The following is a 115,343-nucleotide window of genomic DNA, read 5'->3' on the forward strand; positions in this document are numbered from 1 at the left end:
CTTGATGCCCCAAGGTCCCGTTCCAAAAGATTTTACAGAGCGCACTGCCGACAAAGTGGCCACGGAGGTAACTACCGTGACCGGAAAGAACGCGCGTCAAAAAAAGATCAAGAAGAAGTTCGTGCTCGAGAGCACGTTCAGCATCGACGACTTCCTGGCCAGCGGCAGCGTGTTGTTCAACGACGAGGTGTCGCTCTACCTTGACCAGGTGTTGCAAGAGATCCTGAAGCCTTATCCTGATCTAAAAAAGAAGATCCGCGTGTACGCCGTCAAATCCACGTCGGTCAATGCGTTCACGACCAACAATGGGTTGATCTTTGTGAACCTCGGCTTGCTGGCGCGGCTGGAGAATGAGGCGCAATTGGCCTTTGTGTTGTCGCACGAAGTGGTGCACTATCAGAAGAAACACGTCATCAATGCATATGTGACCAAACTCGAGATCCAGCGGGGGCACGGCGACTATCGAAAGCTCTCGGTCAGTGAAAAAGGTTTCGCCAAAAGCACGTATTCAAAAGAGCTCGAGTCCGAAGCCGACCTCGACGGTGGCTCCATCTACCTGAAAAGCAACTATATCAAAGATTCCATCGACCGGGTTTTCGACGTGCTGAAACTGGCCGACTTCCCGTTGTTCTGGGGCAAGTTCCAGAAAGAACGCTTCGAATCGGGACGTTATGTCTTCCCCGATTCGGTCACGCTCGCCAACGTGAAAGCTATTGCCGTCGACGAGAACTATGACGATAGCGAGAGCAGTCACCCGAACATAAAAAAACGGCGCGAAGCTGTGCGCAAGAAATTTAAGAACAGCAGCGGCGGCGATGACTACCGTGTCTCGGAATCGAAATTTCAGCTGGCCCGCAAGATTGCCCGCTACGAACTGTGTCGTCAGTTTCTTTTGGAGCACCGCTATGCCGAGTCGCTGGCGCTTGCCATGAGCCTGCAAGATGAAAACGCCCGCTCTTCCTATCTGAGAGAAACGATAGCCAAAGCCTATTACGGCTTGGCCCTGAAACACCTTGACGACAAGTTAAAACTGGACACCACCGAGTGGGTAGGCGAAACCTCGCGCGTGGCAACCTTCCTGAAACAACAATCGCCTTACGAATTGAGTGTGCTGGCGCTGCGTCAACTCTACTTGTGCCAGGAAGCTGCTCCGGCCAACGTCGAGATATCGTTGATGCTGAAAGATCTGATGCGAACCTTTGGCAGGGAAAACGATGGACTCGCCAAAAATTTCCTGCGCACGGCTACGGCCGCATCCGCGGCGGATCTGAAATATCCTTACACGCAATACGCCTTTCTGGACTTCAAAGAGCCCACCAAATTCTTCGACCTGCTGGACAAGTACTCCGTGCCGGAAAAGGAACCTGTCATAAAAAAGAAGAGAAGGAAAAAGAGCGCCAGGGCAACGCCATTGAAAGTTCAGAAGATCGTGGTCGTGAACCCGATCTATAGAAAAGTGGACACCCGCAAGCGGCAAAAGGTGCGGCACGTGGAGTCGGAAGAGGTGCTGGTGAACATCAACGAAAAGATCAACGCAGCTGCCGGCAAGCTCGACCTGGCCACCGACATCATTAACCCGAACACCATGACCTCGGGGCAGGTAGCGCAAATGCAAAGCAACACCATTCTCAACGATTGGCTCGACGAACGCATGCGTTCGGATGGATCGGTCAGTCCGATCTACAACGAAATGTTGCAGCTCACGGAAAAGCACAAAACCGAACACTTTATGTGGATGGGGGGTCTCACCGTGCAGCGCACCCATCATATGAAAGCACTCTATGTGGCTGCCGGTGTTTTGGTGCCCTCGTTTGCTCCGTTTGCCGCCATCCACGTCTTTGTGCCAAAATCAGAGACCCTATACTTTGCGCTCGTATTCAACGTCCGCACACAAGAGATGGAATTGCTGGATATGCGACCGATGGCCCTTCGCGACAACAAGGCATTGCTGCAATCGAATATCTATTACACGTTATTGAAACTTAAGAAACAGAAATGAGAAATTGTTGTACGACAGCCTTGTTGCTGCTATTGTTTTTCGGCGTGGCGAAGGCCCAGGTGCCGGGGTATATGGGCCGGCGCTTCACCATTTTTTTAGAGGCTAATCCAACGCCTGCGTTTTTGGTGTCCAACGCGAACAACGCCGCCATCTGGGATATCGGCGCGAAAAAAGTGAGTCGCTTTGCTTTCAACTTCCGGCCACAAGTGAGTCTCGAGTATTTGCTCGGGCGCGACTTTAGCCTGGGCTTTTCGTACGGACGGATCCAGATCGGCACCGACCGGGAATATGAGAAGGTCGAGGATGGCCCCAGGTTCAAGGACTACGACGTGTTGAGGGGACAAACCGCGGGCATCCATTTTAAATTCTACGACTTCAAACGATCATCGTCCCTCGCGCCGATCGGGTATTATCGGACCATATCGCTTTACGTCACGCAAACCAATACCTACGACACCAAGAAGTCGACGGTGAAGCAATTTAAAAACGACTTTGTCTATCCCGTGATCAGCTTTTCCGGAGGGCGCCAGACCATGCTGGCCAAGGGCCTGATCCTGAAAACCGGTGTTGAACTTGGATACTGTGCTGTGCCGATGAACTGGTTTGTCGAGTCAGGCAACGAACAAACCGTGCAGGAATATGCCGGCTACCAGGTGCACGAAAATCTGTTCCTGCATTATCTCTTCAACATCAACGTAGCCCTGGGCTACACACCTTTTTAAAACGCCATGAAAAGATTTATACTTTATTTCTTTTGTGCAGCACAGCTTTTATGCTCCTGTTATGAAACGGACCAGAACAATCCCCTGGTGGTGGGCACGTGCATGGACAGGATCAAGAACCAAAATGAAGAGGGCGTCGACTGTGGCGGCGTTTGCGACAAATGCGAGGTCATTGCACCGCTTGTGGTGCCTTGTGAAGCCCAGTTGAAAGAAAACCATATCACGATCAATGGTGTCGATTATGCACTGACAAAGGCGAACTACATTACGGAACAGTCCGATTTCTTCGAGATCACCATTACTTTAGCGGAGAATAACCAGACCATCAACATACAGCTCTACGACAAACTCCCCAAAGTAAGCAAGGTCTACAGACTCAGAACTTGGCCGTATATAGCGGTTGGGGAAGCCTGCATCATCTACGAATCGTCCCTTGCCACAGGGGATAGCGTGCAAGGAGAATTATACCTGAACTATCTTGACGGCAAGCCTTACGTTGAGATTTGTGGGGTAACGCTCATGAACTTCTGGAGCGATGACACGGTGGTTTCCGCAAAGATCCGCTGTGTGAACTAAGCAGGGCCGGCGGCAGAAAAGCGCCTGGCAGCATCACCTTCCATTTTGTCTGTTTCTGATTATTCGCTCTTTAGTGATTTCGTAGGGTTTGCCAACGCTGCTTTCATGGCCTGCAGGCTCACCGTGATAAGGGCGATTCCTGTTACAAACAGTCCCGCGGAAAGAAAAGTCACCGGGGTTAGCTCTACCCGGTATGCAAAATTCCTGAGCCAGCTATCAACAGCGTACCAGACCAAGGGAGTGGCGATAACTAAGCCAATGAGCACTAGTTTGATGATGCCGCCGGAAATTGTGCCAATGATCTGCGTCACGGAAGCGCCCAACACTTTCCGGATGCCGATTTCTTTTGTTCGGCTTTCTGTGTTTAATGCTGTGAGTCCGAACAATCCGATACAGGAAATAAAAATGGCAAGGCAGGCGGCTATGGTGATGATCTGTTTCCACTTGTTTTCAGCCTGGTAGTAGTTCCGGTTCAAGTCATCTTTGAATGCGTATTGGAAGGCGTCGTGAGGAAACATTTTTAGGAACAGACCTTCCATCGCATGGAGGGTTTCGGGAACGTGATCCGGGGCTATACGGACGAGAAACTTTCCCAGCGGTAGTTTGGGTTCATAGGTGAGAATCTCCGGTTTGATCCTTTCTTTTAGCGATTCACTGTGAAAATCCTTTACCACACCGACAACAGTCATCTTCTTATCTCCCCAATCCGGAAGGCTCATGTAGTCGATAGTTTTGCCGATAGCATTGGTCCAGCCCGCTTCGTTTACAAAGGTCTGATTGACAAGTACAGAATAGATGGAGTCGCCCGGAAATGCTTTTGAGAAATTGCGTCCTTCTGCCAGCGCTACACGCAGTGTTGGAATAAAATCTTCATCCACGTGCGTATATGTGGCAGTGATTTCATTTTCATTCGCTTTTGTTAACCCTCCAAAGTGCCCGACATTCCGGGGGGCAATCAACTCCACGCCGGGCAAGCGTGAGAATTCATTCTTCAACGTGCGCGTCAGGGCTTTGTCCATGATGGCGCGGTTGATCGTTACTTCAACGAGATTCTTATCGTTGTAGCCCAGATCTTTCTGCGTCAGGAAATCGAATTGCGCGTACAGGAAAAAGGTGGCGATGATCAGAAAAGTTGCCAGCGCAAACTGGATCACCACCAGGCTCTTCGATAGGTAGTTTTTGCCGGAATACTGCACGCGGTTGTACAATGCTTTTGCTGGATTGAACCCGGATAAAACCAAAGCAGGATAGAACCCCGTAGCCAACCCGATAATAACATACAGCCCGATGCCGCCCGTCACAAGATTCAAATCCAAAAGATAGGTCAGGCTTAATTGTTTATTCGACAATTCATTAAAAACCGGCAACACCAGGAGCGCGATGGCGAGCGCAATAACGAAAGCAATAAAGCACAGCGCAAATGATTCGCTCAGAAATTGCCGGATCAACTGAACGCGAAGCCCACCGATGACTTTGCGTATCCCAATCTCACGACTGCGCCGCAGTGATTGGGCGATGGCCAGGTTGATGAAATTGATACAGGCGATCAGTAAAATAAATACGGCTATGCCCGACAAAATATAACTGTAGATCGGATCGCTGCTCTCCGGCGTTCCCTGGTATTCGGTGTTGAGGTGCATGTGTGCGAAAGGCTGAAGTCCCCAGAGCGTTTTGTTGTCATACCCCTGGCGTTTCATTTCATCGATCTCCATTTTTGCCTGGGTCTGATAAACAGCACGCATTTTTGCGATGACCGCAACCGGGTCAGCCTGCGGGCCGAGAACAAAGTAGGTGGGGAACGAAACCCAATGCCAGCCCTTGTCGGGATGGATCTCCGCGAGATAGTTGAAGGGCAGCAGCATGGTGAACTTGAGGGTGGAGTTCTGCGGTGGGTCTTTGGATATTCCCGAAACCTGGAAAGGCTCGAAACGACCATCGATTTGTATCGACAACCTTTGCCCGATGGCGTCGGTTGTTCCGAAATATTTTAATGCGGCGGTTTCGGTCAGCACCAGGGAATGAATATCGGAGAGGACTTTCTCCGGGTTACCCGATATAAGCCGGAAAGAAAAAATTGTAAAGAATTTCTCATCCACCCACTGAACGTTTTCAGTAAGAATTTCTGTGCCGTTCATGATGGTTACTTGTGCTGGCTTCACGCGGACAAAATCTTCGATCTCGGAGATCTCCTGTTTGAATGCAGGCCCCTGGACCATTGCGGCGCTCGCGAATTTTTCATCTTTTTTATTTTTCTCGATTCGCGTGCAGGTGAGTTGATAAATCTGGTCGATCCGCTGGTGGAACTTGTCATAGCTGGTCTCATCCTTTGTGTACAAAGCGATGAGCATGCAACACGCAAGACCCAGGCTGAGTCCGGCAATATTGATGATGGAAAATGTCTTCTGTCTGGACAGGTTGCGAAAGGCGACCGTGAAATAATGGCTTCGCATTTGACTTCCCCCGGTGGGCCATCCCTGTGTTTCCGTTTTGCGCTTGATGGCAAAGGGCTTAAAAAATCCAATGACATTCCGAACATATTCGCGACGTGCCCTTCGTTCTCCAAAAAACTTGACGTTGTGATCGAACTCCTCCTGCATGTCTCCCAGGATTTCGTCGGCTAAATGTGGGGCGCAGTACCATTTTACAAATTTTTCAGCCCAACGGGGTGGATGCGGTTTCGGGGAATTATTAGTATTCATGGATCAGGGTTGTTTTTAAATTTTGCCCGGGATGAGTTCCCACAACTGATTGCGGGTGGATTTGATCTCTCGCAGCGTTTGGCGACCATATGCGGTGATCGTGAAGATCCGTCGGCGACGGCCGCCGCGTTCCGGGGTGGGTTCGCTCATTTTTGAACGGACCATGCCTTTGTCTTCCAGGCGCTGCAGGGAGGCGTGGACCTGATTGAGGCGCACGGTTCGCTTTGTTTGGTGGGTGATTTCCTGGTTTACGGAGAAGCCATAGGCATCGCCGTCGATCATGGCGACCACTAATAAAACTAATTCTTCGAACTCTCCCAGGTAGTGTCGCTTCATTATGGAGGGTATTATTTCTATTTTTGCTGAACAAATACCCTGCCAAAGGCCCGGTCCATTTTTTAGGCAGGGGAGACCTGATGTTTGACAACTTAAGTTAGCGATCGTCCGGTATAGGACAAAGTTGTGCGGTTAGGGGATATGAGGCTTGGCCTTGAGTGACTTCGAAAAAGAAATGTTGAACCGCAAAGACGCTAAAGGCCCTCCTTCGCTAAAGCTACGACGGGCAAGTCGGCGGGCAAGCAGCAAAGTTAACACAAAGAGATGTCGGAAGTCGTAAACCGCCTGATGATTGACGCAGTCAGCCCCGGCGTTAGAATCTTTAAAGATGTAGGTTTGCGGTGCGTCGTGCTTGATTATAGAACGCGGCCCTTACATTTGACTCACAGACCAAACGAATGAAAAAATATATATTTTGCCTTATGTTATTATCGGCAATGGCGAATGCCCAGCAAAAGGAAATCCAGCTATACAAAGGGTCGGCACCGGGCTCTGAAAGTTGGACTTGGAAGGAAGGGATCAATGACAAGAATAGCCTGAAGGTGATGACCGTTTACAATGTAGTCCATCCCACGCTGACGGTTCTTTTGCCGGATCCGGCCGTTGCCAATGGGACGTCAATGATCGTTTGCCCCGGCGGGGGATTTCATTTTCTGGCCATCAACCATGAAGGCCATACCGTAGCGAAGGCGTTGACGAAAATGGGGATCACAGTTTTTATTTTGAAGTACAGAACCGTTCACATTTTTAGCGACAACCCCTTTGATGACATGCTCGCGGCCGAGGACCCCAAAGCGTGGGATGCTGAGGCGGAGCCGATCATCCCCTTGGCCATCGCCGATGGAAGAGAAGCGATCGCCTATGTGAGGAAACACGCCACAGAATACAAACTGGCCTCCGACCGCATCGGCATCATGGGATTTTCGGCAGGGGGGATGGTAGCCGCTTCAACGGCCTTTAAATACACTCCGGACAATCGCCCTGATTTTGTGGCTCCTGTCTATGCCGACATGGCCGAGTCACGACAGTCACCGCTACAGCCGGATGCGCCACCGTTATTCCTGGTATGTGCTACAGATGATGACTTTGGATTTGCCCCACATGCCGTAAGCCTTTACAATAAATGGTATGCCGCGAAGCGCCCGGTCGAGATACACCTCTTTGGCAAAGGTGGTCACGGGTTCGGGGTGGGCAATGCCGCCAACACGACCTATGGATGGATTGACCAGTTTGGGAGGTGGTTGACAACGGAAGGGCTGATGAAAGCCAAACCGTGACGGGTATTTATCTTAGAACTCTCCCGACCCCAAACTGATTGCCTGTCTCTACAGCTTTTTTGCCATCAAAGTGTATTTCCACCACCTTTTCACTCATCACGGGATTGCCTTTTTCATCTTTCAATGTTGTCAGCGTCTTTCGCGTCTTCACGTCGATGATCTCGCCGGTGGAAGGGTAGGCGTGTTTGCCGTCCAGGCTGAAGGTGATCCAGCCGGGCTGATCCCTCACTTCGAGACTGGCTACCTGTTTGGGCGGCATGACGGTATTATCGAAGATGTGCAGTCGCTGGTTGAAGGCGTCGCAGAGCCATACTTCTTTTTCATCGGGTGTCAGTCCGATACCATGGCTGGGGCAGCCGTGGCGTTTTACGGGACCTTTTTGAAAACCCTGTACCTCGACGTGATAAAGTTTACTTCCGGTGGTCATGTCACCGATCTCAAAGCCGAGCAATTCGTTGACGTTGACGTAGCAGCGGGTTTGTGAACCGTTGATGGTGAACGGGCGGACGCTATTGGCAAAGGGACCCACTTGCTTGATCATGGCGTGCGTGCGGGTATCGGCTACGCCGAGTGTCGGTGTGCGCAGACCTGCCAGATAGACCTTGGTACCGTCGGGGCCATACAGCGTGTTATGGGCGCCTGAGTTTGTTGTGATCTGCTTGATCACATCTCCCGTTTCTGCATCCACCACATTCCAATGCTCCTTTTCCAGGGTGGGGAGATAAATGATCTTTCCGTCGGGGGAGATGGCAAGGCGATCGCAGCCGCCTTCATATTTTTTCTCCCACACCACGTTCTCCGTGGCGAGGTCAATGCGTTGCAGGGCCTCGAGGGTAGTGATGTAAATGCTGTTGGTCGCAAGACTTACGGCAACACCTTTGACATTGGAGGGCGTTCCATCTGCTTTGAGCCCACCGGTGGGAATGCGTTTCACGAGCCGGTAGTTATCGCCTTTGTCATAGACCAGAATGCCATGTCCTCCATATTCGAGATAGTCCCGGATGCCGGGGACGGCGACGTACAAGTATTGACTTGCTTTGGCAGAAGCCTTGGACGGTAGCGTGGTCCTTTGAGTCACCGGTGACCACGATGCCGCCACCACGAAAATTATTCCGAGGAGGACCACGGAGAGGGAGGTTCTGTATTTCGAATTCATGATACTAAAGTTATGCACTAACCCCGCATGGCCTCCCGGTTTTTGATGAACGGGATTTTTCTAAACCGGCGATCGCAATCAACCCCTTTTATTGCCGCATTCGCACCCCTCGTATTCGAAGACGGTAAGGTAGGTTTGTATAAAGAAACCACGCCATGAAAAAAGTCATCTCAAAGGATGGTACCGCTATCGCCTATGATCAAACCGGATCGGGACCACCCGTCATCCTGGTGGATGGTGCCTTCTGCAGCCGGACCTTCGGCCCCATGCCCAAACTCGCCCCGCTGCTGGCACCCCATTTCACCGCGATCGCCTACGACCGAAGAGGCAGGGGTGATAGCGGTGACACGCCGCCCTATGCTGTGCAGCGAGAGATCGAAGACCTGGAAGCGCTGATCAACGCCGCAGGTGGATCGGCATTCGTGCTGGGCATATCGTCCGGGGCTGTGCTCGCGCTTCGTGCCGCTGCCGCCGGTCTCAACATAAAAAAGCTGGTGCTCTATGAGCCACCCTTTGTGGTGGATAGAACAACCGGGCATCAGCCACCGGCCGATCACACCGCGCGTCTCACAAAACTGATCGCGTCGGACCAAAGAGGCGAGGCCGTGAAATATTACCTGGTCAGTATCATCGGCATGCCCTCGATTTTTTTTTACGTGATGCGTTTGTTGCCCATGTGGTCAAAAATGAAAGCGATCGCGCCCTCGCTTCCTTACGACTCTGCCGTGATGGGAGACTTTGGTTTTCCTGCGGAGCTTCTATCGTCCATTCAAACGCCGACGCTGGTGAGTGGTGGGGAGAAAAGCCCGGAACTGCTTCGCGTCGCTGTGGAAGCTGTTTCCAAGGCTATGCCGAATGCCCAGCGGCGAATGCTGGCGGGGCAGACGCATAATGTGGCGGCGAAAGTTTTGGCTCCGGTGGTGGTGGAATTTTTAAAGGGTTGAGCTTTGATCGTGGGACTGCGAGGCTGGGAGTTGTGTGGCTTTGGGAAATTAGGAGCCAGGAGCCAGTAGTTAGGAATCGGTATTCAGTGGCCTGTAGTCATTTCTATTTTTTGCTTTCTTCGGTCTGTTGTTTGCGGGCTTGGGTGTTTGCTGTGTTAAATTAGTTATTTTGGGAGGGTTGAGGGTTGTGGTATCCTTGGCCAGGGTTTAACTAATTTATGAATGCGATGATCAGGAGAAATTTTTTGAGGCAGGTTTCATTTTTGACGGGTGCGGGATTTGCTGACTTGAAGGGGATCGCACCTGGTGAAAAAAATAAAAATGATCGGGAGCTTTGGTTGGAGACGTTGGTGCGGGTTGCTGCGCCGGTTCTTACTGCGGTTAGCGAGAATCAGTTGAAACTTCGTATGCCGGTGGAAGCTCAACCCAGTGCTGTGGCCGATCGAAAGAAAGTGACCTATCTTGAAGCTTTGGGGCGGACGATCGCGGGTATAGCGCCTTGGTTGGAGCTTTCGGAGGGGAGTGGTGCCGAGGTGGAATTGAGAAAGAAGTATGTTGCGCTTTCTATTGCTGCCATCAAAAATGCGGTAACGCCTACCGCTGCAGACTATATGAATTTTACGGAGGGCGCGCAGCCGCTTGTCGATGCGGCCTTCCTGGCGCATGGCTTGCTTCGTGCGCCGAAAGCACTTTGGGGTAACCTGGATGCGACAACACGAGATCATGTCTTCACCGCCCTTCGCTCTACCCGGGTGATCAAACCGTTCAATAGCAACTGGTTATTATTTGCCGCCATCGTGGAAGCTGCGTTGCTTAAATTTTCGGGCGAGTGTGAAATGAGTAAGATCGAGTACGGCGTCGAGCAACACCAACTGTGGTACAAAGGCGATGGTGTATATGGCGACGGCCCGGATTTGCATTTTGATTATTACAACAGCTACGTCATTCATCCGATGTTGCTGGACATTACCAAGACCGTGGTGGAAGCGACGGGGAAGATGACGGACCTGTCGGCGTTGTTTATAAAACGGTCCAAGCGTTATGCGGAGATCCAGGAGCGATTGATCTCGCCAGAAGGAACCTTTCCGCCGGTGGGAAGATCCATCGCTTATCGCTGCGGCGCCTTCCAACTGCTGGCCCAGATGGCCTTGCAAAAACAGCTTCCGGAAAGCTTGAAACCAGCACAAGTGCGGAGTGCTTTAACGGCGGTGATCAAACGAACCTTGCTGGCTCCCCAGACCTTTGATGACCAGGGATGGCTGACGATTGGTTTCGCAGGACATCAGCCCGGAGTGGGAGAGACTTATATTTCTACGGGAAGTCTTTACTTGTGCACTGTGGCGTTTCTGCCCTTGGGGCTTGGGCCGGACGACGAGTTTTGGAAAGGGGAGGCGATGGATTGGACAAGCCGGAAGGCTTTTGCGGGGAAGGAGTTTCGGATTGATAAAGCAATATGACGGCTTGCCTTGGCCGCTGCCGTGAAGGGAGACGCGTTCCGGGCGGGATATTACTTAGGGCTATCGTTGTTTAATTTCTCCAACCTATCGTTCATCCTGTCTATCAGATGGTTAAGACATTTTTACTGGGATAGTGTTTGAATATTCCGTAAAAAATCGAAACTACGCAAAAAGACTGCGCAGTTAATGCTCACTTTTGACGGACATGAAAAGAAACGGTGAAGGTTTTTGAGAACAACGTCAGGAGTAGAATAATTAAATCATGCTTTTAAAAATATCAACGACACACCATCCCGCTACGGACCTCAGCTACTTGCTCCACAAACATCCGGAAAAGCTGCAAGCCATAGAACTGTCGAATGGCAAAGCACATGTTTTTTATCCGGAAGCCAGCGAGGCAAAATGCTCGGTCGCCCTGTTGTTGGATATTGATCCCATCGGTCTGGTCAGAAATTCGGGCAGGAATGGAGACGACTCATTTTCGTTGGGACACTATGTGAATGACAGGCCCTACGTGGCATCATCCTTTATGAGCGTAGCATTATCGAAGGCATTTTCAACCGCCATGAATGGAACTTGCAACAAGCGCCCGGAACTGGTTGATCAGGTCATGCCTTTTGAAATAGAGATCTCTGTTTTGCCGGCCCCCAAAGGGGGCGAGGTTTTGATCAGAAGACTTTTTGAACCGCTGGGCTATCGCATAGATCTGGAAAGACATTTGTTGGATAACAAATTCACCACATGGGGAATGAGTAGATATTTTACGCTCAAACTCACAGGAACTTTCAAGTTGAAGGATTTGCTTTCGCATTTATATGTGCTGATCCCAGCACTCGACAATGAAAAGCACTATTGGGTGGGCCAGCATGAAGTAGAAAAACTCCTGGAAAAAGGTAAGGGCTGGCTGAAAGATCATCCTGAAAAAGAGCAAATCACAACGCGCTATTTAAAAGGTATCGGTGGATTAACGCGCAATGCCCTCAATAGGCTACTGGAAGGCGATGAACAGGGTGAGCATAGCGAATCCGGCGACGAACAAATTGATACAGTCAAAGAAACTCTGCATTATAAACGACTGAAGGTTGTTTTGGAAGAGCTTGTCCGTTCAGACGCCAAGACCGTTGTTGACCTGGGATGCGGCGAGGGGAAGCTCTTGAGAATGCTTTTGAAAGAAAAACAGTTTCAAAAGATCCTGGGTGTCGATGTTGCCTATCGGGAATTAGAAAAGGCCAATGACCGTCTCCGCATTCAGGAGATGGCCCCGAAGCAGAAGGAGAGAATTGAATTAAGACAAGGGGCATTGACCTATCGCGACAAAAGACTTCAGGGGGTTGATGCTGCCGCCATCGTGGAAGTCATCGAACACCTCGATCCTAATCGATTGACGGCCTTTGAACGGGTAGTCTTTGAATTTGCGCAACCCAAGATGGTCGTTCTCACCACACCAAACCGAGAGTACAACGCTCTTTTTGAGACCCTGGACGCAGGTCAAATGCGACACGCGGATCATCGTTTTGAATGGACGAGAAATGAGTTTGAATCGTGGGCTCATCGCGTGGCGGAAAGGAATGGGTACACGGTAGTGATCAAGCCAATCGGAGAAGAAGACGAAAAAGTTGGAGCCCCTTCTCAAATGGCAGTTTTTCAATTAATAGTTTAAAGAATACAATTTATGAGTTACGTAGTAGTAGATGTTGAATCAGACGGACCTATTCCGAATAAATATTCAATGGTTTGCTTTGGAGCGGTCATCCTGGATCCGTCATTGACCAATACATTTTATGGAAAAGTGAAGCCCATCTCCCAGGAGTGGGAAGCAGAGGCGTTGGCGATAAGCGGTTTTACAAGAGCAGAGCACGAAGCTTTTGATGATCCGAAAATAGTGATGGATCGTTTCGCAGAATGGCTGAAGACACATGTAAAGGGAAGACCCATTTTTATATCCGACAACCTGGCGTATGACTGGCAGTGGATAAACTATTATTTCCATTATTACGGAAATGGGAACCCCTTTGGCTTCAGTGGAAGGCGAATTGGGGATCTGTATTGCGGGATGAAAATGGACACCGGGCTAAATCAGGAGTGGAAGAAAAAATACAGAAAAACCAACCACGACCACAACCCGGTTAACGATGTCATCGGCAATGCAGAAGCATTATTAGAAATGAAAAAATTGGGATTGAAAATACCATCAAATGGTTAATACCGAACTGAAAATACCAGAACTCTCTCTCGTTGTACTGATTGGAATTTCCGGTTCAGGCAAATCTTCTTTTGCTAAAAAGCATTTCCGGGAAACGGAGATCCTTTCATCCGATAAATGCAGAGGCATCGTGTCGGACGATGAAAATAACCAAGAAGCCACCGATGACGCCTTCGAACTACTGCACTACATCGCTGCGAAACGACTCAAGAACGGTTTGCTCACCGTGGTGGATGCAACCAACGTTCAGGCCGAGGCAAGGAAGCCGTTGGTTCAATTGGCGAAGGACTATCACTGCCTCCCGGTGGCTATAGTCCTGGATGTTCCGGAGAAAGTATGCGATGAGCGAAATAAAAACAGGCCTGACAGAAACTTCGGGAGCCACGTCACGCGACAACAGCGCGTTCAACTCAGACGATCCATCAAAAAACTCAAGGGTGAGGGTTTTCGACACATCTTTGTGCTTGATTCTGTAGCAAAAATTGATGCGGTCGCTACCATAAACCGAGATAAGCTCTATAACGATAAGAAAGACATCAAAGGGCCCTTTGATATTATTGGTGACATTCATGGTTGCTTCACGGAATTGACAGAACTTCTGACCAACCTTGGATATGTGATAAACCCTGCCGATGAAAGCCAGGGAAATTTTGGCTTCAAAGTTGAGACACCAGAAGACAGGAAGGTCATTTTCCTGGGTGACCTGGTTGACAGGGGACCTGATTCTCCCTCCGTACTCAAGCTCGTGATGAGTATGGTAAACTCCGGCGCCGCTTATTGTGTTCCCGGGAACCACGACATGAAGTTGCAGAGGTACCTGAACGGGAACGATGTTCAGCTGAAACACGGTCTCGCTTTAACCGTTGAGCAATTGAAAGGCGAAAGCGATCACTTCTTGAATCAAGTGAAAGACTTTCTTTATGGACTGGTGAGCCACTACGTATTTGATGGCGGCCGACTGGTTGTTGCCCATGCGGGCTTGAAAGAAGAAATGCACGGCAGGGGAAGCGGAGCCGTGCGATCGTTTTGCATGTTTGGTGAAACGACTGGCGAAACCGATGAGTTCGGGTTGCCGGTCCGTTTCAATTGGGCATCAGAATACAGGGGAAAGGCAATGGTTGTCTATGGTCATACACCCGTGCCGGTAGCACAGTGGTTGAACCGAACGATCGATATCGACACGGGTTGCGTATTCGGTGGCAAGCTAACAGCCTTACGGTATCCTGAAGAAGAACTTGTTTCTGTTGATGCAAAACAAGTATACATGGAGCCGGCCCGACCGCTCAACTGGAAAGCGAATGAACCACTCAACCAGCAGCACGAACACGACGATGTATTGGATATCGACGATGTCACTGGCAAACGGATCATCAGTACACGGCTGAGAAACAATGTTACCGTGCGCGAGGAGAACTCCATTGCAGCATTGGAAGTGATGAGCCGCTTTGCGCTAAATCCAAAGTGGTTGATCTACCTGCCTCCAACCATGTCGCCTTCCGAGACAAGTGAATTGGACGGTTACCTCGAGCATCCGATGGAAGCCTTCAAGTATTTCAAAAGCCAGGGGGTAGAAAAGGTCGTGTGCGAAGAAAAGCACATGGGCTCACGGGCGATCCTGGTCATTTGTAAGGATGCGGAATCGGTTCGCAGCAGGTTTGGGATTGAGCATGAAGGTATCGGAGTCTGCTACACCCGAACGGGGAGAAATTTCTTTACCGACCCGGAACTGGAGATTCAATTTATGGATCGGATCAACAAAGCGTTGACAAAGGCAGACGTCTGGGAAAGATTCCAAACCGATTGGGTTTGTTTGGATGCAGAATTGATGCCCTGGTCTGCCAAAGCACAGGCCCTGTTGAAGGATCAATATGCTTCGGTGGGCGCGGCTGCTTCTGCTGCGTTATGTAACGTTGCTGATGTCTTAAACCAGACCGCGAATAGAAATGTTGAAGGTGTTACGGAACTGTTGCAAAAGTACTCGACTAAAAAAGAGATGATTGCCGACTACACGAACGCCTACAGAAACTATTGCTGGCCGGTAAATGGAGTGGATGATTACAAGCTGGCCCCATTTCACCTGCTGGCGACGGAGGGCGCCGTACATGTTGATAAAGACCATGCCTGGCACATGCGCGAAATCGGCTTGATTTGCGAACAGGATTCTCAACTACTTTTGGCGACACCGCATAAGATCATTGACGTTAACAATGAAGCTGACGTTCATGAAGTAGTGAACTGGTGGACTGACCTGACTGAAAAAGGAGGAGAGGGTATGGTGGTAAAACCCTATGACTTTATTGCGAGCGGCAAGAAAGGGCTTGTTCAACCGGCCATCAAGTGCAGGGGCAAAGAATACCTTCGCATCATCTATGGACCGGAGTATTCGGCTTCTGAAAATATGATCCGGTTCAAGAGCAGGGGACTCTCTGGTAAAAGGTCCCTTGCCTTAAGGGAATTTGCTTTAGGTGTAGAATCATTAGAAAGGTTTGTAAGAAGAGAACCATTACGAAAAGTACATGAATGTGTATTCGGCGTGCTGGCTTTGGAAAGTGAGGAAATTGACCCGAGATTATAGAATTTCTCTATATACTATTTCTTCTTCCTGGAAAGAGACAGATATCCCTCACTTGTCGTATCCTTTTCATCACTTATATTGAATTCACCCCTCAACGTGAGTTTCTTGTCCGTAAGTTCGTCGATGACATATTGATTGGACTCGACATCGGCCGTCAGCGTTAGCATCATAGCTCTCCGGCCTTCATCGACGACTTGCTCCAGCTTCCATTTGAAAGCCTGTTCCTCTTTATTTGTACAATTCTTTGCGGTTTGGCCGTACCACCAGGTACCTGTGCCATCGGCACGGAGTTCAATTTGCACATCCTTTCTGCACTTATCGTCGGTCCAAATGAGAAGATTGTAAGAGCCGCCAGAGCGTTTGTATTCTTCGGCGTTCACGCGTCGCATGAGATCATAGTCATAGTAGCCGACAATTCGGGTGCGTTCAGCCCCGATATCAATCGCTACATCACCCGGGAACAAGTAACCGATCGGGGTGATCGCGGTGAGGGGCACCATGACAATCCATCCGTTTCCCTGGATCCACGCAATTTGCCGCCGCTTTCCGAAATAGTCTTCCTGGGTTCTGCTAATGGCCACCGTTGCTTCCGCGCCATTTTCGTCGACCTTGAATTCTCTGGAGCTCTTGGTTTTCGTACTGATGTCCGTGACGCCTTTCACCTTGTAGCGAAGGACTTTACTGCCGAGGTGAACGATCAAACTATCTGCCGAAACAATGACTTCGGCTTGTTCGCGAATGGGGTTGGAATAAAAATTTGGATACTTTTTGTAGTCAAACCAGCGGTTGTCTTTAAAGGACGTGGTTTGGGCTAATAATTGAATGGAAACAAAAAGGAGAAGAAGGGAGGCGAAAATAGCGCGCATAGGTACATCGTTGAATTTTCGAAATATAATAAAAACGAGGAACTCGAAAAATATCAATCCTTGACTGGGCTTCAATAAATATTAATATCAGCTCAGCGTTTGATAAAGTCATATTAAAAGGGCGGGATTAGGCCTGTCATTTGATATAGGAATGGGGCTGAGTTTACCCTTCAACCGCTCAACCAGGATAAGCTTCCGGTGACCACGTAATGTCCTTGCGCAGGTTTGAAATTTCCCTATCTTACGCCTGAGACCTATTTTATAACCTATGAAAAGAATTCTTTACTGCTCGCTAGTAGCACTTACCATTGTCTCTTGCAAAGAGCAAGAGGCTCCCCAAAAAAAATATGTAGATGCCGCCGGAATAGACGCATCCACAAAACCCGGCAACAACTTCTTCCGCTACGTCAACGGAACGTGGTATGATACCGCGAAAATTGCCGCCGACCAGGTAGGCGTTGGCTCTTATAGCTTCTTAAACATCCCACAAAAACTTCTCCTCCAAAATATCTTAGAAGAGGCATCAAAAGCAACCGGTGCCGAGGGAAGCATTGAGCAGAAAGTTGGAGACTTCTATGCCTCCGGAATGGACACGGTAGGCATTAACCAGCGTGGATTTGAACCCATCAAACCTATGCTGACCCGAATAGACGCTATCAAAGATCGATCGACCCTGATGAACTTTGTAGCCGACGAGCTGAAAGTAGGCGACTACTCCATCATTAGCTTTGATATCTCACCGGACAACGAAAACAGCAGCATCAACATTGCCCATTTCAGCCAGGCTGGTATCGGCTTACCGGACCGGGACTATTATTTCAAAACCGACTCATCATCGCTTGCCATTCAAGATGCCTATAAAAAATATATCGCCACCTTGTTTCAATTGACCGGCGACAGCGAGGCATCCAAGAATGCGGACATCGTTTATGACATCGAAAAACAACTGGCCACGTCGCACAAAACAAGGATCGAACGCAGGGATGTAAAAGCCAATTATCATAACCTCCCCGTGACAGGGATCAATAAGAAGCAGCCCAATATCGGGTGGGTTGATTTGCTCAAGAACCTGGGTCTGGATACCGACACCGTTGATATCGCGCAACCCGCATATTTCGAAAAATTGAATGCCATGCTCACCTCGGTTCCGATCGACCATTGGAAGATCTATTTAAAGGCAAGTTCGATGACGTCGTATGATGACATATTGAGCAAACCTTTTGAAAAGGCGTCCTTTGAATATAACAAAGCGTTGTCCGGACAATCCACCGAAAAGCCACGCGCCCAAGTCATCGCCGACGCGGTCGACAGACAGTTGGGTTTCGCGCTGTCACAATTGTATGTGAAAAAATATTTCAACGAGGATGCGAAAAAGCGGGCACTGGAGCTGGTGAACAACCTGACAAAGGCATTCGAAAACAGGATCAATCAACTGGACTGGATGAGCGACAGCACCAAGCTAAAGGCGAAGGAAAAACTAAATGCCATTACCAAGAAGATCGGCTATCCCGATGTATGGCGGGAGTATAAAGTCAAGATCGACAGAAGCAAATATTTTGAAAATGTAGTGGCGCTGAGACAGGATGAGTATCAGTATCAAATTGGAAAATTAAATAAACCTCCTTACAAACAGGACTGGGAAACCACACCTCCCACGGTCACGGCCTATTACAATCCTTCCTTCAATGAGATTGTTTTCCCGGCGGGGATCTTACAATATCCTTATTTTGATTTGTATGCCGACGATGCCATCAACTACGGCGGCATCGGCATGGTGATCGGCCATGAACTGACGCACGCCTTTGACGACCAGGGCGCACAATTTGACAAGGATGGCAATGTGAAAAACTGGTGGACACCGGCGGACTACGAAAAGTTCAAGGCAAAGACGCAACAGGTGATCGACTTATACAGCACCTTTACCGTGCTGGACAGTGTCCATGTTAAAGGCGGACTAACGGTGGGAGAAAACACGGCCGACAACGGCGGCGTTGCCATCGCCTACGACGCCTTTAAGCTGACCAAGCAGGGACAGGACACTACTAAAATTGACGGGTTCACACCGGATCAACGTTTCTTTTTATCCGTTGCCCGCATCTGGCGTGTAAAAACCCGGGACGAATTTCTGCGCACGTATATCAATACGAACCCCCATTCACCGGCCATGTGGCGCGTCAATGGACCGCTGATGAATTTTGGTCCCTTTTATAAGGCCTTCAACGTGCAGCCTGGAGAAAAGAACTACAAGAGCGACAGCGAGCGGATAAAAATTTGGTAGGGACAAGCTCGTAATCACATGGAAGCCGGCTGGTGACCAAGGACTTTCGAAGTCTAGGTTGTCAGCCGGTAATGCAATTGAACGGTGTGATCGTTCAGTTTCTTCACATCCAGCAATGACATTTTGGTTTCGTGATCAACATCTTTCAGCAACGGCAGGCCTGCACCAAACAATACTGGCTCCACGACCAGGATCAGTTCATTCACCAATCGTGCGTTCATGAACCCGCTCACGGTGGCCGTGCCGCCGATAATAACAGCTTCTGAATAACCCTGGCCTTCGAGCTGGGCAACAATGGCCTGAGGTGTTTTGTCTGTGAAAACTACATTTGACTGTGCGGGCCGAGCCGAGGTATCGTGCGTAAGCACAACCAGGGCTCCCTCATTTTTGAGCGGAAGATAATCGGGCGCGAGGATGTTGTAGGTTGTCTTTCCCATGATCACCGCTTTCGTTTGCTGGCTGATGTTCATAAATCCCTGGCCGTATTCTTGTGACAACCAGTCGGGCACGTTTCTCTGATTCGAGATCTTTCCATTGGCAGAAGCTGCCAGGTAAACGGTTATCTTCATCGTTGTTTTTGTTTAGAAACTCTTTCACTCAAAAACGGCCTGGCCATCGTAAAAGTTGATGGTGTGATGCACTAACTAGGGGGCTGATCGCGGCAAAACAGAGGTGCGAATGCGGCGTGTAATGAAATCAAGCGTCTACAAACTTCTGAAGCGTTAGTTCACCTGGGTAGACGTTGGTGGTGGGGAGATAGAGAAGATAGAGAAGATAGAGAAGCGTGGACAGGAACCCTTGGATTGGGATGCTCTCTGTCCACGCCAGTTCAATGGGATTACTCGCTCCAAGGCGGCTTAATGCCATTCGTTCGGGCATAGGCAATCAATTGTCCCAGGTGTTCGTTCGAATGTCCCAGCATGATCAGGATGGCCGTCATGTTGGTGTACTCCCCGGGAAAAGGGAACACAACCTTGTTGCCAAGCGCTGCGTCCTGGGTATTCTTGATGGCCGCAGTAGCCACTTCATACGAGCGTTTCAGTTCGGCAGCAATCGCTTCCTTTGTTTTCAGATCTTTCTCCAGCGTTTCCATGTTAACGCCATCGGGGATCTTTGCGCCCAGCTTGGAAGCAAAGAAATAGTTTGCCGAGATGATGTGTGCAAGTACTTGAGATACGTTGCGCACGCCGGCACTCGGAGACCAGGCGTACTTGTCAGCCGGAATGGCCTGTGCCAGTTGCATGACATGTCCGGAAACAAACGCGATGGATCCTGCGGATTCCTTCTGGAATTGACCTTGACAAAAGGCTTGCATCGAAAAGAATAGGGCTGCAATGGTGGCTGCAGTGGTGGTTAGTTTTTTCATAATGCTTTTGGGTTTATGAATGGAAGTTAGGAAAGTTATTTTACTGACCCGATCAGATTGTATTAAAATGTATGGACTCGCCTTTCGCCGGATTAGGAACAAACTGACGGTCAGCCAACTTGCGCTCGCGCCTTGCCCAATCTTCATAGAAAGTTTTTTTAGTGAGGGTGTCGACTGATGTAACGAGCTGCCACTTGATCAACACAGTGTGAAGAAAACATGGAGTGACACCTCTTGGGGGGTAACTAAACAGGGGAAGGGTTGCAACCTACAGAACGCCTTTTTCGTATACTTTGGTATTCTATGTATATAAAAATCAGAGTATAATTAATATATTGAATATCAACATGATACCAAAGAACCTCACCGCGGCATCCACCAAACTCATTATTCTGGGCATTCTCCGGCAAGGCAACAGCTATGGCTACCTGATCATCAAGAAAATCAAGGAGCTGTCGGGTGGTAAAATGAAATATTCGGATGGGATGCTTTATCCCGTGTTGCATAACCTGGAAAAGGAGGGACTCATTCAATCCGAATGGGTGATGCAGGACGATGCGCGGCCGAGGAAGTACTATGCCATCACCGAGGATGGCAAAAAGGAACTCGTCGCAGAAAGAGAACATTGGGTGCATGTCAACTCGGTACTGGAAGCCATCTGGCAATTGAAACCAACCAAATGACCTCGCTATGTTTGACCTTGAGAAGGCGATAGAACAATGGCTCAAGTCCTTTCGAAAGCACCAGGCTTTTGATCATGGGGCTATGCGTGAAATGGAACTGCACCTGCGCGATCACATCGAGGATCTGATTGCCGGCGGCCACAGCGAACAGGAGGCCTTTAAACTTGCTGTAGCAGAATTTGGCGACATCAAGAGTGTGGCAGACGAGGACTTCCTGAATGTGAAACGAAAAACGACTTTGCGTTCCATCATCCATGCAGCGATGATAAAGAACTATTATTTCACAGCCATCCGGCATTTTTTCAAACATCGGAATTACTTTTTGATCAACATCTCCGGGCTGACGATGGGGATGGCCTGTTTTATCATGATCGCCTTGTATGTAGCCAATGAGTTGAGCTATGACAGGTTCCATTCAAAGGCGAACCATATCTACCGGGTCAACACAAAGTTCACCAATCCAAACGGTTCGGGCGACCGGGCCGTGTGCCACTCGCCGCTGGCCAGAACGATGCTGAACACTTATCCCGAGGTGGAAAGTGCCACCCGCGTTTTGCGTATCGGCACGTTGCGTATCGGGACGCCGGATTCGGGGCGGGAGCATTATAGCGAGGACGGAATTCTTTACACGGATTCGACCTTTTTTGATGTCTTCGATTTTAAGCTGCTGAAAGGAAACCCGAAGACGGCGCTGGTGAAGCCGGCTTCGTTAGTGCTGACAGAAACCTATGCCAGAAAATATTTTGGCGATGAAGATCCCCTGGGCAAACAGATCACCGTCGAAGACGATGACCGCTTTTTTTATGTGGTGACCGGCGTCGTGGCGGATGTTCCGGCCAATTCGCACATCCAATTCGACATGCTGATTTCTCTGAGCACCAGCGAGCTTTGGAATAACGACAGTTGGATAGCCAGTACGGCGATGCATACCTATGTGATGCTGCGACCCGATGCCGATGCAAAAGCGTTGGAGAAGAAAATGCAGGATATGGTGTACAAATATCTGGGGCCGGAAATAGCGCACTATTCAGGTCTCACGATGGCGCAATGGGAGAAGGCGGGAGGCTATACCGGCTATTACCTGATCCCTTTGAAGGATATTCATCTTCACTCCACCAGTACAGAGGAACTGGAGCCCGGCGGCAGAATTTCCTACCTCATCATTTATGCGTTGATTGCCCTCATCATCTTATTCATTGCCATCTTCAATTTTGTGAACATGGCAACGGCGCAGTCGGCCCTTCGAGCAAAAGAAGTCGGTGTAAGAAAGGTGGTAGGGTCTACGCGGGGTGGACTGATTTTTCAGTTCATCCTGGAGTCGGTCATTGTTTCGGCGTTCGCGGCGCTTGTGGCGGGTATTTTAGTGACGTGGCTCAGTCCCTTGTTCACCGGCTTGGTGGGCAAACAGCTTGCCTTCGGTATCGCTTCGCATTACGTGGGACTATTGTCACTGGTAGCGCTGGCCGTAATCGTCGGGCTTCTGGCGGGTTCCTATCCCGCGTTTGTACTTTCTTCCATTCTACCGATCGACGTGCTGAAGGGCACACTCCACAAAGGAACCAGAACGGGATGGGTGCGGAACTTTCTGATCGTGGTTCAGTTCACTGCATCGATGGTCATCATCATCGCTACGATGGTGGTGTATCAACAACTTGATTTCATGCTCACCCGGAACCTGGGGTTCAACAAGGACAACATTCTCGTGATCCAAAGACCCGATGTTTTGAAGGAAGGACAGGAGGCTTTCAAAAATGCCCTGCTGGCCAATCCTAACATCAGCGCGGTGGCGCATTCAAACACCCTTCCCGGAAAACTCTATCCCCAAAGGTCATATCGGCTAAAAGGCAATGCTGAAAGCTTTGTGTTCAAGTTCAATCACGTGAGCCATACGTTTCGGGAAGTGATGGGGTTGGAGATGGTGGCAGGCCGATTCTTTTCAAAAGAACACCGCATGGATTCCAGCGCAGTCGTCATCAACGAAGCAGCCGCGAAAGCCTTTGGGTTTGAGAACCCCATCGGCCAACAGTTGACCTCACCCTGGCACGGCGGTGACCTGGTGACTATCATTGGTGTGGTGAAGGATTTTAATTTTGAGTCCCTTCATAACAAAATAGAACCCATCGCATTCGAACTCATGCCCGAAAATTCAAATCAGGGTGGCTTCATCACCGTCAGCATGAGCCGTGATGAGAACGTCCGGGAGACCGTTCAGTTTATCGAAAGCACGTGGGCACAACACTCCAACGAAAAGCTTTTCGAGGCTTTCTTCTTTGACAACGACTACGAAAAACTTTATCGATCCGAAATTGCCACGGGGAAAGTATTGCTCGTGTTTGCTTCGCTCTCCATCTTCATCGCTTGCCTGGGCCTCGTGGCGCTTCTTGCCTATACGGTCGCTATTCGGAAAAAAGAAATTGGTGTGCGCAAAATTCTGGGCGCGGGAATGGGGAGCTTGGTCAATCTGCTCTCCGCTGAGGTGGTGAAATTGATTGTGATTGCTGCTTTTGTGGCGTGGCCGCTGGCCTATATGGGTGCCCGATACTGGCTTCAGAATTTTGTTGATCAAATCGAAATCAAACCTTGGTTGTATCTGTCGGCTACGGGTGTGGTGGTGCTGATTTGTGGGTTGGCGGTTAGCTTGCAAGTGATGAAGGCGGCAGGGGAGAATCCTGTGCATTCGCTTAGGCAGGAGTAATTGGCGGTTAGCTTTTCAAGGCAAGGGAGGAAGAGCGGCCCTGCGTGTGGCACCTGACATACTTGTGGAGAGTTTAAGCTCAACGTTCGTTTTTGAACGTCCACGACCGCTGATGAACCGTTCCTCGATTGTTGGATGGAGGAGCGCTCGAAAAACAACGTTTTGTTTGGCAAGTTTTATGCCTCAAGGTTTCACAAAACGAGACCCTGATGAAATCCATTGGAAAATTTATACTCCCGCTTGTCCTTGGGCTCTACACCATCTCCAGCCAAAGTCAAAGCCATCAAGACGCATTAAATAAAACCGGCACGTTACAACCCTTGCCTGCTTTGCAAGATTGGTTTCTTTCCACAGGAAATTGGCAAGATGACCCACAGTTGTATGTTCGTGAATTTGGTACGGGGAAAGATACGGTCATTATGTTGCATGGCGGATGGGGTGGAGAACATAGCGAACTTCTGGATGCTGTAAATGAACTGTCACATCAGTATCATTTCATTTTTTACGACCAGCGGGGTTCACTGAGATCTCCTTTCCCGGACAGCCTCATTACATTCAATCAACACATTGCAGACCTAGAACTCCTCAGAAAAGAATTGAAGATAAACAAACTTCATATCGTAGCGCATTCCATGGGTGCAGTTTTGGCGTGCGCCTATGCTTCGCAATATTCACAGCATATAAAAAAGCTGACGTTATTGGCGCCTGCACCACTTAAAAACCCTTTACCAGAAGCGGATAAAGAGCTGCAACGCAAAGAGAATTCAGCTCAGCAGGCGTTCATGGAACGACCGGAGGTTATGCAGGAGATGAACAAGTACAATCTAAATAGAACAACTCCTGAACTTAGCTCTCTGGAAGCGACCAGTAAGTTTCGTATTCAATTCGCAAAGAGAATGCTGTATGACGTCAGCAAGTGGCCGTTGTTAATGGGTGGTAGAGCTTTGTTCAAAGGTCAGGTGTTTGAACTGACGGCCCGAACCTATCCATCATCCGGGTGGGATTATTTTCAGCAGTTTAAACGTCAGGCGTATCCGGTCAGTATCATTATGGGCGATCATGATTTTTTAGATTTTGGTAATCACCTTACGAAGAAATGGGTCAGCGAAGTGCCCCGCATCAAACTGACGACCATTGAAAATGCCGGACATCTGATCTGGATCGATCAGCCGAAAGCATTTTCGAAAGAACTGCAGCAACATTTGCAGTTGTAGCTTGCCGGTTAGCCAAGAAGAGCAGTTGATCGTTTCGGTTAAGGCAGAATACACCGGGCCGGGTGATCCTTCGAGGACAAACTTATCATAACTTGGTGTTTTGCACTTCCCCATGAACATTTCCAAAATACAACCGGTCGGCCTGATCGTGGCTGTGATGCTTAGTGTCGGCTCATCGCCGACAACCGCTCAGCCGGTGACTTACCTTGTGGATAACACACACTCTTCGATCCAGTTTGCCGTGACGTTTATGAGCCTGACAGAAGTGTCGGGCCGGTTCGACCGGTTTTGCGGCAGCTTTGTGTTGAATGAGGCGGACATGCCAAAATCCAGGATCCTGCTTTTCATCGATGCTTCCAGCGTCAACACGGGCCTCGACATTCGCGATGGCGACTTGAGGAACGATTATTTCGAAGTAAAAAAATTCCCGATCATAGCCTTCAAGAGCAAATCGATCCTCAAGTCCGGGGCGAAGCGATTTGAGGTGAAGGGAGATCTGGCCCTGCATGGCGTTGTTAAGGAGATGACCCTTCTGTTGGACATTTTGGGATCCGTGAATGGTGTGGATGGGAAAGAAATGGGATTGAAGTCGAAACCTTTTTCGCTCGCGCGGAAGGATTTCAATATCAGCCTGGGCAATACCGTTGGAGACACGGTGACGGCAACGGCGCTGATCCGCGTGAGAACGTTTTACAAGGCGCGCGAAAATTTTCACAACCAGTTCCCCGCAGCGAGCGGCGCTTTGTCATTTCCATTCGATGGGATCTACGCCGACGATAAATCAAATGCGCAGATCACGTTGACAAGCTACGCGGAAAATTTCTTTATCGCATTTGCCGATAAAGATTGGCGCTGGTTCAACCGGGTTTACCAGATCGGCGACAACCGGTTTAAACTGGAAAGCTTCAGCCATACGTTCGAGTTGACCCAGACCGGCCTTCGTTACATGAATCTTGACGAGAAGGAGGCAAAAATCTTTACCCGGAAATAGAGCCGGAAATCTTTTGGCGATTATTTCAGATCACTTTATCAGGAAGAAGGTGCCGGCAAGGCTGCAAAAAAAATCATCCGTTCAAAAAAACAGAACGGATGATTTTTGTAACATGGGCTCCTATGCTGCAACGGCAATCAAAGTCTCTCTTACTTCAATACCAACGTTTGGCGGTGTACACGTCCGTCGGGGCCCGCTACGTTAATGAAGTACAGGCCCTTTGGCGCCTGCGACAAGTCGGGTTGAATGATGACGGGTGCCGTCACGTCTTTTTGATAGATGGTTTTGCCAAAAAAGTCCGTGATCGTAAGTCGTGTCGACAGCTTGGCGCCATTGGTGCCGACCTCGATGCTCGGATTGCCCGATGCGGGGTTGGGAAACACCGATAGGCTGGTTACCTGCGTCACGCTGCCGTCGAGCATGAAGCGGAGCGTTGTGCCACGCTGTGGAGCTGCAACCTCGACGACGGTGGCCAGGGGAGCGGTGAACTTCTGTTGCCATAGTGTCTTGCCGTCCGCGTCCTGGAGAGCGATAATAAAGGGCACCTTCACATCTTTCTCGGTGGCCACGTTGAGTTGAATCTTCTGGTCGCGCGACGTCATTTGCAATTTCACCTCTTCGATGCCTGCGGGAACGAGCTCCTTGTCGAATACGACAAAGTCCTGGAACACTTTCTGGGTTCCAATCGCTGTGGTGGCGATGAAGGACTGTTTGTCGTCTACCGGATAGGTGGCTTGGAAAGGTTTGTCGTACATCTGGCTCCACACTTCCTGACCGGGTTTGTCGAGCAGGGCGACACGGATCAGTGGATCGATACACGGGGGTGTGCACGGCGTGGGCAGGGTCCAGTCAACGTCTATGCCCGTCCAGCACCAATCGCGTTCGCGGGCGTAGGCATGAATGTCTATACGTTCGACTGCCGCCGGCAACACTGCACATTCGAGGGGATCGCCATAGGCATACAAGGCATAGACCGGTGCGATGACGGAGCCGGTAGACAAGACGATGTACAGTTGGCATCGATAGACGCGCTGATCGCCTCCGGGATATATCCGCGTTCCCGGCGGCAACGGAGTCGCCGTAAAGTTTGTGCCATCGTAGGCATACCACTGCGGAAAAAAGGAGCCGTCGTTCATGACGCCCCTCAATTTGCCGGCGTAGGGTTCGAGCGTCGTTTTGACATAGCGCAAACCCGAGGGTATGAACACTTCTTCTTCTGTTGTGCCGTCGTACGAATTTAGAAGACCACCGTGTTCAAATATGGGGTCAATGGGCCTGGGCTCAAAGGTGGGTATATAAAGAAGATCGTTGAAGACTTCCATGTCACATCCACCCGGCTCGCCAATGAAGTCAGGGTGGGGAGAATCGAAGTCCAATGTAACATCGACACCATCGAAGATGACGATCTGGCGGCCGCCGATGTAGGTGTAGTAACGCATGTACATCTTGTCGTTGAACAGTTTCTTGTCGCTGACAACTTCCGGGCCCCATGGCCGGATGCAACTGTACAAGAAGGACAAGGACATGCGCGAAAAACTGGTGCCGTCGTATTTTATCCAATGCGTGATCGGGTTGGCGTCGTCGATGGCAGAATCCAGTGAAATCGCTTCGATGTAAAGCACATCGTGGTAGGAGAAGGGGGTGTGTCCGATCAGCCGGATCGTCTCGCGGGGAATGAGTTCGTCGGGAATGTCGATGGGCGTAACGGTGGCGCCGTCGTAGCGCAACAGCTCGGCCCTGCCTGTGGACGTGGTGCGATCGGGCATGAAGTAAAGCATGTCCTTGAGCTGCTCGAACTGCGTGTCCTGGTAGAGATTGTAACCCTTTGGCAGGGGAACGGCCGCCACTGCGCCGTTGTATTTGTGCAGCGAAAAGCTGTTGTGCTCCGCATTCTGGAGCACGAGCATCAGGTTGTTTTGATACACCACCATTTCGGATTCCGTGGGCTGCAAACCTGCAGGCAACGTTACGGGGCTAAACTGACCGCTAACACGGCCGGCGATACAAAGGGCGAACAGGAGAAGACTCCAGGGAGAGCAAAGCGCGGGTCTGTTTTTTTTCATATAACTGTATTTGGGGGGTTGAGATAGTATATCAAGGTCGTTGGTTTTTTTTGGGGCAGGCTAAAAGGATCGTTTCATTTCCTGTGTATTTTGATACGTGGGCGCACAGACTCAGACAACGAGGCCCTTCTTCACCGATTAGTTGTTACAGCTCACCTCTTCACAAGTCGTTTTACACTTGCAATTTTTTTAGGTTGCCAATTCACGGCGACAAATCCCGCCGACAAATTGGGGATCGTTACCGGGTGTGAATGCGACAATTTTAGGGCTGAATGCGGAAAGTATGGGTTGTGAACAGGACAGAGCCGGAAAATTCTGGCCAGCCTTGCTATCTTCGTATGGTTCGACAAGGTCACGACCTCGACATGAAAAATTGACTTTAAACCAGGAGAAAAATGAGAAAACTAGTTGCCGCTATCAATACGACGATCGACGGGTTTTGCGACCACACGGCAGGGGTTCCGGACGCTGAAATACATCAGCATTACACCGAGTTGTTAAAAAGCGCAGGCGCCATTTTATATGGAAGAATAACCTATCAACTCATGGAGAACCATTGGCCAGGGGTCGTGAAAAATCCCACCGGCAATAAAGCCATGGATGACTTTGCGGTGGCCATACAGGACGTTCCTAAAATTGTTTTTTCCCGCACGCTGAAGAGTGTTGAATGGGAAAATACAAGATTGGCCACGCGGGACCTTCAAGAGGAAGTCTTGGAACTCAAGCAGCAAGCGGGTAAGGATGTTTTCGTGGGTAGCCCGGGGTTAATAGCAGCATTGACGAAACTTAATTTATTTGATGAATATCAACTCTGTGTTCATCCCGTGATAATAGGGAGCGGGTTGCCACTATTTAAAAATATCAGCGAAAGAATGGTTCTCAGGCTTGCAAAATCAAAAGCTTTCAAGTCCTCCGGTGCGATGATGCTTTATTATGAGCCCACAAAATAAAGAGACGGCAAGTGAGATAGTTTCAGGGGCAATTAAACTTCTTGGATAAATAATTTTCCGTCGCGCAACACGCGACTCGCAATAACATTCCGGTCGTCGTTCCCCATCAAGGTTCCATAGACATCTTTCCACCACACATCCGAATAAAAATACCAGGCATGAGAGGGTTTGCCTTTTCGGACCTCAAGATTCACACCGTGGGCTTTGTAGTAGTCGCCACAATGGACATCGACCGCTTTTGGGGGTACGTCCGAAGGCAATCCGATGCGGCCAACGCGGTTTTTGAAGCCGGCGCGTTTTGCATTGGAAATTGCCAGCACGGCATCGTGCGGATTGTAGTAGTTGGTGAGACGGTTGCAGTGGCGGTATACAGATTCTCCGCGTGTGACGCTCAGTGAGTCGCTCGAAACATCACCCCCGAATAAAATCAGTTGACTTAACGTCCAGTTCACTTCCGCCGTGGACCGGGTGGTCTCCGAATCGTTGAACGACTCCTGGATAATGTATGCGCCGGAGGAGTGCGCCATGGCGTGGACGTTCAGGATACATCCGCGACCCTGTTGTTTGGCAAGTAATGTAATACCCGACTTTACCAGGATCATGGCTGTCATCTTCGCATCGTGACGATCATCCAGATACAACAACGGCATTCCGTTACTCGGCCAGTCAAAACTAATCAGCTCACCGGCATAACCTTGTTGTTGAAGATTCGCTTTGATGTGTTTATGACGATCCAGGACTTCGCCTATGGTATAGTCCGTGCCGTGCACAAATATTACAACGTCCCGTAACTCAGCCGGTGACGTCAGTGAACTTAGAAAGTCTTTCTCTGAAACGATGTGATCGGGCTTGGGATCGCTTTCCGCGTCCTCGAGTATGAGGTAGTTAACTTTGCCAGGCATTGAGCCAAAGCTCTCACCTTTCCGATTGCGGGCACAAATAATGTAATTGCTCATGGTATTTCGGGAATAACAATACAAACGGTCTCTCTCCAACAGCTAAGGAATGTAATCAACGCTTTGGAGAAAATCAATCGTGGTGCTGGATAATTTTTCTGACGTCTAACAAGAGTAGCGGGAATCCGGAAGGAACCCCGCTACTACATGCCACATACTATCCTTATTACGCCATAAAAGTAAATGACTTCATTTCTTGATGAAACGTTCATCATAAACCTTGCTTCCTTGCCGCACCTGGAAAACATAAAGACCGGTAGGCAGATTACTGACATCCAGCACGCTTTCCCCGGTCGACATTGTTCTGCTGAATAGTTTTCTTCCAAAAGCGTCGGTAATCGTTACCTCCGAGGGAACATCACCATCCAGATCCTGCCAGTCGATATTGAGCATGTCGGAAGCTGGGTTGGGGTACAATCGAATATTCGACCCTGCATTCGTTTCAGCAGTAAAATTCCGGTCGCCGTTTTTCTTCGTTACCACGAAGGCATCCGACATTGGACTGTAGCATCCGTGATGATTGACCTGCACCGTATAGCTTCCCGACGAACGTACTTTAAGGATCTGGTCCGTTGCGCCTTTAAGGGCTTCACCGTTCTTGAACCATTGATTGTCCGTTGAGCTGCTCGATCGCAATAACAGATTTTCCGAATGAGCCAAGGCTGTGATAAATGGCTTATCGATGTCCATACAAGAGCGTTGATACTTGGCGATGAAGACATCGTTATTGGCAACTCCCGTTCGAAACGTACTTCCTGTGTAAGGATCAAAGTTCACCGTCTCGCCAAAAAGCCCCGCCAGGTAATAGCCACTGCGCGTCATCGCGGCGGCGATCGATACACTATAGCCCGATGGTCCTCCCAGGGTCTTGGCCCAGTCGAGACTACCGTCATGGAAGGAGTAGTGCGCCGAAAATGTCTCGGTCCGGGCATTCGAGCGAGCGGCTTCATTTACGCTGGGATCGAAGTCAACGCTGCCGCCAAACAATCCGCTAACATAAATTCCAGAAGGATCGGCAAGAACTTTTCGTGCCAAGGCGAAGCCGGTGGTTGGCAAGCTTTGAGCCCAGCGATATTTTCCGTCGGATAAACCATACTTTCCGATGAGGACATTGTTGAACTCATACGAACCGATCATGGAGGTTCCTGCGCCCGGGTCTGCATCGATCACACCATAGAAATCACCAACGATATACACGCTGTTGCCGAAGCGGCACATGCTATAAATACTACCGGTGCCAACGCTTTTGGCGTATCTGAAATTGCCGGTGCCCAAATCATACCGGCCAAAGAAACCTCCGAAACCGTAAAGAATATATTCACCCGATCGGGGATCAAAATCTCCACTGTCTCCATAATGGCCATGAATGTATACTCCGCTGTCGTCCACCAGCAGACCCCATGACGTGTCGTTGCCAGCGCCACCCATGGATCGCGCCCATACATAATTTCCACGGGTTGTGTATTTGGCCAGGAACACATCGTCTTGTCCTTGCGAGGTGAGGGTGGCGATTCCGGCTCCTGGATTAAAATCTACGGCTCCGCTGTAGTGCCCCGTTAGGTAAACGCCGGAGTTGTCAACACCAATCGAGGAGCTGCTCCACGAGGCGGCATCCGTCAGCTTTCGGGCCCAGGCCAATGAACCGTCGTTCAGATTGTATTTTGCGAAGAAACCATCATTGACATAGGGTTGACCTTCATTACTAAAAATGGTACTGGCGGGTCCCGGATCAACATCCGTGTCGCCCCAGAACTGTGCGGTTAAATAAAGTCCATGATCATCCACCGCGATCGACACTTCATTGTCATAGTAAGGGCCGCCAATGGAACGCGCCCAAACCGCATTGCCGTTGGCATCGAGGCGGGCAAAGAAAATATCAAAGTCACCCTGACTGGTAAGCGTGGTCGTTCCGAATGACAACGTTCCGTTGAAATGGCCGGCAACATAAATATTGCCGTGGTCGTCGCTGGTCATGGTTTGAACTTCTTCTTCGCCCCAATCGCCAAACTGATTTGCCCAAATGTTTGGAGACGCCATGGCCGGATGAGGCGTAGTGTGTACGGCAATGGTGGCTGAATTCGGCGATGGCAGATTGTTTGTAATGGCCCTCACTCTATAGAAATAGTCCGTGTTGGGAGCGAGCCCCGTCACGGTAGATCGAATAAGGCCGGGATTCCAAAGCGAAATGATCTTATTCTCATAGCCCGGCACAAAGGATAAAAAGTCTGCCGCGGTCGAAACATCCAGATGATATTCATAGGTGTTTTCCAATCCCATCCACTTTGCCTCAAAGCCTGCATTGCCGACAAAGTCAGCCGGCAACGCCGTGGGAGGATTGAGTTCGATGTTCTGAAAGACAATCAACGTGTTGAAAATTTCATGCGATAACATCAAATCTGATTTCCCATCACCATCCAGGTCGGTGACGGAAATTCCGAGCGATCCGTCTCCCACCGGAAGGGCCGTGGGCATCGAAAAAGAGAACCCGCCGGGTGTGCTGTTGTTTTTATAAATGAGAAGACTTCCACCGCCACCGCGAATCAGGAGATCTTGTTTTCCGTCTCCATCCACGTCGCCGGCTGTCGGATTCCAATTGCCTGAAGGCGCGAGCACATCCTGTCGCACGAACGACGCAGCGTTGATTTCGCCGGGCATACTGGTATTCCTGAATAAGAAAAGCGAATCATTAGCGGATATGGCGACATCTTTTTTGTCGTCTCCGTCAAAATCGGCAACGGCCATGATCGCCGGATAGCCACCGGTGTGGAAATTTACCTTTTCGGCAAATGAACCCGCGTCAAGAACACCCGGTGTGCTGACATTTTTGAGGATTGAAAATTGTCCATCGCCTCCGCTGCTCACCAGGATATCGGGTTTGGCATCGCTATCCACGTCTTCCAGCATCACGCACCAAACGCCCCCGTTGCCGGCCTGGATACTCACCCGGGGGGCAAACGAATCCAGAGTGATCGATCCCAACACGGCGGTGTTTCGATAGACCGATACCAGGCCTACACCAAAATTATTGGCAACGGCCGTAGCAATGTCTGATCTTCCATCGCCATCCAGGTCGCGAATGGAGACAAAATATGGGCCCGGATCCGATTCAAAATCGACGGCGGCTTCAAAGGCAATGGAACCCGGCGAACTTGTATTCCGAAAAACTGAAATGGAACTGCCATTTACATTGGTCACCACCAAATCCTGCATTCCGTCTCCATCCAAATCCCCAAGGGCAAGGGAATAAGGATTCAGTCCGGTAGGAAAGCTTACCATGGGCGCAAAGGATTCCCAAGACAGCGTTCCCGTTGTGCTTGTGTTTCTTAAAACGGAGACGGTATTCCCGGCTTCATCCACTGCCAGGAGATCCGTTTTTCCATCACCGTCTACATCGCCGACGATTCCCCATCGGGTTTGCATTCCCCCATAAAAATCAGTCCGGTTGGCGAACGTGCCGGTACTGCCTGAGAAGGTGACCACGAACGGCTTGCTCGAATAGGCGGTCAGTCCGTTTACCGTGACGGTTACCGGTTTGAAGGTTGCACCCCATGGCGCGGTCACGTCAAGTTGTGTTGCCGACGCTGCTATCACCGTGGCGCGGGTGGCGCCAAAGTAAACGATGTTGTCGGCCGGAGTGGAGCTGAAATTTTCTCCCGTGATGCTCACCGCCGTTCCCACCGGCCCGCTCGCTGGCGAGAATGTAGCAATAACAGGAGCTTGGGCAATTGCCGATGTGATACCCATCGACAGAAAGAAAAGAAGACACCGTGTTCTGTTTTTCATAAGCGTGATGGTTAAGGTATGGATAGGTCAATGCTTATTCGTTTCATTCTGCGTTCGCAAAATGATTTGAGATCTAAAGACCATTCAAGTTTGGTATGAATCTTAAGAATGACTACAACGAATCTCTCAATCGCTAACAATTTTAAAGACGCTCTCTATAAGAACTCACTTCATTGAAAATCCTTCTTGATGAGAATCAACTCAAGGTGCACGGATGTTTAGCAGTGCAATTTCAATTCTGCAGCAACGTCAATGATAATTTTGATTGTTGTTTTTAGGAAGCGGATAAACGGTTGATTTCTTTATAGCATTCCGAAGTTAGGAGGTGGTCAAGTGACATCCAAATTTTTAGTAACACTAAACGGGTATGAGAGTTTAAACAGCGGTATAACAGTTTAAACATAAATGCCACGTGGGAATCGGATAGAAGGGTGCAAGGGCTGTCGAAAAAAAGAAGTACTACCCGAGGGATGTGCGCTGGGAAGCAGGAGGGAAGGACAGAGCAATGTGTGGGCGGATTGATACCTGGTAGGCAAAGGCGTTAGGAATTTTATACAACCTGTACTCCCGACATTTCGAGCTTATATCCCTTCCCATGAACATTCGTTATTCTCAGCTCGGGATCACTGCTTAATTTCTTTCGAAGCTTCGATACAAACATATCCAGACTGCGACCGGTGATGACGCCTTCGTTGATCCAGACTTCCTGCATCAGTGTTTCGCGAGGAATCAGTTCTCCAAAACATTTATTGAACAATTCGAGGATCTTGCATTCCTTGTCGGTGAGACTGATCACCTCGCTCCCCAACAGCAAACGCTGACCCTTTACATCAAATAAAAATTTCCCCAACGCAGCTAATTCAGGAACGGATTCTTTTCGTATAGTGTGGTCTTGAGCCTGCACGGGCATCGGCGTTAAAATTTTCCCGGAACGCCCCATCAACAAGATGACCACTAACACCACCACCATGCCGCCGTAAACCAGATTGATGAATGGATAGTCAAAGTTTGTCGTGTTGACTTCTTCAAAGTTTTGATTGGCTTCCTGAGGATCAACTTTAACGGATTCGGATTCTTCAGGCATCTGGCCGATGTCATGGTCTAACGTTGTCGGTTTGATCTCCTCAGGTTTTGAATTGGCTTCCTGAGGAGCAGCTTTAACGGATTCTTCAGGCGTCTGGTCGATGCCGAAGTTGGTCGGTTTGATTTCTTCACGTTTTGGACTGGCATCCTGAGGGTCAACTTTGCCTGATTTGAGATCCAGTGGGTCGACGTCAGCTTTCTCCTGTTCTATGTTCTCATAAAAATCCGGAAAGGCAAATTCGATTGTATAACAGCCTTGGGGCTGACGTCTGCCCCTGCAGGGCAGTAAGTCGGGTGTGGTATTATTGAATTGGAAACCATAGACAATGCCGGCGGTCAAACAATCATGGACTGTAACGGTGTAGCCGGAAGGGAACTGTGTTTTGGGAAGCAAGTCCAGTGACATCGCCATGAGCGAATCGTGACTGAAAACGAATTCATTTTCGAACTGGAGCAAAAACGTGCCTTCTTTAGTCTCGGTAACCGGCAATACACGTGAGGTTAAATCACCCGCCTGCAAGAGCAACCGATGACCAATCTCACGGATCAGGAGGTTCACGTGCTTCGCCCGTAAGTCGTGGTCAGGAGGCGTTGTGAAAGATGAGGCGATAAAAAAAATGGCGAGCATCACAATGGCCATGCCCGACCTCACCACCAACCCGTGGGTAAAAAAGCCGCTAAAATGAGAATTTAGACGCATTTACATTCCTTTTACAATTCATTACAATGAGTGGCAACGCGGTAGCGTACGCCTGTGTGAAGTTAAAACAATTTTGCTTATGAAACCTTTCCAGGAAATCGTCTACCATCATCTTTTTGCTCACGACATGTTGAGCATCGCTTACCTGGGCGCGACCTTTCCAGCAGCTCCAGTTGTGTCCGTCTGAAACACGGACTCATTTTTCAAATTTGATCACGGATGACCTGTTAACCCGTTCAAAACAGTTCACTTTCAGACCCGTCCGCAGCGAGCGCAGTCAAAAAGAAAACAACGCAAAAAGACGATCAAGATGGCCGCTAAAAGTTTAATTGACGGGCTTCTGAACGCCGTATGGGAAAAATTTACATGCATTTACATTCTTTTTACAAGCCATTTACTACTGCCCCTGCTCATCGTACGTACGTTTGGTTACACAAACCAAAAGCAGCTTTTTATGACCCATTTGAAAAAATATTCAGGTTGTCACCGGGTCCATGTCTGACCACAAAAATCCAAATGGGAGACACGGCGAACGCCTGAAACTTGACCAAAATAAAACATACGATTATGAAACTACTTCGTCATTACCGCATCCTTTCAAGACCCCTTGTATTGCTGGTGGCCTTCCTGTTCATGAGCTTCACAACAGACAAAGTCAATGGTGTTGCTCCTGCAAAAGATCAAACGATCATGATCGCGCTTTTGCTTGATACGAGCAATAGTATGGATGGTCTGATCGATCAGGCAAAATCGCAGTTGTGGAGAATTGTAAACGAAGTGGCCGCGGCCAAAAGCGGAGATGGCAAGCAGCCCAATATTAAGATTGCGTTGTATGAATATGGCAATGACGGACTTTCGTCTTTTGAAGGCTATATCCGCCAGGTGAGTCCTTTAACCGAAGACCTTGATGTTCTTTCGGAGAAGCTGTTTTCACTAAGCACCAATGGTGGAAATGAATTTTGCGGATATGTGATCGAAACTTCCTTGAATCAATTGGCGTGGTCTGCTTCCAATGCTGACTTGAAGATGATTTTCATTGCAGGCAACGAGCCCTTTACGCAGGGAAATGTATCGTACGAGCTAGCCTGTAGGACGGCAAAAGAAAAGGGTGTTATGGTGAATGCCATTTACTGCGGCGATTTTGCCGACGGCATCACGTTGGGCTGGAAGCGTGGTGCGGAACTAACCGGCGGAGCCTTTATGAGCATCGAACAAAACAACAAGACTGTCTACGTGCCAACACCATACGATGATCAGATTGCTGCGTTGAACGATAAACTTAACGCGACCTATGTTTACTACGGGGCATCCGGTGAGTATAGGAAGGAGCAACAAATTTCACAAGACAAAAACGCAGCGAGTTATGGATCGGCCAATATAGCGGAGCGCAGCTTTTGCAAGAGTTCACATGCCTATAAGAACTCCAGTTGGGATCTGGTGGATGCCGCAAAAGACAATGAAAAAGTAATTGTGGAAACCAAGTCAGACGACCTCCCCAAAGAAATGCGCACCATGAGCATGGAGCAGCGCAAGGGATACATCAAGCAAAAATCGGAAGAGCGAACAAAGATTCAGGTTGAGATACAATCCCTGAATAAAAAACGACAGGAATATATCTTTAAAAATACTCCCCAAAGCAGCAAAGATAAAATGTTAGATGCATCCATGATGAAAGCAATTAAAGAACAGGGGAGTGCAAAGAATTTGAAGTGGGCAGAAGGTTGTTAGCTTATGAAGATCGTAACAAAAAAATAATGGCTGTAATCTTGATGCGTATTATTTCATTAAACTAAATCAAATTTATATGCGTTTCCTACATCTGACGTTGTTGTATTTTATGCTGAGCGCCTTTTCTTCTGATCCAGCGGCAAAGATTTTAAAATCCATCACGGCCAATCCGGCCGCAACAAATGATGTTGAACCGGGGGCAACCAATACCATTTTCCAATCAAAAGATGGGGGACAGACCTGGGAAGACATCAGTCATGGCTTGCCTGAAAATGAACAGCCTGAAGGCTTTTTTGAAGGAGAGTCGGATGTCTATTTGCGTATAAAAAATGTAATGTATCACAGTAAAAGTAACCTCAAAACTCCTGTTTGGGAAAAAGAGATTGGTCTTGATCTACGAAGCGCCTCGATTGCTTTCAATCGTTCCGGAGTGATGGCCTACAATTATGATGGGCAAATTTATCAAAAGGCACCCGCTGCAGGAACCTGGTTGCCGATATATACAAGTTTCAAAGGACGTTCGATGCGAACTGTTTTTGAAACCTCTGATGGGACGGTGTTCTTAGGTTGCGATAGCGGTCTTTACAAATCTACCGACAGGGGAGAAAGCTGGAAGCAAGTACAAGATGAAGGCTGGGTCATGCACATGGTGGAGTCAAAAGGTCTTCTCATCGCGACGGGTCAAAAGGGCATCATGCGTTCGACCGACAATGGTGAACACTGGGAATGGGTAATCCGCGAGGGTGGTGTGGGTATAGCCATTGAACGTATCGAAGGTGGATTTGCTGCGATATCTTCTAATACAACGACCATGTCCAGAAGGATGCGCATTTCATTGGACAATGGAAAAACCTGGAAAGCCATTGATGAAGGACTTCAGCCTTCTTTGTTCATTTCATCGATCAAACAAATGGGTGAATATTTAATATGCGGTCACCCGGATGGTATATTCCGATCATCTGACATGGGTAAAACATGGAATCTTGTTCATTCCGGTGTTGATCAGAAGGTGTTTAGAATATATGTTTCTGGCAAAATATTGTACGCGGTAGCAGGAGGTGCTGGATGCTGAAATATAGGCTTCCCTCTGGCTATTTCGTCGTCTTCCCAACCGGTTCTTTCGAGAACTCCACGGCGGTAAAACACTCGGGTACGTGCGAGTCCCAAACGCCGTGCGGGCTCATGGCCCAGCCGCCAGAATCATGTGCGGGTGCCGGCGCTTTGTACGTATTGAATCTGGAGAAATCCATCCGCCACACGTCGCCGTTGTGGGGTGGTAATGACCGGCCGCCATTCCATGTAGCGAAACCTGCCCATGGCAACGCGAGCTCTACCGTCCACCCACGATCGCGGTCTTTGTCGTTGTTGATCGTGCCGTCGACATGCACGGCTTTCAGGAGACCCGGATAATCCCAGTTCCAAAACCCGATGCGCCGGCCCCGTGGATGGGATTTATACCCCACGCCGTTGAAAGGTTTGACGCCTTCGCGTGTCCGGTCGAATTCGGGGAGCTTGCTGTAGCCGTTTTTCTCGAACGTCTCCTCCCAAAAGAACAATACTTCGTAGATCGTGGCGTAGGCGTTGATCTCAAACTCATAGTATCCATCGGGCCCGGCGATGAACAGCTCAACGTCGTTGTCGCGGTAAACCGGCGCGTCGCGGTCCGTGAGTGTGGCCTTAACGTTAGGTTCTTCAATCCAGAAGCCGACGTACAGGTATTTTTCATCCCACAGTACGGCGGCCTTCGTATCCAGGTGCGTAGGTGTCCCCTTGATCAGGTCGACGAAGCGCGGCGACCGGGCAGCGTCTTTCCAGGCGGCTTCATCCAGTTTGCCATCGATGGCGAGCGTTTCCGTGATCTGGTGGGCTGTATAGTGAACAACATCCTTTTCCTGGCAAGGCAGCGTCTCCAAATTTTGCATGTTCGTGACAACACCGGGTGATTCGTTCATGTCGGGGATAAAACAGGCGATAATGAGCGCGGCGAATAAAACTCCTTTGTAGATCATCTTAAAAAGTAAACCAATGCGTCAAACTACAGAAAAGAAAATCGCGGTTGCGTTGGTTTTGGTTATACATACGGCAGCGACGTATGAGCGGTAACAGGAGGGGAGGACAGAGATTTTTTTTCAGCCGAGCAAGGGAAGCCGGGAAGGGATGTGCAGCCAGCATAAATAAAACATTTCCTTGTACCAGGCTTTGGTCCCCAGCAAAAACCATTATATTTTTAGCTTTCTAATTTTTCACATGTTAAAATTTATCGATCAACTTAGTTTTCTCGTTGTTTTATTTGGATTTCTTTTTGGTTTTACGGCTTGTCAGGATGAAGGAGAGGAAGAAACTGTTACCGGGAAAGGCGCTATCAAAGTTATGCTGGTTTCCGGCGCCGCTCAAATAGGAACGACTCCGTTTGATGTTACCATTCTGAATGCAAAAAACGAAGTGTTGTATACATTTACCGGCGTTACAATCGCCGATGCCGATAGACGTTATGCGCTGGATCCGGGCGAATACAAAGTTGCCATTCAATCTAAACGGTCAGCGGTCCTCCAGATTACTGACAATCTCTTTAGTGGTACGTCTGACTTCTTTGTAATAACCAGCACCCAGACAATAGACATTCCGGTGCCAATCCATGCTGAGCCATTCGAGCAATGGGTTCGCGTGGCAGATGCTCCATTTAATCCGCGCTACGGATCGACATCTTTTATTATTGACAGCACGATTTACGTTGGACTGGGTGCTAATTTTTTGAATGAGCGATTTCAAGATTGGTGGTCTTATTCTATAGCCACGAATACCTGGGCAAAGCTTCGGAATTTTCCGGGAGGAAAAAGATTTGCCACCCTCGGGTTCAGCGTGAATGACAAGGGATATGTCTGCCTCGGATATGCTGAAGATAATTCAAATTTGATCGAGCTCTGGGAGTATAATCCGGTTGACGATAGCTGGGAGAGGCTAGCTGATTTTCCGGGGGATGGCCGTTCCAGTGCGACAGCGTTTGTCCTGGATGATAAAATACACGTCGGGTCGGGAATAAGGAATGGTTATATCTCATTGTTGGATTTTTACACATACGACAGAATTCAAAATAAGTGGTCGGCCATTGCAGATTTTCCAGGCGATTCAACCTACGGCTTTACGAGTTTGACGATCAACAACACAAGTCACTTGTTGGCAGGAGTAGTTGACAATGATGTGCGAACCAAACAACATTTTACCTACAACGCTGCCACCGGCTGGACACAGCAACCCGATTTTCCGGGCGAAGCAAGACTGGAAGGAGTTGCGTTCGGCATAAACGGAATCGCCTATTTTGGATTGGGTTCTATTGATAACAATACACCCGGCCGTGATTTTTGGAAATTTGATCCCAAGAATTCAGCGTGGACACGGGTGGATGATTTTGTTGGCCAGCGCCGGTTTATAATGATGTCCGGATCGAATGGCTATATTGGTTATGCTGGGTTAGGGTATTATGGCAATACGATGTACAATGATTTATATCTGTACTTTCCGGCAGTCCATTAACATCGAAAGCCGAGACCTTGACGCACATGGCTTGCCCGGTCTTTATTGAAGTTTTTGGTGCGGTGGGTTGATGGAAGTATTTGGTTTGGTGCAAAGAGAGTCAGGAATGACTCTATAGCTAGCGGACACTAAATTATTGGAGAGGGTGTCTGGCGATTGCTCGACATGACTGTTATCTTTTCCGCCAGAGTGAACTTAGGGGTGTTCGTTGAAGCACAAATTCAAAATAAGCTACACCAAAGAAAAACATACCATACCCAATCGAAAGTAACTGATGAAGCAGATGTTCATGCTCATACTTTTTCGATACGATTGTGAAGGGGAGCCCAAACACATATTTATCAATGTGAGGCCATTTAACTTCGAGTGCTGCCAGACAAATAAGCCAAAGCGAGAAACCAATCGCAACAGGCACAATGAAATTCTTTGAACGTACTGCCAGCCAAAAACCTAGCCCACTGATGCCGAACGTTGATCCATACGCCAGTAAATTAAGTTTCAACAATTCAGGCCATCGATCGAGGTATGCTAAAAAATCCAGACCGAATTGAATATCAATCACGCCGGCACTCATCGCCGTGTAAACATTAAAAATCAACAGGAAGGCAATCGCTAGCACTTGCAGAGCTATGAACTTGGCCAACAAGATGTGAAAGAACGATTGTGGTGATGCCAACACCTGCTTCCATGCATTATTTTTGACTTCCATCTGCATCAGTAATGTGCTCGCCAGCACAAAAAAGAGCGGAAGAAAGACAAACGCGAAAACCATAAAACCTTCTTTGTAAAAATCATCCCAGCCATTGACCGGATTGCCTGGGTAAGGCGAGTCATAATCGAACAACTGCACAAACGGGATAATGAACGCGGCGATCAGCATGAGATAAATCACCGAGGTGCGGTTTATTTTCAGAAATTCTGATCGGAGAGAAGCTGCAAAAGTCATATTAACCGGTTGTTAAGGCCATAAAAATTGTTTCAAGAGTCTGCTTGCGCGGATGGAGGTCATACACATCAAGATCATTGTCGACCAAGATCCTGTTAATGGTTGCCACCTGTTGGATGTCAGTATACGGTACGACCAGATCATCTTCGAGCAACTCAGCCTGGAATTGCCTGAGCACAGCCCATGCGCGCAAATTATCAGATGTGTTCAGTTGCACCAACGATTGCTTTTGTTGTAGCTGGTGGAGCTTTTCAAGCGAACCCTGAAATCGCATCCGGCCCTTGTAGATGATGCCGATGCGGTTTGCCATCTTCTCTACTTCTGACAAAATATGACTGGAGATGAGGAAGGTAATGCCTTCCTCTTCGTTTAGCTTCCTGATTAAACTTCTCAATTCCAGTATGCCGGCCGGATCAAGACCATTTGTAGGTTCATCCAGAATGAGCAACTCAGGTTTTGGCAACAACGCAAGGGCAAGCGACAACCGTTGCTTCATGCCCAGTGAAAATTGCTTCACCGTTTTCTTTCCGGTATCACTCAGACCCACCATACACAGGACTTCCTGCAGCCTGGCTTTTGATGCACCATAGATCTCACGGTACACTTCCAGGTTTTCTTTTGCGGTCAGGTGATTGTACAACGAGGGGCTTTCAATCAACGATCCCACTTTACTCAATATTTCCTGGCGATGGTGTTGCAAATCTTTGCCAAGGATCTCAATGGTGCCACGCTGATTTTTCAGTAATCCCAGCAACAAACTTAACGTGGTTGTTTTTCCTGATCCATTCGGACCGAGGAACCCATAGATATTGCCACGACTTACCTCCAGGTGAATGTTGGTGAGCGTGTTAACTCCTTTTGAATAATCGTAGAATATTCCGTTGGTGCAAATGACAGATGTTGCATTCATGCTTGATTGTTTTGTGACGCAACATTACGCGAGCTTCCGCAGTGTACCCAGCGGACGTGATGAAGACCTCAATAAATGTGATGGAGTAGGGGAGCGTTGGGACGAATGCCCGGAGAACAAAGGTCATCGTAAGATGCGCATGCCGATATCAAATTCCATCCCTTCTTTCGGCTGATTCGTCACAAATAATTCAAGGCAGAAAACAGATTCCTTTATATTGTACCTCGATTTGATTCTATGACACAACAAGTTCCTTTCAATAGACAGCTTGCCACTCGCGAAACCATTATCCTTTTCGGTGTGTGGTTAACCATTACCGCTTTTGTGCTTATGGTCGATAGGGAGTCAGAATTTATTTCTTCCTGGACGATCACGCTTCCCAGCGGTTGGCTGATGTATCACTTGTCGTTTCGTTATCTGTTTCCAAAAGCGCTCACCTTTCGGTTTCCCGTTCTGTTCTACATCGCCTGCATTTTTGTTTACTGCCTGGTGATCTTTTTTAGCACAGCCATGGTTCTCTCCGCTTTCATTGAGGAAGAAGGTTTTTTCATGGAATTGGGGGGCATCACGTTTTTCAGTTTGCTTTTAATCCTGGCTCCCGTGCAGTGGATTATTTTCAAACGACTTGCCCGCGGCAACGAAGAACTCTTTTCGATCAAAAAGGAACTGGTGCAAACGGAAGCCAGCCTGGATTTTTTGCGTTCCCAAATAAGTCCACATTTTTTATTCAATGCTCTCAACACCTTATATGGCCTGGCCATTCATGAAAAAGCCGACCGCACCAGCGAGGCTATCGAAAAACTGGGCAGCATGATGCGCTTCATGTTGCAAGAGAATGTTCAGGAGAAAATAGCACTCGTCCGCGACCTGGAATATCTCAACAACTACATCGCGCTGCAACGTTTGCGCACCGAGATCAGTCCGAACATCAGAATTCAAATCGCTATTCCGAAGGAGGCAGACCTTGCCCTACAGATTGCGCCCATGCTGCTCATTCCGTTTATTGAAAATGCTTTCAAACATGGCATCAGCTTGCGGGAAGAATCTCATATCCGGATTTCGCTGGAATTGAAACAATCAACCGTATACTTCGATGTGTTCAACACCAAACACGTACGCCCGGAAAACGACCCTGAGAAAAACAGCAATGGCATCGGCCTCATGAATGTAAAGCAACGGCTGCAGCTGGTATACCCCGGCAAACATGAGTTGACGATCCGGGAAACGGCCCTCGACTATTTTGTGCATCTTGTGATTAACTTAGGGCTATGAAAGCAATTGCGGTTGACGATGAACCCATGGCACTGGAAGTAGTGCGCTCGCACGCCTCCAAAGTTCCGTTCCTGGAATTAAAAGCCGAGTTCACCGATGCCTTCCAGGCGCTGGAATACTTGCAGAAGGAAAACATCGACCTGATTTTTTTGGATATTAAAATGCCTGATATCTCCGGTATCGAGTTTTTCAATAGTCTGCGCAAAAAGCCGCTGCTCATTTTCACAACCGCCTACAGCGAGCATGCCGTTACCAGTTTTGAAATGGACGCCATCGATTATTTGCTGAAACCATTCTCACTGACCAGGTTCCTCCAGGCGTGCAACAAGGCATTTGAACTGTATAACTATCGAAACACTACCGGAACCAGCGATCATGTATATCTTAAAACCGGTTACGAGCAGGTAAAAGTGATGTACGATGAAATTCTTTACCTGGAAGCCACCGGCAACTATGTAACGTTTGCGTTGAACGATAAAAAAGTGTTGGCCCGCAGTACCTTTGCAGAAGCTATTCATTGGCTGCCGCAGCAAAAATTTATACGGGTGCATCGTTCGTACATGGTACCGGTAAGTAAAATTGAAAAAGTGGAAAAGCACCAGGTCACAATCGGTGCCCATAAAATACCCGTGAGTGAAGCATACCAGCAGCAGTTGCAGCTTATGCTGAGGAACGGAATGGGTCACGATCATGTCATATAGCTGCTGGGCAGCCAGTTGTGTAGTAATAGTTATATAATTTATATTATGTTAAATACAATTCTTGATAGATACTGACCGGAAAGGACTGTCACCTTCTCCCACTTCCTTTTAATTAGTCTGGAGGCTGAGAATCTTTTCAAATACATAGCCTGCGCCAATGAATAGACTTCCAACAACATATAGAGTTGTAAAAATCGAAGACCAAAAATCCTCCAATTGATGTACTGCTTCAAGAAGTCCAGCTAACGAGTTGTCGAGTCGTTTATAACTTGAATTAAACAGTCTAGATACCAAATCAAAGTTTGTGGAAACCTTAGTATATTCTTCTCGAGTCATATAGGGTTGAGTTGGCTCAAACAGCTTTTCCTTGAAACGCAACAAGCTGTCATAACTGGCAACATGATCTGTAGCTTTTCCGTGGCCGATTGTTAGCAAATCCATGTAAATCTTTGTTAATCGCCCTTTATAGAAAGCTAGCTCCATGCTATCCATGCGATCTCTGACCACTGCGATTTCAAAACTGGAGCGATTTATCTCCAAAATATTAGCCATAACCTGGGCGCCTTTCAATTTTTCAACCTCCTCGCTCCATGCCTGCTGAAAAGTTCTTTCAACAATCCAAGAACTAAAGATGATGAGCCCCCCAAGCACCTGACAAATAACCGCAAGATATGGCCGGTGATACCAGTTCCTTATGATGACAGGCTGTTTAGGTCCTGCCTTAGATATTACTACGCTTTCCTTACTACGCTTTTTCATTTTCAAAATGCCAACTTAATGAACTAAAATATATCATTTTTTTTGTTGCCCGATGTTAAAAATTTCCTTTACTCACAAGGGCCACAAGGTGCCCCTCCCTTTCATTTCACTTACAACAGTGATGCGACGTCTAATCTCATTTAATCGGGCAAATTACCTACATTCGGGTATTGGCAGGCAACCTAATATATTGTTACTTAATCAAAGTCGCAACATCATTGACGGAACCGGAATCTGCGGCACTATTTCATCCTTTCGATTCATAACCCTCAAATCACCAAGGAAATGAAAACGTCTCATAGGTTTTTTAAAACAGCATCCCTCCTGTTTATCTTCATCTTATTCTCCCTCTCCCACTCCAGTTGCGCCGTCACCCACGTCTACCAAGCCGGTGGTCCGGACGGCCGCGAAATGGGCAACCAACCCGGCACCGAATGGGAAAGCGATCACACTAACGTGTTTCTCTGGGGTGCTATACGCGATGATGTGAGGATCGAGAACTGCAAGCTTGGTGATGGTACGCGTCTGAATATTGAAGAGATAAAAATTGAAAGGAACTTTGGCCATCAGTTGGCCATGATCGTGACGCTGGGCATCTGGCAGCCTGCGAAGATCAGTTGGAGATGTGCTAAACCTGTTAACTGAAACGGCTATGATCAAAAGAAACGGGCCGAGGACCTGGAAAAATATCCATGTCACCAACACGCTATCCTTGGAGGATCTTATTGATGTCGACAATTCCAATGCGCAGCGTCCATTGCAAAGCGCCTACGATTTTCTGAATCAAGCCAGCGGAGATTTGAATGCCTTGATCCAGGAGGCGAAGGCAAAGAAAAAGAAACTTCGTGCCATTGGTTCTGCGTGGGCACTCTCCCCCATCCAATCTACCGAGCATTGGCTGGTCAACAACAAATTATTAAACAAGTGTTTTGAGGTAGATGCAGATTGCTTTCATGCCGACTATCCACAGGATCAGCGACCGCTCCTGGTCATCGCGCAATGTGGGATCTCTATCGCCGAATTAAATGTCTACCTGGAATTGCCGCGGGGAACGGGCAGGCCTGCGCGTGCGATGAAGACCACGGGCATAGGCGCCGGCCAGACGGTTGTGGGCGCTGTATCGGGAAATACGCACGGCGCCGCGGTAAATTTTGGGGCCTTGCCCGATTTTGTTGCCGCGATTCAATTGTGCAACGGTACGGATAAGCCCATTTGGATCGAGCGAAGCGATCGCCCCGTCATGAATGAGACCTTTTTCGACCGGATCCAATCCAGGCCGGTCCGCGACAACGACATTTTCAATTCGGCGCTGGTGAGCTTTGGTGCCTTTGGGATCATCACGGCTTTTGCCATTGAAACGGCACCGCTGTACCAGATCGCCTTCCCGCCGATCAGAGAAGTGGACGAGCCAAAGCTGGCCTCCCTCCTGGCGGATCCGGGCTATTATTCAGGGCTCTATCATCTGGAGGCGGTTTTCAACCCGCATGAAGATTCCTATTTTCTTATTGAAGGAACCAAGGTGAACTATGAGGAAGGTCACCCCATTCCCAAGCCGTTGTGGATCGTGAGCAATGCTTCGGGTTATGCACCGGGCGATCGGGTCGGGAGGCTTCTACTTAAATTGCCGTTTGTTTCTGCGGCGCGAAAGTCTAAGATCCAATTCAAGCAATATTTAAAGAATGCGGTATTGACGGACGTGCGCGGCACATCAGGACAACTTTTCACAGCAACGATCACGTATTTGGAAGGTTTTATTGAAACCGCATTGGCTGTTTCCATTGATGATGTTATCGCGACCTTTCGGCTGTTAAAGCAAGGGCATCCGGGCGACGCCTTGTTTGGGTTCACGTGTCACGCCCCGAAGTCGGTCGTGGTTGAATTCGGAATGCTTCACGATTCGGATTATCCGAAATTTGAAGAGCTGCTGTTAACAAAATTAAGAGGTGCGGGAATTCGTTATAGCCTTCACTGGTCAAAGAATTCGCTGATCGATCCGACAAGGCTTCTGCAGATGTATGGCGGCGATCGGATCGAGACGTGGAAGAGAAGCCGGCTCACGTTGTTCAACGGCGATATGGACTTGATGGATGTTTTCAATCACCGCGACCTAAAAACAGCAGGGCTTGCGTAGGTCGAGAAATAAAAATCATTATGTGTACGAACCTCCGGCATCATTTCTCTAAAGATCCAGATCCAGCTGACAGCGTGCGTTTTGCTACGCTGATGTTGTTCTTGTTTGTTCTTGTTATTTCCTGCAAGCCAAAAATAGACTCCTTTGTTACGAAGGTGGCCGGCATAGAAACCAAGACCATCGGCGCTAACGACTCGCTCGAAGTTCACTGGAAAGTGCGTGGCAAGCCGACGCTTCTTTATCATGAGGTGATCGATTCAAGCGGGCTCGACGTCGAGAAATTCGTGCAACTCACCCTCCTGGTTAAAAAGGGAAAGAAAGAACCGGCCCTCGGGCTCATTTTTGTCCAGGTCTTGCCACAGGAAACCAGCAACCTGATCGTTTTTGACGAGCCGATTTTTACAAACGACAGCATCATCTTCAAAGGCGTCAAAAGTCCTTCGCGGTGGGGAAATTTCTTTTTGATCAAGTCCGTAAGATCTACCATGGGCAGACCTTGGACCGTGTTCCATGGGGGTAAAAAAATTGAATTGTCCAGGGACAGCATACCCTTCTCCGGTTTGGAGGGATTTAATATCGCCGGTCCGTGGGAGTTCCGATCGTTGCTCACACCGGAAGAAAAATCAGACCACCGGAAAGCCCCTGTGGAAGTAAACATTCAAGCGATCATTTATCATAAAAACAAATAACGCGCGACATGATAGACCAGGTTAAAACGATCGTGCTCCTCATGTTTGAGAACCGGTCATTCGATCACATGCTGGGGCACCTGAGTTTGGAAAACCTTTTGCCCGTGAATGGATTGAAAAAGCCCCTTCAAAATTTTTCAAATGCATTTGAAGGTGACCGCTATTCCGCGTACAATTTTCCCAAGGATGTCCGGCTGCCGTTTGACCTGCCGCATGAGTATGATGAAGTGGCCGCACAACTCGCATGGTCTGACGCACAACAGAAATTTACCATGGGTGGCTTTGTGAAAGCCTATGCAGCCTTCACGGGCGTCGGTCCCAATGCCCGGACCGAGCCCATGGGATTTTTTAAATCCACGCAGGTGCCGGTCACCAGTTTTCTTGCGCGCACGTTTTGCACGTGTGACAATTGGTTTTGCTCGCTGCCCACCGGCACCCAACCCAACCGCACCTTTGCCTTCTCCGGCGATACGTTCAAATACAAAAATTTAGGTCTCCCGACCGTTCCGATTGATGGCGATACCAACCTCTTTAGCTGGATGAACCGGAATGGCGTCCGGTGGCGGGTCTATCATGACGGGTTATCGTTCTTCGTCCTCTATCCTTCTTTGTGGCCTTTGGTGCTGAGTCCTAATTTCAGGGATTATGAATACCTGGCCAGCGACGTACAAAATGAAGCGGCCGACTCAGCACCCGAAGTGATCATCATTGAACCGTCATATCAGGATGCCCCGCATGTAGGCCCCGATCGTCCAAATGACAATCATGCGCCGCTGGCCATCGGATGGGGTGAAGATTTTTTGAGACGGACCTATGAAGCCCTCGCCTCCAATCCGGCTCGCTGGGCGAGTACGGTGATGGTCGTTTACTATGATGAGCATGGCGGATTTTATGACCATGTCGCACCTCCCCGCATTGAGTATAAGCTTCCCGACAATTCGTATCGATTTCAAAGTCTAGGCCCAAGGATCCCCGCCATTGTCGCGTCGCCGTTGGTGCAGAGTGGATCGGTTTGCCATACGCTGCTGGATCATACCTCCGTACTTCAGTTGATGGCAGAAAAATTTACGCCCGGGAAACCCTATTCCGACACGGTTGCAAAGCGAAAAGCTGCGGGCATTGGCAGCGTTTCTGCAGCCCTCACCAATCCCAATCCACAACCCGCTCCGCCACCGCCTTCACAGCCTTTGGCCGTTCAGAGTGTACTGGGAGCTTCCATCGTCAATGGGCCATCGGGCGCTGTTAGTGAGTCGTTCGAGGCGGCAGCCCTTGAAATGATTAAACAATATCCAAAAGAAGTGAATGAAAAATACCCGGAACTCATCCAGTGGAAGACCTCGGTGGCGAACGCCAGAAAAACCTGAGAACGGATGATCAAATCTGGATTAGCCATGCGATTTTTATCCGGAACATTTTTTTGGGATAAGGTCACTTTTCAAAAAAAGAGATACCTTCGAAACGCATGGGATTATTCGACAAATTCAAAAAAGACAAAGCAAAAACTACCGACAACGGAGTTTTGGGACCAACCTTTCTTGACGGACTGACGGAACAAATAAATGAGCCGAAGGACCTGCAGAAGCACGAATGGAGAAGACGATTGAAAACCCCTTCCGGGCAAAAGAAATTCAAGATCAAGTATTTTGGGCAATTGCATGCTGACTATCAAAACCTGATTGTCGGTCTCAATGGCACGCCTGCGCTGGTCGTAGCCGTTGAACCGGTTAGCGGAGAAGAAATTTTGATATTTGACGGTTGCCTGCATGGCTACAATGCCATGTTCTGTGACCACTATTCTGAACAAACGAAAAACAGGAAGGCGGACAAACTATATCAGGCCCACGATGGCACGGATATGTTTGAGCTAACGATCTCGACGTACAATGGAGTTGACTTCGATGACGAGTTTGCAAGTGACGTGGATGCCGATGGGTTTATTGAGCTGATTGATGGTACGAAGGTCGAGGTGGAAACAGCAAAGCGAAACGGATTTGATACGTTGCAAATTTTTGGCATAGCCGAAAGCGGCAAAGTGATTGAAATTGTTTCTGAAGAATTGGCTTGAATACGGGCTACCGGCAGCCCACTCCCACCGGCCTTTCGACGCTGCCTGAATGTCAAGCACAGCCGATCTTTGGGAGCGGAGTCAAACCTCCAATCCCCGCGGCACGAGAGGCAGCGTATAAAGTCTTTTCCCCGTAGCATTAACGATCGCATTTCGCACCGCCGGTGCAATGCCAATGATCGGCGTCTCCCCCGCTCCTGCCGGTGGAATATCTTTTCGGTTCAACATAACAATGTCCAGCTTCGGAACGTCACCAAACCGGGGAACGCGGTAGGCTGAGAATTTTGGGTTCAGGATCTTGCCATCCTTAAAATCGATCCACTCAAACAACGCACCACCAAGACCCTGAATGATCGAGCCCGTGATCTGGTTCTCCAAATGATTCGGATTAATAATGCCCCCACATTCAAACGCAACAGCCGCTCGCAGCACCTTGATGTCGTTTTCGTTTCGGTCGAATGCGATCTCTGCGCAGGCCGCAACGTAGCTTCCCTTCTCCTCTCCGCAGGCGATACCAAAGCCGTGATCTTTTTCCGGTTTGGCTCCTCTCCATCCAAAAGCTTTTGCCGCAGCTTCGAGAACGTCTTTCATTCTTTGCTCGGACAAATTTTTAAGGCGGAATTCAAGCGGATCGATTTTCAGCTCAGCGGCCAGGTCATCCATGATGGATTCACGGGCAAAATTGTTTGCCGTGGCGGCGAGTCCGCGGTATGAGCCTTGTCGCAACGGTGAGTCTGATGGATGAAATTGTATCGCGGTATTTTTAACTTCATAAGGTGTGTCGATGCCCGAACCTCCTGAATTATAATTATGAAATTCCCACGAGGTGAGGATCCCGCTTTTATCCGCACCGGCCTTCACATCGATGACACCTGCGGGGCGAAAATAGGCCCAGGTAAATTCTTCTTCCCGCGTCCATACTACTTTCACCGGTGTCCCGGCTTCTTTCGCGAGCCTCGCGGCTTCGACGCCGGCTTCTCCGGTGTGTTTGCCTCCATAGCCGGATCCGGTATCGGGCTGAATGACCCGGATGTTCTCTTTGGGCATCTGGAAAACATCGGCCAGGTCTTCCTGCACACCAAACGGCCGCTGCGTGCCTGTCCAGACGGTGAGCTTATTCCCCTCCCACTGGGCAACACCAGCACGCGGCTCCAGGGGCACGTGCGCAATGTAATCCACATGAAAGGTTTGCTCGGCGCTTGCCGCTGCTTTCGAAAATGCCGTTGAAACATCCCCCGATACCTTCCCGCGATCGTCGTTCTTGCTCGTGTTCCTGAGGTGATCAAATATTTCCTTTCGGGAAGGCTGTGGCTCGAATTTCCATTCTGCTTTTATCGATTGTAATGCTTTGTTTGCGGTCGAAAGATCACCGGCTGCCACACCAATGAAGTTTTTATCATGGACGACCACCACACCAGGTATTTTTTTTGCATCGGAAATGTCTGCGGAAACCAGTGTTGCGCCATAGGCTGGAGCGCGCAGAATTTTGCCATACAACATGCCGGTAAGTTTCATGTCCGAGACATATTTGTGTTGCCCGGTGACAAACGACTCGCCATTCACTTTTTTAACAGACGTGCCGGCGATCTTCCACGCGTCGATCTTCTTCAAGACAACTTTCTCATCGACGGCCTGGACGAGTTGCTTGCCCTTGACGATCTTACCGATAGGCGTCATCTGTTTCGTGTCCGGGTTCGTCACGTTGCCCTTGCTGATGTATAACAGGGATCGTTCCGTCTTCCATTCGGTTGCCGCGAGATCCAGGATGAGTTCGCGTGCCGAGGCTGCGGCTTTTCTCAGTTGTGGGCCCATGTAGGGTGTTGACCGGCTTCCAAACGTGCCGCGGTCGTAAGGTGTCAACGTGGTGTCGCCGAGGATCATCGTGATCTTTTCCATCGGAACATCAAGTTCTTCCGCCACCACCTGTGCGAGGGAGGTCCTGATATTTTGCCCCACTTCTGCTTTGCCGCTATAGATCGTAACCGCGCCGTCTTCCCCAATGTGGAGCCATGCGCCGATCTGATTTTCCGGCAACGCGTCGGCCGATAACCCATAACTCGTATTGACCGTCGCAAGGGTTATGGCGATGCCACTTCCGAGTACGCTAAAAAATTCCCGTCTGTTCATTGTAAAATGATAGGACGGCCGCTCGGAAAGCTCGTATTGCTCGGGAGCAAAACCGGTTTCGTGTTTCGTCTCCATCGTCAGCTTTTTTGAATTTTCACAGCTTCCTGAATGCCTTTGATGATCCTTGGATACGTTCCGCAGCGGCACACATTGCCTTGCATGCCCGTGATGATCTCCTCTTCCGTGGGTTCCGGTTTCTTCTTCAACAGCGACACCGACGACATCACCATACCCGAAGCACAGTACGAACACTGGAACACATCAACATTAAGAAACGCCTGTTGAACCGGGTGGAGCTTGCCATGGCTCGCGAGCCCTTCTATGGTAGTGATCTCTTTTCCTTCGACGCTGGTGGCCTTTGTGATGCAGGAGCGAACGGCAACGCCGTTGATCAGTACGGTGCATGCTCCGCAAGCCCCTTCGCCGCAACCGTATTTTGTACCCGTAAGATCAAGGTCGTGTCGCAATACATTCAGCAACATGTCTTCCGGACTGATATTGACTGAATATTTTTTTTTGTTGATCGTGAGGTCCATGACGTGTGGGATTATCATATAACCTAAAATAACCGATTAGGTTTTCGTTATCAAGCGGATTTTGGTGAAACGCCTTTTGCCGAGGTGGCCGGTAAATACTTTCCTCCTCACGGTGCAATTTCCGCCTCTCCTATTTCGCCGTGAAGGTCCGATGCGTGGCTGCCCACCAGAAACTGACCACATGCGTTACGATTTGATCCGCTTGATCATTTCTTTTTTAAAGGGCCGGGGATGCCTGGCGTGATCCTGGTCACCCAGCACGACATCGACATGCGCATCGTCTTCGGGCATGTCCAGTAAAATACCTTCGATAGATCGTTCGTCGGGTGATATCCTTAAGAACCTGACCGGAGTTTTACCTACAAATGCAAATAGTGGTTGGGCTACGGCTCTGAAATTTTTTCCGGTAACCACAATGTGAACGCATTTTCGCGCCTTTTCCTTTTGCGTAGGCGGCAGTATTACTTCCTCCATGACGTAATCTGCGATATGGATAGCATCACAATTATGATTGAGTTTTGGATCCACCGCATGGGTTATTCTGACGTTTGCCATATAAAAGTTTTTATTGTTATAAAGTGAACTCTATGTCATCGATTTCAATTTCGCCTGTAGGCAGATGGTCGAACTCAAAAGTTATAAATTCTACATTCGACGTGTCTACGATGGGAACGTTCAAACATTTGATCGTCCATGCGTACAAGGGTATCCGGATGGTTTTAAAGGCCGCTTTGACATTCTCCGTTTCATAACCGCTGTTCAGATCGAAGGTCATGGTGGCAAGGTCGTAGAGCCTATACTCCGGCTTGTACGGAAACGGAATGTTGCCGAAATACCCAACACGGATGGCGCGCGAGTTCCCACCCGCTGCCGTGGTTAACCTCACGTGCATGTCCTGTAACTGATCAACCGGATTTGCCGCGGAAGCTACCTTCTGTGTGACCCGGAAACTTAAAAAATTCAAGGCCGTAAGATTGCGAAGGCTTCCCGACAGCGGGATCTGGCTTTGATAAGTCCCGGTCAAGGCATTCCATTTCAACCGTAGGCCTTTCGTCTGATGTGGTGAATAGCTATCGATCACGCCCACGGTATCTTCTTGTGGACTGCCATCCAGGTTTGCGAAAGTGACAGCGCCTCCGGCACTATTCAGGTTCAGCGCCGGTGCCGTTTCAAAGTCATCAAGGGTCTGCGAACTCCTTCGGAACTGGCTGTGTACTTCCACGGTTGATACGGCCGGGATCTTTAGTTCACCGGTAAGGTAATCGATCTGTTCCGTCCTGCCTTGCAAATACACCTGCATACACGCTGTCATATAGCCGCAAAGCAACACCTGATGCTGAGCAGCAGAAAGAATTTTTGGTGAAGACGCATCCACATAAAATTCCGTTCCCCATTGCGTATTGAACCGGTTGTGGATGGCCCCGTAAATAAAGGCCATTGACTTTTCTACAGTGGCGCGGTCATAAAATCGAAAGCCGGTTCCTGTATACTGGGTGGATGGGGTTGCCCCACCCCATACGTCCGCATCGTTGCTGCCATAAATGCAAAATAATTTGGAAGTAGTTAAGTTGAGCGGCGTAGGACTTGTCCCGCTGAAATCCGTTGGCGCCAGCGGAACAATCACCTTTATATTCCAACCCAACCCAAGTGTTTGATTGTAGATCTCTGCCTGCACCACACCGTCGCCACCTCTTGAATGGCCCATGATGCCGATATTGGTCATGTCTATCTTTCCGAAGAGAAGGCCGGGATTATTGTTCTTGCTTTGCAGAAGAGCGAGATGCTCCAGGATGGCGTGGCCACGCGTGTCCTGCGCGCCATTGATGTCGTTTATGGCATTGCAGTCAATACTCACGGCGATAAACCCATGGCTTGCCAGGTGTTCCAGCAAGTAGTTATATCCCAGGTGGTTGGGAACTCCGGTGCCGTGCATGCCATGCATGACCACTACCAGGGGATAGTTGGCCTGCCCCGGAGAAACGGGAGTGTTCACTCCGTTCACGACTGCAGGATAGCGGACTTCGGCTGTCATGGGAAGATCAAGTGTACCCGAGAGCGTATCGCCAAAGATCGGATTAGTCGGGTCCGGTGCCCACACACCGATTGCCGGAATGGTGACTGCAGGATCGTTGTAACTTGTCTGTCCAACAGCGTAGGGGCCTGGAACAGAAGGGTCGTCCGTCACATAAAAACCAACGTTCAGGTAGCCATCGATCATATCCGCCGGCGGATCAAACGATCCGTCTGCGACAAAGTGTGCGGGGTCGGGATCATTGTTGCCGAAATCAACCACCAGGTCATACTTACCAGCTTGCTGGGGATTTGACCATACCAACGTTGCGTTTGAATTTACACAGCTTGGGCTTGTGATGATCTCCGGCGAACCGCTACCTGGAACACTGACCAGGCTACTGCTCATGCTCCATTCGCCGGGTGATTTATGTGGTATTACATAGAACTTTACCTTTTTACCGATGGCGCCGGGCATCAATCCGGCCGGGTCAAGCGCGGCCCATACATCGGTGCCCTTGGGGAAGTTGTTGGTATATTTCACTTCCTCGGGAACTCCCCACAACATGGTGGCGGCAATTTCCTTCGTTGCCATAACACAACCTTGGTGTATGGGTTTGTAGTGAAAAATATCATCTCTCACGACGACGCTGGTAATAAAACGGTCTGAAACAATATCGGCTTTGCGAAGTTTTCGCTCACCCCTCAGGTATTCATGCAGCGTGGTAACCCGTGCTAGAATATCATAACTCCCCGTGCGGAGCTGCTCCTGCGACCACAGCACTACGTTGAAGTTCTTTTCTTGTGGAGCGAGTTGGACGGTTGTCATTACCTCCGATCCATCCAGATTTAGGATGGGCTCAATGCGGTCGCCGGCGCGCCATGAAAATTTCCGTTTCACCAAATAAATATCGATCAAAGCGCCGGGTTGGAAATTCTTTCCCTGAACAACAAGCTCGTCCTTTCCCAGTAGTAGTCCTCTTTGAAGCGCTCCTGATCGGGAAGCCGAATACAATTTAGTCCCCGACTGTTCCGGGCTAATGGTGAACCTGGTGTTGGCAACGGTCTTCTTGTCGCCGGTTACCTCAATATGAAATGTGCGATTCGCCATGGCTGCGAGGGCTTCCTCATGCGTCTCAAACGCAAATTTTCCGCCGGCACCGGGAACGCCGATCCCGATATCGGGCCATAACACCGTCGGAGCGATCACACCGAAGCGATTGGATATCAACGTTACATGAAATACCTCTGCCTCTTTTTCAGGGGAAAGGCTAAAGTGATACGGAGCATTTTGCGCCAGCCCGGTGATATTTATCATAAGCGATTCACCTATTTCAAAATCGCTTCTGTGTTTGCCGTGTGCATCTATTAGCGTTACGGTGAGATCCTTTTTTGGCGGAAGCTTATGCGCGGGGATCTCTATTTCAAAATGTTCTTTGGCGCCGGCATTCCACCGGACCGAATGACTGGTGGTGTGAAGAATGCGTTTGCCCAATGGGTCCATGACCTTGAAATAGATATCCGGTCGTTTATCAAAAAGCTCCCGGAAATCCGGGCCTTCATAGTTGATCTCAAAGCGACCCGATTTGTCGGTAAGCGCATTGCCGAGCAAGTCATCGTAGAGCAGATCCTTGTCGTACGCCTTTACCTGTAGATCAGACAAATGCAGACCTGACTCGCGCTCACGTACAATACCTGAAATGTTGAATTTTGAATTCATAGAGGATTTTTTTTTATGGCTTGGATTAATCGATCAAGTGATAGCATGCGTATGACGACACCGGGAGAGCTTGCAGTCGTTCGTGGTTTCAATCTGCTGGCAATTCAACATTTCAAAAAGACCTGGAGCACTGGTGTTGAAAATAAAAAGCCCATCAACTGACAATTACGTCCGTGTGATGGGCTCATGATCGAACTTAGATATTTAATTTTACTAATCCAATTTTTTCAAATTATTGCGACGTTAAATCTATGTCAAGTCAATACGACAGCTGCTGCTCGGCTGCCACCTCTAAGATGTGCCCCATCTTCCCTGCCCGATAATCGGCATACAACCGCCTGATGTCCTCCATGCTGTCGGCGATGAACGGACCGTGCGAAACGATCTGGTGATGCTGAGGCTGTGCAGCATACAAAACGAAATGTGCTCCGGTGCTGCCGGCCATTAACATTACCTCGCTGTTTCCAGGGACATCGCCCCTGTCGAGCCAGCCCACATGATCAACCGCCAAGGCTTGCTGGTTTGCGCCGACGTGCAAAGTGCCATCGAGCACATAGAAGAACCCGTTGAAGTCGGCCGGGAGAAGCTGCGTTGTCGATGCGCCGGGCTCCATTTTGATCTCGGCCAGGATGAACGGCGTATGGTTTTTAACAGGCGAAGAAACGCCTGCAAACGTGCCGCTATACACTTTGATGTTTACCTCGTTCGATGACACTGCCGGCACATGCTCGGCGGCTAACCGCTGAACCCGGGGCTGTGCTTTCCGGTCCTGCTGCGGAAGGTTCAGCCACAGCTGCAGAATACGCATTTTCATGGGCTTGGCCAGGATCTCGGTGTGGACCACGCCGCTGCCGGCCGTCATCATTTCAAAATCTCCGGCCTTCAGGGCGTGCGGCCCCTCTCCGATCTCGCCTTGAAGCACCAAGGTCACCGTCTCGAACCCGGCGTGGGGATGCGGCCCGCCCACGGGGACGTGATCGGTCTTATCGAGGATGTCGTCCATCAGCATGATGAACGGGTCGCTTTTTGAAAAATCGATGGCGATGACCGGTTTAGCGGTATGGCCCTTGCCCAAAAAGCCGGGATGTGCGTCGGGGGTGTATACCGTAGTCAATTTTCTTTCTGTGTAGCGCATATGAATTCCTCCTGTTGTTTTTTCTTATAACACCAAAGTCCCTATTTTTGCTTACCAAAAGTAATCACTTTACTGAAGGTAAGCAGTTACCTTTTGGTAAGTACCCGACCATGGAAGATCGCAAAAAGAAAGCCGTATTAGACGATGACGCGGATTGCAAGGGACAGTTGAATGCCATCGGCGACGCGCTCTATGTCATTGGCGGAAAATGGAAGCTTCGCATCATCATTGCGCTGATGCATGGCAAAAGCCGGTTCAACGAACTGCAGCGGACCATCAACGGCATCTCATCGAAGGTGCTGGCCTCGGAATTGAAGGAGCTTGAACTGAACGGTTTCGTGAAGCGACGGGTCTATACCCAAACGCCCATCGTGATCGAGTACGAGCTGACAGACTATGCGCTAACCGTTCGTCCTGTATTGAACGTCTTGAGCGAATGGGGCAGTCAGCATCGCCGGAAGATCAGGCAGGCCATGAAGCAGGAATTCGAGAAGAGATCTTGAGCACGAATTTCAGTGTGACCACATTCCGGCCTATACTCCTGGGGTCTCATAAATCATTGTGATTCAAATTATTTATTAAATTCAGTGCTTCGAGTGCTTCGAGCCGAAACTGTCCCATTTCCGGTCAGTCCTGTTCACTAATGTGAGCGGCGGCCTGGGGATGTGTCCCATCCGGGCGGTTATCGGCCATGGCACCAATTTGGTAAGAGACCCCGCAAACCCCTATGCTTATGTTCCGGAACTACCTCAAGATCGCTTTTCGTAACCTCGTGCGCACGAAGGCCTATTCCATCATCAACATCTGTGGACTCTCCCTGGGCGTGGCGTGCTGCCTGCTCCTGGCCTTGTATGTTGAGGACGAATTTCAATATGACCGGCACCATGAGCGATTGAGCGATCTGTACCGGATCGATACCCAGTTCGAAGCGAACGTGGTAGGGTTTGATAAACTCGGCAGCGTCTCCCCTCCGATACCGATGACGCTGAAGGATGAGCTGCCGGAGATCGAAGCCGCCGCCCGGATCGTGCCTACCTTTGGCAGTGCGAACCTGATCCAATACGAGGACAAAAAATTCTACGAGTCGAACGCCTTCGTGGCAGACTCCACGCTATTCGATGTGCTTACGTTTGAGTTTATCGAAGGCACTCCCAAAAAAGCACTGGCCGATGCCAACACCGTGGTGATCGCCGAATCCATTGCCCGAAAGCTCTTTGGCTCGGAGCCGGCGCTGGACAAGAGCATCCTGATCACCCAGGGCGGCACTCCGGTCAACTATAAGATCACGGGCGTTTACAAGCCCCAAAAAAGTTTTCTGGAAGCCAATTTCTTTACCTCCGTCATGAGCGAAGGTGGGTCGGGCGAATATATCCGGAAAAATGAAAACGCGGCCAACGAGTGGGCTGGACAAAATTTTGTGGGTGGCTACATCAAACTGGCGCCGGGGCATTCGCCAAAGGACCTGGAGAAAAAAATCAACGAGGTTTTGGTCAAATACGGTTCGGAAGATATGAAGGCCCTGGGGATTACCAAGACCTTATTCCTGGAACCTGTAAAAGATATTTATCTGAGGTCGCATGTGGACAAGAGTCAGCGGATCACATACATCTATACGATTGTTTCTATCGCGTCGTTCATTCTCATCCTGGCCTGTATCAACTTCATGAACCTCTCCACCGCCAAAGCCACCAAACGCGCGGCGGAAATCGGGATCCGAAAGGTCATGGGTGCGTTTCGCGGCAGCCTGATCCGCCAGATCCTCGGTGAGGCGATGGTTGTGGTGGCGATCTCTATCGTGATCAGTGTGATCCTGGTACTGGTAGCCTTGCCGGTATTCAACGAACTTTCGGGCAAAGCCATCTCCTTTAACCAGGGCAATGTTGTGTTCTTTGGGACCGCCCTATTGATCCTGATGGTCATTACCGGGTTGATTGCGGGAAGCTATCCTGCGTTTTATATCTCTTCCTTCCAACCGGCGACGGTATTGAAAGGAAAATTCACGATGAACAAAACCTCCGGACGATTGCGCCAGGGCCTGGTGGTACTTCAATTTATGGTGGCCATCGTGCTGGGCTGTGGCATGCTGGTGATCTCGCGTCAACTCTCGTTTATGAAAGACAAAGACCTGGGTTTTAATCCGGAAGCCAAGATCATCGTTCCCCTTCGCACGGCGGATGCGAAAAAGAAATATGAATCCTTGCGAACGGAGCTCGAAAAAATGAACGCTGTCAAAGCCGTTTCCGCCACAGGTTATCCTCCCGGATCCAACATCTTCAACGATATGGCCTTCTACCGGGAAGGCGGCAATATGGACAACGCTATTCTTAACCGCATCAACAACATCGATGCGGGCTATATGGAAATGCTGGATATCAAGTTGATCGCGGGCCGGCCGTTCACCACCAACCGGTTGGCGGATTCCAAGGGCAATCTCATTATCAACCGTACGTCGGCAAAAAAATTCGGTGTTGAACCGAAAAAAATGATCGGGGAAAAACTCTATTTCGACTGGCAGGGAAAGAACTATGCTTTCCAGGTGGTCGGCGTGGTGGAAGATTATAATCAAACGTCGTTGAAAGATCCGATCATTCCCATCGTCTTTCAAATCCCCGAGAAGGCGGACGAGTACAGCTATTTAATTGCCAGTGTCAACCCTTCCGGCCTGTCGCAAACGGTCTCCCAGATCGAGGATATGTGGAAAAGCCAGGTGTCCGATGCGCCCTTTGAATACACCTTCCTGGACGACAATATTCAGAAGCAATACCTGGAAGACGAGCGCATCTCCAAGATCATCACCTACTTCACCGCGATCGCCATCATTATCTGCAGTCTTGGATTGTATGGCCTGTCATCTTTCATGGCCGAACGGAGACTAAAAGAAATCGGCGTCCGAAAAGTAATGGGAGCCAGTGTGCCACAGATCATGGGAATGATGTCCCGGGAGTTTGTCAAATTGGTATTGCTGGCGTTTGTGATTGCCGCTCCCTTGGCCTGGTACGCCATGACGCAATGGCTGCAGGCTTTTGAATATAAAGTGCCGTTGGATATTTCCATCTTCACGTTTGCCGGCCTTGGCGCGATCACGATCGCTTTGCTGACGGTCAGCTATGAATCGCTTAAGGCAGCCAGTACGGATCCTGCGAGGACGTTGAGGAATGAGTAGGAATTTGGTGGGAGCTATTTTGGGCTCTGCGTTTGTTGGAAAGTCGGCATTTCATTCGAGGTGCTGGGGGACTCAGTAGCCAGTAGCCAGTAGTCAGTAGTCAGTAGCCAGCCGGTATTTCGTGTTCGGTGGTTTGTGATCGATGATTATCGTTCAGAGCGGCTTGGTATGAAGAAAGTCAGGTGAAACGATAACGTTTGGCCGCTAATGGTGATTGCGCTCTTCGCAGCCGGTCAGCCTATGTTCAAAAATGATCATGCTGTTTCATGGGAATCCCTTTTGGGGCTTCTCTCCCCTACTTTTTAAGTCTGGCATCATTGTTACTATTACTACATTTAGAGTATATTAGGGCATGAAAAAGTATCAGCTAGGGGAATTTGAGGAGATCGTCATCCTCACGATCGGCATTCTGAACAACCGGGCCTATAGTGTTTCGATAAAAGATGAGATCGAATCCAGGCTTTCGCGCACCGTTAGCTTTGGGGCACTCCACACGGCTTTGAAGCGGCTGGAAGAAAAGGGGTATCTCAAATCGTTCGCCGGCGAATCGACCGAAGACAGAGCGGGCAGGCCCAGGCAATATTTCGAGATCACCGCCATGGGCAAGAAAGCGATGCAGTATGCGAAAGAGACACGCGATGAGCTTTGGAAGGCGATCCCAAAAACCGTTTGGCAAGCGAACCTGTCGCGTTGAGCTATGAACAAACCGGTTGCACGTCCGTCCCGTTTCTTTTTGAAGTTCTTCCGCTGGTACTGTGACCCGGAAATGCAGGGTTATATCGAAGGCGACCTGATGGAAGCCTATCACAGACGGTTAGAACAATATGGAAAGCGAAAAGCGGATGTGCAGTTTATCGTCGACGTGTTGCTCCTCTTCCGGCCCGGGATCATTAGTTCGAAAAAAAGATATCACTTAAATGGCTCCTATATGATCAGAAGTTATTTCAAAACGGGCTGGAGAAATCTTTTGAGAAGCAAACTCCACAGCACACTGAACATCGTCGGCCTCACGTTTGGCATCGTGTGTTTTTTACTGATCGGTCTTTACGTTTTTGATGAACTCACTTTCGATCAACACCATGTCAACGCGGAGCGGATCTATCGCGTGGTCGAACATAAAGACGTGCGCGGTGAGGCGACCATCATCGCGGCAGCGGGCTACAAACTTGCCGAAGAGTCAAAACACTCGATCCCTGAAGTGGAAACCACCACCCGCATGATCAGGACGGGAAGAGCCAATCTCGTAGACCCGGAGAATCCTGTCCCCTTCCAGGAAACGGTGACGATTGCCGATGAGCATTTCCTGGAGATATTTGACTTCCCCCTCATAGAAGGCGACCGACGTACCGCTTTAAAAGAACCTGCCTCGATCATCATCAACGAAGACCTGGCCCTGCGCATTTTCGGCCGGACGGATGTGATGGGCAAGAGCTTGCAATTCAGTCACCTCCCCTTCCCCTTAAAGATCACCGGCATCTTAAAGGAACATCCCCGCAATTCGAGCTTCAACTTTAGTTCGGTGATGTCGGAGTCGAGTTTTTATAATGCAGACTTTTTTAAGGAGACCATGACCAGCGACTGGGCATCCAATGGTTTCACTGTCTATGCTTTGCTGAGACCGCATTCGAATCCCGATTCCGTATCGAAAAAAATGACCCGGCTCGTGCTTTCCAACTTTACGCCTGAAACAGGGACAAAATTTTCGTACCGTCTCCAGCCCTTGAAAGACCTGCACCTTAAATCGGCAAACATATTCGACGGCGCCAGGAACACCAACGTAGAGAGTATTCCACAGGGAAACCCGCTTTACATTACGATATTTTCATTCACAGCTTTGTTTGTTCTTCTGATCGCCGCCATCAATTACACGAATCTGACCACCGCGCGCGCGTCTAGCCGGGTAAAGGAGATCGGTGTGCGCAAGGTCATCGGCGCCATGCGAAGCAATTTGATCGGCCAGTTTTTGTTCGAATCGTGGCTGACAACGGCGATCGCCTTCGTCGTGGCGATCGGTGTTGTCCATGTGGTGCTCCCTCTTTTTAATCAGTTTGCCAACAAGCAACTTTCGCTTTTCTCCGTGGATTATCATTTCTGGATCTATGCCCTGGCCGCCATTGTTGTCATCGGATTTTTGTCGGGCAGCTACTCGGCTTTGCTGCTTTCCCGTCTGAAACCCGTGTCGTTGTTAAAGGGGCTGAAACTTCAAAGCACCGGCGCGCTGTCTGTGCGGACGGGGCTGGTTGTTTTTCAGTTCACCATCTCTGTAGTGATGATCATTGGCACCCTTGTGCTGTTGTTGCAGGTTCGCTACCTGAACCATACCGACTTGGGTTTCAATAAAGACCTCATGGTGGTGATCGATGTGAACACGGGAAAGGCGCGGTCGAACTTCGAGACGATAAAGGATCAAATGAGCAAGATCGCTTCGGTAAAAAACGTATCGGTGACGTCGCGGGTGCCCGGCGAATGGAAGTCGCTCCGCACGGTCAAGGTAAGAAGTGAAGGGAGCACCGATGAGCTCGGCATATCTTATCTGTTCGGTACCGATAAAGATTTCATGAAGACCTTCGAGGTGACCTTACTCCGCGGGAGAAACTTTCGCGAGGCTTACGATTCTTCCAGTATCATCGTCAACGAAACCGCGGCCAGGATGTTAAACATCACCGAGGCGTCGGAGCAAACCGTGGAGATCCCGGCGTTGTCGCGTGGCGGAAGTTTCGAAACGCTGGATGTGCCGTTCAAGCCCCGGGTGATCGGCATTGTAAAAGATTTTCATTTTCAGTCGCTGCGCGATAAAATTCAACCGCTCATCCTGGCGTATAACCATAACCCCATTCATGTCATCGATTACTATTCGGTGCGAATAGCGCCCGTAGACATACCTGGAACCCTGAACAAGTTAAAGGCCATCATGGTGAGCAATGATGTGGACGATCCTTTCGAGTATCATTTTCTGGATGACCAGCTGGCCTTATTTTATGTTGAAGACGCACGACGCCAAACCCTTCTCGGCTGGGCCGCACTGGCCACCATCTTCATCGCGTGCCTGGGACTTTTCGGACTGGCCACCTACTCCACCGAGCAACGTGTGAAAGAGATCGGCGTCAGAAAGGTTTTGGGGGCGAGTGTCGTGGGATTGGTTTCCCTATTATCCCGCGACTTTCTGAAGTTGGTTTTGATCGCCAATGGCATTGCCTTTCCGATCGCCTGGTGGGCAACAAACCGGTGGCTGCAGGAATACGCCTATCATATTGAAGTAGGCTGGTGGGTGTTTGTTTTAGCGGGTGCTTTGGCCATGGGGATTGCTTTGCTGACCATAAGTTATCAGGCCATAACGACGGCGATCGCTAATCCTGTGAACAGTCTTCGTTCAGAATGAGCTTCGGCCCTTGACGACTGACCGCTACTCACTCCTTAAAGATTTCACGGGGTTCATCAATGCTGCCACGATAGATTTATATCCTACAGCAATCGCCGTTACCATACATGTGATCAAAATAGCCAAAATAAAGATCCCTGCACCGATCTGAATCCGGTATGCGAAGGTCTCCAGCCAGTGGTTCATCGCCCACCAGGAGAAAGGTGCCGCCATCACAAAAGCAATAAGCAACAGGCGAATAAATTCTTTGCCGAACAGCCACGCGATGTTCTTCACGCTTGCCCCCAATACTTTGCGCACACCCACCTCTTTGGTTTTTTGAACCACCATAAACGACACCAATCCATATAGACCCAGACAGCAGATGATGATGGCAATACCGGCAAAGGCCTGGATAAGCCGCAGCATCATGTTGTCCAGCTCATAAAACCGGGCAATCTGTTCATCCAGGAAAGCGTATTCATAGACCTGGTCGGGAAAGGTTTTCTTCCAAGCCGTTTCCATAGCGCCCAGAGTAGTAGACAAGTTTGCGGGATTTATTTTTACGGCACAACTGAAATACCAATTGTTGGAGCTGGTGATACAAAGCGGAGCAATGGTCTCGTGGAAAGATTTATTATGAAAATCCTTCACCACGCCGACAATCGATCCTTCCCGGTTGTTGAGACCTATCCGCATTCTTTTTCCGATCACATCCTGTGGGGAACGCGCACCGAGTTTTTTTACAGCGGTCTCGTTGAGCAGAAATTCGCGGACTGTATCAGACGGGTTCAAGTTTCGCCCGGCGATCACTTGCAAGCCGAACGTGGAGACATACTGGTCGTCACCTATTTTAATGGAAATTTCAAAGTCCTCATCTTCCGTACGTGAATCGAAGTGAAAGTTCACGCTTGCAAAATCCGGGGATGCCGGGGCATGACTGCAAAAGGTCACTTTTTCTACTCCTGCTATCCGGGCGATCTCCGAGTTCAGTGTACTTAGGGTTGATTTCTGTCTTTCCGGTACCGGCAACATCACGATGGCTTCTTTCCGGAAACCCATGTCCGCTTGCCTCGAGTAGCGCATCTGGTTCGCGATCACCAGGGTGCCGACAATAAGCAACTGCGAAATGGCGAACTGTGTAACAACCAATCCTCTCCTCAATGAGAACCCGCCTACGTGCTTTTGTGATAGTTTACCTTTCAAGGCCAGAACAGGCTGAAAGCCGGCCAGAATTAAACCGGGATAGAAACCGGAAAGTAAGATCACGACCACCAGCAGGATGGGGAGAAAGGTAAGCAGGTAAACATCCTGGAAGATGTCTATCCGAAGCTGGATAGCGAAGAGTTCGTTCACATACGGCAGGGAAAGCTGAGCCAAAGCAAAAGCCAATACCAGCGCCAACAAAGCAATCACCGCAGTTTCCTGTATGAACTGCCAGAAGAGTTGCTTGCGGCCGCTTCCCAATACCTTCCGTACCCCAATCTCTTTCGCCCTGTCGAGCGCCTGGGCAGTAGCCAGGTTGATAAAATTTACGCAGGCCGCGATGATCAGAAAAAGTCCGATCAGCGATAAGGCCCACAGGTTTTTCTTTGCTAAATAGCCTCCCAACTCGGGGTTAAAATGTATGTCCGAGAGCGGTTGGAGTTTAAATTGATAGGCTTTTGCATCCCGTTCATTGTAATACTTTTTAGACAACGCAGGAAAAACTTTATCTACATCGGAAGGCAAGACATTCGGTTTCAGTAGAACAAAACAATTCATACCGCCGGCCAGGCCTCTCCAGCTCTCGCCGGCCAACCATGAATCGTAATCTTTCAGATTGCTATACGACAAATAGATCTCCTCCCGGCGATCGGTATTGACAGGCAAATTCTTTAGGATCCCGGTAATTCTGAAATCCCATTTATTTTGTACCCGAATAACTTGATTGATCGGGTTTTGATCTCCGAAATATTTTTCTGCGATCCGCTCGGTAATAACGGCTGTATTGGGTTCGGTTAAAATGGTATTTCTATTGCCTTGCACGAAGGGGAAATCCAGGATATCAAAAAAATCCGCCTCTGCGAAAGCCAGATTTTCCTTAAATTTTTTATCGCCTGGTGAAGATGGGACAGACACAAGCATATCCGAATTACTAAACACCATCGCTACTTTTTCAGAAAATTCATAATCATTGCTAAAGGCTTTCCCCATGGGTTGTGGAACACTAGCGTCCCGACTTATCCCTTCCTGGTGCAATTCAGTAGTGATGCGATAGATCCGATCTTTCTTTGCGTGAAAAGTATCAAAACTCAAATGATACGTAACCAGGACAAAGGTCAGGATAGCACAGGTGATGCCCAACGCCAGGCACATGACATTGATCACAGCATACGCTTTGTTGCGTTCTAAATTTCTCAGGGCGATCGTGAAGAAATGTTTTATCATGGCGTAGGGTTTTCCCTTGAACTACAAGAAACCTGCCATATCAGCTGAATCCGCTCCAATAACAATTCTGCCCGCCTTCCTGTAGAAGGCTACGTTCGGATACGCATCATCATCGTCTGATTGCGGACAGTGATTTTGCCATTATTACAACGCTCCACCCACCCAGCCGCAGGTAAATCAGGTGAGTTTCTTCGATGAAAAAAAAGAGGATGTGTCGGGGTAAGACACATCCTCGCTTGCTAAGAGCAATTGGTACCCTCCGGCTACACTAAATTCTTTTTAATATAGGCATAGCTTTTCTCCATGCTCACCAAAGGATCGCCGGGCGTTTGGTCCTGTTCGTTGAAGAAATATTTCAGACCAGCTTCTTTGGCATGGGCGAATATTTCTTTGAACGGGATTACGCCGTTGCCCACTTCTGTAAAATCTTGTTTCGGCGTATTGTCCATATCTTTTACGTGCCACAACGGGAAGCGGCCCGGGTTTCTACTAAACAATGCCATGGGATTTTGTTTGGCTTTGTAGGTCCAATACAGATCCAATTCCATTTTGACGAGGTCGGCATCGGTGTTGGTGAGCAGCACGTCGTAGGGCAGCTTGCCGTCTTGTGCATCGAATTCAAAGGCGTGGTTGTGATAGCAAAGTTGAAGCCCGGCTTTCTTCGCGATCTCTCCGGCCTTGTTCAATTTGTCGGCGGTTTGTTTGTAGTGATCGAGGGTTCCGCGTTCTGGTTCAAAGAGGTAGGCGCAAACCATATATTTCAATCCCACGGCGGCAGCATCGTCAACTGCTTTCTGCCACTCGTTCGAGATCGTGCCTTTCGTGTCGGGCATCGATTCGCCGAGCAGGTAGTGCCCGCTGAACATCACCAGCCCATTGTCGCTCAATACTTTTTTGAAAGCGGCCGGATCCATGCCATAGAATTTTTGCGTGCCGGTGTAGGTGGCCCCTTCCACCGAGTTGAATCCGATCTTGGCTACGCTCGCCAGGGTGGCCACGGGATCTTTGGCCATCAATTCGCGCACCGTGTAAAGTTGTATGCCGATATAATTCGATTTCGATTTTGCGAATAAGGACGGACCGATCAGAAGTCCGGTCGAGGCCATCGCGGTGGTTTTTAGAAATGATCGTCTGGTTACCATAGGATGTGTTTATTTTGGGTTTGCTATGTGTTAAATGTACACATCTTGGACCAAATGCCACGGACGGAAAGCCCGTCATTTTAAAAATACAGTACTACTTATCCATCCGGAACATAAGCCACTGATTGATAATAATTTATCGGGCCTTGACTGGCCGTTGGTAGCAGCAGATTTTACAGCGGATTTACACTGGCCAAGTTTTATTTATTATTTTCAGTCGCTTGTTTCCCCCCATCGATATGAGAAATGTTTTTCTGCTGTTGTTCCTTCTCACCTCCCCTGTCCTGCTAGCGCAAAGTGTAAAACTCCTTAGCGGGAGTCTGAAAACTTTGAAAGGTCAGAAATCCTATAACATCACCTTTCGCTACGATAGCATGCAGGTGGGCATGGCCGATCCCAAACCGGAGAAGGTATTCCTGATGGAAGTCAAAAACCGGTGGGAAGAGCGCGAGCCGGGCAGAGGTTCCGACTTCATCCAGGAGTGGTTTGAAGACCGGAAACTGCTCTATGAGCCATCGTTCATTCAAAACTTCAAAGAATACGCTAAAGTCGAGCTACCCGACGCGCAAGCGCCGTATACGCTGATCGTGAAGACGAAACACACCGAGGGCGGTTGGTTTGGTGGCGTGCTGGCACACCCGGGAGAAATTGATGGTGAGGTGTGGGTCGTCGAGTCAGTCGATCCGACCAAGGTAGTAGCTCGCATTGGATTTTATAAAATCACGGGCAAAATTCAATATCCGGGTGATTTCGAGATGACGACGCGCATTCAATCTGCCTATGCCATTGCGGGCAAGGGATTAGGTGACTATTTCAAGCGGAAATCTAAATAACTACTGTATCAATATTTCTTGGGCGAGCTCTTTCCGTACTTCCTTCTCATAGGCTAAGGCTCCACGCTCATGGTCAACAGGGGCACCACTTTTACATATCCATTCGTGTCTTTTCTGAATTTATACGTGTAGTTATAATGGGTCTCCAACTTGCTCTCGTTTGGCAATCCGTTGATGAGGCAGATGTTGCGTTCGTCGGCAAAGCTGATGAGTTCTTTCAGATAGGGCGCTGAGATCTGACCCACCTCATCGATGATACAATGCACTTTGAAATTGCGCGTCGTTTTTTCCGTCGATTCTTTGATGAACACGTTCAGCAGCGTAATGTAAATAACGGCCTTCACCAGCATGTCGGTGCCGGTGGACCCTACTTTGTCAATTTTTTCAATCCAGCCGGTGTCGTTCTTTCCTTCTTTGATGCGGAAGCGTAGCTCGAACAAGTCCTGTACGTTGATCTCGTCGTAGTGTTCTTCGCTGATCACTTTCTGGAGGTCGTTCAGCAATTCCACCGAGCGTTTGTCGATCTCGCTCTTTCCTTTGTTCCCCGTATTAAACAGGTTGGCTTCACCATAGAGGAACGGGTTCTGGTCGCGAAACTCGGTGACGCGCTGCAGCTTGCGCAGGACCTTGTTTTCGCTGTCCTCCGACTTCAGTTTGATGTATTCGATGAGCCTGGAGCTTTCAAAGGAAGCCTTGCTGAAATCGGCTTCCATCTTGCCGATCATTTTGCTGATCCTTCCCTTGTATTCGGTCAGCGCCTTCATTTTGCTGGCGATGGCATCGATGAGCATGCCGTGACTTTTGGCTACCTCGGCGATGGAGATCTGGATCTTGTTTTCGGTATAGAATTCCTCCAGGTACGACGCGAAACGCTCGTATTCCGCCTCGCCCGCGCCGGTGTTGATCTTAAAGTTCAAGTGATTCTCCGGACGGAACCTTCCCGCAAACTCGCTGACGTTGTTCCGGAATTTGTCGAACTGGTTGTGGAACTCGTTGTCGTTGGCCTGCAATTGCGAGCATAGGCCGATGATGTTTGTCTCGGTGTGGGCTACCGGTGCCGGTTCCACGAGGTGGCGCAGCCGGTCGTACAACAATTTGTCCCGGAAATGATTTTCGAAGTGACTGAGGCCGTCTACGTATCCTTTTAGTGCGTTGGCGAGCTCACGGGTCTCCTCGTCGAGGTGTTTCCTCGCTTTGGTGTAGGCCTCCTTTTCGCGGCCAAATTCGTTGTCGGCCTGTTTTATTCTTTCTTCGAATTTTTCTTTTTCGTCTTTAAACTCGTTCACCTTATCGAACAGCTCGCGTTTGTCTTTGCGATAGTCGTTAATGAATTGAGCATGGGTTTCGATGTGTTGCAGGGCTTGCCGGAGTTCGTCTATTTCTTTTTTTAGTTTCCGGATGCGGCTGTCGTCGATGCCTTTCTTTTTCAGGACGGAAGTTTTTTCCTTTTGAAGTTTGCTCTTGCGCTCTTCCAGCTCTCCCAGCTTTTCCTCTTTCTGTTCTTTGATCTTCTCGATCTCCTTGGCAAAAGTTTTATTGAGCTGGGCGAGCTTGTCGTTCATAGCACTCTCCAGCGCGCTTACCTCCGTCTTTATCGCTTTTTCGAGCGCGGTGAGTTGCTGTGCGATGAGCGCCATCTCTTGTTTGTACTTTTCCTGGAGTTCATACACTTCCACCAGGTCCTTTTCGCGTTGCGCTTCACCTTTCCGGTTCCATTCGTGCAAGTCGAGTTCGTATTGTTTCGATTTCTGTTCGCCTTGCGTCATCTCATATTCCAACTGACCGATCTCGTTCTTGAGGTGGGCCACCTTCCGGCTGATGGCCGCCAGCTTTGCCTGCTCGTCGCGGGCCTGCTCTTCGCGGTAATCCAGGAATGCCTGGTTTAGGGTGGCGATTCGCTCGCGGTGCTGGCTGCGCTCTTGCTCGTACTCCTCCAGGGTTTTGGAGTGCACTTTTACGTGCGAGAGATCAAGCTGAATGCCATAGAGCGACTGCAACGCCTTCTTGTCCATTTTCGGCTTCAACGTCTCGTTAAAAAGGATGTCTTCGTTGCACACCTTTCCGATGGTCTCATACCAGTCGGGAAAATTTTCCTGCAGGTATCCAAAAAACGCATGCTGGTGCACCGACAATTTCTCGTCGATGGCCTTGATCTTTGCTTCGTTCACGGAAACCTCTTCTTTGTTCTTTTCCATGAATTGGGCGGCCGCGGTCTTGTTCCGTTCCACGATGTGATCTCCGTCCTTTTTCAGGGAGTCCACGTTGTTGCTCTTCACCGTCAACGCCGAGGCACATTCGATCTTCCGTTTCCGGATCTCGTCCAGGTTTTGTTGCAGCAGCTTTACGTCTTCTGCAAAATACCGTTTGTGACGGATCTCTTTTTCGCGGAATTGCGCATCCTTGTTGTCGAGCTCGTGTTGTGTTTTGAGTTGGCGCAACCGCTCGCCTTCGGCGCTGTTCTTTTCTTTGAGACCGTTTACCTGGCTATACAAGGCTTCGCGCAAGGCGTTCTTTTCTTCTTGAAGTTTTTTGTCGAGCTGCAAGCCTTGTGACTGTAAGATATGCTCGAATTCTTTTTTCTCATTTTCGAGGGCGTCGAACAGGGTTTTAAATTGTTGTTCCACGTCGCTGAATCCGGCCGTGAGGGTGGCGTATTCGTGTTCGCGGGCCTGCAACTCCAATTGCAACTGGGGCTTTTCGTCGGCGTCGCGCAGCAGGTCGGCGATGCCCTTTTCTTCGTATTCGGCAAACTTTTTATCGGCCTCGCGAAGCTTGATCTTCAGTCCCCCGATTTCCTGGTGGGTCTCCTTGTTCTTTTCTTTGTGCTGTTCTTCCTTCTCCTTGAAGCTCACCTCCAGTTTCAAAGCGGTTTCCTTTTTTTCGTCTACCTGCGCGCTGATCGTGTCTTTCTGCAGCGCCGCGTATTTCAATGCCCCTCCAAGGTCAGCGGCCAGCGTGCGTTGGCGCACTTTGAGTTGGCGGATGGAGGCAAAATTGTCGCGGATCAATTCGCTGCGTTGTGCGTTCTCCTTGCGGAAAAAAGTCTCGATGTCATGATAGCGCTCCGTGAACTGGCGGAGCTGGCGCTCGATCGTTTTCAGCTCGATGGTGGTGTGCTTCGACCCGATGGCGTTGGCAATACACTCCTTTACAAACTCGGCCTTGATCACCGACTCGGAGCTGAGAAAGATGGACGTGATGGCCAGGGGGATGTTGTGATAGTTGGCATTGCCTTTCATCAACGCGAACTTCTTGTAGCGCTTGTCCGGATCGGCACCATAGATGATGTTCCGGTACCGTTCAAATGTCTCCACCTGGTCGCTGTAGGATATGCGACGCTCGTTCAGTTTTGCCAGCACCGCCTTGGGCACCAGGGCCTCTTTGTCGTGGATATAATACTCCTGTTCAAAAGCGCCATCGACAAAGCGATAAAACAACTTGGTGTTCCGGTAGACCATCACATGAAACAGCCCATCCTCCGTCTTGATCTCGTAGATGATGTACGAGTTGGGGTATTGAAAATAATAATCCTCAAAGGTCTTCTGCGACGACGAGATCCCCAGGCCGCGCGTGTTGGCACTATAGAAAAAGAGGATGGCCCGCTGCAGCGTGGTCTTCCCCATATTGTTCGTCCCCACAAAACACGTGTTGCCCGCGATTTCCACGCAGGAGTAGTCGGTGTTGGCGATGTTTATAAAAATGATCCGGTTAAGGATTCTGTTGTTCTCCATCTTCTTCAATCGTTATCAGCGAGATCACTTGTTCGAGGTAATGAATGGCGTCCATTACTTTGTAAGTATCCTCGTCCTCTTGTTCAAAAAAACCGGCCTGGGCCAGGTCGTTAGCAATCTCGGCCACTTTGTCGACCATCTTCTCCTTCCGCGACAGCGCGTAGATCTTTTGTTTCAATCGCTCGTTCGAAAAACACTCTTCCGCGATCTGCGTAATCCGGTAACGCGTGCCCACGGTGGGCTTTAAGTCCATCGACGAGAAAAAGTCCATCACATCGATGTAATATGCAAACTGCTCAAGCTTTTTCTCGATGACCAGGTTGGCCTCCTCCTGCTGACTGAAATAATAATAGTTGTGTCCGCTTTCGAGCGTATAGCCGGTGTGACTAAAAAACTGTTTCAACAGCTCATAATTTCCTTCGTAGCCGATCACATCGAAAAGCTTTCCCTTGCTTCCGTTCGAACTGATGAAATTTCCACGGCTCAGGATGGCAAATATTTCCGGTGTCTGTTTGGGAATGTTGTTCATGCCTGCATTTTTCGGTTAGGTTTTATGATGGCATAGCCCAGTTTGAGCTTTTGTTTTTTGTCGTTGACGTAATCCATCTTTCCCAGCTTCCCCGAGATGGAGAGCTTGCTGTCGTAGTCAATGGAAATGCCGACATACAGCGAGATCCGTTTCTCAAGACTGAGTTCGCCTACTTTTTCGGGGAACTTGTAGGTGAGCACAAATTGAAACAGGTCGGAATCGCTCGTCATGAACTTCTCTACGAGGCCGGCCACGTTCAGGCTGGTGGACTCTTCCAGGTTGCTCTCATCAAAACCTTCGGCCATTCTTCCCGCGGGTTTTCGCGATGTATTGCGAAGCAGGTCGAGCTTCGTGGCGATCTTTTTCGACAACTCATGGCCGCGGTCGGAATACAGGAAGTCGAGCGAGATCCGCGACTTCAGCACACTCCGGCGCTGGAACATCAGCGCCTTGGTGCCCGTCACCACGTCGATGAAATCGGTTTTGTATTTCAACTCCTCGTAGTCCTTCAACTCCTTCAGCCGTTGGATCTTTTTGTAGATGGCTGCCTGGTATTGAATGCGATTGATGTAGTCGATGATCTGTGATTGGATCTCATTCAGGTAGTCGCGGTTTCGCACCAGGATGTAGCGGAGATCGAGCACGATGGAATTTAGCTCGGCGTCGATGATGGTGTTGAAAAATCCCTGGGCATCGGAAATGATCTGTTCCGATTCGCGGATCAGGTTGATGATGTCGTCGCGCTTGGATTTGTATTTGTCCAGTTCCTGCAACTTGATCACATAGTTGTCCTGGTTTTTGTAGGTGTCGTCGATGTTCTTGTGCAGCTTCATCACCTCGCGCGACGTGGTGGAACTGATCCGTTTCAGCGAGCGCTTGATGTTGCGCAGGAACTTCGGGTTGCTGTCGATCCGGTAGTACTTCAGGTTCTCGTTCAGCGCCTGGATGTTGTCGTTGATGAAGCTGGTGGTCACCTCACCGATCTCCAGGAATTCCTCGATAAAGGTCACGATCCGGTCGTCGAGGCCGATCACGTTGTTGTTTTCGTGGATGATCTCGTACAGGACGAGTTTCTCCAAACGCTCATCCGACATATCGTCGCGGGCCAGGATTTCCGATTTGTGGATGGAGTCCTTGTTCCCAAAGAGCATTTCAATAACATCCTTGCTTTGGTAAAGAAGGTTTACAAGATCACGGATGGTTAATGGCGTTCTCAATCGTTTTTGGGCCCAAAGTCATGGGTTGGAACCACAACATCCTGGCAAAATACCCCACTGGAATAGCTTGCGCAAAAGGGAAATGAGAATCGACGTGAAAAATATTTAATTATCTGATTGTCATTATATTATAATTCGCTATTCAAAATTTTGCTAACCGCCCTGCCGCCCCTGGCATCGCGCGCATTTTTCTTATCTTGCGGGTTCTCTCTGGAGCTCTCCGCGGGAAATAACCGTTGCCAGGAAGGTTTGACATCTGTATCCAGTTACTATGAAATCTATTCCCGGGTTGTTAAAACGGTTCTCCTGTCTGCTTTTCGTTGTTTTTGTCACCTGCTCCAAAGACCATGACCCCGTGGAGCAACAGCCCTCCAATGGACAGAATTTAAAAACGTGTGTTTTGAAAAGCGGTACGTCAAATGGGAGGTCCATCACTTTCGACCGCGATGCCCAGCACTGGCCGATAACGATCCGTTATTCCAATGGAAATAAGCCGGACATCATCTGCTCCATCCAATACGACGCCGATCACCGGGTTGTTAAATTGATGCAGGGAAATGCTTATGTCGAATATGCCTATCAGGCCGGGAAGCCGGCGACGAGCATCGTATTCACCCGGAAAACTCCGGATGCATCCTTCGAACAATATGCGCAGTATTACTACCATTATGATGATCAGGGGAGGCTGGATTCCATCACCGACGATATCGGACAATACGAGCGGTTTGAATACGACGCGGTGGGAAATGTTGTCAAACAATACGCAAAACCAATGGGACTGCCCGAGGGGTTGACGCGGCAATACCTGGCCTTCGACAATAAGAAGAATCCCCGCGTGGAAGCAAATTTCGACCAGGTCCCCGTGCTGCTCGATTGGATTGAAGGAAACTTTATCACCATGCTGCAGCTCCCAATACCAAGTCAACACAATAGTACCAAGGACGCCTATGTTTCATCAAATGGTGTCATCCTCCGCACATGCTCTTATCAATACAACCCCGATGGCTACCCGACATCCGTGCGCATACAAACCGACGCAAAAAGCGATGTCACCACCGATATCATGACGTATGATTGCTTTTGAATTGACTTTTGAAACCCTATATTTTTTGAAATTGTAACCTGCTTCGATCTGTAAAATGAAAAAATTCTTCTTCCTGTTTATTCTTTCTTCGCATGTGTTATGGGCTCAACAAGCGCATTATCCGAAACTGCTTTCCGGCAGTATGAAAGACGTAAAAAAAGAAAAATCATTCAACATCACCTTTGCTTACGACAGTATGCTCGTTGGGCGTAATGTTGATGAATCCCGGTTCCTGACCGATCTCGAAGACCGGTGGAAAGTCAAGGACCCGGCCAAGGGAGCTGAGTTGGTGAAAAAATGGTATAGTGACCGCACCCGGCTGTATGAGCCTGCCTTCATCAAAAGCTTTAAGCGATACGCCATCGTCGAGATGCCGGATGTGCAGGCCAAGTATACGTTGATCCTGAAAACGAAACGCACGGAAGGTGGATGGGATGCTTGGGTGACAGGACACTCAGGCCTGATCGACGGAGAGCTTTGGGTGGTTGAAACGGCCGATCCCCGGAATGTTATTGCCATCATTGGCTTTAACGAACTCATGGGCAAATATGATATCGGCGGCGATCTTGAAATGGGCCTTCGCATCGAATCGGCTTACGATTTTGCAGGAAGGGTTTTGGGAGATTTTTTCAGACGCAAGTCGTAACTAGCTTCTTGACTTGCTTTTTTTTGAACTAACCTTGGTTCGAACTGAAACACTTTCGACGCTTTTTAAACTGCCGGCTATAGCATTTTCAACGAATTCGTTTAACGACATTTTAGCCGCCACGGCTTTGAGCGCTGCCAACCTATGCAATTCGGGGTTAATCCTGATATTGAAACTTCCTTTGAAAGCCCGTTCGGGCTCCTTTCCCATTTCTTTACAGGTTTCAAGATAGTCGTCCACAGCTTCTCTAAACATTTTTTGAAGTTCTTTAACACTTGAACCTTCGTACATTACGGTATCATTTATGCCGAATATTTGTCCATAGAATACCTGATCTTTAAGGCTGAACTCAACCGTGCCCTTGTAACCATTGTAATCTAGCATATTATCCATATCTCTAATTTTTTGTTGTTACTGTAGCTAAAATGGACTGCACTCTGAAAACAAAGCCAGTCTTTTCATCAGATTATACCACTTTCGATCAATTTGTTAATGACGTTTTCTATTACATATGGTTTTAAAATCTTACCTGGATGAGGCTTATGTAAACTTAAAATATGCCCCGTTTTAGTGTTAATGAATTTTCTGCCTGATCCCCTTGCCTTTTTTTCAGTGTATCCAAATTTCTTCATAACTGTTTGTAACTCTGCCCAGGTAAAGTCTGTCGGCCGGGATAAAAGCCTTTCAATTAATTTCTCAAATCTTTCCATTTTCTGGCTATCGGTTTCAAAATTGTTAAAGCTAAGGGTGCGATACTAAGTAACTAATTTTCAGTCGCAAATGCAACCGAAAATTAGTTGCAAAAATATAGCCACTTGTATATCAACATTTTCCATATTGAAATGTCACATCAGTCTATCTGAAATTCCTCCCCTCCGGAAAGATCTTCCCCTGCACCACCTCCTGTTCCTCTGTTTTCTTCTTCACCAAAAAAGGCGAAGTCTTCTCATCCGAACGCGACAAGGGCGTCAATGACAAGTCTTCATCTTTCCATGCGGTGAGCTTTCGCAATAATCCCGAGAAATTATAGCAACGCCTGACGATCACGTGGATCACCTCCCCTTCCCGTTGCAGTTGGCCTTCGACCATGAGCAAGCGGGATTGGATGATCTCTTTTCGATATTGGTCAAACAACTTTTGAAAGACCACGAGGTTCGATGTTCCCGTTTCGTCTTCAATAGTGATGAAGCAGATGCCGCTTGCCGTGCCGGGTCTTTGCCGCACAAGGATAAGCCCCGCGACTTTCACTCTATCTCCATTCTTTGCATTCTCCAGCGCAGAAACGGGGCGTACATGAAACCTGTTGAGCTCTTCACGGACAAAGCTCACCGGATGTGCTTTTAAAGACAACGACATCGCGGCATAATCATGCACCACATGTTCGGACAAAGCCATGGTGGGAAGTTTTATTTTTTCCTCGGCGACATTGTCGGGAGACTGACCGGAAAAGAGCGCCAGCGGTTGGTCCTTTGTGGAGACTTCCCACAATGCCCTTCGCCGGTCGTGGTCAATGGACCGGAACGCATCGGCGTCGGCTAATTTCTCCAGCGCTGCTTCGGTGAGCCCGGTTTCGCGAAGTTGGTGGATGGAGGTATAGCCGTCTTTTCTGCTTTCGGTCAGCAACTGCATATCTTCCTCGCGAAGACCTTTCACCTGGCGAAACCCCAAACGCAAAGCACAAGGCTTCCCCGATCTCGCCTCCAGGCGGTTGTCCCAGTTGGAATCGTTGATGTCCACAGGGCGTACGTCGACACCGTGTTTTTGAGCGTCGATGATGATCTGTGCGGGTTGGTAGAAACCCATGGGCATGCTGTTGAGCAGGGCGCAGGCAAACACATCCGGGTAATAACACTTGAGCCACGAGGAAACATAGACCAACAAAGCAAAGCTGACGGCGTGACTCTCCGGGAAGCCATAGCTGCCGAATCCTTCCAATTGTTTGAATACGCGGCGTGCGTATTCTTCCGTATACCCCTTGCTGGTCATGCCGGTGATCAACTTTTTCTCGAAGTTGGCGATCACACCCTTTGCTTTGAAGGTGGCCATGCTCCGGCGCAGTTCGTCGGCTTCGGCCGGGGTGAAACCTGCGGCGACGATGGCGATCTTCATGGCCTGCTCCTGAAACAACGGGATGCCTAGTGTTCTACCCAGGATTTCCTCCAGCTCTTTTGAGGGATAATCTATGGGCTCCTCCCCGTTCCGGCGGCGCAGATAAGGATGCACCATGTCGCCCTGGATGGGGCCGGGGCGTACGATCGCTACTTCGATGACCAGGTCATAGAAACACTTCGGCTTTAATCGCGGCAGCATGGATTGTTGTGCGCGGCTTTCGATCTGGAACACACCGATGGTGTCGGCATGGCCCACCATCTCGTAGACTGCGGGATCGTCTTGTGGGATGTTGGCCAGCGTGAGCTCGCGGCCGTAGTGGTTCTTCACGAGGTCGAACGCTTTGCGGATGCAGGTGAGCATGCCCAGGGCCAGCACGTCTATTTTCAGAAAGCCGAGGGCATCGATGTCGTCTTTGTTCCATTCAATACAAGTGCGGTCTTCCATGCGCGCATTCAGGATGGGACAGAGATGCGAGAGCTCACCCTGGGTGATGACAAAGCCGCCGGTGTGCTGCCCCAGTTGACGGGGAAAGCCCATGAACTGTGCCGTGAGCCGTAATACTTTTTGGAGTGTGGGGTCGTCCGGGTTCAGTCCCTGGCTGGTGATCCGGTTGCGGTCGAAGCCTTCGTCGGCAAAATCCCAGATCAGACCGGAAAGGCGATTGACGGTGTCGACCGATAGCCCCATGGCCTTGCCTACATCGCGGATCGCACCTTTGTGATGTTGTTGGGTGACTGTGGCGACAATCGCCGCCCGGTTGCGACCGTATTTCCCAAAGATATATTGCATGACTTCCTCACGCCTTTCGTGCTCGAAGTCCACATCGATGTCCGGGGGCTCGTTGCGCGCCGAGGAAATGAACCGCTCAAACAGCAGGTCGAACTTTGAGGGGTCCACCGAGGTGATGCCCAGGCAGTAACACACGGTGGAGTTCGCGGCCGACCCTCGTCCCTGGCAAAGAATCCCCTGCTTCCGCGCATAGCGCACGATGTCATAGACCGTAAGAAAATACTCGGCATAATTCATCCGTTCCATAAATGCCAGCTCATAGGCAATGGCGGCTTTGATCTTTTCGGGGATGTGTTCTCCAAAAAGTTTGTGGGCGCCTTCCTCGGTCAGAAAGGCGAGTTCTTCCTGGGGTGTGCGGCCATCGGTGGTGATCTCTTTGGGGTATTGATATTTCAATTCGTCCAGCGAGAACTGGCAGGCTTCGGCGATGGCTTGGGTTTGATGGATCGCGTCGGGATATTGACGGAACAACCGGAGCATTTCGTCGATGGGCTTCAGAAATCTCTCAGCGTTTGGATGCAGACGAAAACCCGCGGTGTGGATGGTACATTTTTCGCGCACGCAGGTGACCACGTCTTGCAACTCCCGGCGCATGGGGTGATGATAGTGCACATCGTTGGTGGCCACCATCGGCATGTGCAGTTGGGTGGCCAATTGGGAGATGCGATACAACTGTTTGGCATCGTCACCACCATAAGCGCGTGACGCCGCGATGTAGAGGTGGTCTCCGAAAGCTTCGCGGTATTCGCGCAACACTTTTTTGAAAGCCGGATCGAATTCGTAAACTTCATTCAATGACGAGGGCGGCAGCACGACGAACTTCGACCCTGCGGCATGATGGTATACATCGGCTTTGTATAACTGGCATTGACCTTTTTCCGTGCGAAGATTGCCCAGCGTGAGCAGCGATGAGATTTGCGCGTAGGCCTGGACATCCGTGGGAAACGCTAAGAGACTTGGTCCATCCACGAGGTCCAGGCGACATGCCGGAATGATGCGCATGCCCAGTTTTTTTGCCGCCACGTGGGCGCGGACAATGCCGGCAAACGTGTTGCGGTCGGTGATGGCGATGCGGCGATGGCCGAAGACGGAGGCTTGTTCCACCATCTCTTCGGGGTGTGATGCGCCCCGGAGAAAACTGAAGTTCGTAGTGACTTGTAGTTCGGTGTATGCCATAACGCTTAAGCAAAAAATCCGTGGATAAACCACTGATAGGTTTTTTCATGATAATGCCCTAACCGGAAGAGCCAGTAGCGATAGCCCTCTTCGTCTTCAACGCGGTAATAGTCGCGGTGCTGTCCTTGCTGGAGCCACCATTCCTGTTCGATGCGCTCGGGTCCGTCGGCCTTGACGATCTTGTGCAGTTTGCCTTTGTGGCGGAACAGCATGGGTGGATAGTCCGGAATAGGTGCCGTGACGTCGATGCGTTCGGGTGTTGGCAAGAGATGCAGGGGCCGCAGTTTGTCGGCCCGCCAGGGGGTGGCTAATTCTTCCTGGAGCGATACCGCAGGTTTGAAGGAGCGCTCCGGCCAATAATGTTCGTCGGGCACATAGCGGCGAATGGCCTGTGCTCCGACCTTGACCGCCAGGCGATCGATCAGTTCGGATAATCGCTCATCTTCCAGGCCGCCGGATCCCTCCCACATCTGTTCCTGCTGTGCATAATGATCTTCCACTTTTGGCGCTTCCAACACAAAGAGCTCGATGCCCAATGCCGGTTCGATGGTGGGCAGCTTGATCTCGAAGAGTTTGAAAAGATGGGTGACGTGATGCGAAGGCCGGTTTGTTCCAATGTCGATCCGCTCGATTTTTCCATCGACGCGATAGCCTTTGAAGACGGCCGTGCGCAGTCCCTTTTGTTCCTGCCGGAGCCGGAAACACAGCGTTTCCAGCAATTGCTGCAAAGCGATCTCGATGCCGGTCGCCGTGACGATCGGTTCAAGACAAGGCAACCGCTCCTGGTAAGGTTCAAGGGGTTCGACGGGCACGATGCCTTCCATTTCCTGGCCCAGGGCCATGTCTAACCGCATGGTGAACTGCGGGCCAAAGCGTCTTCTTAGCGACGCGCGGGGCATTTGGATGAATTGACCGATCTGGTGCAGTCCGAGCTTGTGCAGGCGTTCAATGGCATCCGGCTCCAGACGCAGGGCTTCGGGTGGCAAGGGGAGCAAAGCTTCGATGTGCCGGCCAGGGGTCACGACCAGGGGCTCGTTTCCATACCGAGCCATGCCCCACGCAACGCCAAGGGTATCCGCCATGGCGGCCCGCACGTCGTAGCCCCGGGCGTTTAATTTTCTGACGATCTCCTCCAGGTAGCGTTCGTCGCCACCCCAAAGGTGTGTGCAGCCTGTGACATCGAGCAGAAGGCCATCGGGTGGATCGACGGCGACGATGGGTGTGAAGCGGATGCACCAGAGTGCGAGGCGTTTGAGTAGTTTTTCGGCAAGGTCAGGTTTGTCGTCCAGCACTTCCAGGTCGGGAAAGAGCGCTCTCGCATCGGCGAGGACCATGCCGCAGGTGATGCCTTTCCTTTCGGCGATGGCATTGGCGGCGGTGATCACCATTCGGCCATGCGAGGGTGCCCGCAAAACGAAGGGCTGGTCTTTTAATAAAGGTTTTGTTTCGCCGGAGTGTTTCGCAAGGGCCTGTTGGCGGATGGCGAACCAGTCCGTGGTGAGGTGACGGAACCAGATGGAGACAAAGCGGCTGGCCATTTCATCCGGTTTTCTGTTGTTGCTCTTGCGCGATGGAAAGCGATTTGTACACGGGCACAAGTTTTCCATCTCTCCACTGCATGTCCCATACGCCGGATCTTCCATTTCGGATTCTCAGCAGTTCCACACGCCACGCGGGGAAGCCGATGCCGGGCAGATCATCCACCTGTTCGCTGGGCAGCGAGGTGATCTTCCAACGCGAGACACACGCGGTGGTGTTGAGATGGCGATAGCGGTTGCGCAGGATGAAACCGGTGACCTGGCTTTGCTCGACGGCCAGTTGCAGACGGCGCGAAGCCGTGAAACTAATCTCTTGCATCTCTCCCACCACCGCGGCCAGCGCGCCACACTTCAGGGCTTCGTCCATCGCCCAGAGGACATCCTTTTCATTCTTCAGATCGACGAAGATGAAACGGTCGGGTTGTATGCCAAAGCTTTTCAGTGCCGGCGGAAAAAGTGTTCGCGCGCAACTGATCCACAGCGCCGCTCCGGTTTTTCCTATCAGCGACGACACTAAGCCGGCCATAAATCCACCAGTAGCTGAGGCATCTTCTGTCGTGGAGGATAAAAATTCATGCACGGCTCCTAAGGGAAACGTAGCATTGGGGAAGGCATCTTTTATGGGGCCAAGTCCCATGTCTACAGCCGGACTGTTCACAGGTTTGAACCCTTGCAGACGAAGAATATCAGTTTGCAAGGCCGCCATGATATCAGCTCTTTTTATAGACGTCATAAACTTTTGGGCCCAGGGTTCAAAGGTAATAAACTAATTTAATTAGTTTACAAACTATTAATATTAGTTTAATTATAAACATAGAAAGATTAAAATGGTATTTATAATATATTAATAATCAGATATTTAAATATTATTACTTAATCTAATAGCATAATACAATTTCAAATCTTATTTAGAGCCCGATATCCCCATGCTTCGTTTAAATTTGAATAAATAAGACACTCATGAACCAACCTTCCTTCACTCCCACAGGAGAATTGATCATCGCCGCTGCTCCTTCGTCCACATCAAATGACTTCGACTTCCTACAGGGCTCCTGGAACATCCAGAACCGAAAACTGAAATCCAGGCTAAGCAACAGTAAGGATTGGCAGGAATTCACGGCCACAGGAACGATGTATCATGTATTGCTTGGCCTGGGGAACATCGATGACTTTGTTACCGCCTTTGATGGAAAGCCCTTTGAAGGAATGACCGTCCGGTTGTTTAATCCTCAAACAAAATTGTGGAGTTTATATTGGGCAGATTCTACCAAGGGTATTCTTGACAAACCCGTGGTGGGTTCCTTTGATCAGAGCATCGGCTATTTTTATAATACAGATGTCTTCAACGGGCAAGACATTCTCGTTGCTTTTCAGTGGGATAAGACCGATCCGCACAAGCCTGTTTGGAGCCAGGCCTTCTCTACCGATAAGGGCAAGACGTGGGAATGGAATTGGTATATGAACTTTAGCAGAAAAGAATGATCGAAAGTCATACTGGCTAATTATCAGGAATTTATTGAAAAGAATCTCAACCGGGAGTTGGCTATTTTTAAAGCATCTTGCGCTATGAGACTATTCGCAACACTCTTCTTGCTCTTTTCTATTACCGTTCCCTCAACGGCACAACGACCGGTTTTGCTCTCCTCCCCGGATGGAAAGATCGTCTTCCAATTCACATCACTCCAGCAGGAGCTTGTTTACAGTATTGCCTATAAAGGAAAATCGCTCATTGAAAAAAGTCCGGTGAGTCTTTCGTTTAACGGGAAGATCTTTGACGGCCATGTTAAAATACTGCCTCCAAAATTTCGCGACGGCGTAGAGGATTATGAATTGGTCGTTGGTAAAACCAAAAAAGTGCATGACGCCTATCGCGAAGTGATCATCCCCCTGGAGTCTGAAACAAAAGATGCCAAAGTGAACCTGGTGGTCAGGGCTTTTAACGACGGCATTGGGTTTCGCTATGAATTCGTGTCGGTGAAAGATCAGGGTGCGCTCGTGCTCACCGATGAGAGAACCACCTTCCGGTTCAACGGAGATCCGGTGGCGCGGACGTTGCTGCTGCCAAACTATACCAGCTCACACGAAAATTTCTATACCACAAAGCCTGTATCGGGATTGAAGGAAAACGAATTGATGGACATGCCCACATTGTTTGAACTTCCGGGCGTAGGCTATGTGGCCATCACGGAAGCTGCACTGGTGGATTATGCAGGAGCTTACCTGGTAAAAGAAAACGGGATGATCCGCGATGTACTCTCTCCCCTGCCCGGCCAGCAGGAAATAAAAGTGAAGGCAGCGTTGCCTCACAAAAGTCCCTGGAGGGTGATCCTGATCAGCGACCGCGCCGGGGCCTTGGTGGAATCGAACATGATCACCGATCTCAATGAACCGCTTGCTTTAAAAGATGTTAGCTGGATCAAACCCGGAAAGACCACCTTCCCCTGGTGGAATGGCAATGTGGTGCCGGATACGCTGAATGCACCGGGCAACAATTTCATCACCCAAAAATATTATATCGACTTCTGCGCACGCAACGGCCTGGAATATCATTCGGTGGTGGAATATGGCCTTCACCAATGGTATACCGACGACGGCGTCGGCTTCCAACCCGGTCCTCATTCGGATGTGACAAAGCCTGTTCCGGGACTCGACATGAAAGAGGTCTGCGATTATGCAAAGTCGAAAGGCGTTGGTGTCCGGGTTTGGGTGCACTGGGCAGCGCTCTATCCCAAGCTGGATGCGGCCTTTGCCATTTTTGAAAAGTGGGGATTGGAAGGCATGATGATCGATTTTATGGATCGCGACGATCAGCTCATGGTGAACATGCAACAGGAAATGCTTCAGAAAGCAGCGGCGCATCACCTCCATGTGCAGTTTCATGGTGCCTACAAACCGACGGGTTTGAGCAGGACCTATCCGAATGAATTCACCCGCGAAGGAACGTTGAATTATGAAACCAACAAATGGAACGAAGAAGGCTTGCCTCCGGACCACGACATCATGATCCCGTTCACCCGGATGCTTGCCGGAAGTACCGATTATCACATGGGAGGCTTTCGCGCCTCTGCTCCCGGAAAATATGTACGCCAATACACACGCCCCATGATGCTGGGGACGCGCTGTCATATGTTGGGGTTGTATGTGGTGTTTGAAAACTATCTCGGCATGGTCTGCGATTATCCGGTGGCGTATGAAGGGGAGCCGGGGTTTGATTTTATAAAGGAAGTTCCGACGACGTGGGATGAGACGAAAGTGTTGGATGCTAAGGTTGGAGAATACATTGTGGTGGCGCGACGAAAAGGAAACGATTGGTTTGTCGGAGCGATCACGAATCATGAAGCGAGATCGCTAAACATTTCGGCAAGGTTCCTTTCCTCCGGTCACTACGAGGCGACTATCTACTCCGATGCGCCGGATGTGACGGTGAATGCGGATCATCTTACAAAAAAACAATTTGCGATCACTGCATCGGATGAGTTGGTATTGAATCTTGCAGCGGGTGGTGGTATAGCTTGTAGGATTACACGGAAGTAATCCTGTTTTGTTTAACTCTTCTTCTCCAAAGCGTTCTTCGCATACTCCACGCACTTCGCCACTTCCTTCACGGCATCAGAACCTGCAGGGACATCATACTCCATTTCAATAGTGCCGGGGAACGTGTAGTGATTGTTCCGCATCAATTGGAGTGCTGCTACAAGGGGCGTATCCCCTTCTCCCCAAGGCATGTTGGCGCCGCCGTTGGCTTTTGATTTACGGTCTTTTAAATGCGTGCTGTAGATGCGATCGTGTTTTGCCTCTAGCAAAGGGATGGGATCGAGACCGGCGGCAACATAGTGGCCGATGTCACAATTGAGACCGTTGTAGGGCGATTGTGAAAGCGCTACGTCCCATGCGGTGAAGGTTTGTTGGAGGTGGCCGTGGTAGCCGATGCCGATCTTATATTTCTGTGCAAAGGTTCCGAGGCGTTTGCTTTGCTCGGGGTCTTGGGGAAGTTCAACCGTCATATGACTGGCACCCAATTCTTTTGCGACGCGAAAAGCGTAGTCGATCTCGGCATCCGAATTTTTTACATCCAGCGCACTGGGTTTCCAGGCATAGATGGAAACGCCGGCATCGCTATACATTTTCCGGAGTTGTTTGAATTTATCGAGGGAAACACCTGCCCGCCACTTGGCAAGTTCAGCTGCTTTTGCGGCGCGTTCTGCTTTTTGTTCGTCCGTGAGTTCGGGGCGTGGTCCGGAAGGGAATGGCTTCATCGGTTCCGTCGAGGCGTTGGGCGCACCAGCAAAAGCTTCGGCGGTGGTGCCCATCAATTCGATGGCGCTGACATTGGCGTCGACGCAGTATTTTAAAACTTGTTCGGCGCTGGTGGGAAGGCTCCGGAACGAATAGGTGATGACGCCCAGTTGAACGCCGTTGAATTTGGAATTGGGCTTACCCAGGTTTTTCAATAGAGCAGGCGCGCCGAAAACATGTTGGCTTCCGACGACGGCACCGGTCACGGCCAATGCCGATTTTACGATAAAATCCTTGCGGGAAATCGATGACTTCAGGTCGGGTTTGGTGGTTTTCATACGGATTGCATTTTGATTTTTAAAGATAGGACCCATCAACGTTTTTTGTTGCGGCATCGCAACGCTCCGCCTCCTTGCTACGTGGACAAGCGCGACGTATATAAAGTTGTCCATAATATTTCATTCCGAAAGACCGCTCGTCACATTTTAGATAAAAAGGCCCGAATACTCGACCGTTCGGCACTTCCTGTAATTTTTTCAGTGCAACATTCGATTATATTTGTTTAGATCGGCTTGTGCGATATAAGAAGCCGTCGTGTTATTCATCAAGTGTTGATATTCTCCTTAACTATGAAAAAAGAAATATTGCTGGCCGTTGCCCTTGTTGCCACCGGAGTGCTCCTCACCATGTGTAGCCCATCCAAAAAAGAAGCCGAAGTCATTGCGGAAGAACCCGGATTCGATTCACCGCGCATAGTGAACAGCGATCCAAAACCAGGCTATATGACACCTGAAGAAAGCCGGAAAGCTTTCCGCTTGCCAAAAGGCTATCACATGGAGCTGGTTGCCGACGAATCCATGCTGAGCGAACCCGTGGCCATCTCGTGGGATGCCAATGGCCGGATGTTTGTCACGCAAATGGAAACCTACATGCAGACCGTTGACACCACGGGCGAGCATCAAAAAGGCAGTCGCGTGCTGTTGCTGGAAGACACCGACGACGATGGCAAGATGGACAAGCGCTCTGTCTTTATCGACAAGCTGATGTTGCCGCGCATGATCCTGGCCGTGGGCAACGAACTGTTGGTGAACGAAACGGATACGTATGACATGTATGCGTACAAAGACACCAACAACGACGGTGTCGCCGATGAGAAAAGACAAGTGTATCACACCGACAAAAAGGCTTTTGGAAACCTGGAGCACCAACGCAGCGGCTTGGATTGGAACCTCGACAACTGGATCTACATCACCGTCGACCCGGTGCGTTTCCAATACAAGGGAGGCATGATCCACGCCGACTCGCTCATCAGCGGCTCGAACGGCCAGTGGGGATTGACCCACGACAACTATGGCAGACTTTTCTTTAGCCGGGCCGGCGCAGAAAATGCAGGCTCCGGATTTCATATCAACCCTTCGTATGGCGCCCTCGATTTTGCGGACGCCTACAACGACTCCACGTTTGGCGCCGTGTGGCCGATCATCAAAACGCCGGACATCCAGGGTGGTTTGAAGCGGATTCGCGAAGACACTACACTCAATCACTTCACGGCGGCCAACGGCCAATCCATTTTCCGGGGCGATCGTCTTCCTAAGACATTGGTGGGCGACTATCTGATCGGCGAGCCGGTGGCCCGCATCATCCGAAGAGCAAAGGTCATCAACACCGATGGAAAAAGAACGCTTCAGAATGCATACGACAAAGAAGAATTTATCTCGTCGCTGGACATGAATTTCAGACCCGTTAATACGTATACCGGTCCCGATGGCTGTTTGTATATCGTGGACATGAACCGCGGGATCATCCAGGAAGGCACATGGACCGGCGAAGGCAGTTACCTGCGCAAACAAATTCTGCGGCTTGGCTTGCAAAAGAATATTCAGCATGGAAGAATCTGGAGACTCGTGCACGACGGCATGACCCGCGGCCCCAAACCCCACATGCTGGACGAAACACCCGCCCAACTGGTGGCCTATCTGGATCACCCCAATGGCTGGTGGCGCGACAATGCACAAAAAGAACTTGTTCTGCGTGGCGACAAGTCGGTGGTGGAAGATCTGAAGAAGATCGCTGCCGGCAAAAAAGGACCATTGGCCGAAGAGCCTTCCGCTGTGGGGCGCATCCACGCGTTGTGGACCTTGTCGGGCTTGGATGCGATGGACAAAGACGTGTTGTCGGAGGCGTTGGAGGATGATGACGCGCAGGTGAGAAAGACAGCCGTTTGGATCAGCGAGCCGTATTTGAAAAATGGCGATGAGGACGTGATCGAAGCACTGGAACCGCTGAAAGACGACGCTGACTATGACGTGCGCATACAACTTGTCCTTTCTCTCTCTAGAAGTAAATCCCCAAAAGCCAAGGCCATAGCCGACGATATGCTGTCCAAAAACCAGGGCAATCAAATGATCGCCAGTGCAGAGAAGGCCTTGATCAAAACAGAGGACATCAAAAAGCTTGGCGCGAAGATGGGATCGTTGAATCCTGAAAGCCGGAAGCTGGTGGCGGATGGCGCGGCGATCTTCAATTCGTTGTGCGCGACCTGTCACGGTGCCGAAGGCAAAGGTGTGCCCACAAAACTGGCGCCGCCACTGGCGGGTAATTTTCAACGCTATTCCCGGAAAAAAGACGCCATGGTCCGCATCCTGCTGCATGGTTTAACGGGGCCCGTCGATGGCAAAACCTATTCGGAGAACATGGTCGCCATGGGCGCAAACAACGATGCGTGGATTGCTTCCGTGCTCAGCTATTTGCGTTATGATATCGGGCTTTCGGAGAGGCGATTCCCGGGCAGTATCGGCGAAGAGTTTGCGAACCGGATCTTAGTGAAACCGGAAGAGGTCAAGAAGATCCGCGAGGAATCCAATGGCCGGAAGGCACCGTGGACGTGGGAGGAGCTGGATAAGGCTGCTGAGAAATAAAAAATTAGATGGTACCCAAATCATTTTCTTTCAGGAATTGCCTTATAAAAAAGCGACACATTCCTGAATAGAGTGACGTGGCACTGCCATAGTTTATAAGATTTTTAAACTCACGGAGAAAAATTTCTTTTTGGGTTTCGGAATTGTCGTTTTGCGATTTGACCAACGCTTCCTTTACCCGCCAAATTTGTTCGAATAAAAGGATCAACATTTTCTTTCTTTCTTGTACGAGGAGGGGCCTTTGAAGTGCGTAAACTTTTATCGACGCCTCCCCCATGGCGGTCTTGGCCCGGACGACGCCTTCTGTCGGCTCGTATTCCAGGTGATCCTCGGGGAGGTCGATACACGGATTGAGTAACAACCGGGCGGCTTCCTCCTTTGGGATGTCAGGAATATCACCGGCTCTTTTTGCTTCATCTTGTAACGGAAACTGGTCCAACTTTCCATAGCCTTCTAACTTCGTAGTTCCATAAAGTATATGCTGTCGCCGTTGGTTGCAATGCTGACAAGCCAACAGCAAATTGTCCCAGTCGTTTGCAAGCCAATAGTAGCCTGGGGTTTGGGGTTTCTTTTCGTTTACACGTCCTTTCGGCCGGAAATGTTCAACATCGCCATCGTATACCGCGCCATAGCTGGTTTCGCAATAGGCGCATTTGACGAAGATCTTCTTTAGTTCATTTTTTAAATTTACATCGTTATACATTTGAAAATCGTATGCTTCTGTTGCACCGCTCTTATAGTGCGCAATGGCCTTCTTGGTTTCTTCGCACCATTTTCCATTGGGATCGACGAGCCACTCGGGCGCTTTTGGTTTTTTTATGTGAATCATTACCACTCTACGGTTTTCAGGTATTCCTTAGCTGCTGCAACGCTATCTTCTTTTAGCTTCAGATGCGTGCTAAATCCTTCCTCTCTTATTTTTTGAGCGAAATTTTCGTTGATGGTTTGAAAAAGCGCCTGCATCAAAGGCGAACTGCCCAGTAGCTCTTTTTCCGACAGCCTTTTTGAGAAATCGGAGATCTGTTTCTTTTCTTCCTCGGTTCGATCGGATTCGCGTTTACTCAATAGTTTGTAGTAGTCCGCATACATTTTCTCGGTGGCGTCGTCCAGGACGTTGATCAATCCGAACAAATCGGACGTTAGCAATTGATCGATGCGCAACAGGTTGTGATCCGGCAGAACCTTGCGGTCTAACGCAACAATTTTGTTTAATGGGTCCCGTGCCAGAACGACCACTTCGCCATGCGATAGGCCTCTGAGGCAAAGCGGCTCATGGGTGGTCACAATGAATTGAAGTTTTGGAAAGGCCTTGCGGAGGGCGCTTACGATTTGCATTCGCCACCGGGGATGTAGATGGTTTCCCAGTTCATCTATTAAGACGATGCCGTAGGAGTTGTGATAATTGGCGCTTTCCACGGAAAGGGTTTGCATCATGTCGGCGGCAATGGCAACAACATTTTTATAGCCATCGCTGTTGCTCTCCAGTTCCTGATCGTCCCCAAATTGACGGATACACACCTCGTCGCCATCGATCCAGACTTCATCATCGCCGCGTAAAGCAAGCAGGTCAAAAAGCGCGGGGGCTACGCGATCGGCAAACTCTACCGGGTTGGTTTGATTAATGGTTCTTAACCATTGTCGCGCGTCGTTCAAGGCCGTGCTGTAGTCGAAAAGGTTACGTACGTTTAGGTAGGGCTCTTTTTGCCGGTCAGGTTGAATGTTGCCCTTGGGCAACAGCCGGGTAGAGCCATAGGCCAGAACAAAGCTCAAAGCTTCTTCCAAGTCCGTTCTAAACCCGTTGGCGTCGAAATGAAGTTCCACGGGCTTGTCATGTTCGTAACTTTGTATGATCACTTTTCCACTGCCCGTTCCCTTTTTTAGAAAATCGTGTACGTCGAGCTGAAGTTTTGCCAGTTGTTTTTTTCCGGCCAACGTCATCGCCACGGCTTGAAGAACGGAGCTTTTTCCAATGCCATTGTCGCCCAGTAGTAAGAGCCATGATTCACGGCTTTCCTGATCATTGACCGGCAATACGTCTAATACCAAATTGTCGATCGAGCGAAAATTCTCAATCGTGATGGATTTGATTGAAAAACGCTTGATCGCCGACAACTGCTGGCTTACTTCCTGCATGTTTTCCTGGTAACTTTCCGTCAGGGGTTTCTTTGATTGCTGGTGCTTTTTTGATGGATCGTTGTGGATGGATTTTACGTTCTCCCAAAGAGAAGCATTATTTTCATACCAGGCATCGAAAACGGTTCGCTGCACCGCTACAAATTCCTGTGAGGGTTGGTCGGAGAACAATTCCCGAACAAAGGCGACCAACTCAGCCGACCGTTGATTGGTGAGATCCTTTGAATCGATCAAGGTTTCGAGCCTATTCAGGAGGTTGCTCCCGGATTGCCTTCGGCGCGCTACCAAGTCCTCCCGATTAAGTCCCAGGATATCAATGGTCACTTTACCTTTGGTGCTGATCGACCTGATCAAACCGGTCTCTTCGAATTCCAGGTGGCTTTCGATGACATCGGAGGCCGGGTCTATGAGTAATGGATTTTCCTTTGCCAGTTCCGTTCCCAGGGCTCCCACCGGCGCCCGGGCGCTCTCATTCTCCAGCGGGAAATAATCTCGTTTATATTTGTGACTACACATTTCGCAAGCGAGCAATAGATTGTCCCATTCGTATGCAAGCCACCAATAATGCAAAGGAGCATAGGATTGGGTCAATCCTCTCGCTCCCGATTTCGGTCTGAAATTATCCACGTTCCCCGGGCCTACGGATTCGATACGGGACTCACAATACACACATTTCCCCTTGCACAGTTTATCGAGGTCCGATTTCAGTTCGCCCAACAACGAAAAATCGAATTTCAATCTTTCCTGTCTGGTGGTCTTTTCATAGCTGCTTCGCAAGGCTTCTTTTGCGGCCTGCACGCGGTCGCTCGTGAGAAAAGATGGAGGAGATTGTCGCTTGATCGGTATCATGAGATGGAATGGATGTTGAGATGTTAAATCGCGACCGCTCCGTGAAGCTTATTCCAAAGGAACTCCCGCGGATTGCTTTTTGCAATTTGATCAAATTCATTTTGCGTAAGATTGTCAAGCATTCCAGCCAGCAGGCTTTTTTCCGAGTTATGATTTCGTACCACATAGAAGTCTGTGCCGAACAATGTTCTTTTCATCAATTTCGGATTCGCCAGGGTTTGCTTCAACAGCGGCTGGATACTGGCGTTGTACAAAATATAACTCAGGTCGGCGTATACGTTCGGATATTGGAGGATCATGCTGCAGATGATGGAGTACCAGTCGGCATATTTCCAAACCTGCTCTAGTTTTCCGCGTTTGTCGTGGCCATTTTCATCTGTGAGAAAAGAGATCCCCAGGTCCGGATGCTTGACCAGTTGACTGGAAAAATTATCCCGGTCAAGTTCCATAAACCTGTCCCATTCGTCGTCACCTCCAAAATGTCCAAGGCACAATTTCAAATGGCGTAGATCATATTTTAAAGGATTGCTTTCATGCGTGAATCCAAAAAGTTCTTTTATCCTTTTGTCCTTGGCCATGGCAACACATTTCCGTAACAATTTCTCCTCTAACAAACACAGGTAGTTCAAGGGGTGTGTGAAATTGTTGATGAACTCGCTGTTCTTCCGCTCCGTCAGCACCATCGGTTCATACAATTCATGGCCGCAGGCTTGCTCAAATACGGGATGATAATCCCATTCCTTTTGCTTTAATCCCCTGTAATAGATCGTTCCCTTTATGCAATGCGTGAGTATGGGAATGCTATGGTCGGCTGCATACTTCCAAATCGGAAGCAGCGCTTCGTCAAAAGGGTAATACCCCAAGGCAGGGTAGATTTTGAATCCGCTGAACCTGTGGCCCTCGATATATTCCCTTATAAAACAATCCTTCAGGGTCACGCTGCCATTGTCTACGGTGTAGTTTAGATGTTTTTCCCCTTCCCGTGCCAACCGGCGGGGATCGGCGAACACGAAGGGATAAATCAAATCCTTGTTCTCATGGTTTTGCTTTATAACCGAGAGTACTTTCATTTGCTCATGATAGCCCGCCCCCTTTTTCAATTTCCCGGCGCCCATGAATTCCATGTCCATCGGTAAAACAATAAAACCGGTTCCTGCCGGATATTGACTTTTTAGCCTTGCAAATATTCTCGTTTGACTTTCATAAAATGCAAATCGGCCTATGTTGAGATATCGTTTCGCCAGGGCTCTGCTTTCCGGGCCCGGGAGTACACCGAGAAAGGACCAGATCTTTTTCAAAATAAACCACAGGATGTTTCTCCCGGATTTAAAGAAAACGACAAACAGGAGTACGATCGCCATTTTTCCCACAAACGATGAAGGAATAAAAAGAAGTCGATGCCCCCATAACCAGGATCTTGATGTATTAATTGCGTCTGAAGTCGAGGTGTCAGGTGCAGATACGGTACTAAGCCAATCAAAGGCGATATAAAATATCTGGATAGCGATGAGAAGGCCAATGATAAATATAGACAGATGCAAAATGCCGACGCGGGCAATAAATATCTCAACCTTATAGCGCAGTTCCCTGATGTTCCGGTACCAGGGTTTAAATCGCCAGGTATCCGGATGATTGAACCAAAACCGAAAAAGACGAACGACAAGGGATATCGGCAGTAAATAATAAATGGGCCATGGCAAAAATGTTTTAGCCAGGAATGGAGGCACGTGATCACCCGTAAAGATGTGGGTGTGACAATTGATGATCGACATCGACGTTGCTTCTAACGTCTCTTCAACAACCGGCGATGTAGTTTGAGGGATGGGAGGACGGACGACATGCATAGGCTTGGGGGGAATAAAGGATGTTCAAAAAAAGAACAAGCCCATCCACCTGATGTTTGAACATCATAGGCGGATGGGCTCTTTCCTTTTCTAAGATAGAGGATTACACATTGGAATCCATAAGAAAAATGGATTTCTTTTTTTGAGGCTCTTCTCCGTTAAAGTTTATTTCTATCCATACAACGTCGCGGAGAAAATCTCAGGTCGTTTTGACAATATGCGTTGCACCACACATTATTTTATGTCAATGAAAAAGCTGACATACTCCTGAGTTCAGTGCGTCTCATTGGTCGCGACCCAAGTGCCGTTTATCATTACTTTTTTCGCATCCCGCAGCACCCGAAGATCTTTCAACGGATCACCTTCCACAAATACAAGATCGGCCAGCTTTCCTTTCTCTAGGCTTCCCAATCTTTCGTCAACGCGAAAGTAGCGGGCATTCTCCAGGGTGGCGGCGACAATAATTTCCATGTTGCTCAATCCTGCGGCCTGCAGCAATTCCATCTCCCGGTAAAAGGCATAGCCAAATTCGGCATGGGCCACAAAGGTATGCGAGCCCAGCACGATCGGAACGCCGCCTTTTTTTGCGAGACCGACAAAGGTCAACATGTTTTTGAACGCGTGCACTTCAATGCTGTCGCCGTGGTCGGTTTGTTTTTCGAAAGCGGCCAGTGTGGGGCTTAGAAATATTTTCTTTCGGGCCAGGAATCGGATGAGCGAATCGGCTACGGGATTGTTTTCGAATTGAAATGTATCCCATACCTCATACCGCCCCCGCTTTCGCGCGTCGTTGTCGGCCAGCACGCGTTGCTTGTATTGTTCGGCTTCGTAGGGAGGGAGCAGAACGGTTCCAAAAGAGGTGACGTGTTCGATGCCATCCAGCCCCGCGTTGATCGCATCAACCGCGTTGCTGATCTCGAGGTGGGCCATGACGGGAAGGCCGTGCGCATGGGCGGCCGTGCAGATGGCCTTGATGGTGCCGACGGGAAGGCCATAATATACTTTGATGGCGGTGGCGCCCTCGCGATACAACTTCTCTACGGCGAGCCGGCCTTCTTCGGCATCCTGAACGATCATGGCATCTTCCGGGTAGGCCGGCGGGTAGGTGTTGAGGTGCGGGCCGGTGAGGAATAGTCTGGGCAGTGGCATGCCGGACGACCGCACGCCGGCATAACTTTCATTCCACTCGCCGGGATCTCTCACCGATGTGATGCCATGGCGGAGATAGACGGCGGGCAGCGTGGCACTGTTCTCGTTGTGATAGTGCGCGTCGAACATACCGGGAAGGATGGTGAGACCTTCTACTTTCTCGATCTGCGCGCCGTCGGGGATCTTTACTTCTCCTTGTTTACCGACGGCTTCGATCTTGTTGTCTCTCACGATCACGCACGAATTTTGAATGGGGTCCCCTCCCAGCCCATCGATCAACGTGGCCCCGACAAAGGCGATAACCTTGTTTCCTTTCGGAATATCGTTTTCATTCAATTCATGGATGATCACGCGAGGTCCATCGCCGGCATTTTCAGCGTTGGATGGTTTCTCTACCTGACAAGAGGCAAGCAACACCACAACCATCGCATACCGGCAGATTCTTTTCATGTTGAAGATCAAAAGCATATTCATATCCTGAAATAACATAACTATCCGTTACCAAGAGCAGCACGACATCAAATTCTAATCGAAATGGAACAAAATTGTGCGATTTGTGATTTTGAGATTACTATTTGCCGGCGATACCTTTACAATCTTTAGCAATCCTTCAGCGCGATGAGCACCTTCACCCTTGGTCAGGAAAAGTTCAGGATCTATAAAATAAGTTCTAAGCGGCATGACTCGGTGTCCTATAAACGTCGTGACTATTTCAAGATTTCCTTGCTCACCGCGGGCACGGGAATGATGTATTTTTCCGGGACGCCGGTGCATGTAGGAAAAGCTACGCTCACGTTCTTCAACCCGCTGCTGGCCTATTCGTGGGAGCCGACTTCGAAAACGCATTCGGGCTACACCGTGTTGTTCACCGCAGATTTTTTACCGGGTCCTCTGCGCCGGCCACCGCTTTTTGCACCGGATCTCATTCCTTTGTATACGCTTGACAAGACGGCGGTCAAGGATCTTGTTTTTATCTTCGAAAAGATGATCGCCATCGATCAATCCGACTATGCGGGAAAACATGAGTTGCTGTCGCACTACATTCAGTTAATTGTACACGAAGGCCTTCGGTTGCAAAAGGCACCCAAGCCAGCGCTGCAAAACAATGCCGCCGAACGAATTACGCGCCAGTTTTTCGACTTGCTGTGGAAACAGTTTCCGGTGAAATCGCCCGGTGATGTGATTCAACTAAAAAATCCGTCGCACTATGCCGATGCGTTGAACGTGCACATCAACCACCTCAACCAATCCATCCACACCATCTCCGGAAAAAACACGACGTGGCACATCCAGCAAAAATTGACGGGCGAGGCAAAAATGCTGTTGATGCAAACCGATTGGCCGGTGGCCGACATTGCCTACAGCCTGGGGTTTGAATATCCATCCTACTTCAACCGGTTCTTCAAGAAGCAAACCGGGATGACGCCCCTCTCCTTCCGGAAATGAGAATACTTTGAAAAGTATAATTTTCCCTTGGCAAACTATTATCTCCCGCGAGCGCTTTCGCCAGACCTTTGTCCATCATTTTAAAGCAACAAATTATGTGGACAAAAGCAAACATGGGCGACCAATCGGGAAAAACCTTCCTAGTGACGGGCGCCAATTCGGGCATTGGGTATGAGACGGCGCTGGGATTATATGAAGCCGGCGCGACGGTGATCGTGGCGTGCCGCAGTAAGGAAAAAGCAGACGAGGCCATTTCGGAGATGAAGAAACAAGGTGGCAAAGGCAAACTCGAACCGGGCGTGCTCGATCTTTCGGACCTGGATTCGGTAAAAGATTTTGCCAACAATTTCCTGAGAACGCATTCGAAGCTCGATGTGCTGGTGAACAACGCGGGCGTGATGGTGCCTCCCGCATCCAAAACTCGCCAGGGATATGAACTTCAATTCGGTGTGAACTTTTTAGGACACTTTGCGCTGACAGGCTATTTGTATCCCTTGCTCAAAAAGACACCTCACTCCAGAGTGGTGACCGTGAGCAGCATGGCCTATCTTCATGGCGCGATCGACTTCGAAAATCTTCGTTCCGAAAAAGACTACAACGACTTTCGTGAATATGCCCAGAGCAAACTGGCCGACCTGATGTTCGCCATTGAACTCCAGCGGAGAATATCTGCACATAGCCATGGCGTGACATCGATCGCCGCGCAACCCGGTGCAAATGAAACCAACCTGGCACGAACCATGAGCGAAGAAGCTTATCAAAGTGCCGTCCAGCGAATTGGTGCGCTCATGCCCATGGCACAAGGCGCGTTGTCCATCCTCTATCCTTCCGTTTCGCCCGATGCAATAGGCGGCCGTTTATATGGACCGGATCGCGATAACGGATACAGAGGCTATCCTGCCGAAGCTGTGATGGCGCCCGTGGCAATGGATGAAGACACTGCTCGAAAACTTTGGGAGACAGCAGAAGCGATCACCGGCGTGCGTTTTCCTGGCTAGCGCAATGCCGACGATAGCAAAGCGATCGTATTCGAATGGGATGACTTTCCGCTATACGTTGGCTTGGCCGGGCGTGTCGGTCAACACATCGATCTGAAACAACGCTGCCAATTTCGCCTTCTTGTTTTTATCCAGGTAGGCCAGGCCGTATTCCTGGCCGAAAGTATAATGCTTGAAGGCCGCCAGTCGCTTGGGAGTTTTTAGCCTTTCCAGTACAAGGTTCAGCGTTCTATAGAAGGGCTCTCCGTCGATGCCATCGCCGGTATTTCTCAGCACAAACAGGAAGGTGTCGTTGTCGACATGCCAATTGAATTTGAGAATGCCGGCGGCGTCTGAAATCAACTCCAGTTTGGAGTAACGCAGATCATGGTTGGTCAACGGAATAATGGTTCTATCGATAAAGGATTGATAGAATTCCAAGGTGGGCGTATGGCCGAACTCTGCATCTTCTATGATGTATTCATCCTTATCCAATAAATCGGTATAGGACATTGCCTTTTCCTTGCTCAATTTCTTTTTGGGAAGCTTGTAGTCGCCGGAAAAGACGGTGGCATTTTTAAATTCCTGAACGGCTTTATCCAGATCGAAGAAGATGTCGATGGATTCTCCAACGTAAACAATGTCTTCGGTCCAGTTCAGCGAATGACAATAGATCCCCTTGTCCTTTCCGGCTTTATCATAAAGCTGGAACAGCATGCTATCTTTTTCTACGATCTGATTACACCAGGCAAAGACCTTCACCTCACCTACGTCGATCTGGTTGGACCAGTAGCTTTGGACCGAGTCCAGAACCCGGGCGTTTACTATGTTCAACAAGGGGCGTTCTCCTTCCAGCGAGGTCACATGGAGGTGCTCCTGATTCACGTCTTTCAAACGATGGCCATCGCGTAGGATGAAATAATCATAGTTCAAGAACCAATGCTTGACGGTTTTGCGCATATCCAGAACGATGGTTTGGGGATAAGGTAGCCTGTTGGACAAGGTTTGCAGGGTGTCGATAGCTGACATGCGCAGTTGATTTAAAGGACGGGTGCGCAAGATAGCTACTTTCCTGTTTTCCTAAAAAATCAATGCACCGTGGATTTGATTTTGTCGCCATCACCGTTCGATCTTATCTTGATCACTCCGACCGCAGCACCTTTGCCGGATTGATCGCCGCGCCCCGGATCACCTGCAAGCTCACGGTCGACAGCGCCACCATCGCCAGGATCAACACCGGCACGACAAACAGATCCCACCCTAAACCAATGCGGAACGCAAAACCCTGCAGCCACGAGTCGATCCCGAACCAGGCCATCGGCAACGAAATAGCCGCGGCAATAAGCACAAGACGGAGAAATTGTTTCGAGAGCAAATAGACCATGCTGGTGGTGGTGGCGCCCAACACTTTCCGTACGCCGATCTCCTTCAACTTTTGAGCCGTGGTGAACGCGGCCAGGCCCCACAAGCCCAGACACGAGATGGCGACTGCGAGGATAGCAAACAGCCCGAAGATCTTGCCGAATTGTTGATCGCTTCTGTATTGTCCGTTGAAGGATTCGTCGAGGAAATAATAGCTATAGGGATCGCCAGGGATCAGTTCTTTATAAAGTTTGCCAATAGCCTCTACGGTAGTATTCATGGAACCTTTGGCGAGCAGAACGGAGACGGCTGTGGTGGAGATCGTATCGGCTTTGAAAAGAAAGGGAACATAGTCGGTTTTCAGTGAACTCCAATGGTAGTTCTTCAGCACGCCAAGGATGGCGACAGTGTCATCGCCAAGGATCAATTGTTCTTTTAAAGCCTGTTCGGCTGTGCCGAGGCCGTATGCCTGGAGAGCCGTTTCATTGATGATAACAGATTCCATATCGGAACGGATGGCGGGATTGAAGTTTTTGCCGGCGGCAAATTTGATGTCGTAGGCGTCGATGAAATCGGGATCGATCCACACCACACTGCCGTCGCGCGAGTCGCTTCGCTGCGATCCGCTTTTACGCACGTCGGCGCCCCAGTTGTGGCCACCGCCGGGAATGGCCGCTGAGGTGGCTACGCGCGTGATGCCGGGGAGCTTTTTGAGTTCCTCTTTGAATAACGTAAGCTTTTGTTTCGACACGTTGTACGACAACGTGCTGGGGCCATTCACGACCAACATCTGTTCGGTTTGCAGACCTTTATCCTGATGGCGCATGAACATGATCTGCCGATAAACCACAAACGTACCCACGATGAGGATCAGGGACGCAGAGAATTGAAAGACCACCAAAGCTTTTCGCAGTGAAAAGCCACTCGTCTCCGAACGGCCCTTCAGCACATCCGTGATGCGGAACGAGGACAACGCCAGCGAAGGATAAGCACCCGAAGCCAGCGAGCCGGTGACAAATAGGCCCAGCAAAATAAACCATAGCCTTGGGTCGGAGAAATTAAATGCCAAGGGTTTGCCGATGATCTCGCCCAACAAGGGCAGCAACAAAACAGCAAATCCAACGGCCAACGCGATGCCCAGCAAGTTGATGAGCACCGACTCGAAAAAGAACTGCCACACCAATTGGCTCCGCTGTGCACCCACCGCCTTCTTGATGCCCACCTCCCGGGCGCGTTCCATAGCGCGTGCAGTGGAAAGGTTGATATAGTTGATCCAGGCAATGAAAAGGATGAAGGTGGCGATCAGACCAAAAAAATAGATCATGCCATAGGTAGTGGTGTCGCCATCGTGCAGGAGACCGGGACTGAGGTGTATGTCGCGGAGGGGCTGCAGTCCCAGTACGGTTTTTGTATTGGATCCAGATAGCCGCTCATCGAAGTGATGTTGTGCAAAGCCGGGGAGTTTCGCGTTCACCGCTGCGGCGTTCGTATGGTCGTTCAATTCAACATAGGTGGTGAAGTTGTTCCACTTCCATCCGTCGTCTTCTTTGTACTGCTGATTTTGGAAGAGGTTGTGAGAAGGCACAAGGGCGTTGAACCAGTAATGCGAATTCGGGGGAACATCCTCCAGCACCGCCGTCACCGTGTAGTCGCCGTTGCACCAGCCTGTGCCGGTGAGCCGGATCGTTTTGCCTACCGGCGATTCTTTGCCAAAATATTTTTCAGACAAGGACTCTGTGATCACGATCGCGTTGGGGTCATCCAACGCCGTGGCTGGATTGCCTTCGATGGCGTGGAACGTAAACGCCCGGAGAAAAGTGGAGTCCACGATGTTGATGGCATATTCATGAAACGCCAGCGCTTCACCCGTAGGCGGCTGGTAGATCATCACGGCGCCGCCATACATGGGATGGGTGCGAATGTAACGCTTCACCTCCGGAAACTCCGTCGCTAACGCAGGACCGAGTCCGTAGGTAGACGTGATGGTGGCAATGCGCTTCTCGTTGTTTTGATAGACCGTCCGCGTGATACGATACAGGTTTTTTCCATTGACATGAAAATCATCATAGCTCGTCTCAAAATCGATGTATTTCAGAATGACCATGCAAGCTGAAACCCCGAGGGCCAAACCGAAAATGTTGATGAACGAGAACAACTTCCGCTTGAAGAGGTTCCGCAGCGCGAGCGTAAAGAAGTTTTTTAGCATAGTCGTTACAGGCTTATTCCCAGGGATAACTTCGGGAAAGCAACGACGTTACGGATCTCAGCAAAAAAATATCCCACCACAAAAATCGAATGCCGTTTTACACCTCCATTTTGTCGCAACCACCACCCCGCTCCCCTTCGGGGTTTTGTAGTTTTGAAGTGATCTCTTTGCCTATGGAACCACCGCTCACAATAGCACCCCCAGCCCGCGCCGGCCGCCGCGAATGGATTGGGTTGGCCGTGCTGATCTTTCCCACCTTACTGGTGTCGATGGACTCCACCGTCACCTACCTGGCCTTACCAGCGATAAGCGCCGAACTGAAACCAACCGGCTCACAACTCTTGTGGATCACCGACATCTATACCTTCCTGGAAGGTGGTTTCCTCATCATTATGGGCGCCCTGGGCGACCGGGTGGGCCGCAAGCGCCTGCTGATGATCGGCTTCATCTTGTTTGCAGCCGCCAGTATCATGGCCGCCTTTGCCGGCAGTCCTCCATGGCTCATCGCTGCCCGCGCGTTGCTGGGCATGACGGGCGCCATCATCCTGCCCTGCACGCTTTCCCTGATCCGCAGCCTCTTCCACGACGATCGCCAGCGCACCGCAGCGTTTGGATTATATACGGCAGGCTATTCCGGAGGCACAATGCTGGGCCCATTGATCGGCGGTGTGTTGCTCACGCATTTCTGGTGGGGGTCGGTGTTCCTGATCAGCGTGCCCCTCATGCTCCTCTTCTTCTGTGCTTCGCCGCTATTACCCGAATACCGCGACCCCGATGCCAAACAATTCAGTCTCATGAACGCCCTGCTGTTGCTCACCGGCACGCTGTCGGTCATCTTTGGTGTGAAGCGGATCGCCGAGTCGGGCGGGATGGATTGGGTCGCGCTAACGACGTTGTTAGGAGGCCTGGGGGTCTCGGGTGTCTTTGTGTATTCGCAAACCATCGTGCGAAATCCCCTGCTGAACCTGAGCTTATTCCGGATCCCGGCGTTTAGCGTGACGTTGTCCACGCTTTTCCTGGGGCTGTTCTGTTGGGCGGGTCTTTACTTGTTCCTGACACAATACATGCAACTGGTGTTGGGTTACGACCCGCTCAAGGCCGGCTTGCTCACGTTGTTGCCCGTGGGCATTACGGTGGCCGGATGCATCCTGGCACCCCAGACGTTGCGTTGGGTGAGCCGGTCGGTAACGATCCTGTTGGGGAACGTGCTCATGCTGGGTTCTATCGTGTTGCTGGCACAGCTTTCCACGGAGACCAACCTAATCCTGCTCATCACAGGCTTCGCCGGGTTCAACCTGGGTTGTGGCATCGTGGTGACGATGGGCATCGATATGGTCGTGTCCGTTGCTCCCCATGAGCAAGCCGGCGCGGCGTCGGGCATTTCGGAGAGCAGCACCACATTCGGGCAGGCTTTTGGTGTGGCCTTATTGGGAAGCGTGGGCACAGCCGTGTATCGCTCAAAGATGTTCGCGTTCGCGGACACAGCATTGTCCGAAGAAGCCCGAGGCACGTTGGGCGGCGCCCTGGAAGCTTCCAAACAACTCCCCGTCGAAGCGGGTCTGGCGCTTGCAAACAACGCGCGCCAGGCTTTTGTAGATTCCTTTCACATGGCCTCCCTCCTGGCTGCAATGGCCATCCTGATTATGATCGGGGTTTTCGTGGCCGTTATGAAGCGCAATCCGAAGTAACGGGTTCACGTCTCGGCGCTTACCCTGATTACCCGAAGCTTCAGCGAAGGAGACCGCCACCTATCAAACCTAATTCCCCACCAAACAAATCGGTGTCTCCTATTGTGTGATCCTGTTTACAGAACCCGTCTAATTTCTGTATCATTGTTAAGACACTAAAAGACTAAACCACATGAACTCTCGCAGGAACTTCCTCCAAAAAATGGCCGGTTCGGCACTGGCCCTTCCCGTGCTATCGTCCATCACCACTAAAGCACATGCTGCCAAACCAGAGACACCCTATCAGGGTCCCGTGCTGCGCGTGGCCATCCTGGGTCTGGGCAGCTACGGCGAACGCGTGGCCGACGCCATGAAGGATTGTCAGCGCGCCAAGTTGGTAGGTGTGATTAGCGGCACGCCGGCCAAAATAAAAACGTGGCAAAGCAAATACGGCATCCCCGAAAAGAACTGCTATAATTACGAGACCCTCGACCAGATCAAAAACAACCCCGACATCGACGCGGTCTATGTCATCACCCCCAACGGCCTGCACAAAGATTTCAGTGTGCGTGTAGCCAAAGCGGGTAAACACGTGATCTGCGAAAAACCCATGGCCAACGACGCCAAGGAAGCACAACAAATGGTAGACGCCTGCAAAGCCGCCAAGGTAAAATTACTCATCGGCTACCGCATGCACTTCGAACCTATCACACTCGACATCGTGCACAAACGCAAAGCCGGCGACTTTGGCAAGGTGTTGTTCTTCCAGGGCCTTTCCGGTTTCATCATCGGCGATCCTACACAGTGGCGTCTTAACAAAAAGCTCGCCGGCGGCGGTGCTATGATGGACATCGGCATCTACTCCATCAACGGGTCGCGCTACATGATCGGCGAAGATCCTATCTGGGTAACGGCCCAGGAGGTAAAAACCAACCCTGAAAAATTCAAGGAAGGCGTCGACGAAACCATCACGTTCCAGCTCGGGTTTCCCGGCGGCGCGGTAGCTTCATGTTTATCTACGTATAGCCTGAACAACCTCGATCGCTTCTTCCTCGATGGTGACAAAGGATATGCTGAAATGGGTCCGAGTACCGGTTATGGCCCGATAAAGGGACGTACCAACAAAGGTGAAGTCACTTATCCGCACGTGACGCATCAAACGGTGCAGATGGATGAGATGTCGGATATTATTTTGAAAGGGAAACAGCCGGAGATCCCGGTGGATGGTGAAGAGGGTTTGAAGGATATGAAGATTGTCGACGCTATCTTTCAAGCGGTGAAAACGGGTGGCAAGGTGATGATTAAATATTAGGAGGTATAAGACTTCTACATGAAGAGCAGGATCGTGCATGCGGTCTTGCTTTTTTTTGTCCATCACAGAATCCTTTGGTTTTTTTTTTGGTGCGAAACAAAGCTGCCGCGGGCACCGTTGCCATTTGGTTGGAGGGCGGAATGCCTTTATCTTTATACGATTGAAGTTGGAAAATCCACGCCCCTTACCCCTTTCATGTTATGCAATTGTTTTTTGAGTCCGGTTGGTTCACGATCGTTTATTCCCTTCTGCTGCTGTTGTCGATCGCGGGTGGCTACATACTCGCCAGAAGTCAATATCTTAAGAAACAAAAAGCATGGAAGCCCAGCGGCACGGAAAATGCTATCATCGGATTCTATAGTCTCTTGTTATCGTTCGCATTGCTTTCCTCGGGCAACGCCAACAAAGAGAGAACCAACCTGATTCATCAACACGCCGATGCGTTAGGTGCCATTTACCGCGAGAGCACATTATCCACCGATTCGGTCACCGAAGTTGTCCGCGAAAGACTGGTGGCCATCCTGACCACAAAATTGGAATCGATCAATCAGAAGGTAAAAGACGAAGACATTGTTTCCGATACCAAAACGGATTCGCTTTACGGCAAACTTCATGCGGACATTAAACAGATGGCGAGACGAAAGGTGATCACCCCAGACGAAAACAGATTCTATATCGACAAATTAAATACCGCCATCGCCCTGGACTATCGCATCCAATACAGCGAATTGGAGCGGACGCCGATCACGATCATGATCCTCTTGATTGGGGGCTCTTTCCTCATCGGCATTCTTATCGGATTTACGAATGGCTTTAATGAAGAGCATCACTTCCTGATCCCCTTTATCTTTTTTGTGCTGACGAGCCTTACGGTTATTTCTATTCGGGATCTGGATAATCCTACCGTGGGATGGATTCGTCCTTCGTATAAAAATTATGAGAATATGTTGATGGATATTAAGAATTAGAAAAGAGCCGTTGCAAAATTCATCCGAACAAATCTCAAACGACTCTTCGCGTCAATTTTGCCCGCTAGCCCGCCGAAGTTTTAGCGAAGGAGGGCCGAAGCTTTAGCAAATGTGAGACGATAACATGAATTTCGATTAACGCTATTATGGAAGCCTGAAATATATCGGCAAAACGAACCTACACTTCGTCACCTGGCCCAACTTCTCGCCGGGAATCCATGGTTTCATGGAAGCAATCGCAGCAAACGCCACCGCATCCAATGCAGGATCAACTCCCTTCACAACCTCGACGTCGGTCACGTTACCTTTTTTGTCAATGACAAATGAAACGAATACCGAGCCGGACACACGTTTTCGCCGAGCCTCCTTGGGATACGTCAAACGCCCCTCAATGTGACGGTTCATCGCCTTGATCCCGCCTTTATATTCCGCTGGTTTCTCCAACGCAATGGAGGTCGTGTCGCCGGTGACCCGCGATACCTTGTAGGCGAACACCGCTACAGAATCCCTCACTTCTTCATACAGATCAAACCCCGGTTCAGGGGTTTCGACCTGGATCACACCTTTTCCATTAGACAACAGCTCGCGGCCATCTTTTGAAAAGCAATGAATAAAAACTTCCTCAGCACCCAATGCGGCGGTTCTGCTTTCCTTTTGCAGCGACCCGTTCTCGTAGTAGGTCTTTTGCGTCCCTACATGTTCTCCATGGTCCCATCTTTCTTCTCCTTTCAGGGCTCCGCTCTCATAGTACGTCAGCATTTTTCCATGAGGCTTCGTGAGCGCCTCATCTAAATACTCAGCGTATCGCTGTTTCTTTCCCGAGATGGAATAGTGACGAACCAGGTAAATGCTGTCCGTTTGCTCAACCGTTTTGTAAAATGCAGCGGTTTTCGGATCGGTAACTGCTTCCCACTGGTCGTTAAAATATCCGGTGATTTGTTCGGCGGATTGGGCTGTCACACGCGATGCGGCCAGCAAAGCGATCGTCAAAAAGAAACAAAATTTCATAGGGAGTTTAACGCGGGGGATATGCAGATTTCAGGGAACGGAGCAACTGGGTGCAAGCTAACAAAAAGGCATAGAAATCGCAACCTCCCCGGCGACGCAACATTCCCGCGAGCAAGTGAAACAACAAGGCTACAAACGAAGTTTATTAACATACCATGGAAGCCGACATCCACACCCTCTACACCTCCGGATTCTACCGCGTCATCGACTTCAAATGCCGGTGCACCGACTGCCGCACGTCCAAACCAGAATATAGCGAATCGTTCAGCATCAGTTACGTACGCAAAGGAAATTTTCTCTTCAACGTCTTTCGCCACGCGCTGGACTCTTACAGCGGCTGTGTGCTGGTGACCAAGCCCGGCTACGAACGCACCGTGACCCACACCCACGAAGTGCCCGACGAGTGCACCATCTTCGATTTCAGAAACGATTTTCATGCCGCCCTGGTGGACCAATACGGCAACCTCCCCTTCTTCCGGAACCCCGATCTCCACTCCACCCTGATCCGCACCACTCCCGAAATGGAGTTTCTACACCATCACATCCTCCGCCTCATCCTAACCCAAGCCGGAAGCAAATTGGAGATCGACAACCTGGTGCTCGAGGTGATCGAAAAAACGCTGGCGCGCATCGGCGACTACACGCCCGACCATCGCATCAACCTGAGGCTGAAAAAGAATCACCTCATCACCATCGAAACCGCCAAGGCCTACATCACCGAAAATTTCTGCAACGACATCTCCCTGCTGGAGATCGCCCGGCATTGCTGCGTGAGCCCTTTCCATTTCAGCCGCATATTCAAGACGTTCACCGGCGAGCCGCCCCACCGGTTCTTGCTTTCGGTGCGTCTGAAAAATGCAGAGTTGTTACTAAAGAACAGCAACCTGCCCGTAGCCGACGCGGCGTTCTCTTCGGGGTTTAACAGCATCGAATATTTCACTTCGGCCTTCCGCCAGCGCTATCATTGTCCGCCCGCCGCCTATCGCAAAAGCATCCCGGCCTGATTCCCCAAAAAAGAGCAAGATTTCTAAAGTCCCCCTCCCCACCTCCGGCTAAGTTTGCTATTGCTAAAGGGTTATCAAAAAATCGTTCGTCCGGACGTTTCGTTTGCGCATGCCCTGCAGCGAATGTTAAATCATAAAAATCATATATCATGAAAGAGCTGTTAAAGACATTGGAAAATTCAAAGACCTACACCCTCAGCGTAGCCGAGGCCATGCCCGACAAAGGCTACACGTTCAAACCCGCTGACGGTGTATGGAACTTTGGTGAACTGCTACACCACATTGCCTATGGCATTCAGTGGTGGGAGGATAACTATATAAAAGGCAACAAGGTGGATTGGAATCCTCCGGTGGCGCACACCGGGAAGAAAGACGTCTCGGCGTATTTAAACAAGGCCTACGACGGCCTGAAAAAAACACTCGGTCACGCGCTGACCGATGATCAGGTAAAGGGTTTTTATGCAACACTGGATCATATCACGCATCATCGTGGACAAGCCGTAACGTATCTGCGGGCACACGGCGTTGCGCCCCCTGAATACATGTATTGACTCCTACTTCGGGAGGCCTAAAAATTTGAGAAAATTTGAATGAAAGAAAAGAAGCCGTCTCAAAAGTAAAGAGGCGGCTTTTTCGTTTTTTGATGGCTATAAGGGGATTTTTAAAAGAGATTGGTAAGAAAAAATTCTTGGGGAAGAATCAGGCTGCCAGTTTAGCCAGGTTGTGCGCTATAGCCAGCAAACCAGTCTCAATTTCTACTTTATTAAGCCCTTTAAGCATAAATCGTTTAAAGTTTTTGTTGTGTTTGATATTGGCGAAGACCGGTTCAATATCGGCTGGGCGCTTTTTGCGATAATGGACGCCAAGCTCGGAGGTTAACCTGGCATTTGCCTGATCCTTGAGTTTTCTTAGCCGATGGTTAATGCCCACGATTCTATTGCCTTTCTGGCTATGACATACATCTCTAATTGGGCATCCATTGCATTTGGAAGCCTGATACGTTGTTAATTCTTGAGTAAACCCATTGGCTGTTTTGCGTGTAGACATACCGATGCGTTTCATCGGTTCACCAATCGGGCAATATACAATGTCTTTCTTTTTATCGTATTCCAGGTTTTCGTTCTTAAACCAGTCGGTTTGTTTGCCGTGTTGTTCCCGGTCGAACTGGTTATGTTTTACATAGGCTTGAATTTTGCGTTTTGCCAGCAGTAAATAATTCTCCTCCGATCCATACCCGGCATCGGCTGTCAATACTACAGGGTTTTGCTTATATAAGCCATAAAAACTTTCAAGATGCTTTTTTAAAGTAGTTGTATCAGTTGGGTTTTGATGGAGGCTGTAATTGACGATGTATTGATTATTGCTGGAAAATTGAACATTGTAAGCTGGTTTTAACTGTCCATTCTTCATGTGGTCTTCTTTCATGCGCATGAAGGTGGCATCCGGATCTGTTTTCGAATAACTGTTGCGCTTGCCTAAGATTTTCTCCTGCTGGGTATAGCGTTCTACATTACGTGGCCAGGTCTTTTTCGCATAGTTGAGTTGCTGACGTTTTTTCTTAGATATTTCCTTGCCCTCCAAAGCTTGGTCGATCCGATCAATGGTGCTTTTTACTTGTTCTGCACTCACAGGGGCGAAGCTTTCAGGAGTTTCATCTTTCAACTCTTCGGCTGCAATACCTTCGGCATAGGCCCACAACTCCTTCAGCTGCTCCTCCATGCGGGCTTTACTGGTTTTTATCGCATTGCCCCATACAAATGTATAGCGGTTGGTCTGCGCTTCCAGTTTGGTCCCATCTGTATAGATCTCTTTGAGACTTAAATGACCGGCTTCAACTAGTAACTCCACCACTTGCCCAAATACAGTCTTTAATACATCCTTCAGCCGTTCACTACGAAAACGATTAATGGTATTGTGATCTGGCTTGTTCATGCCTGCCAACCACATAAAGTGAATGTTCTCTTTCAAAGCTGATTCCATCCTACGAGAGGAGTAAGTATTATTCAGATAGCCATACACCAACACCTTCAGAAGCATTCGCGGATGGTAACTAGAGCTACCTCCACCCTTGAATTTTTTCAGCAAAGGATCAATGTCTATCCTGTCAATTACCTGATTTACAATACGAACCGGATGGTTCTTGTCGATGAGATCTTCCTTGGCGGAAGTATCATCACCTGGTTGGGAGTGTAGTTTTTGAAAACTACTTTTGTTTTAGTTAGCACAAAAGCAAGATAAAGCCTTGCATCAAGAAGGGAACTACGGTTCTCTTCTTTTTTATGGCCCTGCCATTAACTTATTAAATTCACAAACGATCTAAATTTGATGCTATGAAAGAGAACATTCCACCCTCGAAAGCAGTGAACGAGATGACACTTCGTGTGACGTCCGCCGACGGTACGAGGATCGCCTACGACCGGAAAGGCACTGGCCCGGCGGTGATCCTCGTCGGCGGCACCCTAGACGACGGCACTGAGAACGCGCCGCTGGCCCGGCTCCTTGCCAACCATTTCACGGTCTACAATTACGCACGACGCGGCCGGGCCGCCAGCGGCAATACACCGCCGTACGCCGTGGCGCGGGAGGTGGAAGACCTCGACGCGCTGATTGCGACAGCCGGCGGCTCAGCTCACGTGTACGGCGCCTCATCTGGCGGCGCCCTCGCGCTGGAGGCAGCAGCGGCAGGTTCGGCTATCGACAAGATCGCGGTGTGGGATGTGCCGTACGTGATCGGAGACGACCTGTGGCCGAGGTTCAACCAGTACATCGCGGACACCCACGAGGCATACAAAGCCGGCCGGGACGAGGAGCTCCTGGAACTGTTCATGAGACTTACCGGCGGACCCGACGCGGACATCGCGGCTGGCAAACAGCACCCGCTCTGGGCCTCGTCCGTCGCGCTCGCCCACACGCTCGTCAAGGACGCCATGGTCCTCAATGGCTACAAGATCCCCACGAACCGACTTGCCCGCATCACTCAGTCGGTCCTGGTGACCATCGAGGGTCCGATCACCGAGCCCCAGATGGCAGCCCTCCCGACCGACTTCTTCGACCGCGCCGCGAAAGCGATAACCGCTGCCATCCCCCAGACCGAACGACACACGCTCGACGGGCAGGGACACGTCGTCGCCCCCGAAGTCATGGCCCGTGTACTGAAGACGTTCTTCAACGAGTAAGGGGAATATGTACTTCACAAACCCGGTCTGATATGATCGGAGCATGTTCGACCCGCCCAAATAGGCCGCACCGTTCTTGGCGGCAATCTTTAACGGCGAAGGCTTCAGCAAAAGAGGCTGCCCTTTTGAGACAGCCTCTTTATCATTTGGCTTATCGCTTCTTTTTTCTCCCTCCTGCCAATTTGTATTTGATGGGCTGGACAAACATCGACTTCACAGCTTTGCCCCGGGTCTGGCCGGGAATCCAGTTGGGCATGGCGGCAACGGTGCGCTGAGCTTCCGCGTCGCAGTCGGGCGAGATGCCTTTGATGACTTTGGCGTTCGTCACGGCGCCGTTCTTGTCGACGATAAAGCTAACGAACACGGAACCTTCGACGCCCATTCTCCTGGCCGACGCGGGATAACGCAACGTGGACGAAACAAAACGCCCCAGTGCGCTCAGCCCTCCCTTGAATTCCGCAGGTCGTTCAATACGTAAATAAATGGTATCGCCTGTACTCACATGCACGTTGTAGGTCGACAAGGAAACCGAGTCCTGAACATCTTCAAATTGATTGAATTCATCGGTGCTCTTTACTTTGAGAATGCCATTGCCCTCTGGCGACAATTCGTCTTGCCCCGTGGGGGAATAGCTGTGAATGATGATTTCCTTTTTAGCGCGGTAGCGTGTTTCTCTTTTCAGCTTGCCGTCTTCGTAGTAAGTTTTATAATCCCCGGCCACCTCATTGTCGACGTAGTATCGTTCAGATTCCACATTGCCGTTTTCGTAGTAGTTGGTGCGTTTTCCTTCATATCGGATAGCGGGCGAAATGCTGCTGCACGCGGCAACCATTTGCAGTTTTCCTGAAATGAAATAATCGCGCACAATAAATTTGCTCCGCCCCCCCTCTTCGACGGTGCGGTAATATTTGGCAATGGATTGGTCGCCGGTGGGCATCCAGTTGCTATCAAAATAGAGGGTGATCTTTTCTTTGTTTTGAGCGGTTGCCGACAGGGCCAGTGCGAATGCACTGAAAAGAAAAATGATTGGTTTCATGGCGTACAAAAAGGTTTAGGCTAATGCGTCGAAAGACGGTCGCCCAAAACTATAAAAAATCCGATGCCGAAACAGCATCGTTTGATTTTTTTAAAATCAACCTCACTCCCCCGCCCACAAAATCGCATTCCTTACCAGCATCCCGTAATTCGCATCGCTGCACAACGAAGCATCATGACCTATCGCAATATAAACCACCCGATGATAATGCTCATTCGTCCAGATAATGGGATGATCGCCCATAGGCTTATTTTGCTTATAGGTCGACTCATCTGCGGTCGCCAAAACGTGCACGTTCGACCGCGGGCTTTTATTGAATTCATACCACTCGTCGGGAACCTCGAATCGCTCGGGCAAATTTCGCGTCACCGGATGTTTGCGATCTTCCACGACCACCGTTCCTTTTTGGAAAGCGGGATGGGGTGAGTAGATCACGCCGCCCATAAGGTCTTCGAACCATTGCCAATAGCGCGCGCCAGGCTTCAGAAAATCTTTCCCCGTCAATCCTGCGGCGTGCAAGCCCACCCAACCCTTGCCCTGGCGGATGAATCTTTCCATGGCGTCCTGTTGGTCGCGCGTCATGTCGAAGGGTGCCAGCTGCACCTGTACGATCACCTGGTATTGTGCCAGATTGGCGTCATTGAGCAGGCTGGTGTCGGCCGTAATATCAATAGCAAAATTATTCTTGGCCGCCAACGCTTCAAGAAAGGGTTTGGCGGCAGTCATCATCTTGTTGTGGTCGGGATGACCCGACAGCATGGCGAGCACGCGGAAGGCAGGCTTTGCAGCAGCGCTGACGACGAGGCCCATGACAAAGCAGGATAACACGAGGTGTTTCAACGCAGCGTTCATGTGGGATGAGGTTATTTTTGCGAAGCCCATGCGATGGCGTTGCTAAACAGGGTCTTATAGTCTTTGCTGTTGAACAATACCGGGTCGTGTCCCATAAAAATGTAAACATTCCGGGCTTTCACTTTGGTATTGGTCCACACAATGGGATGGTCGCCCATCTTCACGTCGCTGTTGGGCGCGTAGGTAGACTCGTCCACGCTGGCCAGCACGTGCACGTTGGGGCGTGGACTGGCATCGTAGGTGTAGAACTCTTCTTTTTCGATAAAGAATTTTGCGGGGATGTTTTTCATCACCGGATGCTTTTTATCTTCCACATTGGCCGTTGCCGATACGAAGGTGGCGATGTAGTTCTTAAAGCGGATGCTCCCCATGAACTGGTGGAACCAAGGCCACATGGCATAGCCGTCGAACTCCCCCAGCAATGTGGCATGATGAAACCCGATCCATCCCCCTCGCCCTTCGTTGATGTAGCGTTCGAACGACGCCTTCGCCGAATCGCTCCACATGTAAGGCGGATAGTTCAACTGGATAAACAATTGGTATTGTGACAAGAATGCATCATTTATCTTTTCCGCATTCTCGATGTGGTCGACGGTAAAGTTCTTTGTTTTGGCCTCGCCTTCCAGCCAGGCCAAAGCCGCATCTACATAGGGACGATGACGATCGCCCATTTCGGCCATCACAATAACTTTGAACTTTGGCGATTTATTCTTTTGAGCCCATGCCCGCGACAGGCTCATCATTAAAAACACACTGCACACACAAAGGAGATAGATTTTTTTCATAGGTCGGAAGTTGGACGTCTATTGCTATTTACAATAAAGTATAAACTTTTGCAGCAGTTTCTTTTGCGTGGTTTATTCTTGATGTGCCTACGTCAATTGCGATATGCTAGCGGCGAAGACGAGATGGCGACATCACGTGTTAGGTAAAAAGACATGCAGGGACAGACGTTAGCGTTTGGCATGACCTCGTGATGGTGACAGGAATGTTGTTGCAGTTCTGTGTCAGAACTGCTAAACTTGTCACACACCACAACCCAAGCCATTATGTTTCGTCTCGCTTCCCTGCTCATACTGATCTTTTTCGCCGCGACTGCTTCCGCCCAAACCGCCAGCAAGCCCTTTCGCATCGGGGTGGCTGGCCTCAACCACGGTCACGCCGGTGTGATCCTGAGCCGCGCCCACGACGGCGACATCGAAATTGTCGGCATCGCCGAACCCGATCGTGCCCTGGCCGAGCAATACCTGAAAAAATTCAACCTTCCCATCACGCTCTGGTACCCCACGCTTGCCGAGATGTTGGACAAGGCCAAACCCGAGGCCGTCACCGGCTTTAACAGTACATTCGATCACCTGGAAGTAGTGAAGGCCTGCGCGCCGCGAAAGATTCACGTCATGGTGGAAAAGCCGCTAGCCGTGAACAACGATCATGCGCGCCAGATCGCCGCACTGGCCGAACAACATAAGATCCATGTACTCGTCAACTACGAGACGACGTGGTATGGCAGCAACACCGACGTTAGCAGCCGGTTCATCACGGACCACCCCTTTGGTAAGATCCGGAAGGCAGTGGTGCACGATGGCCATCAGGGACCGAAAGAAATCCATTGTGGCCCCGAATTTTTGGCGTGGCTGACGGACCCCGTCAAAAACGGTGGTGGTGCCTTGATGGACTTTGGTTGCTATGGCGCCAACCTGCTCACCTGGCTGCACCAGGGCGCGCGTCCATTGGCTGTCGTGGCGGTGACCCAACAACTGAAACCCAATATCTATCCGAAAGTAGACGATGAGGCAACCATCGTGCTCACCTACCCCGACGGACAAGCCATCATTCAAGCCTCGTGGAACTGGCCTTTCGGCCGAAAGGACATGGAGATCTATGGCGAAACGGGCTATGTGCTGGCCGACAAGCAAGGCTCCCGCATACGCTCCGCCCAGGACAAGCCCGAAGAATATGTGAAAAGCCCGGAGCTGAAAAAGCCCTATAACGACCCGTTCGTTTACCTGGGTGCCGTGGTACGCGGTGAGATCACGGTAGGACCATCCGATCTGTCGTCGTTACAGAACAACCTGATCGTGGTGGAGATCCTGCAGGCCGCAAAGGAATCGGCGCAGCAGGGCAAAACCATCTATCTGAAGAAATAGATCGCCGTTGCTTTCTTTGGCGTTGCACGCTGCAAAGGGGAATCGTATATTCGGTTCGGCCGTACGCGAAAGCGAAAAGCTCTAACCAAAAAAAGAATACCATGATCTCCCGACGATCGTTTATGCAACGCGCTGCCGCCGGCATGGCAGGCCTGTCGTTTGCCGAAAGCGCCTTCTCCAACATTCTGGTGCCCCAGAAAAAAGAACGCCTGGGCGTGGCCCTGGTGGGCCTGGGATATTATAGCACCGATCTCCTGGCTCCCGCCCTCCAACTGACCCAGCATTGCTACCTGGCCGGGATCGTGACGGGCACGCCCTCCAAAGCCGAGGAATGGAAAAAGCAACACAACCTTCCCGACAAGAACATCTACTCCTACGACAACTTCGACACCGTGGCCAACAACCCCGACATCGATGTGATCTATGTGGTGCTGCCTCCGTCCATGCATGCCGAGTATAGCATTCGCGCCGCCAAGGCAGGCAAGCACGTGTGGTGTGAAAAACCAATGGCGGTTTCTGTCGCCGAATGTCAAAGCATGATCGATGCGTGTAACAAAAACAAAGTAAAGCTCGCCATCGGCTATCGCCTGCACCACGAGCCTAACACACAACAGATCATGAAATTTGCCAAGGAACAGACCTATGGCAAGGTGACAAAGGTGGAAGCGAAAGCGGGTTACTTCGATCCGCGGACCGATCATTGGAAGCAGAAGAAAAGCATGGGGGGTGGCGTCATGGGCGACATGGGCGTGTATCCCCTCAACGCCGCGCGCTACAGCACTGGGTTGGAGCCCATCGCTGTAACCGCGCAAGCCTCCACCACGCGACCGGAGATCTACAAGGAGGTGGAAGAGACGATGAACTTCCTGCTGGAATTTCCCGGCGGGGCCACGGCACAGTGCGAGGCCAGCTTTGGCAAAAGCATGAACGACTTGATGGTGACGTGTTCGAAAGGTTGGTATAAGCTATCGCCCTTCCAGGCGTATAGCGGTGTGAATGGAGTTACCAGTGATGGAAAGAAATTGAATGCCGTCATTCCCAACGAGCAAGCCAGGCAAATGGATGATGATGCGTTGGCGATTATGAATAACACTAAACTGTTGGCGCCGGGTGAGGAAGGGTTGAGAGATATTCGGGTGGTCGAGGCGGTGTATAGGTCGGTGGCGCAGAAGAAGCGTGTGATGATTTAACTCATCTTCGCTGACGCTCCCGCCTACGCTGAAGCTGCGGCGGGCAAGTCGGCGGGCAAGCAGAGAAATCAAAGGCCGAGGTGATCCATCTCGGCTTTTTCGTAGTCGCCGTCTTCGGCGGGATAGCGGAGTATGGTTTCGAATTTGCCGCTTTGTTTGGCGAGGGCCCAGATGAGGCTTTCGCCGGCAGGGATCTTCGTGGGTTGCGATTGGAAGATGGGATCTTCGAACGCTTTTTCGGCATCGATAATGTTCCAGCCTTTTTCTTTGAACATCTTGACCA

General features: G+C 49.8%; 86 protein-coding genes and 1 pseudogene (2 of these 87 only partly in view). 45 read left to right on the plus strand and 42 right to left on the minus strand.

Translation table 11 applies throughout. The features are described 5' to 3' along the window. The 3 genes in view from D4L85_RS25375 to D4L85_RS25385 are tightly spaced (at most 6 nt apart) and all read left to right on the plus strand, a layout consistent with a single transcriptional unit that may run on beyond the window. Positions 1-1,999 carry the 3' portion of a M48 family metallopeptidase gene (locus D4L85_RS25375; protein WP_119756934.1) on the plus strand. It extends 80 nt beyond the left edge of the window, so the window shows 1,999 of its 2,079 coding nt (coding positions 81-2,079); the start codon falls outside the window, past its left edge; the stop codon is at positions 1,997-1,999. Continuing rightward, positions 1,996-2,721: a hypothetical protein gene (locus D4L85_RS25380; protein WP_160143993.1), complete on the plus strand. Its 726-nt coding sequence runs from the start codon at positions 1,996-1,998 to the stop codon at positions 2,719-2,721. The genes D4L85_RS25375 and D4L85_RS25380 overlap by 4 nt, the downstream gene beginning before the upstream one ends. Positions 2,722-2,727: 6 nt before the next feature. After that, complete coding sequence (locus D4L85_RS25385) at positions 2,728-3,297, plus strand: hypothetical protein (RefSeq protein WP_119756936.1); 570 nt, start codon at positions 2,728-2,730, stop codon at positions 3,295-3,297. A gap of 59 nt (positions 3,298-3,356) precedes the next feature. On the opposite strand, the gene D4L85_RS25390 is transcribed toward D4L85_RS25385, so the two are convergent. Next, entirely contained in the window at positions 3,357-5,996 is a 2,640-nt protein-coding gene (locus D4L85_RS25390) for an ABC transporter permease (RefSeq protein WP_119756937.1), read from the minus strand. Between the two features lie 15 nt (positions 5,997-6,011). Further along, the gene (locus D4L85_RS25395) at positions 6,012-6,332 is read right to left on the minus strand and encodes a PadR family transcriptional regulator (protein ID WP_119756938.1); all 321 of its coding nucleotides are present in this window, start codon (positions 6,330-6,332) and stop codon (positions 6,012-6,014) included. A 422-nt stretch (positions 6,333-6,754) separates the two neighbouring features. On the opposite strand from D4L85_RS25395, the gene D4L85_RS25400 reads away from it, so the two are divergent. Then, a complete protein-coding gene (locus tag D4L85_RS25400; protein ID WP_228450627.1) occupies positions 6,755-7,609 on the plus strand; it encodes an alpha/beta hydrolase in 855 nt (284 codons plus the stop codon). A 7-nt stretch (positions 7,610-7,616) separates the two neighbouring features. Here D4L85_RS25400 and D4L85_RS25405 read toward each other — a convergent pair whose 3' ends face one another. Next, on the minus strand, positions 7,617-8,765 hold the full coding sequence (locus D4L85_RS25405) for a YncE family protein (protein WP_119756940.1): 1,149 nt from the start codon (positions 8,763-8,765) through the stop codon (positions 7,617-7,619). A gap of 155 nt (positions 8,766-8,920) precedes the next feature. Here D4L85_RS25405 and D4L85_RS25410 point away from each other — a divergent pair, with 155 nt between their 5' ends. The 5 genes from D4L85_RS25410 (at position 8,921) to D4L85_RS25430 (ending at position 15,944) form a co-directional block, all read left to right on the plus strand. Then, on the plus strand, positions 8,921-9,709 hold the full coding sequence (locus D4L85_RS25410; RefSeq protein ID WP_119756941.1) for an alpha/beta fold hydrolase: 789 nt from the start codon (positions 8,921-8,923) through the stop codon (positions 9,707-9,709). 227 nt (positions 9,710-9,936) lie between these two features. Next, positions 9,937-11,166, plus strand: a complete 1,230-nt coding sequence (locus D4L85_RS25415; protein ID WP_119756942.1) for a DUF2264 domain-containing protein — start codon at positions 9,937-9,939, stop codon at positions 11,164-11,166. Positions 11,167-11,428: 262 nt separating this feature from the next. Further along, complete coding sequence (locus D4L85_RS25420; protein ID WP_119756943.1) at positions 11,429-12,826, plus strand: 3' terminal RNA ribose 2'-O-methyltransferase Hen1; 1,398 nt, start codon at positions 11,429-11,431, stop codon at positions 12,824-12,826. Positions 12,827-12,838: 12 nt separating this feature from the next. Next, on the plus strand, positions 12,839-13,369 hold the full coding sequence (locus D4L85_RS25425) for a 3'-5' exonuclease (RefSeq protein ID WP_119756944.1): 531 nt from the start codon (positions 12,839-12,841) through the stop codon (positions 13,367-13,369). Beyond that, positions 13,362-15,944 (plus strand): polynucleotide kinase-phosphatase, encoded by a 2,583-nt coding sequence (locus tag D4L85_RS25430; RefSeq protein WP_119756945.1) that lies wholly within the window; start codon positions 13,362-13,364, stop codon positions 15,942-15,944. Before D4L85_RS25425 ends, D4L85_RS25430 begins: the two co-directional genes overlap by 8 nt. A 14-nt stretch (positions 15,945-15,958) precedes the next feature. Here D4L85_RS25430 and D4L85_RS25435 read toward each other — a convergent pair whose 3' ends face one another. Continuing rightward, on the minus strand, positions 15,959-16,810 hold the full coding sequence (locus D4L85_RS25435; RefSeq protein ID WP_160143994.1) for a lipocalin family protein: 852 nt from the start codon (positions 16,808-16,810) through the stop codon (positions 15,959-15,961). 268 nt (positions 16,811-17,078) lie between these two features. On the opposite strand from D4L85_RS25435, the gene D4L85_RS25440 reads away from it, so the two are divergent. Continuing rightward, positions 17,079-19,088: a M13 family metallopeptidase gene (locus D4L85_RS25440; protein ID WP_119756947.1), complete on the plus strand. Its 2,010-nt coding sequence runs from the start codon at positions 17,079-17,081 to the stop codon at positions 19,086-19,088. A 53-nt stretch (positions 19,089-19,141) separates the two neighbouring features. Here the strand turns inward: D4L85_RS25440 and D4L85_RS25445 are convergent, their stop codons facing one another. Then, entirely contained in the window at positions 19,142-19,657 is a 516-nt protein-coding gene (locus D4L85_RS25445; protein WP_119756948.1) for a dihydrofolate reductase family protein, read from the minus strand. A 269-nt stretch (positions 19,658-19,926) separates the two neighbouring features. Continuing rightward, positions 19,927-20,454 (minus strand): DinB family protein, encoded by a 528-nt coding sequence (locus D4L85_RS25450; RefSeq protein ID WP_160143995.1) that lies wholly within the window; start codon positions 20,452-20,454, stop codon positions 19,927-19,929. A 347-nt stretch (positions 20,455-20,801) separates the two neighbouring features. Between D4L85_RS25450 and D4L85_RS25455 the strand changes: the two genes are divergently transcribed. The 4 genes from D4L85_RS25455 to D4L85_RS25470 all read left to right on the plus strand — a co-directional run bounded on the left by D4L85_RS25455 (position 20,802) and on the right by D4L85_RS25470 (position 26,037). Further along, complete coding sequence (locus D4L85_RS25455) at positions 20,802-21,137, plus strand: PadR family transcriptional regulator (protein ID WP_119758945.1); 336 nt, start codon at positions 20,802-20,804, stop codon at positions 21,135-21,137. Between the two features lie 7 nt (positions 21,138-21,144). Then, positions 21,145-23,832, plus strand: a complete 2,688-nt coding sequence (locus D4L85_RS25460) for an ABC transporter permease (protein WP_119756950.1) — start codon at positions 21,145-21,147, stop codon at positions 23,830-23,832. A gap of 209 nt (positions 23,833-24,041) precedes the next feature. Beyond that, positions 24,042-25,046, plus strand: coding sequence for an alpha/beta fold hydrolase (locus D4L85_RS25465; protein ID WP_160143996.1), 1,005 nt, complete (start codon positions 24,042-24,044; stop codon positions 25,044-25,046). Positions 25,047-25,158: 112 nt separating this feature from the next. Then, positions 25,159-26,037: a YceI family protein gene (locus D4L85_RS25470; protein WP_119756952.1), complete on the plus strand. Its 879-nt coding sequence runs from the start codon at positions 25,159-25,161 to the stop codon at positions 26,035-26,037. A 149-nt stretch (positions 26,038-26,186) separates the two neighbouring features. Here the strand turns inward: D4L85_RS25470 and D4L85_RS25475 are convergent, their stop codons facing one another. Beyond that, complete coding sequence (locus D4L85_RS25475) at positions 26,187-28,100, minus strand: T9SS type A sorting domain-containing protein (RefSeq protein ID WP_119756953.1); 1,914 nt, start codon at positions 28,098-28,100, stop codon at positions 26,187-26,189. Positions 28,101-28,495: 395 nt separating this feature from the next. On the opposite strand from D4L85_RS25475, the gene D4L85_RS25480 reads away from it, so the two are divergent. Beyond that, complete coding sequence (locus D4L85_RS25480) at positions 28,496-29,050, plus strand: dihydrofolate reductase family protein (RefSeq protein ID WP_119756954.1); 555 nt, start codon at positions 28,496-28,498, stop codon at positions 29,048-29,050. Positions 29,051-29,082: 32 nt separating this feature from the next. Here the strand turns inward: D4L85_RS25480 and D4L85_RS25485 are convergent, their stop codons facing one another. The 3 genes from D4L85_RS25485 to D4L85_RS25495 all read right to left on the minus strand — a co-directional run bounded on the left by D4L85_RS25485 (position 29,083) and on the right by D4L85_RS25495 (position 35,572). Beyond that, positions 29,083-29,952 carry an alpha/beta hydrolase gene (locus D4L85_RS25485; protein WP_160143997.1) on the minus strand — a complete coding sequence of 290 codons (870 nt, stop codon included), beginning with the start codon at positions 29,950-29,952 and terminating at the stop codon, positions 29,083-29,085. Between the two features lie 243 nt (positions 29,953-30,195). Continuing rightward, positions 30,196-33,789, minus strand: coding sequence for an FG-GAP-like repeat-containing protein (locus D4L85_RS25490; RefSeq protein ID WP_119756956.1), 3,594 nt, complete (start codon positions 33,787-33,789; stop codon positions 30,196-30,198). A 550-nt stretch (positions 33,790-34,339) separates the two neighbouring features. Beyond that, entirely contained in the window at positions 34,340-35,572 is a 1,233-nt protein-coding gene (locus tag D4L85_RS25495) for a winged helix-turn-helix domain-containing protein (protein ID WP_119756957.1), read from the minus strand. A 567-nt stretch (positions 35,573-36,139) separates the two neighbouring features. Here D4L85_RS25495 and D4L85_RS25500 point away from each other — a divergent pair. Further along, positions 36,140-37,300, plus strand: a complete 1,161-nt coding sequence (locus D4L85_RS25500) for a vWA domain-containing protein (protein ID WP_119756958.1) — start codon at positions 36,140-36,142, stop codon at positions 37,298-37,300. Positions 37,301-37,376: 76 nt separating this feature from the next. After that, on the plus strand, positions 37,377-38,372 hold the full coding sequence (locus tag D4L85_RS25505; protein WP_119756959.1) for a WD40/YVTN/BNR-like repeat-containing protein: 996 nt from the start codon (positions 37,377-37,379) through the stop codon (positions 38,370-38,372). A gap of 19 nt (positions 38,373-38,391) precedes the next feature. Here D4L85_RS25505 and D4L85_RS25510 read toward each other — a convergent pair whose 3' ends face one another. Beyond that, a complete protein-coding gene (locus D4L85_RS25510; RefSeq protein WP_119756960.1) occupies positions 38,392-39,309 on the minus strand; it encodes a carbohydrate-binding family 9-like protein in 918 nt (305 codons plus the stop codon). A 238-nt stretch (positions 39,310-39,547) separates the two neighbouring features. On the opposite strand from D4L85_RS25510, the gene D4L85_RS25515 reads away from it, so the two are divergent. Continuing rightward, positions 39,548-40,831, plus strand: coding sequence for a Kelch repeat-containing protein (locus D4L85_RS25515; RefSeq protein ID WP_119756961.1), 1,284 nt, complete (start codon positions 39,548-39,550; stop codon positions 40,829-40,831). 172 nt (positions 40,832-41,003) lie between these two features. Here the strand turns inward: D4L85_RS25515 and D4L85_RS25520 are convergent, their stop codons facing one another. Continuing rightward, positions 41,004-41,777 carry an ABC transporter permease gene (locus D4L85_RS25520; protein ID WP_119756962.1) on the minus strand — a complete coding sequence of 258 codons (774 nt, stop codon included), beginning with the start codon at positions 41,775-41,777 and terminating at the stop codon, positions 41,004-41,006. 1 nt (position 41,778) lies between these two features. Continuing rightward, the gene (locus D4L85_RS25525) at positions 41,779-42,687 is read right to left on the minus strand and encodes an ATP-binding cassette domain-containing protein (protein WP_119756963.1); all 909 of its coding nucleotides are present in this window, start codon (positions 42,685-42,687) and stop codon (positions 41,779-41,781) included. A 237-nt stretch (positions 42,688-42,924) separates the two neighbouring features. On the opposite strand from D4L85_RS25525, the gene D4L85_RS25530 reads away from it, so the two are divergent. Both D4L85_RS25530 and D4L85_RS25535 read left to right on the plus strand, forming a co-directional pair. Then, positions 42,925-43,959, plus strand: a complete 1,035-nt coding sequence (locus tag D4L85_RS25530) for a sensor histidine kinase (protein ID WP_119756964.1) — start codon at positions 42,925-42,927, stop codon at positions 43,957-43,959. Beyond that, entirely contained in the window at positions 43,956-44,660 is a 705-nt protein-coding gene (locus D4L85_RS25535) for a LytR/AlgR family response regulator transcription factor (RefSeq protein WP_119756965.1), read from the plus strand. Before D4L85_RS25530 ends, D4L85_RS25535 begins: the two co-directional genes overlap by 4 nt. A gap of 108 nt (positions 44,661-44,768) precedes the next feature. On the opposite strand, the gene D4L85_RS25540 is transcribed toward D4L85_RS25535, so the two are convergent. Further along, a complete protein-coding gene (locus tag D4L85_RS25540) occupies positions 44,769-45,419 on the minus strand; it encodes a hypothetical protein (RefSeq protein ID WP_119756966.1) in 651 nt (216 codons plus the stop codon). Positions 45,420-45,704: 285 nt separating this feature from the next. On the opposite strand from D4L85_RS25540, the gene D4L85_RS25545 reads away from it, so the two are divergent. The 5 genes from D4L85_RS25545 to D4L85_RS25565 all read left to right on the plus strand — a co-directional run bounded on the left by D4L85_RS25545 (position 45,705) and on the right by D4L85_RS25565 (position 50,304). After that, positions 45,705-46,064, plus strand: a complete 360-nt coding sequence (locus tag D4L85_RS25545) for a hypothetical protein (protein WP_119756967.1) — start codon at positions 45,705-45,707, stop codon at positions 46,062-46,064. Positions 46,065-46,071: 7 nt separating this feature from the next. Then, a complete protein-coding gene (locus tag D4L85_RS25550; RefSeq protein ID WP_119756968.1) occupies positions 46,072-47,550 on the plus strand; it encodes an FAD-binding protein in 1,479 nt (492 codons plus the stop codon). 20 nt (positions 47,551-47,570) lie between these two features. Continuing rightward, positions 47,571-48,239, plus strand: coding sequence for a hypothetical protein (locus tag D4L85_RS25555; RefSeq protein WP_160143998.1), 669 nt, complete (start codon positions 47,571-47,573; stop codon positions 48,237-48,239). 8 nt (positions 48,240-48,247) lie between these two features. Next, complete coding sequence (locus D4L85_RS25560; protein ID WP_119756970.1) at positions 48,248-49,603, plus strand: alkaline phosphatase family protein; 1,356 nt, start codon at positions 48,248-48,250, stop codon at positions 49,601-49,603. 98 nt (positions 49,604-49,701) lie between these two features. Then, positions 49,702-50,304 (plus strand): hypothetical protein, encoded by a 603-nt coding sequence (locus D4L85_RS25565; RefSeq protein WP_119756971.1) that lies wholly within the window; start codon positions 49,702-49,704, stop codon positions 50,302-50,304. Positions 50,305-50,385: 81 nt separating this feature from the next. Here D4L85_RS25565 and D4L85_RS25570 read toward each other — a convergent pair whose 3' ends face one another. The 5 genes from D4L85_RS25570 to D4L85_RS25590 form a co-directional block, all read right to left on the minus strand. Then, a complete protein-coding gene (locus tag D4L85_RS25570; protein ID WP_228450628.1) occupies positions 50,386-52,506 on the minus strand; it encodes a xanthine dehydrogenase family protein molybdopterin-binding subunit in 2,121 nt (706 codons plus the stop codon). A gap of 2 nt (positions 52,507-52,508) precedes the next feature. Beyond that, positions 52,509-52,967: a (2Fe-2S)-binding protein gene (locus D4L85_RS25575; protein WP_119756972.1), complete on the minus strand. Its 459-nt coding sequence runs from the start codon at positions 52,965-52,967 to the stop codon at positions 52,509-52,511. Positions 52,968-53,153: 186 nt separating this feature from the next. Further along, entirely contained in the window at positions 53,154-53,522 is a 369-nt protein-coding gene (locus tag D4L85_RS25580) for a hypothetical protein (RefSeq protein WP_119756973.1), read from the minus strand. A gap of 16 nt (positions 53,523-53,538) precedes the next feature. After that, entirely contained in the window at positions 53,539-56,697 is a 3,159-nt protein-coding gene (locus D4L85_RS25585) for an alpha/beta hydrolase family protein (protein WP_119756974.1), read from the minus strand. Positions 56,698-56,956: 259 nt separating this feature from the next. Continuing rightward, the gene (locus tag D4L85_RS25590) at positions 56,957-57,832 is read right to left on the minus strand and encodes a pirin family protein (protein WP_119756975.1); all 876 of its coding nucleotides are present in this window, start codon (positions 57,830-57,832) and stop codon (positions 56,957-56,959) included. Between the two features lie 110 nt (positions 57,833-57,942). On the opposite strand from D4L85_RS25590, the gene D4L85_RS25595 reads away from it, so the two are divergent. The 4 genes from D4L85_RS25595 to D4L85_RS25610 all read left to right on the plus strand — a co-directional run bounded on the left by D4L85_RS25595 (position 57,943) and on the right by D4L85_RS25610 (position 64,374). After that, entirely contained in the window at positions 57,943-58,335 is a 393-nt protein-coding gene (locus tag D4L85_RS25595) for a winged helix-turn-helix transcriptional regulator (RefSeq protein WP_119756976.1), read from the plus strand. Positions 58,336-58,565: 230 nt separating this feature from the next. Then, a complete protein-coding gene (locus D4L85_RS25600; protein WP_160143999.1) occupies positions 58,566-60,995 on the plus strand; it encodes an ABC transporter permease in 2,430 nt (809 codons plus the stop codon). A gap of 352 nt (positions 60,996-61,347) precedes the next feature. Then, entirely contained in the window at positions 61,348-61,689 is a 342-nt protein-coding gene (locus tag D4L85_RS25605) for a PadR family transcriptional regulator (protein WP_119756978.1), read from the plus strand. A gap of 3 nt (positions 61,690-61,692) precedes the next feature. Then, the gene (locus D4L85_RS25610) at positions 61,693-64,374 is read left to right on the plus strand and encodes an ABC transporter permease (protein ID WP_228450629.1); all 2,682 of its coding nucleotides are present in this window, start codon (positions 61,693-61,695) and stop codon (positions 64,372-64,374) included. 24 nt (positions 64,375-64,398) lie between these two features. Here D4L85_RS25610 and D4L85_RS25615 read toward each other — a convergent pair whose 3' ends face one another. Together D4L85_RS25615 and D4L85_RS25620 are read right to left on the minus strand one after the other, a co-directional pair. After that, on the minus strand, positions 64,399-66,783 hold the full coding sequence (locus D4L85_RS25615; protein WP_119756979.1) for an ABC transporter permease: 2,385 nt from the start codon (positions 66,781-66,783) through the stop codon (positions 64,399-64,401). A 263-nt stretch (positions 66,784-67,046) separates the two neighbouring features. After that, on the minus strand, positions 67,047-67,925 hold the full coding sequence (locus D4L85_RS25620) for a sugar phosphate isomerase/epimerase family protein (RefSeq protein ID WP_119756980.1): 879 nt from the start codon (positions 67,923-67,925) through the stop codon (positions 67,047-67,049). Positions 67,926-68,164: 239 nt separating this feature from the next. Between D4L85_RS25620 and D4L85_RS25625 the strand changes: the two genes are divergently transcribed. Next, on the plus strand, positions 68,165-68,758 hold the full coding sequence (locus tag D4L85_RS25625; RefSeq protein ID WP_119756981.1) for a hypothetical protein: 594 nt from the start codon (positions 68,165-68,167) through the stop codon (positions 68,756-68,758). Positions 68,759-68,811: 53 nt separating this feature from the next. On the opposite strand, the gene D4L85_RS25630 is transcribed toward D4L85_RS25625, so the two are convergent. From D4L85_RS25630 to D4L85_RS25640, 3 genes are read right to left on the minus strand one after another with little or no spacing between them, the layout of a single operon-like run. Beyond that, complete coding sequence (locus tag D4L85_RS25630; RefSeq protein WP_119756982.1) at positions 68,812-72,489, minus strand: ATP-binding protein; 3,678 nt, start codon at positions 72,487-72,489, stop codon at positions 68,812-68,814. Next, positions 72,467-73,018 (minus strand): condensin complex protein MksE, encoded by a 552-nt coding sequence (locus D4L85_RS25635; protein ID WP_119756983.1) that lies wholly within the window; start codon positions 73,016-73,018, stop codon positions 72,467-72,469. Before D4L85_RS25635 ends, D4L85_RS25630 begins: the two co-directional genes overlap by 23 nt. Continuing rightward, entirely contained in the window at positions 73,015-74,235 is a 1,221-nt protein-coding gene (locus D4L85_RS25640) for a hypothetical protein (RefSeq protein ID WP_160144000.1), read from the minus strand. Before D4L85_RS25640 ends, D4L85_RS25635 begins: the two co-directional genes overlap by 4 nt. 271 nt (positions 74,236-74,506) lie before the next feature. Between D4L85_RS25640 and D4L85_RS25645 the strand changes: the two genes are divergently transcribed. Both D4L85_RS25645 and D4L85_RS25650 read left to right on the plus strand, forming a co-directional pair. After that, positions 74,507-75,319 carry an RHS repeat domain-containing protein gene (locus D4L85_RS25645; protein WP_119756985.1) on the plus strand — a complete coding sequence of 271 codons (813 nt, stop codon included), beginning with the start codon at positions 74,507-74,509 and terminating at the stop codon, positions 75,317-75,319. A 142-nt stretch (positions 75,320-75,461) separates the two neighbouring features. Further along, a complete protein-coding gene (locus D4L85_RS25650) occupies positions 75,462-75,965 on the plus strand; it encodes a hypothetical protein (protein WP_160144001.1) in 504 nt (167 codons plus the stop codon). On the opposite strand, the gene D4L85_RS25655 is transcribed toward D4L85_RS25650, so the two are convergent. The 5 genes from D4L85_RS25655 to D4L85_RS25675 form a co-directional block, all read right to left on the minus strand. Continuing rightward, a complete protein-coding gene (locus D4L85_RS25655) occupies positions 75,966-76,358 on the minus strand; it encodes a type II toxin-antitoxin system HicB family antitoxin (RefSeq protein WP_119756987.1) in 393 nt (130 codons plus the stop codon). A gap of 68 nt (positions 76,359-76,426) precedes the next feature. Next, positions 76,427-76,675 carry a type II toxin-antitoxin system HicA family toxin gene (locus D4L85_RS25660; protein ID WP_119756988.1) on the minus strand — a complete coding sequence of 83 codons (249 nt, stop codon included), beginning with the start codon at positions 76,673-76,675 and terminating at the stop codon, positions 76,427-76,429. 145 nt (positions 76,676-76,820) lie between these two features. Further along, a complete protein-coding gene (locus tag D4L85_RS25665) occupies positions 76,821-80,042 on the minus strand; it encodes an error-prone DNA polymerase (protein WP_119756989.1) in 3,222 nt (1,073 codons plus the stop codon). A gap of 5 nt (positions 80,043-80,047) precedes the next feature. Beyond that, on the minus strand, positions 80,048-81,580 hold the full coding sequence (locus D4L85_RS25670) for a Y-family DNA polymerase (RefSeq protein WP_119756990.1): 1,533 nt from the start codon (positions 81,578-81,580) through the stop codon (positions 80,048-80,050). A gap of 1 nt (position 81,581) precedes the next feature. Beyond that, positions 81,582-82,313, minus strand: coding sequence for an ImuA family protein (locus D4L85_RS25675; protein ID WP_119756991.1), 732 nt, complete (start codon positions 82,311-82,313; stop codon positions 81,582-81,584). A gap of 227 nt (positions 82,314-82,540) precedes the next feature. Between D4L85_RS25675 and D4L85_RS25680 the strand changes: the two genes are divergently transcribed. Both D4L85_RS25680 and D4L85_RS25685 read left to right on the plus strand, forming a co-directional pair. Continuing rightward, positions 82,541-83,062 (plus strand): hypothetical protein, encoded by a 522-nt coding sequence (locus D4L85_RS25680; RefSeq protein ID WP_174236172.1) that lies wholly within the window; start codon positions 82,541-82,543, stop codon positions 83,060-83,062. Positions 83,063-83,146: 84 nt separating this feature from the next. Further along, entirely contained in the window at positions 83,147-85,114 is a 1,968-nt protein-coding gene (locus D4L85_RS25685) for a glycoside hydrolase family 97 protein (protein ID WP_119756992.1), read from the plus strand. A gap of 11 nt (positions 85,115-85,125) precedes the next feature. Here the strand turns inward: D4L85_RS25685 and D4L85_RS25690 are convergent, their stop codons facing one another. Continuing rightward, positions 85,126-86,154 (minus strand): sugar phosphate isomerase/epimerase family protein, encoded by a 1,029-nt coding sequence (locus tag D4L85_RS25690; protein ID WP_228450630.1) that lies wholly within the window; start codon positions 86,152-86,154, stop codon positions 85,126-85,128. Positions 86,155-86,445: 291 nt separating this feature from the next. On the opposite strand from D4L85_RS25690, the gene D4L85_RS25695 reads away from it, so the two are divergent. Continuing rightward, positions 86,446-88,734, plus strand: coding sequence for a DUF7133 domain-containing protein (locus D4L85_RS25695; protein WP_119756993.1), 2,289 nt, complete (start codon positions 86,446-86,448; stop codon positions 88,732-88,734). Positions 88,735-88,738: 4 nt separating this feature from the next. Here D4L85_RS25695 and D4L85_RS25700 read toward each other — a convergent pair whose 3' ends face one another. The 4 genes from D4L85_RS25700 to D4L85_RS25715 form a co-directional block, all read right to left on the minus strand. Then, positions 88,739-89,563 (minus strand): HNH endonuclease signature motif containing protein, encoded by an 825-nt coding sequence (locus D4L85_RS25700; protein WP_119756994.1) that lies wholly within the window; start codon positions 89,561-89,563, stop codon positions 88,739-88,741. After that, positions 89,563-91,716, minus strand: a complete 2,154-nt coding sequence (locus D4L85_RS25705; RefSeq protein WP_119756995.1) for an AAA family ATPase — start codon at positions 91,714-91,716, stop codon at positions 89,563-89,565. The genes D4L85_RS25700 and D4L85_RS25705 overlap by 1 nt, the downstream gene beginning before the upstream one ends. Positions 91,717-91,739: 23 nt before the next feature. Next, complete coding sequence (locus D4L85_RS25710; RefSeq protein ID WP_160144002.1) at positions 91,740-92,846, minus strand: hypothetical protein; 1,107 nt, start codon at positions 92,844-92,846, stop codon at positions 91,740-91,742. Positions 92,847-93,833: 987 nt separating this feature from the next. Continuing rightward, entirely contained in the window at positions 93,834-95,159 is a 1,326-nt protein-coding gene (locus tag D4L85_RS25715) for an amidohydrolase family protein (protein WP_160144003.1), read from the minus strand. Positions 95,160-95,327: 168 nt separating this feature from the next. Between D4L85_RS25715 and D4L85_RS25720 the strand changes: the two genes are divergently transcribed. Both D4L85_RS25720 and D4L85_RS25725 read left to right on the plus strand, forming a co-directional pair. After that, on the plus strand, positions 95,328-96,155 hold the full coding sequence (locus D4L85_RS25720; RefSeq protein ID WP_119756998.1) for a helix-turn-helix domain-containing protein: 828 nt from the start codon (positions 95,328-95,330) through the stop codon (positions 96,153-96,155). Positions 96,156-96,250: 95 nt separating this feature from the next. Then, positions 96,251-97,153 carry an oxidoreductase gene (locus D4L85_RS25725; protein ID WP_119756999.1) on the plus strand — a complete coding sequence of 301 codons (903 nt, stop codon included), beginning with the start codon at positions 96,251-96,253 and terminating at the stop codon, positions 97,151-97,153. A 51-nt stretch (positions 97,154-97,204) separates the two neighbouring features. On the opposite strand, the gene D4L85_RS25730 is transcribed toward D4L85_RS25725, so the two are convergent. Together D4L85_RS25730 and D4L85_RS25735 are read right to left on the minus strand one after the other, a co-directional pair. After that, positions 97,205-98,161 carry a hypothetical protein gene (locus D4L85_RS25730; protein WP_119757000.1) on the minus strand — a complete coding sequence of 319 codons (957 nt, stop codon included), beginning with the start codon at positions 98,159-98,161 and terminating at the stop codon, positions 97,205-97,207. 112 nt (positions 98,162-98,273) lie between these two features. Next, a complete protein-coding gene (locus D4L85_RS25735; protein WP_119757001.1) occupies positions 98,274-100,700 on the minus strand; it encodes an ABC transporter permease in 2,427 nt (808 codons plus the stop codon). A 173-nt stretch (positions 100,701-100,873) separates the two neighbouring features. Between D4L85_RS25735 and D4L85_RS25740 the strand changes: the two genes are divergently transcribed. The 3 genes from D4L85_RS25740 to D4L85_RS25750 all read left to right on the plus strand — a co-directional run bounded on the left by D4L85_RS25740 (position 100,874) and on the right by D4L85_RS25750 (position 104,647). Then, positions 100,874-102,388: an MFS transporter gene (locus D4L85_RS25740; protein WP_160144004.1), complete on the plus strand. Its 1,515-nt coding sequence runs from the start codon at positions 100,874-100,876 to the stop codon at positions 102,386-102,388. A 172-nt stretch (positions 102,389-102,560) separates the two neighbouring features. Then, entirely contained in the window at positions 102,561-103,679 is a 1,119-nt protein-coding gene (locus D4L85_RS25745; protein WP_119757003.1) for a Gfo/Idh/MocA family protein, read from the plus strand. Between the two features lie 200 nt (positions 103,680-103,879). Beyond that, positions 103,880-104,647 (plus strand): hypothetical protein, encoded by a 768-nt coding sequence (locus tag D4L85_RS25750; protein WP_119757004.1) that lies wholly within the window; start codon positions 103,880-103,882, stop codon positions 104,645-104,647. A 144-nt stretch (positions 104,648-104,791) separates the two neighbouring features. Here D4L85_RS25750 and D4L85_RS25755 read toward each other — a convergent pair whose 3' ends face one another. After that, on the minus strand, positions 104,792-105,655 hold the full coding sequence (locus D4L85_RS25755) for an energy transducer TonB (protein WP_119757005.1): 864 nt from the start codon (positions 105,653-105,655) through the stop codon (positions 104,792-104,794). Positions 105,656-105,810: 155 nt separating this feature from the next. Here D4L85_RS25755 and D4L85_RS25760 point away from each other — a divergent pair, with 155 nt between their 5' ends. Both D4L85_RS25760 and D4L85_RS25765 read left to right on the plus strand, forming a co-directional pair. Continuing rightward, positions 105,811-106,659 (plus strand): helix-turn-helix transcriptional regulator, encoded by an 849-nt coding sequence (locus tag D4L85_RS25760; protein ID WP_119757006.1) that lies wholly within the window; start codon positions 105,811-105,813, stop codon positions 106,657-106,659. A 149-nt stretch (positions 106,660-106,808) separates the two neighbouring features. Continuing rightward, positions 106,809-107,210: a DinB family protein gene (locus D4L85_RS25765; RefSeq protein ID WP_119757007.1), complete on the plus strand. Its 402-nt coding sequence runs from the start codon at positions 106,809-106,811 to the stop codon at positions 107,208-107,210. A gap of 148 nt (positions 107,211-107,358) precedes the next feature. Here D4L85_RS25765 and D4L85_RS25770 read toward each other — a convergent pair. Next, positions 107,359-108,833 (minus strand): annotated as a pseudogene (locus D4L85_RS25770) (IS1182 family transposase). Between the two features lie 156 nt (positions 108,834-108,989). On the opposite strand from D4L85_RS25770, the gene D4L85_RS25775 reads away from it, so the two are divergent. Further along, the gene (locus D4L85_RS25775; protein WP_221408651.1) at positions 108,990-109,835 is read left to right on the plus strand and encodes an alpha/beta fold hydrolase; all 846 of its coding nucleotides are present in this window, start codon (positions 108,990-108,992) and stop codon (positions 109,833-109,835) included. A 151-nt stretch (positions 109,836-109,986) separates the two neighbouring features. On the opposite strand, the gene D4L85_RS25780 is transcribed toward D4L85_RS25775, so the two are convergent. From D4L85_RS25780 to D4L85_RS25790, 3 genes are all read right to left on the minus strand, one after another. Then, positions 109,987-110,871, minus strand: a complete 885-nt coding sequence (locus tag D4L85_RS25780) for an energy transducer TonB (RefSeq protein ID WP_119757008.1) — start codon at positions 110,869-110,871, stop codon at positions 109,987-109,989. A 102-nt stretch (positions 110,872-110,973) separates the two neighbouring features. Next, positions 110,974-111,723 carry a ThuA domain-containing protein gene (locus tag D4L85_RS25785; protein WP_160144005.1) on the minus strand — a complete coding sequence of 250 codons (750 nt, stop codon included), beginning with the start codon at positions 111,721-111,723 and terminating at the stop codon, positions 110,974-110,976. 11 nt (positions 111,724-111,734) lie between these two features. Further along, positions 111,735-112,508, minus strand: coding sequence for a ThuA domain-containing protein (locus tag D4L85_RS25790; RefSeq protein ID WP_119757010.1), 774 nt, complete (start codon positions 112,506-112,508; stop codon positions 111,735-111,737). Between the two features lie 264 nt (positions 112,509-112,772). Here D4L85_RS25790 and D4L85_RS25795 point away from each other — a divergent pair, with 264 nt between their 5' ends. Then, positions 112,773-113,870: a Gfo/Idh/MocA family protein gene (locus tag D4L85_RS25795; RefSeq protein WP_119757011.1), complete on the plus strand. Its 1,098-nt coding sequence runs from the start codon at positions 112,773-112,775 to the stop codon at positions 113,868-113,870. 101 nt (positions 113,871-113,971) lie between these two features. After that, complete coding sequence (locus D4L85_RS25800; RefSeq protein ID WP_119757012.1) at positions 113,972-115,060, plus strand: Gfo/Idh/MocA family protein; 1,089 nt, start codon at positions 113,972-113,974, stop codon at positions 115,058-115,060. A 68-nt stretch (positions 115,061-115,128) separates the two neighbouring features. Here the strand turns inward: D4L85_RS25800 and D4L85_RS25805 are convergent, their stop codons facing one another. Next, on the minus strand, positions 115,129-115,343 hold the 3' end of the coding sequence (locus D4L85_RS25805) for a polysaccharide deacetylase family protein (protein ID WP_119757013.1). The gene runs 727 nt beyond the window's last position; only the last 215 of its 942 coding nucleotides appear in the window; its start codon lies beyond the right edge, outside the window; it ends in the stop codon at positions 115,129-115,131.

The sequence above is a fragment of the Chryseolinea soli genome (genome assembly GCF_003589925.1).
Classification (GTDB): Bacteria; Bacteroidota; Bacteroidia; order Cytophagales; family Cyclobacteriaceae; genus Chryseolinea; species Chryseolinea soli.

Excerpts from the sequence above, each read along its gene's own strand:
- D4L85_RS25380 (WP_160143993.1), top strand. The coding sequence starts at position 1,996 with ATGAGAAATTGTTGTACGACAGCCTTGTTGCTGCTATTGTTTTTCGGC.
- D4L85_RS25385 (WP_119756936.1), top strand. The coding sequence starts at position 2,728 with ATGAAAAGATTTATACTTTATTTCTTTTGTGCAGCACAGCTTTTATGC.
- D4L85_RS25390 (WP_119756937.1), bottom strand. The coding sequence starts at position 5,996 with ATGAATACTAATAATTCCCCGAAACCGCATCCACCCCGTTGGGCTGAA.
- D4L85_RS25395 (WP_119756938.1), bottom strand. The coding sequence starts at position 6,332 with ATGAAGCGACACTACCTGGGAGAGTTCGAAGAATTAGTTTTATTAGTG.
- D4L85_RS25400 (WP_228450627.1), top strand. The coding sequence starts at position 6,755 with ATGTTATTATCGGCAATGGCGAATGCCCAGCAAAAGGAAATCCAGCTA.
- D4L85_RS25405 (WP_119756940.1), bottom strand. The coding sequence starts at position 8,765 with ATGAATTCGAAATACAGAACCTCCCTCTCCGTGGTCCTCCTCGGAATA.
- D4L85_RS25410 (WP_119756941.1), top strand. The coding sequence starts at position 8,921 with ATGAAAAAAGTCATCTCAAAGGATGGTACCGCTATCGCCTATGATCAA.
- D4L85_RS25415 (WP_119756942.1), top strand. The coding sequence starts at position 9,937 with ATGATCAGGAGAAATTTTTTGAGGCAGGTTTCATTTTTGACGGGTGCG.
- D4L85_RS25420 (WP_119756943.1), top strand. The coding sequence starts at position 11,429 with ATGCTTTTAAAAATATCAACGACACACCATCCCGCTACGGACCTCAGC.
- D4L85_RS25425 (WP_119756944.1), top strand. The coding sequence starts at position 12,839 with ATGAGTTACGTAGTAGTAGATGTTGAATCAGACGGACCTATTCCGAAT.
- D4L85_RS25430 (WP_119756945.1), top strand. The coding sequence starts at position 13,362 with ATGGTTAATACCGAACTGAAAATACCAGAACTCTCTCTCGTTGTACTG.
- D4L85_RS25435 (WP_160143994.1), bottom strand. The coding sequence starts at position 16,810 with ATGCGCGCTATTTTCGCCTCCCTTCTTCTCCTTTTTGTTTCCATTCAA.
- D4L85_RS25440 (WP_119756947.1), top strand. The coding sequence starts at position 17,079 with ATGAAAAGAATTCTTTACTGCTCGCTAGTAGCACTTACCATTGTCTCT.
- D4L85_RS25445 (WP_119756948.1), bottom strand. The coding sequence starts at position 19,657 with ATGAAGATAACCGTTTACCTGGCAGCTTCTGCCAATGGAAAGATCTCG.
- D4L85_RS25450 (WP_160143995.1), bottom strand. The coding sequence starts at position 20,454 with ATGAAAAAACTAACCACCACTGCAGCCACCATTGCAGCCCTATTCTTT.
- D4L85_RS25455 (WP_119758945.1), top strand. The coding sequence starts at position 20,802 with ATGATACCAAAGAACCTCACCGCGGCATCCACCAAACTCATTATTCTG.
- D4L85_RS25460 (WP_119756950.1), top strand. The coding sequence starts at position 21,145 with ATGTTTGACCTTGAGAAGGCGATAGAACAATGGCTCAAGTCCTTTCGA.
- D4L85_RS25465 (WP_160143996.1), top strand. The coding sequence starts at position 24,042 with ATGAAATCCATTGGAAAATTTATACTCCCGCTTGTCCTTGGGCTCTAC.
- D4L85_RS25470 (WP_119756952.1), top strand. The coding sequence starts at position 25,159 with ATGAACATTTCCAAAATACAACCGGTCGGCCTGATCGTGGCTGTGATG.
- D4L85_RS25475 (WP_119756953.1), bottom strand. The coding sequence starts at position 28,100 with ATGAAAAAAAACAGACCCGCGCTTTGCTCTCCCTGGAGTCTTCTCCTG.
- D4L85_RS25480 (WP_119756954.1), top strand. The coding sequence starts at position 28,496 with ATGAGAAAACTAGTTGCCGCTATCAATACGACGATCGACGGGTTTTGC.
- D4L85_RS25485 (WP_160143997.1), bottom strand. The coding sequence starts at position 29,952 with ATGCCTGGCAAAGTTAACTACCTCATACTCGAGGACGCGGAAAGCGAT.
- D4L85_RS25490 (WP_119756956.1), bottom strand. The coding sequence starts at position 33,789 with ATGAAAAACAGAACACGGTGTCTTCTTTTCTTTCTGTCGATGGGTATC.
- D4L85_RS25495 (WP_119756957.1), bottom strand. The coding sequence starts at position 35,572 with ATGCGTCTAAATTCTCATTTTAGCGGCTTTTTTACCCACGGGTTGGTG.
- D4L85_RS25500 (WP_119756958.1), top strand. The coding sequence starts at position 36,140 with ATGAAACTACTTCGTCATTACCGCATCCTTTCAAGACCCCTTGTATTG.
- D4L85_RS25505 (WP_119756959.1), top strand. The coding sequence starts at position 37,377 with ATGCGTTTCCTACATCTGACGTTGTTGTATTTTATGCTGAGCGCCTTT.
- D4L85_RS25510 (WP_119756960.1), bottom strand. The coding sequence starts at position 39,309 with ATGATCTACAAAGGAGTTTTATTCGCCGCGCTCATTATCGCCTGTTTT.
- D4L85_RS25515 (WP_119756961.1), top strand. The coding sequence starts at position 39,548 with ATGTTAAAATTTATCGATCAACTTAGTTTTCTCGTTGTTTTATTTGGA.
- D4L85_RS25520 (WP_119756962.1), bottom strand. The coding sequence starts at position 41,777 with ATGACTTTTGCAGCTTCTCTCCGATCAGAATTTCTGAAAATAAACCGC.
- D4L85_RS25525 (WP_119756963.1), bottom strand. The coding sequence starts at position 42,687 with ATGAATGCAACATCTGTCATTTGCACCAACGGAATATTCTACGATTAT.
- D4L85_RS25530 (WP_119756964.1), top strand. The coding sequence starts at position 42,925 with ATGACACAACAAGTTCCTTTCAATAGACAGCTTGCCACTCGCGAAACC.
- D4L85_RS25535 (WP_119756965.1), top strand. The coding sequence starts at position 43,956 with ATGAAAGCAATTGCGGTTGACGATGAACCCATGGCACTGGAAGTAGTG.
- D4L85_RS25540 (WP_119756966.1), bottom strand. The coding sequence starts at position 45,419 with ATGAAAAAGCGTAGTAAGGAAAGCGTAGTAATATCTAAGGCAGGACCT.
- D4L85_RS25545 (WP_119756967.1), top strand. The coding sequence starts at position 45,705 with ATGAAAACGTCTCATAGGTTTTTTAAAACAGCATCCCTCCTGTTTATC.
- D4L85_RS25550 (WP_119756968.1), top strand. The coding sequence starts at position 46,072 with ATGATCAAAAGAAACGGGCCGAGGACCTGGAAAAATATCCATGTCACC.
- D4L85_RS25555 (WP_160143998.1), top strand. The coding sequence starts at position 47,571 with ATGTGTACGAACCTCCGGCATCATTTCTCTAAAGATCCAGATCCAGCT.
- D4L85_RS25560 (WP_119756970.1), top strand. The coding sequence starts at position 48,248 with ATGATAGACCAGGTTAAAACGATCGTGCTCCTCATGTTTGAGAACCGG.
- D4L85_RS25565 (WP_119756971.1), top strand. The coding sequence starts at position 49,702 with ATGGGATTATTCGACAAATTCAAAAAAGACAAAGCAAAAACTACCGAC.
- D4L85_RS25570 (WP_228450628.1), bottom strand. The coding sequence starts at position 52,506 with ATGGAGACGAAACACGAAACCGGTTTTGCTCCCGAGCAATACGAGCTT.
- D4L85_RS25575 (WP_119756972.1), bottom strand. The coding sequence starts at position 52,967 with ATGGACCTCACGATCAACAAAAAAAAATATTCAGTCAATATCAGTCCG.
- D4L85_RS25580 (WP_119756973.1), bottom strand. The coding sequence starts at position 53,522 with ATGGCAAACGTCAGAATAACCCATGCGGTGGATCCAAAACTCAATCAT.
- D4L85_RS25585 (WP_119756974.1), bottom strand. The coding sequence starts at position 56,697 with ATGAATTCAAAATTCAACATTTCAGGTATTGTACGTGAGCGCGAGTCA.
- D4L85_RS25590 (WP_119756975.1), bottom strand. The coding sequence starts at position 57,832 with ATGCGCTACACAGAAAGAAAATTGACTACGGTATACACCCCCGACGCA.
- D4L85_RS25595 (WP_119756976.1), top strand. The coding sequence starts at position 57,943 with ATGGAAGATCGCAAAAAGAAAGCCGTATTAGACGATGACGCGGATTGC.
- D4L85_RS25600 (WP_160143999.1), top strand. The coding sequence starts at position 58,566 with ATGTTCCGGAACTACCTCAAGATCGCTTTTCGTAACCTCGTGCGCACG.
- D4L85_RS25605 (WP_119756978.1), top strand. The coding sequence starts at position 61,348 with ATGAAAAAGTATCAGCTAGGGGAATTTGAGGAGATCGTCATCCTCACG.
- D4L85_RS25610 (WP_228450629.1), top strand. The coding sequence starts at position 61,693 with ATGAACAAACCGGTTGCACGTCCGTCCCGTTTCTTTTTGAAGTTCTTC.
- D4L85_RS25615 (WP_119756979.1), bottom strand. The coding sequence starts at position 66,783 with ATGATAAAACATTTCTTCACGATCGCCCTGAGAAATTTAGAACGCAAC.
- D4L85_RS25620 (WP_119756980.1), bottom strand. The coding sequence starts at position 67,925 with ATGGTAACCAGACGATCATTTCTAAAAACCACCGCGATGGCCTCGACC.
- D4L85_RS25625 (WP_119756981.1), top strand. The coding sequence starts at position 68,165 with ATGAGAAATGTTTTTCTGCTGTTGTTCCTTCTCACCTCCCCTGTCCTG.
- D4L85_RS25630 (WP_119756982.1), bottom strand. The coding sequence starts at position 72,489 with ATGGAGAACAACAGAATCCTTAACCGGATCATTTTTATAAACATCGCC.
- D4L85_RS25635 (WP_119756983.1), bottom strand. The coding sequence starts at position 73,018 with ATGAACAACATTCCCAAACAGACACCGGAAATATTTGCCATCCTGAGC.
- D4L85_RS25645 (WP_119756985.1), top strand. The coding sequence starts at position 74,507 with ATGAAATCTATTCCCGGGTTGTTAAAACGGTTCTCCTGTCTGCTTTTC.
- D4L85_RS25650 (WP_160144001.1), top strand. The coding sequence starts at position 75,462 with ATGAAAGACGTAAAAAAAGAAAAATCATTCAACATCACCTTTGCTTAC.
- D4L85_RS25655 (WP_119756987.1), bottom strand. The coding sequence starts at position 76,358 with ATGGATAATATGCTAGATTACAATGGTTACAAGGGCACGGTTGAGTTC.
- D4L85_RS25660 (WP_119756988.1), bottom strand. The coding sequence starts at position 76,675 with ATGGAAAGATTTGAGAAATTAATTGAAAGGCTTTTATCCCGGCCGACA.
- D4L85_RS25665 (WP_119756989.1), bottom strand. The coding sequence starts at position 80,042 with ATGGCATACACCGAACTACAAGTCACTACGAACTTCAGTTTTCTCCGG.
- D4L85_RS25670 (WP_119756990.1), bottom strand. The coding sequence starts at position 81,580 with ATGGCCAGCCGCTTTGTCTCCATCTGGTTCCGTCACCTCACCACGGAC.
- D4L85_RS25675 (WP_119756991.1), bottom strand. The coding sequence starts at position 82,313 with ATGACGTCTATAAAAAGAGCTGATATCATGGCGGCCTTGCAAACTGAT.
- D4L85_RS25680 (WP_174236172.1), top strand. The coding sequence starts at position 82,541 with ATGAACCAACCTTCCTTCACTCCCACAGGAGAATTGATCATCGCCGCT.
- D4L85_RS25685 (WP_119756992.1), top strand. The coding sequence starts at position 83,147 with ATGAGACTATTCGCAACACTCTTCTTGCTCTTTTCTATTACCGTTCCC.
- D4L85_RS25690 (WP_228450630.1), bottom strand. The coding sequence starts at position 86,154 with ATGAAAACCACCAAACCCGACCTGAAGTCATCGATTTCCCGCAAGGAT.
- D4L85_RS25695 (WP_119756993.1), top strand. The coding sequence starts at position 86,446 with ATGAAAAAAGAAATATTGCTGGCCGTTGCCCTTGTTGCCACCGGAGTG.
- D4L85_RS25700 (WP_119756994.1), bottom strand. The coding sequence starts at position 89,563 with ATGATTCACATAAAAAAACCAAAAGCGCCCGAGTGGCTCGTCGATCCC.
- D4L85_RS25705 (WP_119756995.1), bottom strand. The coding sequence starts at position 91,716 with ATGATACCGATCAAGCGACAATCTCCTCCATCTTTTCTCACGAGCGAC.
- D4L85_RS25710 (WP_160144002.1), bottom strand. The coding sequence starts at position 92,846 with ATGGACATGGAATTCATGGGCGCCGGGAAATTGAAAAAGGGGGCGGGC.
- D4L85_RS25715 (WP_160144003.1), bottom strand. The coding sequence starts at position 95,159 with ATGAAAAGAATCTGCCGGTATGCGATGGTTGTGGTGTTGCTTGCCTCT.
- D4L85_RS25720 (WP_119756998.1), top strand. The coding sequence starts at position 95,328 with ATGAGCACCTTCACCCTTGGTCAGGAAAAGTTCAGGATCTATAAAATA.
- D4L85_RS25725 (WP_119756999.1), top strand. The coding sequence starts at position 96,251 with ATGTGGACAAAAGCAAACATGGGCGACCAATCGGGAAAAACCTTCCTA.
- D4L85_RS25730 (WP_119757000.1), bottom strand. The coding sequence starts at position 98,161 with ATGTCAGCTATCGACACCCTGCAAACCTTGTCCAACAGGCTACCTTAT.
- D4L85_RS25735 (WP_119757001.1), bottom strand. The coding sequence starts at position 100,700 with ATGCTAAAAAACTTCTTTACGCTCGCGCTGCGGAACCTCTTCAAGCGG.
- D4L85_RS25740 (WP_160144004.1), top strand. The coding sequence starts at position 100,874 with ATGGAACCACCGCTCACAATAGCACCCCCAGCCCGCGCCGGCCGCCGC.
- D4L85_RS25745 (WP_119757003.1), top strand. The coding sequence starts at position 102,561 with ATGAACTCTCGCAGGAACTTCCTCCAAAAAATGGCCGGTTCGGCACTG.
- D4L85_RS25750 (WP_119757004.1), top strand. The coding sequence starts at position 103,880 with ATGCAATTGTTTTTTGAGTCCGGTTGGTTCACGATCGTTTATTCCCTT.
- D4L85_RS25755 (WP_119757005.1), bottom strand. The coding sequence starts at position 105,655 with ATGAAATTTTGTTTCTTTTTGACGATCGCTTTGCTGGCCGCATCGCGT.
- D4L85_RS25760 (WP_119757006.1), top strand. The coding sequence starts at position 105,811 with ATGGAAGCCGACATCCACACCCTCTACACCTCCGGATTCTACCGCGTC.
- D4L85_RS25765 (WP_119757007.1), top strand. The coding sequence starts at position 106,809 with ATGAAAGAGCTGTTAAAGACATTGGAAAATTCAAAGACCTACACCCTC.
- D4L85_RS25775 (WP_221408651.1), top strand. The coding sequence starts at position 108,990 with ATGAAAGAGAACATTCCACCCTCGAAAGCAGTGAACGAGATGACACTT.
- D4L85_RS25780 (WP_119757008.1), bottom strand. The coding sequence starts at position 110,871 with ATGAAACCAATCATTTTTCTTTTCAGTGCATTCGCACTGGCCCTGTCG.
- D4L85_RS25785 (WP_160144005.1), bottom strand. The coding sequence starts at position 111,723 with ATGAACGCTGCGTTGAAACACCTCGTGTTATCCTGCTTTGTCATGGGC.
- D4L85_RS25790 (WP_119757010.1), bottom strand. The coding sequence starts at position 112,508 with ATGAAAAAAATCTATCTCCTTTGTGTGTGCAGTGTGTTTTTAATGATG.
- D4L85_RS25795 (WP_119757011.1), top strand. The coding sequence starts at position 112,773 with ATGTTTCGTCTCGCTTCCCTGCTCATACTGATCTTTTTCGCCGCGACT.
- D4L85_RS25800 (WP_119757012.1), top strand. The coding sequence starts at position 113,972 with ATGATCTCCCGACGATCGTTTATGCAACGCGCTGCCGCCGGCATGGCA.